The sequence below is a fragment of the Rhizobium sp. WSM4643 genome (genome assembly GCF_025152745.1).
Taxonomy (GTDB): domain Bacteria; phylum Pseudomonadota; class Alphaproteobacteria; order Rhizobiales; family Rhizobiaceae; genus Rhizobium; species Rhizobium leguminosarum_I.
On the sequence record NZ_CP104040.1, the window covers coordinates 1115524 to 1228502 of the forward strand.

The following is a 112979-nucleotide window of genomic DNA, read 5'->3' on the forward strand; positions in this document are numbered from 1 at the left end:
TGAGGCAACGGCACAACGCCACCGCGAGATGCGCAAAGTCGCGACAGACGCCGACACGTTCGTGAAACGCCTCGAAGGCTGTCCGAGTCGACCGCGCCTGCATGTAGTCGAATTGGATATGGCCGTGAACGAAGTCGCAGATCGCCTGAACGCGGCCCCAGCCCGGAGAGACGGTGCCGAACATATCCCACGCGATTTGACTGAGACGATCCGTCTCGCAATAGCGGCTGCCCATCAGGTAGACGAGGCAATCATCCGGTAATTCTGAAACTGGGAGTTCCCTGGCGCCTGGCAGCAACCTGTCCGGTTTGCCGTCGTCTTCGATCGTCGCATCGCCCCATATGGTCAGGTCGCCCGCCGGGGCAACCAGCCGGAGACAGCGGTTGCCGAAGAGATCACGGTAAGTCGAAGTGCGAACATCCGGCGTGGTGAAGACCGTTTCCGGAATTCTGATGTCGGCCGCACGATCATCATGAACCGACAACAGGCATACCAATGCGGTCGGCTGCGGGCAGGTCAGCGTCATTTCATAGCCGTAACGGATCAACATGGAGCGTTCTCTCGCGTCCGGATCCGCCTAGCGGAAATCCGCCGCAGTTAGAGTATAGAAGGCGCGGCGGCGGTAGGAGTAGGCTTTGTGTGCCACGTCCTGAATGGAGTTGCGCAGGGCGTCGAATAACGAAAGCCAGTTCATTTCCGAAGGCTCGGTTCTTTGCAATGCGGTGTCGGATTTCGCCAGAGCGCCAACCTCGATGAAGAACAACACCTGGAACATGCCGTCATGGCCGACGAAGCGCACAGCATTTCGCGCCGCATCGAAGCTACGGCTTTGGTTCAGGAAGGCTAGCGCCACGGTTGAGCCGGCGGGCTCTCACGAGCACTCCGAGCGGCGTCCGACAGCCTGAGCCATTCCTTCCGGTATCCTATGTTGAGAAGATTGAAGGACATCACGTCTTTTCCGGCGTCCGAACGGCTCTTGCCGGTCATGGCATGGTCGGCGTGCACTGGAACGCCTGCGGAGACACGATAGACGGTCCACGAACGGGCGGATTCGATCCGGCGGTCGTGTTCGATCTCCATGGAGTAGCGACCGGACGCGCCACATTTGATTTCCCATGTGCCGACGGCAAAGGCATTCCGTCTTCGTTCGGCTTCGTCTTCATGGCTGTTCACGATGTCAACCTTTCGTCATTCGGGCCGTGGCCAAGGCCAAACGTCCTCTCGATCAGTGTTGCGCCGCTGCCGGCGGGCGAAAGGTTTACCAGTTCCAGACTGTCTTCCGTCGCGACCCGCTCATGACGTTCATCGTCACTGCGGATGCGGTATTGCAGCACATTTCCTCTCAGAGGCAGTGTGGCGGTAATGCGATATGTCTCGGGGAGCTTGGAGGGAACGACCAGGAACCCGTCCTTCACCCGGACGGTTTGCCCCACCTTGAAGATATGTGTTGCCGCCTCGCGTCGGATCGAGCGTCCATTGCGTTGCGGGATGCGCGTAGCGGTCATGATGGTTTGTGGTCCTTTTCGAGCGCGGTTTCGAGATCTGACAGGTGGACAGGCATCATCTGCTGCATCGAACTCTGCGCGGCGATCGCCGGCAGCTGGATGAAGGCGCCGACCCGTCGCCAGGCAAGCCTGGAAACGCTGTCGATCGATTCCTCGTCATAGTCGACGCGGTATTCTCCGGCTGGCTGCGCCCCGTCGAAACCGGGCAGGCGGAATGGAGATGAAAAACGGACGACGGTTTCTGTGGTGCGACTTGTCACGGCTGAGGCCTCCGCAGGAATACACTGATGCGTTCCTGTATCGTTGAGATCCGAGCCGGACGAACTCGAGGCTGCCGGTACATCCGCGGTCAGCGCCAAGCTCATTCCGGATCGGAACAGGCGAAATGAACGCCGGAACGACGTCATACATTCGCTATCGAGAATTCACTGGTGATGGCGGGTCGTAGGTCTCTGACACCGCGAAGCCAAGTCGGCCAAATCGACGAGGCCCATCATTGCGCCTTGATTGAGTTTAAATCAAGATAATTCGGATTTATCTATAAAAAACGCCAAATTAACGCGACGACATGCTAAATAAAGTTGAGCGCTGCGGCGAAAAAAATTCTATTCATTTCCAGATTAATACAAAATATCCGCTCAAATTGATTTCCTGAATTTTTCAAGAAATTCCCTGGGTGAACAATATTTCTTGGCACTCCTATCAATCGAGTGCCACGGATGCTATTTATGTACTGCAGCCGCCATACGCGCCGGCAGCAGAAAGACCTCTATGAAATTCCGCTCACTTCACGACCGCGTCGTCATTCGACGTGCGGAAGGCGATGTCAAATCCAAGGGTGGGATCATCATTCCAGACACCGCCAGGGAGAAGCCGCAGCAAGGTGAAGTGGTCGCAGTCGGCCCGGGCTTGCGCGACAAAGGCGGCACTCTGGTCCCGCGCGATGTCGAGGTCGGCGACATCATGGGCATCGTCGAAAAGACCGAAACGGCTGCCGACAAAGCCGCCTGAGGGTCGAATTTCCGACCCGCATCTCAAGACCGAACTGGGAAGAAATATCATGTCTGCCAAGGAAATCAGATTCTCCACCGACGCGCGCGACCGCCTGCTGCGCGGCGTCGAATTGCTCAACAACGCCGTCAAGGTGACGCTTGGCCCGAAGGGTCGCAACGTCGTCATTGACAAGGCCTATGGCGCACCGCGCATTACCAAGGACGGCGTTAGCGTCGCCAAGGAGATCGAACTCGAAGACAAGTTCGAGAACATGGGCGCGCAAATGGTGCGCGAGGTGGCTTCGAAGACCAATGATCTTGCCGGCGACGGCACGACGACGGCAACGGTGCTCGCCGCCTCCATCTTCCGCGAAGGCGCAAAGCTTGTCGCTGCCGGCATGAACCCTATGGATCTCAGGCGCGGCATCGATCTCGGCGTTACCGCCGTCGTCAAGGAAATCCAGGCGAGGGCGATGAAGGTCAAATCGTCAGGCGAGATCGCGCAGGTCGGCACCATTGCCGCCAATGGCGACGCCACCATCGGCGAGATGATCGCCAGGGCGATGGACAAGGTCGGCAATGAGGGCGTCATAACAGTCGAAGAGGCGCGAACCGCCGAAACCGAACTCGATGTCGTCGAGGGCATGCAGTTCGATCGCGGCTATCTCTCGCCCTATTTCGTCACCAATGCCGAGAAGATGCGCGTGGAACTGGAGGAGCCCTATATCCTCGTTCACGAGAAGAAACTCGGCAGCCTGCAGGCGATGCTGCCGATCCTGGAAGCCGTCGTACAGACCGGCAAACCGCTGCTCCTCATCTCGGAAGACGTCGAAGGCGAGGCGCTGGCGACGCTTGTCGTCAACAAGCTGCGTGGCGGCCTGAAGGTCGCAGCCGTCAAGGCGCCGGGCTTTGGTGATCGCCGCAAGGCCATGCTGGAAGACATTGCCGTGCTAACCGCCGGCCAGATGATTTCCGAGGATCTCGGCATCAAGCTCGAGAACGTCACGCTCGATATGCTCGGCCACGCCAAGCGTGTGCTGATCGACAAGGAGACCACCACGATCATCGACGGCTCCGGCGAGAAAGCGGCCATCCAGGCGCGCATCCAGCAGATCAAGGCGCAGATCGAAGACACCACCTCCGACTACGACAAGGAAAAGCTGCAGGAACGCCTGGCGAAACTCGCAGGCGGCGTCGCGGTCATCCGCGTCGGCGGCGCGACCGAGACGGAGGTCAAGGAAAAGAAGGACCGCATCGACGATGCGCTGAACGCCACCCGTGCGGCGGTCGAAGAGGGCATCGTCCCGGCGGCGGCGTGGCACTGTTGCGCGCGAAGTCGGCGCTCACGGGACTGACCGGGGAGAACGCCGACGTGACGGCGGGCATCTCGATCGTGCTCAGGGCGCTCGAAGCCCCGATCCGGCAGATCGTCGACAATGCCGGGTTCGAGGGCTCGATCGTCGTCGGAAAACTCGCCGGCAGCAATGATCACAATCAGGGCTTCGATGCACAGACGGAGACCTATGTCGATATGATCGAGGCCGGCATCGTCGATCCTGCCAAGGTCGTGCGCACCGCTCTGCAGGACGCCGGTTCGATCGCGGCGCTGCTGATCACCGTCGAGGTAATGATCGCCAACATTCCCGCAAGAGACACTGCGTCTGCTGCCGGAAATGGCGGCATGGGCGGCATGGGATACTGAGGCCAGCCTGAACCGTTCCGGGGCGGCCGATTGGGCGATCATGCCTGGGCAGACTTCAGCCGATAGCCGAAGTGTTCAAGGCTGCGCCACTGCACTTGCCGTCTGACACCGTTTTTCCAGGGCGCTCCGCTGTGTGGAGCGCTCCCACTGTCGAAGCAAGAAATGACCCATGATCCGTTTCGTGAAAAAGAGCGACCCGCAGCCAGCCGCACACGACGCCGGCGAAAGCGTTAAGAAAATCCGCGAGGCAGCCGCCGAGGGGCCTAAGAAAGGCGCCAACGACAGCACCCGTCGCCGCGCGCCGCAGGCGGCGGAAGATGACGACGCGCTTATCTGAACACAGCGCCGCACAGCAGTTCACGACCTAGCGATAGTCCAGCCAGATCCCGCCGGCGTCGGCGGACCGTACGCAGTTTTCCACCCAGCGCACCCCTTCCAGTCCGGCATCGACATCGGGAAAGACCAGGTCTTCGATCCCCGCAGGGGCGAGGCCGCGCTCATTGTTGATGGCAAAGCCGAAGCGGCGATAGAGGTTCGCCCAGGCTTCGAAGAGACCTTCCGGGTGGCCGCCGCCGATCCGGTCGTCGATCCTGGCCTCGGGATAGAGATAGTCCATGCCGCGCTCGAGGATGCGGGCCGGTTCGCCCTGGATCTCGTAGGAGAGCTGGTTCGGCCGCTCGTCCCACCATTCGATGCTGGCCTTCGAGCCGACGATGCGGATCTTCTGGCCATGCATGGAGCCGGCATTGACGGCGCTCGACCAGATGGTGGCGATCGCGCCATTGTCATATTCCATCAGGGTCACCGCATTGTCTTCGAGCGGCGCGCGGCTTTTGACGAAGCTCTGGCGGGTGCAGAGCAGCCGCCTGATCCTCAGATGCGGCAGGATGACCTTGGCGATATAAAGCGGGTGGGTCCCGACATCGCCGAGGACATAACTGGGACCTGCGAATTTCGGATCGACGCGCCAGCGCGTCGCGGGATTCTGCTCCTCCACCGCAGCACTATGGAAGCCATGGGCGAATTGCAGGTTGACGATGCGGATCTCACCAAGATCGCCATTCCTGATCATCGCGCGCGCCTGCTCGATCATTTGGTGGCCGGCATAGCCATAGGTCACGCCGACGATACGGCTGCGCGCCTCCGATAGCGCCTTCAGTTCCTCAGCTTCGGCGATCGTAAAGCAGAGTGGCTTTTCGCAGATCACATGCAGATCATGGTCGAGTGCTGCTTTGCAGATCGTGAAATGGGTATTGTTGGGTGTTGCGATCGACACGGCCTCGATGCCGTCGGCCCGCCCGGCCTCGGCCGCAAACATCGTCGCATAGTCCCGGTAGCTTCTGGCTTCGTCGAGCCCGAGATCGATGCCAAAGGCGCGGCCGCGTTCCGGATCGATATCGAAGGCGCCCGCCGCAAGGCCAAAGACGTCGTCGCGATGCGCTGCCGAGCGATGAATATAGCCAATCTGGCTGCCTCTGCCGCCGCCGACCATACCCCAGCGGATCGGCTTTCTCCTGTTGTTCGCCATAATGTTGTCCTTAGAACCCAACTGACCTGAGATAGTCGCGGCTTTGCTTCACATCTTCGAGGCTGCCGGCGACATTGAGCGGATCGCGCTCCTGCTCGACGGTGATGAAGCCGTGATAGCCGATCTCCTCGAGCACTCGTTTGACGGCAGGATAATCGATGACGCCGCGGCCGATCGGACACATCACACCCTGTCCGCAGGCATCGAAGAATCGGATCTTCTCGCCGAGCACACGGTCGAAGACGGTCTGGTCGATGTCCTTGAAGTGGACGTAGTCGAGCCTGCCGGCATATCGGCGAAGCATGTCCACGGGATCCATGCCGGCATAATAGCTATGGCCGGTGTCGAGGCAGAAGCCGGCGATCTCCTGCGGAATGTCAGCGGCCACCCGCTCGATCTCATCGGCGAATTCGATATAGCCGCCCGCATGCGGGTGGATGACGGCGCGCACGCCATATTTGCGCTCGGCGAGTTCGGCGATCGCCGTAATATTGGCGACCATCCCGGCCCAGGCCTTGTCGTCGAGACGCGGCGCACGATCGGAATGGCCGGCGGCATAGTCCCGCTCGTCGTGCCCCCAGTCCATGACCGTGAGATAGGGCGTCCTGAACCGCTGGCCCGCCACCTGTTCCGGCTGCGGCAGCCTCGTGATGACGGCGCAGATTTCGTCCGTCTGTCGCAGCAATGCCTCCCGATTTTGAGAAGAGACGAGATCGTCGAAGATCGTGCCGGCGACGATGAAGAGATTGCGCTCGGAGAGCGCCTTGGCGACGAGCGCATCATCGAGCGGCACGTAACCATAAGGCCCGAGTTCGAGGCCGCCATAGCCGGCCGCTACCGCCTCGTCGAAGACGCGTTCCCAGGCGGGAAGGTTTGGATTGTTGACGTCATCAACGCCCCAGCAGCAGGGGGCGGTCGTAATCGTGATGGTCACGGTTTTATTCCTGATAGTGGGGTGCCGGGGCGGATGTTGACGATCAGCCAAGTTTCCCGGGCCAGTATTTGTCGACATATTTCTGGATTTCAGAGCGCATGAAGCGGCCGGAATCGTCGGCGCGCTCCTCCCAGCCGAAGACGCAGGCGGTGATGATGCCGTCGAACCCGACAGCGGCGAGCGACGAGAAAAAGACATCCCAATCGATCTCGCCCTGGTACATATCCATGTGCTGATGGATGGTGACCTTGGCGCCCGGCGGATTGATGATATAGCGCAGCCCGGACGACGCCTTGTGATTATAGGTATCGGCCACATGCACATGGGCGATCAGCGGGCCGGCATCGCGGATCATCCGCGCCATGTCGTCACCGAAATAGAAGGTATGCGGCGCGCAGTAGAGGAATTTGACGTTGTTCGAGCCGATGGTCTTCAGCATGTCGATCGCCGGATGCAGCGTCTCGCACCAGTCTTCCGGATGCGGTTCCATATTGAGGGTGACGCCCTCGCGTTCGAACACCGGGACGAGCTCTTCGATCGAGCGCCACCAGGCGGCCTCGCTGTGCTCGTGGGTATGTATGCCGCCGCAGCAGCTGGCGCGGTGGCTGCGATCCGGCGACGGCCCGCGTCCAAATTCCGAATTCATCGTATCGCAGCCCATCTCGGCCGCGATCGCGATTGCTTCCTTCCAGTAGCGCACTGCCGCCTGCCGCTCGTCCTCATGCGGGCTCGCCCAGCGGTACATCGGAAGGATCGAGGCGAGCTGGACGCCGTGATCCTTAAGGGCCGCCTTGAATTCCGCAACGCGTTCCTTGTGCGCCCGCGGGCGCACCCACCAAGGCAGAAAGTCGTCACGCGGTGAAAGCTCGATATGCGCGTAGCCGAGCTCCGCCGCCTTGCGGCAGAGGTCGCGCAGGTTGAGGTGACGGTGCATATGCGGGTCGAGTGCGATCTTCATCTGGCTCCTCCATCATCCCTCGGCCGCATTGGGCCGGCGGATGATCCTTGATCTCGTTTGTTTCGGACGTCCGGTGCTCCCCCCGGATTGCCAGCACGATACGGCTGCAGTGCCCCCATACTCCAATGCTTCCTTGATCAAATTTGATCATTGACCGCGCAGCAGGCCGATGCTTTGCTGTGTCAGCTTTGGGAGTGAGCCCTGATGAAGGTGACTTTGAAGGATGTCGCGAGCCAAGCCGGCGTTGGCACCGCGACCGTCGAGCGCGTTCTCAACGGCCGCGGCGGCGTGCGGCCTGAAATGGTGGAGAAGGTCTTCCTGGCGGCAAGACGGCTTGAATACCGGCAGAGCCTGCCGGCCCATCGCGGCCTGATCCGGATAGAGGTGATCCTCGTTCGCCCTGAGACCAGCTTCTATTCGCGTCTGAACCGGGCATTCGAGCGCATCGCCGCCTCGCTCGACGACAGCATCGTCGTTCACCGCACCTTCGTCCGCGAGAACGAGCCGGCGCAATTCGCCCGCTACATCGCCAACCCGACGGCACGCCGGTCGGCGTTAATCGTGGTTGCGCCCGACCATGCCGATGTCGTCACCAGTGTGCGGAAGGCGGCCGGTCTCGGCATTCCCGTCGTCCAGATCATGACCCGTCCGGCCCCCGAACTGCCCTATGTCGGCATCGACAATTATGCTGCCGGACGCACCGCGGCTCACTACATGTCGGGCATGCTGGCGCAGCGCCCCGGTTCGTTCGTCGCTCTCTGCCACAGCGGCGCCTATGAGAACCATAAGGAGCGGATCCGCGGCTTCTCCAGCTATCTCTCGGAGAAGGGTTCAAACGAGCATCGTTTCATCGAAGTCATGTTCGACCTTGATGACGAGCATAATGCCATGGAACTGCTGCAAGCGGCCCTCCGGCGCGAATCCGGCATCATCGGCGTCTATAGTGCAGGCGGCGACAACAAGGGTGTTGCGAGCGTGCTCGCGGCCAACAGGGCTGGGCGGCCGTTCTGGGTCGGCCACGAATTGACGGGAGAGACGCAGGACTATCTCCGCCGCGGCATCATGTCGATCGTGCTCGACCAGGCGCCGGAAGTGCAGGCGAGGCGATCGATAGACCTTGCGCTGAACAGGCTTGGTCTCATCGAGGTGGAGGTCAGCGCCGAGCCGGTGCGCTTCCTGACGATCACATCGGAAAATCTCTGAGGCGGGATAGGATGCGCGGACATCCGCTCGAACGAGCGCCCGTGTCTGTCACGACGCCGGCGCGACCTTACTGCAGCTGCGGCTTCTTGAGAAAGCTGTTGCGGTCGGCGGACTTGATGCGCAGCCAGGCTTCCCGGCCGTTCCTCAGTATCCGCATGGGGATTTCCGCCCCGGCCGGGCCGCTGCTCCAGAGCTTGCGGTAGAAATCGGCCAGGCCATCGACCTCTTCGTCGCGGATCTCCGAAATGATATCGCCTTGACGCAGGCCCGCCTCGGCGGCCGGGCCGCCTTCGGCCACGCTCATGACCACCACGCCGCCATTGCTCTCGGCGGAGAAGGCGCCGAGCCAGGGCCGCGGCGGTCTGTTGACCTGACCCCGGTTCAAGAGATCGTCGAGGATCGGCGGCAAAAGGTCGATCGGCACGACCATATTGATATCGGCGACCTCGTCGCCCTGGCTCATCTGCAGGCGAAGCGAACCGATGCCGAGAAGCTTGCCGTCCGAGCCGATCAGCGCCGCACCGCCCCATGAGGGATGGGCCGGTGCCGTGAAAATCGCCTCGTCGAGCAGATATTCCCAATAACCGGCGAATTCCTGCCGGGCGACGATATTTGCCTCGACGAATTCTCCGATGCCATCGGCCAGCACGACGGGATCGCCGGCCTTGGCCGTCGCCGCGTCGCCGAGATCCACCGCCGGCGCATTCAGAGAGCCAAGCGCCTGGACCAGGCCGAAGCCGCTTTCCTGATCATAGGCAAGCGCATGCGCGGGAACCACCCGTCCGTCATGGGTCGTCAGCCAGACCTCTTCGGCCTCGGTGATGAGATAACCGATGGTCAGCACCAGCCCGTTGTCGCGAATGACCACGCCGCTGCCTTCCCGGACGGTGCCCAGCGTCTCCGCCGTGAAGGCATCTTCCGGAATGGAAGAACGGACGGCCACGACTGACCGCAAAATCGGATCGATATTCATGCTTTCATCCCGATAGGCGCCGGCGCGAAAGGCCGAAAGCCGGCGCATCCTTCCTTGAATAGGTAAGAGAATAGACGGCGGGTGCAAGACCGTATCGGAGGGAATTTCGGCAGGCCAACGCGCGACCTTTCCCCCTGCCTGCACCAATCAAGGTTTCACTGAGCGCCGAGACTATTGCGCATGGCACCGGCGGGCGGCTGAGCGCGACCATATTGCCGCGGCGAGCATCCCATCACTCTCTTGAAAGCGGTGCTGAATGCGCTTTCGGATTCATAACCGAGCGACAGGGCGACGCCGGCAATTGCCTCGGCCGAGTTTGTCAATCGGTCACCTGCGAGAAGCATGCGCCAGCGCGTCAGATAATCCATCGGCGCAAGCCCGACCTTTTCCTTGAAGTGGAGAGCAAAACTGGACCGGGACATCGAGGCCCGTTCAGCCAGCGACTGCAACGTCCACTTGCGGGCTGGATCGGCATGCAGGGCGCCGATAGCCGCACCGATCCGCCGGTCGGTAAGCGCGAAAAGCCAGCCGACGCCGCGCGCATTCGGCGATGCGATATGGAGGCGCAACACCTGCATGAGCATGACATGCGCAAAATGCTCCGCCATCAGAAAGCCACCCGGTTGCTGGTCGCGCAATTCGCGCGTCATCCGATCGAGACACCAGCGCAGCACGGCGGCGTGATCGGAACCCCTTTTCACATGGACGATCGGCGGCAGGATTCCGAGAAGGATGTCCGAATTTCCTCCCGAAAAGGAAAAGCGGCTGCCGATCAGGAAGAAATCGCCGCCGCCGTTACAAGTCGCAATGCCGTCGCGGGCGACCGAATAGATCGCATCGGACGGGATCGCGTCGAGCACCGGATCGCTGGCGAGACGAAAGGCTCGGCGGCTCGTCAGCAGAAAGCAGTCGCTTTCCTCCAGGCGGACAGCTTCGGGGACGCCATCGACGCTCAGCCAGCAGGCGCCTGAAATCACCGCGTTGAACTTGATGCCATCAGGGGGCGGAAAATCGATCGCCCAGGCGCCGCCAGCGTCAAGCCCCGCGGAAACATAGCTGCGCGGTTTGAGCAATGCGAGAACATCGGATAACGGGTCCATGTAAAAATCCGGACGATGGCGAAGAGATGTCGGACTTTAGCGCATGGATCGTCTGGAGACCACGCCTTATTCTCGCGACCGTCAATCCAAGCGACGGCAACGTCGCAGAACAAAGGCGATTATCATGAATGACAAACAAGTCCCCATCGGCTCGGGATTTGGAGCCCACACGACGGCCGGCGAGGTTCTGGCCGGTCTCGATCTTTCCGGCAAGCGCGCCATCGTCACCGGCGGCCATTCCGGCCTCGGGCTCGAGACCACACGCGCTCTGGCGGGCGCCGGCGCCAAGGTGACCATCGGCGCAAGGAGCCTCGAGGCGGCGCGCAGCGCGGTCGCCGGTATCGATGGCGTAGAGATTGATCGGCTCGACCTTTCCGACCTCGAAAGCGTTCGCGTCTTTGCTGAGCGGTTCGTCGCGTCTGGCCGCAGCATCGACATCCTGATCAACAGCGCCGGCATCATGGCCTGCCCGGAAACGCGTGTCGGCGACGGGTGGGAGGCACAGTTCGCGACCAATCATCTCGGCCATTTCGCCTTGGTCAACCGCCTTTGGCCGGCGATCTCGCCCGGCGCTCGCGTCGTTTCGGTTTCCTCCGGTGGCCATCGCAACTCGGCGATACGATGGGAGGCCGTGCAATTCGAGACCGGTTACGACAAATGGCAGGCCTACGGCCAGTCGAAGACCGCCAACGCACTTTTCGCCGTGCATCTGGACAGGCTCGGGCGCGACACCGGCATCCGCGCCTTCTCGCTGCACCCAGGCAAGATCTTTACCCCTTTGCAGCGCCATCTCGCAAAGGAGGAAATGATCAGTGCCGGCTGGATCGATGCCGACGGCAATGGGATTGACCCGACATTCAAGACGCCATCCCAAGGGGCCGCCACGCAGGTTTGGGCGGCGACCTCGCCGCAACTCGACGGTATGGGAGGCCTCTATTGCGAGGACTGCGATATCGCCATCCGCGCAACCGATGGAGAGCCCGCAGGCGTCAGCGACCATGCCGCCGATCCCGAGGAGGCGGCACGCCTGTGGATCTTGTCGGCAAGGCTGACCGGCATTGATGCTTTCGCGGCGCATGCCTGAACCCATAGCGCGCGGCAAACCCTCGTCAATGCGCGCTGAAGACACAGCCGATTGTCTTGCCGTCCTCGCGCCTGACCCGGGCCTTCTCGGGTGAAGGCGTCATTGGCGCGCACGCTGCCGAAATCGGCCTGCAACAGCGCGGTCGCCGTGCCAGATTGTATTTGCGCAAATAGCAGTCAAATCCGGCGACAATCCGTCATTAAAACGTATCAAGGCGTGCGCAAAAGCTGTGGCATTCCGTCCTGCGTCGCTCTGCGGACCCAGAGGCGCGACATTTTTCGTGACAGCGACATTGTGCAACAATATACGGTCAATCCTATCAGGAATCAGACTGACACGGATCACGACATGAAAGACTGGCATCCAGATCTCAGCCGCAGCAGCAGCCCCCGTTATATGGCGATCGCCGATGTGATTGAAATGGATCTGCGCAGCGGACATCTGGTGGCTGGGGATCGGCTGCCGCCGCAGCGCGAACTCGCCAAGCGGCTGAATGTCGATTTCACGACGGTAGCCAGAGGGTATGTCGAGGCGCAGAAGCGCGGGCTTGTGGATTCGCATGTCGGCCGAGGCACCTTCGTCACCGGTGGCGCGGACAAGGAGCGCCGGGGATTCGCGCCCGACGCCGCGCCCGATCCCCGCCGCGCCTCCATCGTCGATTTCTCGATGAATATGCCGCCGGAACCGGATGATCCCGAGTTGATTGCCCGCATGCGCGAGGGCATGTCGGCGGTGGCGGCGAGCCTCATTCCGCTTTTGCGCTATCAGGGTTTCGGCGGCTCCAGCATGGACAAGGCGGCTGCTGCCTCCTGGCTCAGCCGTCGCGGGCTGGTGCCCTCGCAGGAGCGCATCTTCGTCACACCCGGCGCCCATCCGGCCCTGCTGGCGATCTTCGGCCTGCTGGCAAAACCGGGCGAAACCGTGCTTTCGGAAATCATCACCTATCCCGGCATGCGCTCGATCGCCGCCCAGCTGCGGCTCAATCTGGCCGGCTTGCCGATGGACGAGGACGGTATCCTGCCGGATGCCTTTGCAGACGCCTGTGAGAGATTGAAGCCGAAGGCGCTTTATCTCAATCCGACGCTGCAGAACCCAACGACGCTGACCATCCCGGCCAGGCGCCGCGAGGAAATCTCAGCCGTCGCCCGCAAATATCATGTGCCGATCGTCGAAGACGATGCCTACGGCTTCATTCCCCAGCATGGCCCGGCGCCGCTCGCGGCAACAGCGCCCGATCTGACCTGGCATATCGGCGGGCTGGCAAAATGCATCGGCGCGGGTCTGCGCCTTGCCTATGTCGTGGCGCCTGACAGTAAGGCAGTGTGGCCCTTCGTCAGCGCCATGCGCGCCAACAATGTCATGGCCTCGCCACTGACCGTTGCGCTCGCCACCCGCTGGATCGAGGACGGCACCGCCGATACGATCCTGCGTTTCATCCGCGCTGAGGCCGCCGCCCGCCAGCAAATGGTTGCCGCCATCCTGCCGGCCGGCAGTTACCGCGCCGATCCGATCAGCTTCAACATCTGGCTGCCGCTCTCCAACGGCTGGACCCGCTCTACCTTCGGCAGCCATACCCGTTCTTCCGGCGTCGGCGTCGTCGCAAGCGATGCCTTCACGGTCGAGGGCACGGCACCCGAGACGGTGCGCGTCTGCCTTGGCGGACCGATCACCCGGGAGAAACTGCAGGGCGCACTGGAATTCATGGCACATGCGCTGGAAGGCCCGCCTGAGATGGCGGCGTCGTTCTTCTGACGCCGAACTCTGCCGAGGCTGATCGGGGCCGGACGAAAGCGGGACCGGTCAGGATCAGAGCGCCCGCCCCAAGCCGTCCGGGCATGGGCGAAGCATAGCCGCCACGTTCACGTCTGCCCCGCCCAGGCTGCCAGCCCTGGCTGCGGCTCCAAATGCTGTTTCAGAAATCTGCAGTCAGCTTGCTGCCGGCCCGCGCTGGAAGATCTGCGGCATTCTGGCGAATTGACTGGCAATCTCCACGCAATGTAATTATCTTGAATGCATACATTAATGGCATTGATCGCATCAATGTTCACGATACCAGCAAAGCGAAATCGTCATGGACACGGAATATCCCCCACTTCCTCCGATACAGACCGGCATCAGGGGGCGCTGCCCGCGATGCGGCCAGGGCCATATGTTCAAAGGCTTCCTGACGCTGCGGCCGGGATGCGAAGCCTGCGGCCTCGATTATTCCTTCGCCGATCCAGCCGACGGTCCGGCCTTCTTCGTCATCTGCTTCGCCTGCATCCCGAGCGTGCTGCTCGGCGTGTGGCTGGAGGTGGCCTTTTCGGCGCCGATCTGGGTGCAGCTTCTGGTCACCGGTCCCTTCATGCTCGCCACCTGCATTCCGCCGCTCCGGCCGCTGAAGGGCTGGCTGGTCGCCAGCCAGTATTTCTACAAGGCGGAAGAGGGCAAGCTCGCCTGAGACCTGTTCAGCGTCGCGCGCAGGCGCGGCGTCGCGAAATCGAGTAGTGCTCGCAGCTTCAGCGGCACCAGTCCCTGCGCGGGATAGACGAGATGCACCGGCGCCGGCGGCGGTTCGAAATCTTCGAGCAGCGGCACCAGCAACCCGGCCATCTCGGCGCGTGCGGCCTGGTAGGAGAGCACGCGGGTGATGCCGAGGCCGGCGACAGCCGCATCGACCGCGGCCTCGGCGGTGTTGACGGCCAGCCGCGAGCGGATCGGCACCGCGAGATCATGTTTGCCCTCGGTGAATGTCCAGCTCAGCATCGAGGCCATACCCTCGAAGGTAACGCAGGCATGCCCAGCGAGATCGCCTGGATGCCGGGGCAGGGCGTGCCGTGTCAGATAATCCGGGCTGGCATAGACCGTACGGCGGATCGCGCCGAGCCTTGTGGCGATCAGGTTGCTGTCCGGCAGGTTGCCGATCCTGAGCGCTACGTCGATATGATCCTCGACGAGGTTCGATATCCGGTCGCCAAGCATCAGCCTCAGATTGATATCGGAATAGGCTTTCAGGAAATCCACCACGACAGGCAGGACGTGCAGCCGCCCGAAGACGATCGGCGCGGTCATCGTCAACTCGCCCTTCGGCGCGCTGTATTCACCGGCTGCCGTCCGTTCCGCCTCTTCCACTCGATTGAGAATCTCCCGCGCCGCCTCGACATAGGAGCGGCCGGCTTCCGTCAGCGTGATCTTCCGGTTGCTCCGTTGCAGCAGCTGGGCGTTGAGATGGGCTTCCAGTTCTGAAACCTTGCGGCTGACAGTTGCGAGCGGGGATCGCAGATGCCGTGAGGCGGCCGACAGGCTGCCCTGTTCGACGACGGCAAGGAGCACGGTCATGGCGTCGAGGCGGTCCATTCTATCCTTCCATGAATTGGTAGCATGCCTTCCAGATTAGCATTCTACTGCAGCCAGATGGAAGGCAGTAAATTACACAACAGATGGTTCGAAGCGGCCATCGCCAATCGCGTCCCGTCAATCGGAAGACCAAAGGAACCATCATGAAACTCTATCACTACCCGCTTTCCGGCCATTCGCACCGGGCTCACCTGTTCCTGTCGCTGCTTGGCGTGCCCTATGAACTGGTCGAGGTCGACATGGCGGCAGGCGCCCACAAGGCGCCGGACTTTCTGAAGCTCAATCCCTTTGGCCAGGTGCCGGTGCTCGACGACAATGGCACGGTCATTGCCGATTCCTCTGCCATTCTCGTCTATCTCGCGCGCAAATACGGCCGCACCGACTGGCTGCCGGAAGAGGCGGTGGCCGCGGCGCGGATACAGAAATGGCTCTCGGTTGCGTCAGGCGAGATCGCCTACGGACCATGTGCCGCGCGGCTGGTCACCGTCTTCGGCGCCGATTTCCGCACCGACGAGGTGATCGCCCGGGCGCACCGCATTCTCGCGCTGATCGAGGCGGAGCTCCACGGCCGCAGCTTCCTGCTCGGCGACAATCCTGTGGTCGCCGACGTGGCGCTCTACAGCTACATCGCCAACGCACCGGAGGGCAATGTCGATATCTCAGCCTATCCAAGCGTTCGTGCCTGGCTTGCGCGCATCGAGGCGCTGCCGGGTTTCGTCGGTTTTCGCAAGACCAAGATCGGCCTTGCCGCGTGACAAGCCGCCGGGGCAGGTCGCTGTCCCGGTTCCCTAAATGCTGCCCAAAAGGAGGCCGTGATGCTGGAGCAGACAAGACAGGACGCCACATCGCCCTGGCATGTGGGTGAACTCGCCATGCAGCGCAATGTCGGTGTCGCTGAACGCATGGATGGGCCGGGAAGGAATTTCGTCCGCAAGGCCATGCCGGAGCAGCACCGCGCCTTCTTTCCGATGTTGCCTTTCGTCGTGCTCGGCGCAGTCGATTCCATGGGCGATGTCTGGGCGACGGTCAGGGCTGAGCGCCCTGGTTTCATGGCCTCGCCGGAGCCGGAGATTCTCGAGGTCCGCCTGCCGCGCGACGCAGCCGATCCTGCCGATGCCGGCATGGAGGATGGCGACGCGATCGGAATGCTCGGCATCCAACTCGAGACCCGGCGCCGCAACCGGCTGAACGGCGTGATCCGCAGGGCGGATGCTGGAGCTTTCCAAGTGCGCGTCGGCCAGAGCTTCGGCAATTGCCCGCAATATATCCAGCTTCGCTCTTCCGCCTTCGTCCGCGATCCGGATATGCTGAGCGCAATGCCGCCCGTTCATTCCGGCCAACTCGACGATCGGGCGCTAGGGATGATTGAGGGCGCCGATACGTTTTTCGTCGCCTCCTATGTCGACCGCGACAATGGCGAGCGGCAGGTGGACGTGTCCCATCGCGGCGGCACTGCCGGCTTCGTCCGGATCGGCACCGACGGCGTGCTGACCATTCCCGACTTTCCCGGCAATCGGTTCTTCAACACGCTCGGTAATTTCCTCGTCAACCCGAAGGCGGGTCTGGTGTTCATCGATTTCGAAAGCGGCGACCTGCTGCAGATGACGGGCAGGGTCGAGGTGCTGCTGGATTCGCCCGAGATCGCCTCCTTTCAACGGGCGGAACGGCTGTGGCGTTTCAAGCCCGAAGAGATCGTGCTGCGCCCGGATGCCCTGCCGCTGCGGTGGAGTCTGCATTCCAACCTCTAATGCGAAACGCCGCCTCGAATCGGCTTGCCAATTGTACCGATCAGTACAATGATAACCATTCAGTACAGGAGCGCCCGGAGAACCTATGTCCAGCCTCGTCCCGCTTTTCACCCTTGAGACCGCCACCCAGAAAGTCCGTCTTGCCGAGGATGGTTGGAACAGCCGTGATCCCGAGCGCGTCTCGCTCGTCTATACGCCGGACAGCCGCTGGCGGAACCGTGCCGAATTCATCACCGGCCGCGCCGAGATCGTCGCCTTCCTCACCCGCAAATGGGCAAAGGAGCTGGATTACCGGCTGATCAAGGAGATCTGGGCCTTCACCGATCATCGCATCGCCGTGCGCTTCGCTTATGAATGGCACGATGACAGCGGTAACTGGTTCCGTTCTTATGGCAACGAGAACTGGGAGTTCGACGCCGCCGGCTTGATGCAACGCCGCTTCGCCTGCATCAACGACCTGCCGATCCGGGAATCGGAGCGCAAGTACCATTGGCCGCTCGGCCGGCGGCCGGACGACCATCCCGGTCTGACCGAACTCGGCCTCTAAACAAGCCAAGGAAGCCGCGGGTGAAGACCGTCTACGAACGCGCCGACATCGTGCCGCTGCTGGCGGAAATCTTCCGCGAGTTCGGCTATGAGGGCACGTCGCTCAGCCGGATCACCGAACGCACCGGCATCGGCAAGGGCAGCCTTTACCACTTCTTTCCCGGCGGCAAGGAGGAGATGGCGGGTGCCGTGCTCGCCGATGTCGATGCCTGGTTCGAACATGCGATCTATCAGCCGCTGAGAAAGGACGACGCCGGTCAGGCGATCGCCGCGATGTGGGCGAATGTGAGCGATTATTTCCGCTCCGGTCGTCGTATCTGCCTCGTCGGCGCCTTTGCGCTTGACAAGACCCGCGAGCGGTTTTCAGCGGCGATCGGTGATTATTTCATCCGCTGGATCGACGCCTTGCGGTCGGCGCTGATGCGGGCAGGCTGCCCCGAGGGGGAGGCGCAAACGCTCGCCGAGGAGGGCGTCGCGGGCATTCAAGGCGCGCTGGTGCTGTCGCGCGCGCTTGATGATAGGATGGTTTTTGCCCGATCATTGGACACGCTGGCGAAACGGTTTGATGCTGTGATGCGATGAGGGGCGGTCAAACCGCTGGGAGGTTGATTGCAATTGGGAAAAATTCACCCGGCCACGAGTGACTGGCCGGGGCATTGATCGGGCGCTGGCAGGCCGCTCGAGCTTACATTGGTAACGTTCTGCGCCTATTTCAGCGCTGTTTGTTGAGGCTGCTGGGCCGGGCGCGTATTTTCCCGTTCAGGGCGAACCTGGCGCCATTCGTTTTCCATCTGATCGACGACATGCTGGGGAATGGTGGTTTGGCTGTTGGCGGGCGTCTGCATCGGAAGTCTCCTCTGTTCGTGGTAAGGCTTCGGGGCAAGAAGATGCATTGCATAAGACAAAAGGCGTGTAAATCAGTGGCTTAAACACTTTGAACGATTAAATTGAATTTAATCGATTAAGACGGTTTTAACCATGATATTTCGAGGGAAGCGCGGAATGGTTGTCCACATGGACCGGGCATTCTTTTTCGATACGGTACGGCACCGACTCTTCAAAGGAAACCTGACTCAGCCTCAGGTAGTGGGCATCACGGCGATTCTCGACGCCTGGGAAGAACGCTTTGCCGATGCCGACCGGCGCTGGCTCGCCTATATCCTCGCAACCGCTTATCACGAGACTGCCTATACGATGCAGCCGGTACGTGAGACGCTGGCGGAAAGCGATGCGCGCGCGGTCGAGATCCTGGAGACGGCCTTTGCCGCAGGCCGGCTGTCCTGGGTGAAGACGCCCTACTGGCGGCCGGACGAGGATGGCCGCAGCTGGCTCGGCCGCGGCCTGGTGCAGCTCACCCATAAGCGGAACTATGAGGCGATGAGCGTACTGACGGGGATCGACCTCGTTGCCGAACCCGACCGGGCGATGGAGATGGATGCGGCGGTGACGATCCTGATCGACGGCATGCTGCAGGGCAGCTTTACCGGCCATAAACTCGCCGATCACCTGAACGCGACGACCGCCGACTGGGTGAATGCGCGCCGCATCGTCAATGGCACCGACCGGGCGGAAAAGCTCGCAGCCTATGCCATGGTCTTCGATGCGGCGATACGTCCCGATGCGGCCCATGGCATGCTCGCGCGGTTGAAGGCCTGGGGCGCACATGTTATCGCCCGGCTGACAGCTGGAGCGCCGCGCGTCCGATAGGATGCGCCAAGGTCGCTCCATCATTTTGACAAATCCGACAGGAGCTTCCGCGTGATCCGTCATATCGTCTTCTTCACCGTACAGGAGGAACATCTGCAGGAGGTGAGGGCCGGGCTTTCGATCCTGACCGGCATTCCGCATGCGCGGCTGCTGGAAATCGGCACCAACGTGAAGACCGATCAGTTGGGCACCGAGATCGATCTCGTGGTCTACGGCGAATTCGACGATGAGGCGGCCCTTGCCGTCTACAAGGCGCATCCCGATTACCAGCTCTCGATCGAGCGCGTACGGCCGCTCCGGGAAAAGCGCATCGCCGCCGATTACGACAGCCGCACGGCGGTGACGCGGCCGCTCTGAATTGCCCAAGCATTTAACTGGGAAGCTACATTCCATTGAAATTTCAAATGGATGACTGATTGTCCGGATTCGGATCGTCGCCAAGCTGACTCAGCTTCTGAGCCACCGAACTCAACTTTCGAAAAAGCCGCGGCAAGCGATTCAAAAGATTCGTCAAAAGGAGCTGCTGCTTCATGGTCTGGCTGCCGCAGCGGTTGCGGCGCGCGGGCGAAAAGCCGCTCTCGTTCATGCGTGGGTGATAATCAGGAGACATTAAGAATGGCTGACTCCGATGCGCGGGCGCCGCGCACCAGCGCCATCAGCATCAGCACGAAGATGAGCGACAATGCCGCGAGAACGGCGCAGGCGACGAGCGCCGGGCCGGTGCCGGCGCGGTCGAGGATGGCGGTGAAGACGACCGGGGCGATGGCGTTGGCGAGATTTTGCGGCAGCGACAGCCTGGCCGATTGCAGGCCGAATTCGCGCGGTGAAAACAGTGCCAGCGGCAGCAGCGCCCGGGCGACGGTCATGACGCCGGCACCGAATCCGTAGAGCAGGATGAAGGTGACGAGCAGCGGTGTCGACGGACTGGCGAAGAGCATCATCAGGAAACTCATTGCCATCAGGCTGATACCCATGGCCGCGCTGAGCATGGGGTTGCCGCGCCGGCCGAGCAGCATGTCGAGGAAACGCGCCGAGATGCCGAGGACGCCGCGCGCCGAGCCGAGATGCAGCGCAAAGGCCGGCGAGGCGCCGGATTGGCGGAAGATCTCGAGCAGAGATGGGGAGATGCCGAAGGTGATGAAGGTCGAGATCGTCGTCGCCGCGGCGATCAGCAAGAAGGCCTTGCGCTGCGCCGCTTTCGATAGTGGCACCGGGGCGATTTCAGCCATGCCGCCTTCGACATGCGTTGCGATCGGTTTCGGCAGGGCGAAAAGATGCAGCGGCAGGCAGACGAAGAATTGCAGCGCCGCGCAGACGAGAAAGGTGAGGCGCCAGCCGACCGTCTTGTTGAGCAGGCTGAGGATCGGCCAGAAGATGGCGCTCGATAGGCCGGTGAACAGCATTAGGATGGCGATGACGCGTTTGCCGTTCGCGCCCTCGCGCTCGACGACGGCGGTATAGGCTGGTGCCGAGAGGCCAAGTGCGCCGCCGAGGCCGATGATGACCCAGGCACTGGCATAGAGCAGGATGCCGTTTGCGGCGGCAAGCAGAAGCAGGCCAAGCGCAAAGGTCAGCGAGGCGGCCGAAAGCACTCGGGCAGCACCATGGCGAGCCAGCCATCGGCCGGTCGCGGGACCGACAATGGCGCTGACCACCATCATGATCGTCAGGCCGGCAAATACCACCTCGTTCGCCAGGCCGAGATCCGGCGCTACGACGCGGCCCATGACCCCGAGCATGTCGAAAGTCGTGCCCCAGCCGATCAGTTGGGTAACGGCAAGGACGGTGACCGTCTGCGCCGAGCGGAAGCGGGAGGATTTTGGCATTGGTGCTGAAACGGTCTGAGATGCGGGGGCCGCAAGGACATAACAGTTTCAACCGGCCGGTGAAAGCTGCGGTCGGCAGAATGCGATGAGCGCGGACGACTCGCAGACAAAGACTATGGTGTCGGTCCCGCCGGCTCCCCACCTTTACGGGAGGTGATAAAGAACGCGTGGATTCCAAGGCTGGAGGGCATCGTTTGGGGACGCTATGGCGGCAGTTTCCAGGCGCTGAAACAGGCTGTCCCGAACAGTCGAGAACAGTTCTAGACACCCTGCATTACAGCGCATTCATTTGCCATTCAGGTCGCGTGAGTACATATTCGGGGCAAGTTGGCATTACCTTGAAAGCATAACACATGGCCTTTCCTCTGAGCGTCGCAGCATTGGCCGCCGGACTGGTGGTATCGGCGCCCTCACCGGACGCCACGAGCACTTTTGTCGTGCGTGTCGGAGGCGATTGCAGCGCCGCCGCCGCCCAGGTCGTCGAGCAGACCGGCGGCCAGTTGCTGTCCGTGCAACCGGTGGGCGATACCTGCATCATCACCGTTCTTGTGCAGGGCAATGGCCAGCGCCCACGCAAAGTCACGGTAAAGGTTCCGATGTAGGCGGAATCGGCTTATTCAGGACATTGATCGATTTGAAGCGGACGAAAGTGGACCGATGCGCATCCTGGTAGTCGAAGACGACGTTAATCTGAACCGGCAGCTGGCCGACACGCTGAAGGAGGCGGGCTATGTCGTCGACCAGGCGTTCGACGGCGAGGAAGGCCATTTCCTCGGCGACACCGAACCTTATGACGCCATCATCCTCGATATCGGCCTGCCGGAGATGGACGGGGTCACCGTTCTTGAAAAATGGCGCGGCGCCGGCCGCGGCGTGCCGGTGCTGATCCTGACGGCGCGCGACCGCTGGAGCGACAAGGTCGCCGGCATCGATGCCGGTGCCGACGACTACGTCACCAAGCCCTTCCACGTCGAGGAAGTGCTGGCCCGCATTCGGGCGCTGATCCGGCGTGCGGCCGGGCATTCCTCATCCGAGATCATCTGCGGGCCGGTACGCCTCGATACCAAATCCTCGAAGGCGACGGTCAACGGCACGACGCTGAAGTTGACCTCGCACGAATATCGGCTGCTTTCCTATCTCATGCATCACATGGGCGAGGTCGTCTCGCGCACGGAACTGGTCGAGCATATGTACGACCAGGATTTCGACCGTGATTCCAACACGATCGAAGTCTTCGTCGGCCGCCTGCGCAAGAAAATGGGCGTCGACCTGATCGAAACGGTGCGCGGTCTCGGTTACCGCATCCAAGCGCCGAAACATGCGAATTAAGTCGCTCACCGCACGTGTGTTGCTGCTGACCACGGTCTGGTCGACGGTGGCGCTGGTGGTGATCGGCCTCTTGATCTCCACCCTCTACCGCAAGAGCGCCGAACGCGGTTTCCAGGATCTGCTGAGGGCGCAGCTCTACAATGTCATCAATTCGGTGACGATCGGCGATCAGGGCGCACTCAGCGGCAGCCCGCAGCTTGGCGACCTGCGCTTTGCCCAGCCGAAGACCGGCTGGTACTGGGTGGTGGAGCCCCTCGGCACCTATACGACAGCTCCGCTGGTGTCGCCTTCGCTCGGCTCGGCGCTCATCCCGGTTCCCTCCGTCGTCGAGGCGCCTTTCGACAAGAATTACGAGCGGTACTATCAGGTGACGGATGCCTCCGGGAACCGTGTGCAGGTGGCCGAGACCGAAGTGGTGCTTGATACCGACGGACGCGCGGCACGCGTCCGCGTCACCGGCAATGTCGATGTCGTCGAGGACGACGTGCGCACCTTTTCCCACAGCCTCTATCTGGCGCTTGCCGGTTTCGGCGTCGGCAGCCTGATCGTCAACGCACTGGCGATTCTCTATGGCCTGAAGCCGCTCGACAAGGCGCGTGCCGCACTGGAGCGCATCCGCGCCGGCGAGAGCGAGCAGCTGAAAGGCGACTTCCCGCGCGAAATCTTGCCGCTTGCCAACGAGGTGAACGCGCTGATCGATAGCAACCGCCGCATCGTCGAGCGGGCCCGCATGCAGGTTGGCAATCTCGCGCATTCGCTGAAGACGCCGATCGCCGTGCTGCTCAACGAGGCGCGCGTCCTCGAAAAATCCCATGGGGAGCTGGTCCGCAGCCAGGCGGAATCGATGCAGGGGCAGGTGCAGTCCTATCTCAATCGGGCGCGCATCGCCGCGCAGCGCGAATCCGTGCTCGCCCGCACCGATGCCGAGCCGGCGCTCGAGCGACTGGTGCGCGTCATGCGCCGGCTGAACGTCGATACTGAATTCGATCTCGTCGTCTCGCCGCCGCATCTGGCCGTTGCCATGGAGCAGCAGGATCTCGAGGAGACCGTTGGCAATCTCCTGGAAAATGCAGCGCGCTTTGCCAAGAGCCGGGTGCGGCTTTCGGCCGTCGAGGCCGGCGAGGATGTGAAGGGGGGTGAGGCGAGCGCGCGCCGCCACTGGGTGGAGCTCGCTGTCGAGGATGACGGGCCGGGCCTGGAGCCGGATCAGATCCGCGAGGCGCTGAAGCGTGGCCGCAGGCTCGACGAAAGCAAGCCCGGAACCGGGCTCGGCCTTTCGATCGTCACCGAGATTTCCAATGAGTACCAGGGACGACTCGAGCTTTCCCGCGGTGAATGGGGCGGGCTGAAGGCGAAGCTTATCCTGCCTGGCGTCACAAAGGATGTTGCATGAGCAACTGCTTGATGTCACAAAGATACTAGCAAATGTATAGCATGCTTTGCCTTAATGCTGACACGGGGACGCTGCACTTCGATCGGCTGAAATTGACCCCTGATCGTGGTTCGACGCAATGATTTTACGCTCGCAAGGCATGATCGTTTCTGCTCTTCTCGTCGCCGTCGCGCTGTCCGGCTGCACGACGACGAAGGGCGCCGCCTCGCGCGGCATTTTTTCGAGCAAGCCCTCGGCATCGGCTGCCTTCATCACCGCGTTGCAGGGCGGCATCGTCGGCCGCAGCGGCGTGACGCTTGGTGACAGCGACAAGCAGCGGGCGCTCGAGGCGGAATATCGGGCACTGGAAGGGGCCGCCGTCGGCCAGCCCGTGCTCTGGACCGGCAAGGACGTGACCGGCAAGGTCGTCGCGGCTGCACCCTATCAGGTCGGTTCGCAGAACTGCCGGCAATATACCCATACGCTGACCGTCGACGGCAAGGACACGGTGGCGCGGGGCGCTGCCTGCCGCAACGACGACGGTAGCTGGTCGCCGCTCTGAATTGCGGCCAATAGAGCGCGCGCTAAGGACGATCTATCGCTTTAAACCAGCACATGGGGATTATGTGCTAACCTCAAATCTTCGTCATTCCGGCTTTGGCAGTTGGAATGAAGGCGCGCTTCACGTATTTGGGCGACATGCTGTTCTGGATTCTCGTTGCCGCTTTGACGGCAGCCCTCGCCGTCATCCTGCTCTACCCCCTTCTGCGCGGAGCGAAGGCGGCGGATAATATCCGTGCGGGCGAGACGGCGGTCTATCGCGACCAGTTGCGCGAACTCGACCGCGATCTCGATGGCGGGCTGATCACCCCGGAAGAGGCTGATTATGCCAGGGCGGAAATCGGCCGGCGGCTGATCGCCGTCTCTGCCGACGAGACGGCTGAGACACCGAAACCCGCGCGGCATCACCGTTTCACCGAGGCCTTCGTCCTCCTGCTCCTGCCGGTTCTCGGCCTCTGTCTTTATTTGACGACGGGCAGGCCGGACCTGCCCTCGCAGCCGCTGGAAGCGCGGCTGGAAAACCCTGGAAATGACCTGGCGGTGCTGATCACCAAGGCGGAACGGCACCTGGCTGAGAAACCTGATGACGGCAAGGGTTGGGACGTGCTGGCGCCGATCTATTTCCGCACGATGCGCATCAACGACGCGCAAGTGGCCTACCGCAACGCCATCCGGCTTCTCGGCCCGAGCCCGGTCCGGCTCGATGGCCTTGCCGAGACGCTGATGGCGGTCTCCGACGGGGTGGTGACGGAGGAGGCGCGGCAAGTGCTGGAGCAATCGCTGACGCTGGAGCCTGACAATCCGCGCGCCCGTTTCTACATCGCCCTCAGCATGGAGCAGGCGGGGCGGCCCGATGAGGCGCGGCAGGCCTTCGAGGCGCTGGCAAAACAATCGCCCGCCGATGCGCCCTGGCTACCGCTGGTCAACCAGCATGTCGCCGTGAACGGCGGCGCGCCGGCAGGCGCCGGTTCGGCTGCCTCAGGCGCCAATCCAGCTGCCTCGGGCGCCAATCCGGCTGCCTCGGGCGCCAATCCGGCCCCCGGCAATCCCACGCAGCAGGATGTGACGGCGGCCGAGACGATGAACGCCGGCGACCGGCAGCAGATGATCCGCGGCATGGTCGAAAGCCTCGATGCCAAGCTCAGCGAGGATCCGAACAATTTCGAGGGATGGATGCGGCTCGTCCGCTCTTACGCCGTATTGAACGACAAGGATCGCGCCTCCGGCGCCCTGAAGCGCGGGCTTGCGGCCTTTCCGCCGCCTGGCGAACAGGGCAGGCAATTGCTGGCGCTGGCCAGGGAACTCGGCATAGCCCCGGAGGGAGCGACGCAATGACGCGCAAGCAGAAGCGCCTGGCGGTGATTGCAGGCGGCATGGGCTTCATCCTCGCCGCCGTGCTGCTGGTGATGTTCGCCTTCAGCCAGTCGGTCGCTTATTTCTACATGCCGGCCGATCTCGCCCAGACGCCGGTGGCGCCGGAAACCCGCATCCGCCTCGGCGGGCTGGTCGGTGAGGGCAGTGTCGTGCGCGGCACCGGCTCGACGGTGGAATTTGCCGTCACTGACGGCAGCGCCAATGCCGTGAAGGTCCAATATACCGGCATCCTCCCCGATCTCTTCCGCGAGGGCCAGGGCGTCGTCACCGAAGGCATGTTCACTGCCGGAACGAACGTCTTCGTCGCCGACACCGTGCTTGCCAAGCATGACGAGACCTATATGCCGAAGGACGTGGCCGACAGGCTCAAAGCCCAGGGACTGTGGAAGGAAGGCCAAGGCCAGGAAGGTCCTGGGAAGGAAGCTCAGGGCCAGGAAGTGAAGGAACAGCAAGTGAAGGCGACGCCATGATCATCGAGATCGGCCATTACGCGCTGGTGCTGGCGCTGGCCACGGCGCTCATCCTCTCCATCGTGCCGGTGATCGGAGCCCGTCGTCACGACCGGGCGATGATGGATGTGGCGACGGTCGGCTCGCTGGCGATGTTTGCGCTTGTGGCCTTCTCCTTCGCCGTGCTGACCTATGCCCATGTCGTCTCGGATTTCTCGGTCGAAAACGTCTGGGAGAATTCGCATTCGCTGGTGCCGCTGATCTACAAATACTCCGGCGTCTGGGGCAATCACGAGGGGTCGATGATGCTCTGGCTGTTGATCCTGACGCTGTTCAGCGCGCTGGTCGCCGTCTTCGGCCGCAATCTGCCGGAGACGCTGAAAGCCAACGTATTGGCCGTGCAGGCCTGGATTTCGGTCGCCTTCACGCTGTTCATCCTGCTGACCTCCAATCCGTTCCTGCGTCTCGATCCGGCGCCGGCCGAGGGCCGCGATCTCAACCCGGTGCTTCAGGATGTCGGCCTGGCGATCCACCCGCCGCTGCTCTATCTCGGCTATGTCGGCTTCTCCGTCTGCTTCTCCTTTGCCGTCGCTGCCCTCATGGAAGGGCGCATCGACGCTGCCTGGGCACGCTGGGTGCGGCCCTGGACGCTGGCGGCCTGGACCTTCCTGACGCTCGGCATCGCCATGGGCTCCTACTGGGCCTATTACGAGCTCGGCTGGGGTGGCTGGTGGTTCTGGGACCCGGTGGAAAACGCCTCCTTCATGCCGTGGCTTGCCGGCACCGCGCTGCTGCATTCGGCGCTTGTCATGGAAAAGCGCGAGGCGCTGAAGATCTGGACGGTGCTGCTCGCCATCCTCACCTTCTCGCTGTCGCTGATGGGCACCTTCCTGGTGCGCTCCGGCGTGCTGACCTCGGTACATGCCTTTGCCAGCGACCCCTCCCGCGGCGTCTTCATTCTTTGCATCCTGCTGATCTTCATCGGCGGGGCGCTGTCGCTGTTTGCCTTCCGCGCGCCGAAGCTTTCGGCCGGCGGGCTGTTTGCGCCGATCTCGCGCGAGGGCGCGCTCGTCGTCAACAATCTGATCCTGACGGTCGCCTGCGGCACAGTGCTGACCGGCACGCTCTATCCGCTGCTCTTGGAAACGCTGACCGGCGACAAGATCTCCGTCGGACCACCCTTCTTCAACCTAACCTTCGGCCTGCTGATGGCGCCGCTGATTGTCATCGTGCCGTTCGGGCCGATGCTGGCCTGGAAGCGCGGCGATCTGCTCGGTGCCCTGCAGCGGCTCTATGTCGTCGCGGGTCTCGCCTTCCTTGCCGCACTGGTCTTCTTCTATATCCAACATGGCGGCCCGGTGCTTTCAATACTCGGCCTCGCTGCCGGGCTGTTCCTCATCCTCGGTGCCATCGCCGATCTCTGGTACCGCGCCGGCATCGGCAAGGTCGCGGGCAGCCTCGCCTGGCGGCGGCTTTCCGGCCTGCCGCGTTCGGCCTTCGGCACGGCGCTTGCCCATGCCGGGCTCGGCGTCACCGTGCTCGGCATCGTCGCGGTGACGACGTTTGAGAGCGAGCATGTCATTGAGATGAAGCCGGGCGAGGTGACCGAGGCCGGCGGTTACAGCCTGCATTTCGACGGCATGCAGCCGGGGACCGGGCCGAACTATACCGAGGAGCGCGGCCACTTCACCATCCGCCGTGCCGGTGTCGCGGTTGCCGATACCTGGTCGGCCAAGCGCCTCTATACCGCCCGGCAGATGCCGACGACGGAGGCTGGTATTCTGACCTTCGGGCTCAGCCAGCTCTACGTCTCGCTCGGTGACGCCACCAAGGACGGCGGTATCGTCGTGCGCATCTGGTGGAAGCCGTTCATTCTCTGCATCTGGGGCGGCGCGGTGTTCATGGCCTTCGGCGGCCTGGTCTCGCTCAGCGACCGGCGCCTGCGTGTCGGCGCTCCGCGCCGCAAGGCGAAGCCGGCAAGGCCGGCAGCTCCCGCAATGGAGCCGGCCGAATGATGCGCTCACACCTTTCTTCCCCTTCTCCCCATCGGGGAGAAGATGCCCGAAGGGCAGATGAGGGGGCCGAGCGGCGGAGCTGCGAGGAGCTTGAGCGCAAGCGAAAGGTCGCCTGTGCTGCGAAGGGTGGCCCCCTCATCCGCCCTGTCGGGCACCTTCTCCCCGAGGGGCGAAGGGGAATGCGGCTTCTCTCCCGGCTCCTCATCGTCCTTTTCGTCCTCTTCACGCCCGTCTCCGCCTTCGCCGTCAATCCCGACGAGGTGCTGGCCGATCCAGCTTTGGAAGCCCGCGCTCGCGCTCTCTCGGCCGAGCTGCGCTGCATGGTCTGCCAGAACCAGTCGATCGACGATTCCAACGCCGATCTGGCCAAGGACCTGCGGCTGCTGGTGCGCGAGCGCATCACCGATGGCGACAGCGACGAGGCGGTGCTGACCTACATCGTCTCGCGCTACGGTGAATTCGTGCTGCTGAAACCGCGTGTCAGCATGAAGACGGGGCTGCTCTGGGGCGCACCGCTGCTGCTGATCCTTGCCGGCGGACTGTCACTGCTGGTCTTCGCGCGCAAGAGGGCCGGCAAGCCGACCGGCAGCAAGCTGACGGCAGACGAGCAGGCGAAGCTGAGCGAGCTTCTGAAAAAGTAAACGGTTAGCCGCTAATCCTCCATCATGACCGGCGGCAGCGAAAAGGCGGGCGCGCAGCGCAGGGTCCCTGACGAGAAGCTGTTGCGGGTGAAATCCATATGAGTTTGCCGTCAGACAAACATTGCAAACATTACGAACTTTTCATTGGCCGGACAGTTCGCAGTAAGGTGCGGCGTCCTATATCTTCAGTCATCGACTGATCCGGCGTCGCCGGTCTGAAGATCCAAGAACAAGAGAAGGTGCTCCAATGCTCAAGAATTTCAACGGACGTCCGTCCCTCGCCACTGTGCTCAAGGCTTCTACCGTTGCCGGTATCGCAGCCGCTGTGCTCGCAACCGGCGTTCCGCTCGAAATCACCCGGTCCTATGCCGAAGCTGTCAAGGTTCAGGCGCCTGCCGTTCCGAGCTTCGCCAATGTCGTCGATGCCGTTTCGCCGGCCGTCGTTTCTGTCCGGGTCGAAAACCGCGTCAATCCCGTCACTGACAACAATGAAGGCTTCTCCTTCGATTTCAACGGTCGCGGCTTCGATGACCTTCCCGACGATCATCCGCTGAAGCGGTTTTTCAAGCAGTTCGGCCAGGATCCGAATGATCAGCAGGGTCATCAACGGCGCTTCGGCCAGAACGGACCGAATGGTGGTCCGAACGGTCCGGGCGGCAAGGGTCGCCTCCGCCCCGTCGCCCAGGGCTCCGGCTTCTTCATCTCCGAGGATGGTTACATCGTCACCAATAACCACGTCGTTTCCGATGGCCAAGCCTTCGTCGCGGTCATGAATGACGGCACCGAGCTCGATGCCAAGCTGATCGGCAAGGATCCGCGCACCGACCTCGCCGTGCTGAAGGTTGACGGCAAGGGCAAGAAGTTCACCTACGTCAACTGGGCCAACGACAACAACGTCCGCGTCGGCGACTGGGTCGTCGCCGTCGGCAACCCCTTCGGCCTCGGCGGCACGGTCACGGCAGGCATTATCTCGGCCCGCGGCCGCGATATCGGCTCCGGTCCCTATGATGATTACCTGCAGGTGGATGCCGCCGTGAACCGCGGCAACTCTGGCGGCCCGACCTTCAACCTCAACGGCGAAGTCGTCGGCATCAACACCGCGATCTTCTCACCGTCGGGCGGCAGCGTCGGCATCGCCTTCGCCATTCCCGCCTCGACCGCCAAGGACGTCGTCGCCGATCTGATGAAGGACGGCCAGGTCTCGCGCGGCTGGCTCGGTGTCCAGATCCAGCCGGTAACCAAGGACATCGCCGAATCCATCGGCCTTTCCGAGCCGAGCGGCGCCCTTGTCGTCGCCCCGCAGGCCGGATCGCCGGGTGAGAAGGCCGGCATGAAGGCCGGCGACGTCGTCACCGCGCTGAACGGTGAAACGATCAAGGATGCCCGCGATCTCAGCCGCCGCATCGGCGCGATGCAGCCGGGCAGCAAGGTCGAGCTTTCAGTCTGGCGCGCCGGCAAGGCCCAGCCTCTCACCGTCGAACTCGGCACGCTGCCGGCCGACCAGAAGGATGCGTCTGCCGATGACAACAACCAGCCACAGCAGCCTGAGGCACCGGCTTCCGAGAAGGCGCTTGCCGATCTCGGCCTGACGGTCGGTCCTTCCGACGACGGCAAGGGCCTGGCGATAACTGGCATCGACCCGGATTCCGAGGCGGCCGACAAGGGCATCAAGGAAGGCGAGAAGATCACCTCGGTCAACAACCAGGAAGTCTCCACCCCCGACGATGTCGTCAAGGCACTGAACCAGGCCAAGAAGGACGGCCGCACTCGGGCGCTCTTCCAGATCCAGTCCAGTGAAGGAAGCCGTTTCGTCGCGCTTCCGATCAACGGACAGGGCTGATCCCTAAGATAGCTTGGAGCCGTGCGGACGAAACTCCGCGCGGCTCGATTCTTCTGATCTTTGAAGGATGATCCCCATGACCGCCGCTCCCCAGGAAGATGCTTTGAGCCTTGCCGAAACGCAGCCGGTGGGTAATGTCGGCCGCATGAAGATTCTCATCATCGAAGATGATCTCGAAGCCGCGGTCTACCTCACCAAAGCCTTTCGCGAAGCGGGCATCGTTGCCGATCACGCCAGCGACGGCGAGAGCGGCCTGTTCATGGGGTCGGAAAATACCTATGACGTCATCGTCATCGACCGCATGCTGCCGCGCCGCGACGGGCTTTCCGTCATCAGCGAGTTGCGCCGCAAGGCCATCCATACGCCTGTCCTCATCCTCTCCGCGCTCGGCCAGGTCGATGACCGCGTGACCGGTCTTCGTGCCGGCGGCGACGACTACCTGCCGAAGCCTTATGCCTTCAGCGAGTTGCTGGCGCGCGTCGAGGTGCTCGGCCGCCGCAAGGGCACGCCGGATCAGGATGTCGTCTATCGCGTCGGCGATCTCGAGCTCGACCGGCTATCCCACGAGGTGCGCCGCGGCGGCAAGGAGATCCCGCTGCAGCCGCGCGAATTCCGCCTGCTCGAATATCTGATGAAGAATGCCGGCCAGGTGGTGACCCGCACCATGCTGCTCGAAAACGTCTGGGACTATCACTTCGACCCGCAGACCAACGTCATCGACGTTCATGTCTCGCGCCTGCGCTCGAAGATCGAAAAGGACTACAGCCAGCCGCTCCTGAAGACCATTCGCGGCGCGGGGTATATGATCAAGGATGAGGGATGAGCCGTTTCAGGGTTCTTTTCAAGTCCACCGCAGTCCGCCTTTCGGCACTCTATATCCTGCTTTTCGCCATCTGCGCCGCGACGCTCGTCTTCTATGTGACGGCCATGTCGGAACGGTTGCTGACGGGCCAGATCCGCGACGCCGTCAGGCAAGAGGTGGAGCAGGTGCAACGGGCCTATGACACCGGCGGCATGAACCTCCTGCTGCGCACCATGGAGCGGCGTGCCCGACAGCCCGGCGCCAACCTCTACATCATTGCCGGCCCCTCGGGCGATATTCTCGCCGGCAACGTCGCCTCAGTGCAGCCGGGTGTCTTCGAGGAGGTCGGCTGGACCTCCGCGCCCTTCATCTATCAGCGTTATACCGACAGCGGCATCGAGCGCCGCCACAGGGCGATCGCCAATATTTTCGTGCTCGACAACGGCCTGAGAATCCTGATCGGCCGCGATCTCGGCGACCCCGAGCGTTTCCGTCTGCTGGTGCGCCAGGCACTGATGGTGGCATTGGCGATCATGGGACTTGGCGCCATCATCATCTGGTTCGCCATCGGCCGCAACGCGCTGAAACGCATCGACCGCATGTCGGATGCCAGCAAGAAGATCATGGCCGGAGACCTGTCGCAACGCCTGCCGGTGGGCGGATCGGGCGATGAATTCGACCGCTTGTCGATGTCTTTGAATACCATGCTGGAGCGCATCGAGAAGCTGGACGAGGGCTTGCGGCAGGTTTCCGACAACATCGCGCATGATCTCAAGACGCCGCTGACGCGGCTGCGCAACAAGGCAGCCGATGCGCTCGATATCTCCGACGGCGAGACGCGGCGCACCGCGCTCGAAGGCATTATTTCCGAATCGGACCAACTGATCCGCACCTTCAACGCGCTGTTGATGATCTCCCGCGTCGAGGCCGGATCGGTCGCCGCCGAGATGACGCCGGTGGAGCTGTCGGCCATCGTCTCCGATAGCGCCGAGCTTTACGAACCGGCGGCGGAGGAGGCGGGGCTTGGCTTGAGCTCCAGCATCGAGCCGGATGTCGAAGTGCAGGGCAATCGCGAGCTGATCGGCCAGGCGATCTTCAATCTGCTCGACAATGCCATCAAATATTCCTCTGATACCGAAGGCGCGGGCAAAGTGTCGCTGAAACTTTCCCGCCGCCCGGACGGCATCTGCCTTTCCGTGGCCGATCACGGACCGGGCGTTCCCGCCGACCGGCGCGACGATGTGGTGAAGCGCTTCGTCCGCCTCGATGAAAGCCGGTCGAAGCCGGGGACGGGGCTCGGGCTTTCGCTGGTGGAAGCGGTGATGGAGTTGCACAATGGCCGGTTGGAACTCTCCGATACCGATCCTGATAAGCCCGAACAGCGTGGATTGACCGTCAGCATGATCTTCCCCGCCAAGGCTGCCTGATGACTCGATGCCGATGATCGGCTGAATCGCATATTGGCGGTTTTCCGCCAAGACCCTAGTTTAATGCCGGTCGAAGGAGATGTTCCCGCGATTCTGCGGGACCGTTTCCTGAGGCGCTAAAGCAGGGAGAGCGCATGCTGACGAAATCGACGCATGGCCTGAAGGATGTCGCCGAAGGGCTGCTGCGTCCGCTGAACCAGACGGAGTTGAAGCTGGCGCTGGCCGACCTTCAGGAGGCCGGCAGGAGCGAGCCGTTGGTGGCTGCGATGCTGAAGACGGAGAGCCCGCTTCGCGATTTCATTGCAGCCGTGCTGACGCTGTCGCCTTATCTGCGCGAAATCGTCAATCTCGACCCCGCCATCCTCGCCGGCGCCATCACTCAACCGCTGGAGCCGCAGATCGAGGCGCTGGTCGCCGAGGCGCGGCGCTGCTGGCAACGGGACGGCGAGGGGGCGGCGCCTTCGGATTCGGTGGTGATGAGCAGGCTGCGCATCATCAAGCGCAAGGTGGCTTTCCTTGTCGCACTCGCCGATCTCGCACGCATCTTCGACGGCCGGGCGACGACGGCCTGGCTGAGCGAGCTTGCCGAAGCTTCGGTTGCCGCCGCCATCGACCATCTGCTGCTGGCGGCGCATGAGGGTGGAAAGCTGCGGTTGCGGGATCTAGCAGCACCGAGCGACGGCTCCGGGCTCATTGTGCTCGGCATGGGCAAACTCGGCGCATCCGAACTCAACTATTCCTCCGACATCGACCTCGTCGTCGTCTTCGACGAGGAGGCCGGTATCGTGCCTGACCCGGACGACGCGATCGAAATCTTCCCGAGAATGATGCGCCGACTGGTGCGCATCCTGCAGGAGCGGACAGCCGACGGCTACGTCTTCCGCACCGATCTCAGATTGCGCCCCGATCCCGGTTCGACGCCGCTGGCGATATCGGTCGATGCAGCGATGAACTATTACGAGGGCAGGGGCCAGAACTGGGAACGGGCAGCCTTCATCAAGGCGCGCGCCGTTGCCGGCGACCTCAAGGCTGGCGGCGATTTCCTGCGCGGCCTTGCCCCTTTCGTCTTCCGCAAATATCTCGATTACGCGGCGATTGCCGATATCCATTCGATCAAGCGGCAGATCCATGCGCATAAGGGCCACGGTGCCATCGCGGTCAAGGGTCATAACGTCAAGCTCGGCCGCGGCGGCATCCGCGAGATCGAGTTCTTCGTCCAGACCCAGCAGCTGATCGCCGGCGGCCGCATGCCGGCCTTGCGCGGACGGGCAACGGAGGAGACACTCGGTGAACTCACCAAGGCGAAATGGATCGACGCGGAAACCCGTGACGAATTGACGGAGGCTTACTGGTTCCTGCGCGATGTCGAGCATCGCATCCAGATGGTACGCGACGAGCAGACCCACCTGTTGCCGGAGACCGATGCCGACCTGAAGCGCATCGCCTTCATGATGGGCTTTTCCGACACGCCGAGCTTCTCCGAACGACTGGTCGGCGTGCTGAAGACGGTCGAACGGCGTTATGCTCACCTCTTCGAACAGGAGAGCAGGCTTTCCACCGACACCGGAAACCTCGTCTTCACCGGCCAGGGCGACGACCCGGATACGCTGGAGACGCTGAAGAGGCTCGGTTTTACCAGGCCGTCCGACATTTCCCGCATCATCCGCACCTGGCACTACGGCCGCTACCGGGCGACGCAATCGGTCGAGGCGCGTGAAAGGCTGACCGAACTGGCGCCGGAGCTCTTGCGGGTCTTCGGCGAAAGCAAGCGCGCCGACGAGGCGCTGCTGCGCTTCGACAGCTTCATCTCCGGCCTTCCCTCCGGCATCCAGCTGTTCTCGCTGCTCGGCAGCAATCCGGCGCTGCTGTCGCTGATCGTCAACATCATGTCCTCGGCACCCCGGCTTGCCGAGGTGATCGCCGCCAAGCCGCATGTCTTCGACGGGATGCTCGATCCCGGCCTGATGGCCGAGCTGCCGACGCGTGATTATCTCGGCGAGCGGCTGAAAGGCTCGCTTGCCCAGGCCCGCCACTATGAAGAGGTGCTCGACCGGCTACGCATCTTCGCCGCCGAGCAGCGCTTCCTGATCGGCATCCGCCTGCTCACCGGTGCGATCAACGGCGTGATGGCCGCACGCGCCTTCACGCATCTCGCCGACCTCGTCATTGCAGCAGCACTTGATGCCGTGGTGAGCGAGATGCGGGCAGCACACGGCGATTATCCCGGCGGGCGCATCGCGGTCGCCGGCATGGGCAAGCTCGGCAGTTTCGAGCTGACGGCCGGTTCCGACATCGATCTGATCCTGCTCTATGATTATGACAACGCGGCCTCCGAATCCGATGGGCCGAAGCCGCTCGACGCGACGCGTTACTTCACCCGCATCACCCAGAGGCTGATGGCCGCTTTGTCGGCGCCGACCGCCGAAGGTGTGCTCTATGAGGTCGATATGCGGCTGCGCCCATCCGGCAACAAGGGGCCGGTCGCCACCCGTATCAATGCATTCGGCAAGTATCAGCGCGAAGAGGCATGGACCTGGGAACATATGGCGCTCAGCCGCGCCCGGCTGATCTGCGGCAATGAGAGCCTCGTCGCCGAGGCGGAACTGATCGTCCGGGAGGTGCTGTCGGCCGATCGCGATATCGCCAAGGTGGCGCGTGACGTCGCCGAAATGCGCGAACTGATCGACAAGGAAAAGCCGCCATCCGGCCCGTGGGACCTGAAGCTGATCCCCGGAGGCGTCATCGATCTCGAATTCATCGCCCAGTACCTGGCGCTGATCGCGCCGACCAGCGGCGTCGGCATTGCCGTCAATGGGATGAGCACCGGCGAGGCCCTGAAGGTGCTTGGCGACCGGCTGATGGCAACCGTCGATCTCGACTTATGCCTGGAGGCCTTCACGCTTTATACCGGCCTTTCGCAACTGATCCGCCTCTCCATCGACGGCCTGTTCGATCCGAAGGATGCGCCGGCGGGCCTCGTCGAACTCGTCTGCCGCGCCGGCGACTGCCCTGATATCAAGACGCTGGAAGGGGAGGTAAAGCGGCTGTCGAAAGCGGTTCGGAAAATATTCTTGAATGTCGTGAAAGCCTGATCTCACACCAGGCGGAACGATCGCGAGGATTATCGCGAGCATCGCCTGTCGGAATCTCGCTTAGCCAATCGTCTTCAGGATAGGCAAGCGATGGAGAACACCAATGACGATTACCATTACCGCTTTTGAACGGTCGCCCGATCGCGGCAGGGGTCTGGCGCGCGACATGCGCGTTCGCTGGGCGCTCGAAGAAGTGGGCCAGCCTTACGAGGTTCGTCTTGTCTCATTCAAAGAGATGAAGGAGCCCGCGCATCTGGCGCTGCAGCCTTTCGGGCAGATTCCGACCTATGAAGAAGGCGATCTCGCACTGTTCGAGTCCGGCGCCATCGTCTTCCATATCGGCGAGCGCTATGCGGGCCTGCTGCCGGACGATGCGAATGCCCGGGCGCGCGCGCTCACATGGATGTTTGCCGCGCTCAACACGGTGGAAACACCGATCTTCGACCGCGCTCTCGTCATGATCCTCGAGCGCGACAAGCCATGGTACGACCAGCGCCTTTCTGCCCTCGAGGACAGCATCCGCAAACGGCTGATCGGCCTCTCCCGCCGCCTTGGCGATGCCGACTGGCTCGATGGTGCGTTCAGTGCCGGTGACCTGCTGATGGTGTCGGTGCTGCTCAGGTTGAAGGGATCTGGCATATTGGAAGAATATCCGAACCTCGCCGCCTATGTCGCCCGCGGCGAGTCGCGGCCCGCATACAAGCGTGCTTTCGCCGCTCAATTGGCTGTTTTCACCGCCGCATCGGCAGGCTGAAGAGGGTCGGCTCTAGATATCGTCGGGAATGCGCAGCGAGATCACCGTGCCGACCGCTTCGCGTGAGCGGATCTTCATGCGCCCGCCATGCAGCAAGGTCAGCGAGCGGGAAATGGCGAGCCCGAGGCCGGAGCCGCCCTTGCTCTTCGCATATTGGCTCTGCACCTGCTCGAAGGGCTGGCCGATCTTCGACAGCGCCGAGCGTGGAATGCCGATGCCGGTGTCGGCGATGGTGACGACGACGGCGCCGTCGACGCGGCGGGTGCGCACCGCGATCCGGCCGCCATTGTCGGTGAACTTCACCGCATTGGAGAGCAGGTTGAGCAACACCTGTTTCATCGCCCGGCGGTCGGCCATCAGCGTCAGGCCGGAGCAGATGCGCTGTTCGATGACGATGTTCTTTTCAGCCGCGGGCATGGCGGTGAAGCGCAAGCTTTCCTCGATCAGCGGCACGAGGTCGATGCTCTCGCAATGCAACCTGACATGGCCGGCCTCGATTTTCGACATGTCGAGAATGTCGTTGATGACGTTGAGCAGATGTTTGCCGCTGTCATGGATATCGCGGGCATATTCGTCGTATTTCAGCGAGCCGAGCGGCCCGAACATCTGGTTCTGCAGAATTTCCGAGAAGCCGAGGATGGCGTTGAGCGGCGTGCGCAGCTCATGCGACATGTTGGCGAGGAATTCCGATTTCGCCTTGTTGGCAGCCTCGGCGCGTTCCTTCTCCGCCTGGTAATTGGCGTTGGCCGTCGAAAGCTCGGATTTCTGGATCTCCAGCGTCTGGCGCGAGGCGGAAAGATCGCCGATTGTCGCCATCAGCCGGCGTTCGGATTCGCGCAGCCGCTCCTGATGACGTTTCATCAGCGTGATGTCTGTTCCGACCGAGACCTTGCCGCCGTCGCGGGTGCGCCGCTCATTGATCTGCAGCCAGCGCTCGTCGGCAAGCTGCACCTCCGTCGTTCGCGAATAGCCGGAGCCGTCGGCATCGGAAATCCGCCGCTCGATGACAGGACGGGCGGCGGCCGCATTGACGGTCGAGCGCTCGGTGCCGGGCACAAGCACGCTGTCCGGCAGGCCATAAGCCTGCTGGAAATGCGTGTTGCACATGACGAGGCGATCGTTCTTGTCCCAGAGCACGAAGGCTTCCGAGGTGCATTCGATTGCGTCGGCCAGGCGCTGGTCGGCTTCTGCGTAGCGCTGGGCGAGCCGATGCTGTTCGGTCACGTCCATGGCGATGCCGATCAAGTGCATGCGGCCGGAATTGCTGCGGATCACCTGGGCACGCGCCCGCATCCAGACATAGTGGCCGCCGGCATGGCGCATGCGGAAGATCTGATCGACCTGGCCGGAAGCGCCCTTGCCGATGGCGCGCGCGATCTCGTAGAGCCCGCCGTCATCGGGATGCATCAGCCGGGCGGCTTCGCCGAAGCCCATCGTCTTGTCCGAACCCGGCAGGCCGAGCATGTCGTACATCGACCGCGACCAGAAGAATTCGCGGGTTTCGAAATCGAAGTCCCAGAGGCCGCAGCGGCCGCGCGACAGCGCCGTCTCGACGCGCAGGTTCGATTCCACGAAGATGTCGTCGGCATCGCGAGCGCGCTTTACCTGCGTGTAATAGGCATAGAGGATGACCAGCAGGATCGAGGAGATGCCGGCAAACAGCGTCACGTTGAGCGCCAGTTCCTCGCGCCAGAGCCGGCCGACCTCGTCGAGCGAGGTGGCGGCGACGATAAAACCGCCGGCATTGCCCATCAGCGTGATCTCGGCATAGTGCGGCACGCCGCCGATCGTCGTTTCGATGACACCGGCGCGATCGCCGAAGCGCCGGATCGCCGAGACCTCGGGGAAGAAATCACCGACATTGCTGCCGACATGCGAAAGCCCGGCGGTGGTCGCCGCAAAGACCTTGCCGCTTGCCTGCACGAGCAGCACGAAAGCGCCGCTGTCCAGCCGGTCCTGCGGCAGGTATTTGGCGAGACGGGCCTGCACCTCGGCGATATCGCCGCTGTCGAAAACATCGGTCGTATCGGCAAACACCGCAGAGGCGGTCGCCGCCGAAAGTGCAGTGGCATGGCGCGCCGAGGCCTCCAGTCGCCCGTATTCGCTCATCATGCCGAAGAAATGCGAGGCGGCGACAACGGAGAGGAAGGCGACAATCAGCGCCGGAATGGCCCGCTTCAAGACCAGCTCGGCCTTCGGCAGATAACGCAGAAGTGGTTCCGATGTCGCATGGCCGGAAAGGCTGTCGCGCCAGGCTTTCAACCCGCCAAAATCGACACGCAGCCGTCCTCCGGCCACGGTTGCCCGTCGCACGTCCATCATCTCTTCGCCTTGTCCTCATGTGATTCGCGCGCCGCTCGCTCGAACCTGACCTAGAGAATCATGGGTGATTCGCCTTGTCCAGAGGCAAAGGTAAAAATCCGTTAACTATTTATAATTTCGGGTTTTTCCAGGTGATTCGGGGCGCTGGGCGACCGGCCGTCGAATTTTTCGGGACGGCCGGTCGAATCAAATTATCCTTTAAGCGTGCGTTCGACGATATCGCGCACGTCGGTCGAAAGATCGGCGGCTCGCTCGATCTCGATCAGCGCCGAGCGGGCGTGATCGGCGCGTATTGGTTCGAGCGACCGCCAGGAGCGCATCGAGGTGAGAATGCGGGCGGCAAGCTGCGGGTTACGCTCGTCGATATCGAGAATTTGACCGGCGAGGAAGCGATAGCCTTCGCCGTCGGCGCGGCCGAAGCCGGTCGGGTTGGCAAAGGCGAAGGTGCCGACCAGCGCCCGCATTCGGTTCGGATTGGTCCGCTTGAAGAGCGGATTATCCATCAGGGTGCGAATCCGTTCCAGGGTTTTGGCGCCCGGAATGCCGGCCTGGATCGCGAACCATTTGTCGATGACGAGCGCGTTCTCCGCGAAGCGGTCGCGGAAGCTTGCCAGCGCCTCGCTCGTCTCCGCGCTGTCGGGAAAACGATGAGCGAGAATCGTCAGCGCATGGCTGAGATCGGTCATGTTGTTGGCCACATCGAAGGCGGCCTTGGCGCGCGCCGGCGTCTGTTCGGCATACGAGAGGTAGGTGAGGGCGCTATTGCGCAGCGCCCGCAGGCCGGCACTTTTTGCATCCGGGCTGAAATCGCCTGATGTCGTCATCGCGGCGTAGAGGCCGGCAAAGACGTCCTTTCCGGCATCGGCGATCTGTTTCAGGATCGCCTGCCGGCCGGCATGGATAGCATCGGGATCGTTGTTGCTGCCAAGTTCGCGGGCGATATCGGATTCGCTCGGCAGAGCCAGCGCCTGGGCACGGAAGGCAGGCTCGAGGTTGTCGTCGGCGGCGGCCGTGATCAGCGTCTCGATGAAGGTCGCCTCGCAGACGACAGGCTTGCCCTCACGGGCGTCGCGTGCCGCTTTCAAGAGGTTCGGCAGCGCCAGATCGGTCAGCGCCTGCCAGCGGGCGAAATGATCGGTCTCATGGCGGGCGAGATGGGCAAGATCGGCCGGGCTCTGATCGAAATGCAGGTTGATCGGCGCCGAGAAGCTGCGGTTGATCGAAACGACCGGCCGCGAGCCGATGCCATGGAACACGGCCGTCTGCGTGCGGCCCGTGAGATGCAGCACCCCGCCGGCATATTCCGCGCCCTCAACCGAAGTCGGTTCGATCTTGCCGCCGTTTTCGCCAAACAGCGCGAGGCTGAGCGGAATATGCATCGGCTCCTTGCTCGGCTGGCCGGACGTTGCCGGGATCATCTGTTCGAGCGACAATGTGAAGCTGCCGGCCGCCGCATCATAGCTGCCCGATGCGGTGACGAGCGGCGTGCCGGCCTGATGGTACCAGAGCGAAAATTGCGAGAGGTCGCGTCCGCTTGCATCCTCAAAACATTTGACGAAATCCTCGATCGTCACGGCCTGACCGTCATGGCGGTCGAAATAGAGGTCCATGCCTTTCTTGAAGCCGTCCTTGCCGAGCAGCGTCGCGATCATGCGCGTGACTTCGCTGCCCTTTTCGTAGACGGTCGTCGTGTAGAAATTATTGATCTCGCGATATGTCGTCGGCCGCACCGGATGGGCGAGCGGGCCGCCGTCCTCCGGGAACTGCTCCGATTTCAGGTGGCGCACTTCGGCGATGCGCTTGACCGGGCGCGAGCGCTGGTCGGAAGAGAATTCGTGGTCGCGATAGACCGTCAGGCCTTCCTTGAGGCACAGCTGGAACCAGTCGCGGCAGGTGATGCGGTTGCCGGTCCAGTTGTGGAAATATTCATGCGCGATGATCGCTTCGATATTGGCATAGTCGGCATCCGTCGCGATTTCCGGATCGGCTAGGACGTATTTGTCATTGAAGACGTTGAGGCCCTTGTTCTCCATTGCGCCCATGTTGAAGTCGGAGACGGCGACGATCATGAAAATATCGAGATCGTATTCGCGTCCGAACCTCTCTTCGTCCCATTTCATCGAGCGTTTCAGCGCGTCCATGGCATAGGCTGCGCGCGGTTCCTTGCCGTGCTCGACATAGATTTTCAGCACCACCTCGCGGCCGGACATGGTCGTGAAGGTGTCTTCGACGACGCCGAGATCGCCGGCGACGAGCGCGAAGAGGTAGCTCGGCTTCGGATGTGGGTCGAACCAGGCGGCGAAATGCTTGCCGGGGCCGTAGCCGGCGCCGCCGAGGAAGTTGCCGTTCGACAAAAGCAGCGGGTTGGCGTCTTTGTCGGCGATGATGTTGACCGTGAAGGGCGCAAGTACGTCGGGCCGGTCAGGGAAATAGGTGATGCGGCGGAAACCCTCCGCCTCGCACTGCGTGCAGTAGATGCCGCTGGTGCGGTAAAGGCCCATCAGTTTGGTGTTGGCCTCGGGGTTGATAGTCGTGGTGATCGTCAGCTCGAAGGGCGCGCTCTCCGGCAGGTCGCGCACCGTCAGGCTTTCCGGTGTTGCATCGTAACGCGAAGGGTCGAGCTCCACCTGGTCTAACAGCAGCCCCGACAGCGTCAGTTCGTCGCCGTCGAGAACGATCGGCGCCGCCGGATCGGCGCCCGGGCGACGATGAAAGATCAGGCGCGCCTCGACCTTGGTCTCTGTCGGGTCGAGTTCAAAAGTGAGGTCCACGCGTTCCAGCACGAAGTCGGTGGGACGGTAATCTGCCAGATGAATGACCTGGCCGGTATCTGTTCGCATGGTGTTTCCTGAAGACCGTTATTGGACAACCGCGGAATACAGAGGCGGGCGCACTCTGCCTTAAATTTTGCCGGGGATGATTACATTAAAGTCTGAACTAAACTTAAAGCAAATTGCCCGCGAACACCAAGTTTGCGGGCAAAATATCTTATTGGCAACGGATGAACGCAGCAGCGGGAAAATGCCGCTACTTCAGATTGAGCGCGGCCTTGATCGTCGCGTCGTTTTCGGTCTGCTGGACGACGACGCCGTACCAGCCGAGCCCGTCGTAATCTTCGTAGCCGAGAGTGTGCGCGAAGGCGACGATCGAGCCGTTATTGTCGTAGTAGCTGCCTTTCGCCTGGCCGGACGGATTGGCGAGCGCGAAATGGGAAAACAACAAGGCGGGATTGGTGGTGGCGATGACCCGGCTCTTGCCGTCGAGCAGCATGACCGTCGTTCTTTCCGCCAGCTGCGGCGGCAGGTTCGCCTCTTTCTCGACGATCGCCTGGCCCTGGTTCTGCCAGTCGAAATAGACGCCGAGCGTGCCGACCAGCCGCCCGTCGAGCTTGCCCTCTTCGCGGATGCCTGTGGCATAAACGAGCGCATGCCTGTTATCGTGCAGCGGGCTCGCTTTGACATCGTCGACGATATAAGCGTCGCCGGAGGAGCAGGCCGACGCTGCGCGGAACCACGGATCGCTGGCAAGGCTCATGCCTGCGAGCTTGCGCTGGAACTTGGGATTGGCGGATGCGACCACTTTGCCCGAGAGATCGGTCATGACGAGATCGAGATAGACGGTGTAGAAGCGGTTGATGGCGCCGAGACGCTCCGCTGCAAAGGCGGCGGTTTCCCGGCTCTGGTTCTGCAGCGCCTGCCAGAGTGACGGGTCCGTCGCCCACCAGCGCACATCGGCCGTGCGCTCGAAGAGATTGCGGACGATGAGCTGCACCAGCGTCTGCGCCAGATCGGTGAGGCGAACGCCCTCCATCTCTTCGACCAGCGAATCGGCCATGGCGCGGCTGAGGCCGATACGGCCGAGCACGTTGCTCTCGAACCTGCCGGTAATGTCGGTCGCGATTTGCGCCAGCCTCTGCACCTCGTTGGCAACGACGGCAAAGCCCTTTCCGGTCTCGCCGGCCCTGGCCGCCTCGATCAGCGCATTGATCGCCAGCAACTTGATCTGCTTGACGATATGGGTGTTGTCGGCGCTGAAGCGCTCGAGGTCGGTGCTGATGCCGTCGGTGACGACGCGCATGGACCGCGGTGTCGCATTCTGCGACTGGGCAATGGTTTCGGCGCTAAGCGGCTTCATCAAATGGGATCCTGGAAGGAGCGGGCAATTGGGTGCGGTGAAGAAAATTTCGAGATCAGCGATAAAAACGATGCTTACCTATGGTTTTCAATTGGTTAACGTCGAACAGTCAGAGGTGAACATTTTAGGGGGAATGGCTGAAAAGAGGGTGATTTCGGAGCTGTGGCGCAGATACGGCACGATTGAGCCTGCGGCTGAAAGGCGATTTGCGATTCTCCCGCCTAGCTCGCGATTTTTTCGCCAATCGGGTTTTTCTTTCGCTACGATGGAAGCCTTCACCCGTTGCGTTCCCGAGTCGAACGCGTCCCCCGTTCCGGTTAAGTCAGTATCAAGAGCCAGGATCATGCACTCGGTTCTCAGAAACCCGATGAGAGGCATTGCGCTGAAAGTCTCGTCGGTCGTGGTCTTCCTTGCCATGCAGACCTTCATCAAGCTGGCGGGTTCAGACATTCCGCCGGGTCAGGTCACCTTCTGCAGGTCCTTCTTCGCGCTCTTCCCGATCATGGCCTATCTGGCCTATAACAGGCAGTTGCGCGCCGCCTTCTATACCGCCAATCCAATCGGTCACCTCAAGCGCGGCACGATCGGCATCTTGTCGATGGCTTTCGGTTTCTACGGCCTCCTGCATCTGCCGCTGCCGGAGGCAATTGCGCTTGGCTATGCGTTGCCGCTCGTCGCCGTCATCTTCGCCGCCGTTTTCCTCGGCGAGACCGTGCGCATCTATCGCTGGAGCGCCGTCTTGGTCGGCATCGTCGGCGTCGCCATCGTTTCCTGGCCAAAACTCACGCTGTTTCGCGACGGCGGCATGGAAGCCGAACAGGCCGTTGGCGCGCTCTGCGTACTGTTCTCGGCCGTTCTCGGCGGCATGGCGATGATCCAGGTGCGCCGCCTCGTCGAAGAGGAGAAAACGGCGACCATCGTGCTGTATTTCTCGATCACCGCCTCGGTCTTCTCGCTGGCTTCTCTTCCTTTCGGCTGGCTCATCCTGCCATGGCCGACAGCGCTCTATCTGATCGCCGCCGGTTTTTGCGGCGGCGTCGCGCAGATCCTGTTGACGGAAAGTTACCGCCATGCCGATGTCTCCACCATCGCGCCGTTCGAATATACCTCGATCCTGCTTGGCGGCATCGTCGCCTACTTCGTCTTCGGCGACGTGCCGAGCGTGACCATGCTGATCGGCACCGCCATCGTCGTCGCCGCCGGCATCTTCATCATCTATCGCGAGCATCAGCTGGGCATCGAACAGAGAGAGGCGCGCAAGGCCACGACGCCGCAAGCCTGACGCCTGCCAGCGCGCAATATCGGTTTTAATGCGAAGAATGCAGTGGCTTGAAACTTGCTCTTAACGACTGAAAAGAGTGGTGAATTCTTGGGATACCGTCGGCCTGTCGAATATGATTGTTGAAGATGAGAGAGTATCATTTATTCCAAGCTGTGCATGTCTGAATGGCCGCTGATGCCGGATGAGCTCTCGGTGTCGTTGCTCCGAACGCTGGCCAGCGAGCGGAGGTGGAGAAAAGCATAATGGCATTCACAGCGGAGCAATTGGTGGGGAACTCTTCCTTTCTGATGAGCATTCGCTTTTTGGCTGGGCAGATGCGCGGCATGTTTGATGCCGGTCCGCGGCTGGCGCGATTGCTCGCTTCTCATCAACGCTGGGTTCTGACCCAGACTGCCTATGCCCTCCACCTGGAATATGATCCGCGCGACCCGACGTCGGGTTTCACCGCCGTGCGGCTGACCGGGCGCATCACCGCACACAAGGTCGCGAGCCGCAACACCGTGCTCGCCTTCATCGAAGAGCTCTATACCTACCGCTTCATAACCCACACGCCCGGCGACGAGCGGCGGCGGCCACGTCATTTCGAACCGGCCGATGTCAGCCATCAGGGGATGTTTGCCTGGCTTTTCTCCAATCTCGGTGCGCTCGACCTGCTCGACGGCGGCCAAAGGGCAGCCTTTTTCCAGGCAAATCCATCAGTGATGCGGCTCATTCAACCGCGCATTGCCCGCCGTTGCCTCGAAGATGCCGCTTGGCGCGAACCGCCGGAACAGGTGGCGCTGTTCCTCTGGACGGAAGCCGGCGGCCTCGTCGTCGATAATTTCATCGCCCGGATGGATATGGAAGGCAGCGAGCCGCGGAGATTGTCAGTCGGCCGCGTCGAAACCCGTGCGCTCGCCGCCGATTTCATGATGTCGCGCACCCATCTGCAACGGCTATTGGCAAAGGCGGCGCAACGCGGCTGCGTCGGCTGGTATGACGAACCGCGCAAGACTCATCTTTGGATATCGCGGGATTTTGTCGAGGAATATTGCGGCTGGCAGGCGGTCAAGTTCGCCTATGTCGACGAAGCCTTCGAATGGGCGAAGGCCCAGATCGAGGAAATGGCGATCTGACCAGAGCACTTCCAGCAAAAGTGCGCAGCGGTTTTAGGTCCGGAATGCGTGAAAACAAAGAGATAGAGCATTTCCATGACTCGGAAATGTTCTAGAGAACGATCGCCGCTGTACCTGCGCCAATGCGGGATCCGGCATCGGCCGGCTTGACCGAAAGTTCGCGCTCATATTCCCGCGCGGCGCAGACGGCGACGCGGATATGCTCGAATGTTTCGATGTTGCGCAGAAGCGATATCAGGATCGTCGACATGTTGGGGTACTCTTATACGAAGCGCAGGCGATGCGCCTACAGCGCCGCGCGTCTTTTTAAGACGCGCAAAGGACGCTGCGACATGTTGAATTCCTGCTCAATACTGCTGGAAGTCCGAAAAAATGGCGTTCGGACGCGCAGTGCGGCTGTTGATGCCGGTGCCGCGGGCAATCATCTGTTCGTTCGTGGCAAAGCCGAAACGGCTGTAGCTTTGAGTGGAACGAACCTGGTCGCCGGCGAGGCGAAGGGTTTCAAACCCGCTATGGATAGGACGAAAACGTTTGCTCATGGCCTTGGTTCCTGTGATTCCTCCCAAGACACAGCTCATATTGCAATGCAGCATTAATTCCGCAATGCATCATGACGGGATGCAGTCATGCGAAGAATGCATAGATTGATTCATAAAATATTTAACTTTGGCTAATTTCCAAGCAAAGAGAGGGACTTAAGCTTCGCTTGAAATGTGAGCAGGTCGTTCCAGGCCAGCCGCTTGTTTACAGGTGCGGTTAACAGATCCTGCGGATGCAGGCTGGCTATGGCAGGAATGACACAGCCCGCAACGACAATCTCCCTCCAGCGGCCGCGCAACCCGTGAATCGTATCGTTTTCGCCGAAGAAGAAACGCGCCGAAAAATTGCCGAGAAGCAGGATCGCCTTCGGTTCGGCAAGTGCGATCTGCCGCTCGATGAAGGGTCGGCAGATGTCCATTTCCGCCGCCGACGGCGCACGATTGCCAGGCGGGCGCCAGGGGATGACCTGCGTCAGCAGAATGGCTGAGCGCTTCAGCCCGATCGCCGCCAGCATCTTGTCGAACAGCTGGCCGGATTTCCCTGAGAAGGGCATGCCCTCGCGATCGTCTTCGGCGCTCGGCGCCGAGCCGATCACCATGATCCCGCTTTCGGCATCGCCGCTGGCAAAGATCGTCGAGCGGGCGCTGTGCTTGAGGTTGCAGCTGGTGAAGGCTTCGATCGCGGTCTTGAGTTCGACAAGCGATCGCGCGGTTTCGGCGACGAACCGCGCCTGCTGCACCGCCTCGCCGTCAGGGATCGCAGGTTGCGGGCCGGGCGCTGCGCGTTCGGCAGGCGCTGGGCGCGCCGCTGCATTCGGACGCGGCGGTGCCTGACCCGCAGGGCGTTCTCCAGCGGCAGGATGTTGCTGCTGCGCCTGCGCCGCCGCCGGGCGGCGCGCGGCCTTCATCGCCTCGAACTCGGCGAAGCGGTCGATCGCCTCTTCCTCCAGCAGCCATTCCACGCCGGCATCCGCATGGAAATGCAGAAGCGCTGCAAGCTCGGCGGGGGAAAGGTCGTTGGCGGAGATCATGCGGCAAGTCTAGCGGAGTGACAGGGGCATTGAAAGGGCGGGCGGCAGATTGCCCGCCCTTGTCTTCGCTATTGCACAGTCCATTGCGCGATGTCGTCGCGTTCGCCGATCAGCGCCAGACCATGGGCGATCGACAACAGTTCGCCGCCGCTTTCGATCCGGTCGCGCTCGAAGCGTTCGGTGAAGATGCGGCGCACCGCCGGCACGAAGGAAGTGCCGCCGGTCAAGAACACCTTGTCGATCTCCGCAGGCTTCGTCTCGGTCTTGTCGAGCACATCGTCGAGCGCGCCTTCGATGCGGGCGAGATCGTCGGCGATCCAGACTTCGAAATCGCTCCTCTTGATGCTGCGATGTCCACCGCGACCGAGCGGCGCGAAATCGAAAGGCGCTTCCTCCGAGGCCGACAGCGCCATCTTCGTCGCCGACACCGCCTGATAAAGCGGGTAGCCCTCGTCATGGTCGATGAGGTCGATGAAGATTTCGAGCTTTTCCGGCTCCAGGCTGGTACGCACCAGCTTCTTCAGATCCTCGAATTCGCGCGTCGTCTTGAAGATCGACAGCTGGTTCCAGCGGCCGAAGCTGGAATAGTAGTTGGACGGCACTTCGAGGATCTTGTCGAAGCTTTTGAAATGGCTGCCCTTGCCGATCAGCGGCGCAACGATGTTGTCGATCATCCTGTAGTCGAAATGGTCGCCGGCGACGCCGACGCCGGAATGGCCGATCGGCGTTGCCGTCAGCTTGCCGGCGACGGTTTCGAAGCGGATCAGCGAATAGTCGGTCGTGCCGCCGCCGAAATCTGCGACCAGCACGGTGGCATCCCGGTTCAGGTTCTGCGCGAAGTAGAAGGCGGCGGCGACCGGCTCATAGACATAATGGATCTCGGGAAAACCGAAGCGCGACAACGCCTCATTGTAGCGTTCGGTCGCCAGCGCCGGATCGGGGCTGGCGCCGGCAAAATGCACCGGTCGGCCGGTGACGATGCGGCTGACGTCTGAAGGCCAGTTGTCGCCGGCATAGTTGCGCAGGCGCCGCACGAAGACCTCCATCAGATCCTCGAAATTATGCCGCTTGGCAAAGATCAGCGTGCCCTGGAACAGCGCGCTCGCCGCAAAGGTCTTGATCGACTGCAGAAAGCGACACTCGCCGGGATTGTCGATGAATTGGCGGATCGCCGCATGGCCGGCCTCCACCTTCAATGCTGACGCGCCGAGCTGGGCATCCTTCATGAAGGAAAGCGCCGTGCGCATGCTGTCTGCTGCACCCTCCGTGCTCGTGAATGCCATCGAGCGCGTCGCCCCGCCATCCGCCATGGCGAGAACCGTATTCGTCGTGCCGAAGTCGAAACCCAGCGCCTGAGCCATGCTCGCACCTCTTCATGCCGATTGTTATTGGAGACGGAGCATCGCTCCGCAAAAAGGGCGTGAGACGCCCGGATTCAGGAGGGCGGGTGATGCCACAGGGGCGTGACACATTCAAGGGGATTTAAGGGCCTATATGTCTCGTAGCTACGCTGCCTTCCCTTCTTCTCCCTGGCGGGCGAAGAAGATCGTCGCAAGGCAAGTCAGCAAACTGCCGAGGCTCGCAGGCCGCCGTCACTCGGCGGCCATTGCTCTTGCCTCTTGCAACTCCGGCTCCTCGACCTTCTTCTGGCCAGTCAGCCGGCCGAGGAAGTTTCCGAAGCGGTCCATCTCGACGAAGATGACGGGGGTGATGAAGAGCGTCAGCATCTGCGAGACGATCAGGCCGCCGACGACGGCGATGCCGAGCGGCTGGCGCAGTTCCGAGCTTGCGCCGGTGCCGAGCGCGATCGGCAGGGCGCCGAGCAGGGCGCAGAAGGTCGTCATCATGATCGGCCGGAAGCGTCGCACGCAGGCTTCGTGGATCGCAGCCGTCGCCTTTTCACCCGTCGTGCGCATGGTCTCCACCGCCACGTCGATCATCATGATCGCGTTCTTCTTGACGATGCCGATCAGCATCAAGAGGCCGATGAGGGCGATGATCGACAAGTCGAAGCCCATGATCTTAAGCGCCAGCAGTGCGCCGAATGCTGCGGCCGGCAGGCCGGAAAGGATGGTGAGCGGATGGATGAAGCTTTCATAGAGCACGCCGAGCACGACATAGATAGTCAGCACCGCCGCCAGGATCAGATAGGGCGTATTGCCCTGCGACTGCTGGAAGATCTCGGCCGTACCGCCATAGGACGTGAAGACGTCTGCCGGCACGCTGATGTCCTTCTTGATCTGGTCGATTGCCGCCGTCGTATCGCTGAGCGAGACGCCTTCCGGCAGGTTGAAGGAAACGGTGGTCGAAACCAGCTGGCCCGTCTGGTTGATGGTGACTGGCCCGGTGGTGCGTTGGACATGCGCGAAGTTCGAAAGCGGCACCAGGCTGCCATTGGCAGAGGCGACACGGATCTCCGAGAGCTTCTGATCGTCCCAGGGTTTGCTGGTATCGTATTCGACGATGACGTCGTAGCTGTCGCCGGTCGACTGGATTTCCGCGGCAGAATATCCGCTGAAGGATTCCTGCAGCGTCGTGCGTAGCGTGTCGTTGTCGATCCCGTAGGCGGCTGCCCGCTCGGTATCGATGACGATATTGGCCTGCAGGGCGTTGTTTTGGGCATCCGATGTCACGTCGGTGAACAGCCGCTCCTTGCGCATCGCCGCCTGAATCTTGCCGGCCCAGAGGTTGGTCTGATCCGCACTCAGCGCCTGCACCACCAGCTGATACTGGCTCGCGGTCTGGCGGCCGCCGAAGCGCAAGCTCTGGTTCGGCGTCACGAAGGCCTGGACGCCTGGGATCTTGTTGATCGCCGTGCGCAGCTCGCGCAGCGTCTGATCTAGCGGCGGACGCTCTTTCTTGTCCTTGAGTTCGACGAACATCGAGCCGTTGTTCTGCGGCTTGTTGGGATTGCCGCCGATCGTCGACATCACGTGGTTGACCGCCGGGTTCGCCTTGACGACGGCTGCCGCCTGCTGCTGCAGCGCTTCCATCGCGGAATAGGAAATGTCCTGGCGGGCCTGCGTGCTGATCGTCAGCCGGCCGATATCTTCCTGCGGGAAGAAGCTCGTCGGTAGCGTCATGAAGAAATAGATGGTCAGCGCGACCGAGCCGAGGAAAACCCCGAGGATCGTCAGGCGATGCTGAAGGCACCAGCCGACAGCTCTGTCATAGCCGCGCAGCGTCCGTTCGAAGCCGGCATCGAAGATGCGGATGAGGAGCGGCGGGCGGCTCTGGTGATTGGACAGACGTGAGGCGAGCATCGGCGTCACGGTCAGCGAGACGATGGCCGAGGAGATGATGGCAATGGCAACCACCATGCCGAATTCGTTGAATACGCGGCCGACGACGCCGCCCATCAGCAGGATTGGGATGAACACTGCAATCAGCGAGACCGACATGGAAATGATGGTGTAGCTGACTTCCCCCGCACCCTTGATCGCCGCTTCACGCACCGGCATGCCGTCCTCGACATGGCGCAGGATGTTTTCGAGCATGACGATCGCGTCATCCACCACGAGCCCCACCGCGAGCGTCAACCCGAGCAGCGAGATGTTGTCGATGCTGTAGCCGAGCACATACATCATGCCGAAGGTCGAGATCAGCGACAGCGGAACGGCAAGCCCCGGGATGATCGTTGCTGTGGCATGGCCGGTGAAGAGGTAGATGACGAGAACGACGAGGCCGATCGTCAGCAGCAGCGTGAACTTCACATCGGAGATGGCATCGCGAATCGGTTTTGCGGCATCGTTCATGACGACGGTGTTGACCGAAGGCGGAATTTCGGCGTGGAGCTGCGGCAGCTTGGCGTTGATCGCATCGACGACATCGACCGTGTTGGCATCTGGCTGACGCTGGATGGCGAGGATGATGCCGCGTTGGCCGTCATACCAGCTGCCCGTATATTGGTTCTGAACGCTGTCCTGCACATCGGCGATATCGCCAAGGTGGACGGGTGCACCGTTCGGATTGGCAATGACGAGCGAGCGGAATTGTTCGGCATTGGTGCGCTGGGTATTCGCCGTGATCGTCATGCTCTGTGAATTATTCTGCAGCGTTCCCACGGGCTGCTGGCTGTTGGCGGCAGCGAGCGCCTTGTTGACGGTATCGATGCCGATGCCGCGGGTTAAAAGCTTGTTGGGATCGACCTCGACGCGCACGGCATAGGTCTGCGCACCGTAGACGCTGACCTGGGCAACGCCGGGAAGTGTCGATAGCGACGGCGAGATGATGTTCTCGGCGATCTCGTCAAGCTTGCTGCGCGGCATAGTGTTGCTCTGTACGGAGAGTAGCATGACAGGCGCATCGGCGGGGTTGGTCTTGCGATAGCTCGGCGGCGTCGTCAGATTGTCGGGCAGTTGCCGGGTGGCATGCGAAATCGCGGCCTGCACGTCGGCTGCGGCCGCATCGATATTACGACTGAGGTCGAACTGAAGCACGATGCTGGTGCTGCCGAGCGAACTGGAGGCGCTGATTTCAGTGATCCCGGGAATGGTCTCGAACTGCTTGATCAGCGGTGTCGAAACCGAGGTCGCCATCGTCTGCGGCGAGGCGCCGCTCAACTGCGCCGAAACGTTGATGGTGGGAAAATCGACCTGCGGCAGCGCCGCGACAGGTACGAGCTGATAACCGGCAAGACCGGCCAGAATGACGCCGATGGCAAGCAGCGTCGTTGCGACGGGGCGCTGGATACAGAAATTCGGGATCATTGCTGAGCTCCCACCGCGATTGTCTCGGAGGGCTGCTGTTGCCGAGGCGCTTCGGCGGAGGCGACATCCAGCGCCTTTTCGTCGAACTGCTCGTTGATCGCCTGCTGGTCGCTGAGCTGGCCCTGGCCCTCGACGACGACGTGATCGCCTGCCTGAAGACCCGATTCTATGGCGGTGAAGCCGCCATTTGCGCGGGCAATGGTGACGGCCGTCAGATGCGATTTGCCGTCTTTGGCGACGAAGGTGAAGAAACCCTCCGGGCCGGGGCTGACGGCAACCGTCGGCACCACCACCTGCTGTTCGTTATTGTTGAAATGCACGACGATGTTGACCGACTGGCCGGGCCAGAGCGCGCCGGAGGCATTTTCGAATTTCGCCTTGGCGAGGATCGTGCCCGAGGCCGTATCGACTGTATTGTCGTAGAAGCTGATCTCGCCCTTTCGAACTTTGCCCTTGGTGGAATTGGGAGCCGTGCTGACCTTGACCGGACCGCTTGCCAAAGCACTCTTCAGCTCCCGCAGATAGCGCTCCTGCAGGTGGAATTTCACATAGATCGGATCGTATTTGGCAATGGTGACGATTGCCGCACCGGCACTGAGGAATGCACCCTTGCTGACAGCGATATCGCCGAGCCGGCCGTCGAAGGGCGCGCGGATGTCGGTGTGCTCGAGTAAGATCTGATCGGAGGCAAGCGACGCCTTGTCGGCGTCAACAGTAGCTGCAGCGGTATCGCGGGCGGCGACCGCCTGGTCGAGGCTCTGCTGGGTGCCGGCCTTCTGGTTGAAGAGATCCTGCGCGCGCGTCAATGCGGTTTCGGCTTCCGAAAGCGTTGCCGCGTCGCGCACGATCATCGCATTGTCCTTGTCGACGGTCGCCTTGGCCGTCCGGTCATCGAGCTTGGCGATCAGGTCGCCGGCTTTCACGGTCGCCCCATCCTCGGCATCGATGCTGACGACCAGACCCTGCTCCTGTGCGGCAATGGTCGTGTTGTCATCGGCATCGGCCCAGCCGGTCGCCGTCACATCCATCGGCAGCGCCGTTTTCACGGCTGCAACCGTCTTGACGACGGTCGGGCCCCCGCCGCCGCGTCTGCGCCCGCCGCCTTGATGTTGCCCATCGTCTTGCGCCTGATTGGCCTGCCCCTGATCGGCCTGCGCCTGCTGCCCGCCGCCTTTGCCGGCTTCCGGCTGCTTGATGAACTGCGAGAGGTAGGGAATGCGGGAGGCATAAGGGACCAGATTCCCGAATTGCCAGACGCCGACGGCGGCAACTGCGATAACGCTGACGGTGATCCAAAATTTCTTCATGGGCGAGACCGGTGTTTGGGCAAGGTTGCGGGGAGCAAGGTTGCGAATATTATACCCCGATTAAGCCACTTATATTGCGGCTCAAAAAAGACATAATTCCCGGAGGTGCGATCACTAAGTGGTTATAACGGCTTAAATTTTTGTAATGAATATTCCGTAATATTCAAACTGTACTAATATAGCCTCAGTGTTACCCAATGCCGTTTGGCGGAAGCGACGCAAGCGGTTCGGCAGAAGGCGATGTCGATCCGCCTGCCGTTCAGCGCACGGGAAGAACATGGGAAAAACCAAGAAGGCAGGTCGTCATGACCGAGTTGGACACCAGCGAATTTCGCTCTCTCATAATAAGCGTGTTTCCTGAACTGACGGCCTCCGTCTTTAAGCTGGCGGCCAGGGGCTGGGATTCGCTTGCCGTCGACGTCGATGACACGCTGATCTTCAAATTTCCCCGCAATCTCGGCGCGGAAAGAGCGCTTGTGAAGGAAGCCGCCTTGCTCGACATTGTTCGACCGTCGCTGTCGATGGCGGTTCCCGACATGCGCATTCACGACGGGCCGCCGATCTTCTCCAGCCATACCAAGATCGAGGGCGAACATCTCATTGCCGAAGATTACGATGCGCTTGGCGCAAGCGATCGTCAGCGCCTCGCGGAAGATCTCGCGCGTTTTTACGCCGAGCTGCATGTGCTCGACGCCGATCGCATACGCTCGGCGGGTGCCGGGGCAATCCAGCCATGGCAATTGCCCGAGACGGTGCGAATAAAGGCTTTGCCGTTGCTGCCGCCTGACATCAGGAGTTTTGCGCAGGCCATTATTTCGGATTTCGAAGCCTTGCCGCCCGATCCCTACGGCAACATCTACGGCTTCTTCGACGGTCACGGCTGGAACATGGCCTTCGATCATGCGCAAAGGAGGCTGAACGGCATTTACGATTTCGCCGATTCCGGCTTTGGCCCGCTGCACCAGGAATTCATCTACTCGAACTTCATCTCGCCCGATCTGACCGCGCGCATCATATCGGCCTATGAAATGCTGACCGGACGCAGGCTCGACCGGCGGCGCATTGCGATCCTGACCGGCTTCCATCGTCTGTCCGAGCTCGCCGAACTTGCGGACGATCCGGCGAACGTCGAACAGATGATCCGAAGTGTGGCCACATGGGCGGCGGCGGTCCGCGTTGCTTGAAAAAACGAATCTGCACCACCAGTAAAGGTCTTCTTAAAGTTGAAAAATGGCGCTAATCTCCCGTGAAGGGGGACAAGCCAATGCAGGTTTCAGAAAGTAATATTACCGAAAAACAACAGGACGACGTTTGCAACAAATTCGAGAACCCTACCATTATTGCCGATGTTGCAGCCAGTTTCACCTATGCGTCTTACCAAAATGCCGTACCGGTCATCCGATCAATTCTGATCGAGAATAATACTGATAAGCACATCGAGAATTGCCGAATCGAATTGATATCGTCGCCTTCGTTCCTAAGGCCGAAGTCGTGGACAGTTGATCGGCTAATACCAGGCGACAGGCTTTCCTTGAAGACCGGAAAGTTGAGTTCGATTCCGGGTATCTTGCGGGCCTCAACGAGGCAGAACGTGGCGAGATCACGCTTCGTCTATCCTCGAGAGGAGAGATTCTCGAAGAACAACGCCTTCCGGTCCGGCTGCTCGCGCGGGATGAATGGGGCGGTGTCGCCGATATGGTGCAATTGCTGCCGGCATTCGTCATGCCGAACGATCCGGGCGTGGCCCAGATCCTACGGATCGCTGCGGAACGACTTGCGGCCCATGGTCATCCAAACAGACTAGACGGTTACCAATCGCAGAATCCCCAGCGCGCCTACATGCTGAGTGCTGCTATCTATTCGGCGATTGCCGGGATGGGGGTGCACTACGCTGAGCCACCTGCGAGCTTTGAGAACCGCGGCCAGAAGATCCGGCGTCCGAATACAATCACCGAGGAGCGGCTAGCGACCTGCCTTGATACCGCCCTTCTTTTTGCGGCCGCCCTGGAAGCTGCCGGATTGCATCCAGTCATGTTGATGTTCAACGGACATGCGGCGGCAGGTGTGTGGCTGACCAAGAGAACCTTCGCCCATGCGATCGAGACAGATCAGATGGAGGTCCGAAAGGCCCTGGCATCGCGTGAGTTGATTGTCTTTGAAACGACCGGTGTGACGCATCGCCCTGCCGTGACATTGGAAAGCGCACAGCGCGCCTTGGACGGCCGGCTGGGAGAGGACGAAGCCCACGCTTTCGTCGCCGCGATCGATGTCAGACGCTCGCGAAGCGGCGGAATTATGCCGCTCGCCTCGCACGAACCAATCCGACGCAATGTCCTCGACGACGAAACAGTTCCCGTTGTGGACTTGCCGCTCCCCTCAGCCCCCAACTTTGGCGAACTACCGGCTGAAATCATCGAGGCGAAGCCGACCAGCGCTGCCGGCCGCATCGATCGATGGCAGAAGAAGCTCCTCGATCTGACCCTTCGTAACCGACTTCTCAATTTTCCGGATTCGAAGAAGACGATTCCGTTCCTGTGCACTGATGTGGCTTATCTCGAAGACCGGCTCGCGAACGGCGTCGCAATTCGGATCATATCGTTGCCTGAACAGAACCCGCTCGGCGAAAGGGACGCAGCGCTCTATCGTGATGTACACGGCCACGACCTCCAGCGCGGCTTCGCGGCCGAAGCTCTACTTAGGGACGAGCTACCCTCGCCACTCGACGCGCGGCAGCTCGATGTTCGGTTGATCGACCTGTACAGGCAGGTTCGCAACGATTTTGCCGAGGGCGGAGCGAACACCCTTTTCCTCGCCGTAGGCTTCCTTCGTTGGAGGAAGAAGCCGGAAGACGAGCGTAGCTATCGAGCGCCGCTTCTACTGGTTCCGGTGAAGCTTGAGCGCCGCAGCGCCAGTTCACGCTTCACGATCCGCTTTCATGAGGACGAGCCGCGCTTCAATGCGACCCTTCTGCAATTCCTAGAGCGAGATTTCGACCTGGCGCTTCCTCAATTCGGTAGCGATTTGCCGCTCGACGACAATGGGGTGGATGTGCCCCGTCTTCTCGCCATGATGCGGCAGGCGGTCCGCGATGTTCCCGGCATGGAGGTTGTGGACGAGACAGCTTTGTCGACTTTCTCCTTTGCGAAATTCCTCATGTGGAAGGATCTGGTCGAACGCACAGAGGCACTTCGCGAGAACAGGGTGGTCCGCCACCTGATCGACACGCCGGAGGAGGCCTTCCAGGAAGGCGGTGGACAATCGACGTTCCGCGACGATCGTGAACTCGATCATGCTTATGCGCCAGCGGACATCATCTGCCTTCTTCCTTCAGATTCATCGCAGACGGCCGCCAGCCTCGCGGCTGCCGAAGGGCGAGATTTCGTCATTGTTGGTCCGCCTGGTACTGGCAAGAGCCAGACCATCGCCAACATGATCGCCAACTGCCTTGCGGTGGGAAAGACGGTTCTGTTCGTTGCTGAAAAGACGGCCGCGCTCGACGTGGTCTATCGCAGGTTGCGCGCGCATGGCCTCGGAGATCACTGCATCGAATTGCACTCGAACAAGTCTGATCGCCGGCACTTCCTTGGACAGCTCAAGGCAGCCTGGGAGTATGGCGGCCGAACCGATGCGTCCGAATGGGTCGCGATCAACGAGCGCCTTCGACTGCGCCGCGACGAGCTTAATGCCTATGTCGAGTCCTTGCACAAGCGTTACCCGAACGGATGGACGCCCTATCTGGCGCTGGGAATCGCTCTTAAGGCTGCGGATGCTCCGGCACCGGCCTTGTCATGGCTGGAACGGGACGCTCATGATGCGCAGACGCTGCGCGAGCTTGAAGGCCTTGCGGTCGAACTCGGTCTCGTCTTCGCATCCGTTGAGCGGCAGCCGGTGCTGGAACTCATCAGTGTTGGCGAATGGAGCTCCGCCTGGCAGGACGGGTTGCTGGCGGCGGTACAGTCGTTGCAGAATGCGATCGATTTGTTGACCGGCGCAGTCGACGGATATCTCGCGAGCCTTGGTCTAGAGTCGCTTGAACGGTCATCACAAACCGAACTCCAAGCACTGGCAGCTCTTGCAGGAGCACTGCAGAAAAGCCGAGGCCGCGACATTACGATCGCATACGACCGGGATTTCGCGCGATGCGCCGAGGCGCTGGAAACTCTGGGACGTTCCATCAAAGCTTATCGCGAAGCAGAGCAGGGACTTGCGGCATCCTATGGCGCTTCCGCCGTCCGCGACCTCGACCCGGAGGTGCTGGACCGCCAATGGCGGGAGGCGAACGCTTCGTTCTGGCCCAATGCGATGCTGGGCAAACGCAAAATCCAGAAGTTGCTGCAAAGCTATGCCGATCAAGGTATCGCGGAACCCGAACGGGATCTCCCTCTGTTACGCCGCATGAAGAATTGTCTGTCGGCGATCGACCAGAGCCCCTTGGCCGGAAAACCTCTGCCGGTAGACGGTCTGGCGACCGATGTTGGAGCCGTCGCGGAAATTCTCGAACTCGCACGAGAGTTTCGCGCCACGATGCCCATTCCGGGGCGGGATCAGGAGGAGATAAGGTCGGTGCTCCGTACCGTTGCCCCGTGTCTGCGCGCGACGGTCGAAAACGACAGGATCCGGCAGGCAGGAGATAGATTTCTCGCCGCAGTCGGAGGCCTGCAGGCTGCGCGTCAGCGCTTCGGCGAGGCTGCTGGGCGAGACAATCTGGTCGGCAGCGACGGACCCGACCTCACGACTCTCAGAGAAAAACTCGATGCTCTCGTGAATGCGCGGCATCTGCTTCGCGATTGGTCAGCCTGGTGTCGGATTAGAAATCGGGCAATCGCGTTTAACCTCTCCTCCCTGGTCGAACAGATTGAGAAGGGCACGATACGACCCGATGAAACGCGAGCTGCGTTTCGCCTCGGTTATGCCCGGTGGTGGCTCCCGAAGATTCTCGACGCCGACCCTGTTCTGCGGAGTTTTCGGCGTTTCCAGCATGAAAACGCCATCAGCGAATTCCGTGAGATCGACGACCTCGTACGATCGCACGCTACACGGCGTGTAATCAGTGTGATCGCCCACGGCTTGCCGCCCGTGCAGAGCGTTCCACGCAATTCGGAACTCGGGCTGCTGCGCTACCAGATGGAGTTGCAGCGGCCAAGCAAGTCGATACGAGACATGATCAGCAAGATGCCGCAGAGCTTTTCCAAACTCGCACCCTGCATGCTTATGTCGCCGCTCTCGATCGCTCAGTATCTCCCGCCTAACCAGGCGCTGTTCGACGTTGTGATCTTCGATGAGGCGTCGCAGATCACAACTTGGGACGCCGTTGGCGCGATAGCACGGGCGCGGCAGACTATCATCGTCGGCGATCCGAAGCAGTTGCCGCCGACGAACTTCTTCGGACGCAACGAGGAAGAGGAGGAAGTCGCCGATCACGAGAAGGATCTGGAGAGCATTCTCGACGAGGCGAAAGCGGCCGGCATTCCGATCCGCGATCTGCGATGGCATTACCGCAGCCGAAGCGAATCTCTGATCGCCTTCTCCAACCACCACTACTACCAGAACCGTCTGGTGACGTTTCCGTCGCCGGCCGTCGAAGACCGCGCCGTGCATCTGCGGAAGGTACCCAATGGTATTTACGACCGTGGGAAAAGCCGAACCAATCGAATCGAGGCAGAGGCCGTCGCGAAAGAAGCCGTTTCCCGAATGAAGGGGTGGTTGAAACTGCCTGAAAAAGATCGCCCGACGCTCGGGGTGATCACCTTCAACGCGCAGCAGCAGTCGCTGATCCTCGATCTCCTCGATGCCGCGCGGCGAGACGATGCCGAGCTCGAGTGGTTCTTTGCCGAGGAGCGGGTCGAGCCCACGATCGTGAAGAACCTGGAGAATGTGCAGGGCGACGAGCGGGATGTCATCCTTTTTTCGATCACGTTCTGGAAGGACGCTGCCGGAAAGTTGACGATGGATTTCGGCGCGCTGAACCGCGACGGCGGCGAGCGGCGCCTCAACGTCGCTGTAACTCGTGCGCGGCAGGAACTCATTGTCTTCTCAGGTTTCACGGCCGACCAGATTGACTCGACTCGAGCCAAGGCGCTCGCCGTACAACATCTGAAGACGTTCCTCGACTACGCCGAGCGTGGCGCGATCGCGTTGCCGGCCCAAGATATCGGTTCTGTCGGTGGTTTCGATTCCCCCTTCGAGGAGGCCGTCGCTGCGCAATTGGAACACCGCGGTTGGAGAGTCGTGCCGCAGGTCGGGATTTCCGGCTTCCGGATTGACTTAGGCATCCGCCACCCCGATCTGGCTGGAACCTATCTGGCAGGCGTGGAGTGTGACGGTGCCACCTACCACGGATCGGCCACAGCAAGAGACCGTGACAAGGTCCGCGAGCAGGTATTGAGGGGCCTTGGCTGGAACATCCTCCGTGTTTGGTCGACTGATTGGTGGTTCGATACCGCAGGCTGCGCGGACCGGCTGCACGCCAGTTTGGAGAATTTGCTGGAGGAAAGCAGGGCGCGGCGCACCGCCGAACAGGTCGAAGTTGCGACCAACTGGGACATGGGGCACGAGGTCGAGGAGATGGACGAAATCCGCCACGACGACGCCGCCGCCCTTAGCGAGGAAGCTACGCCGCCTCCAGCAGCCGTCGAGACCGAACTCGTATCTGCCGAGATGCCGATAGCCTCCGTTTCTTCCAAAGCGGCTGAAATGCAACGAGCTGTGGCTCCGGTTCCTGAGGAAACCGTGGAGGAGCGACGATACCACATCACCGATCTGTCCGGCTTCCGAGTGGACCCCGATCAGTTCTTCGAATTCGGCTATCGCGATACCCTGCGAGGTATGATCGAGGTGGTCATCGAAACCGAAAGCCCCCTGCGCACAGACATCCTTGCCCAGCGGCTTTCTCGTGCCCACGGTTGGCTGCGCACCGGCGGACGAATCCGAGAAAGAATCGACCTCCATTTGCGTGGTCTCGACACGACCGAGGAATCGAGCGGCGAGTTTGTTTGGAAAGTGGGAACCGTGTCGGAAATCATGCCGTACCGGCGGCCCGCCAGCGAGGATGCACGCAGGTCGATCGCCGATATCCCGCTCGCAGAACTCGCCTTCGTTGTGCTCGACAATCCGGACTTATTGGACGAGCCAGATCCGGCGCGCGATCTGGCTCGTCTTCTTGGCGTCGAACGCCTCGCTGCTGTTTCGCGTTCACGGCTGGACGAAGCGATTGCGAGGGCCCGGCAGCATACTTCAACCACTCAGTCATTCTTTTAGTCAGGCGACCTGCATCTCCGCAAGCGTTTCGGTAGTTTCTCCGGCGACTTGCCCAGTCGGTCGCGCGAACCAAGATACGCGGTTATCGGACGGCTCGCTCAGCGCGCGCGCGAGCAAGGCGCGGCCACACCAATGCACGCCTTGCTGTCTTTCTCCTGCCGCCGACGCGCATTACAAAAGCTCGGCGGAATCCTCCGGATGACGAATTGGTAGCCGTAGAATCACAGGCTGGACGCGGAGCCGTCAGACGGATCGTGCCGCGCCGCCGTCGCAGCGGATGAGCGAGCCGGTGATGTAGCTTGCCGGTTGGCTGCACAGGAAGGCAGCCGTTGCGGCGAATTCCTCGACCTTGCCGTAGCGGCCGACCGGAATACGCGCCTCCTTGTCGGTACGGATCTCGTCGAGGCTCTTGCCGGTCCGCTTTGCCGCCGCTCCGTCGAGATCGTCGAGCCGCGCCGTCAGGATGCTGCCGGGCAAGAGCAGGTTGGTGGTGACGCCGAAGCCCGCCACTTCGGAGGCAAGCGTCTTGCTCCAGCCGGCAAGGGCCGGGCGCAGCGTATTCGACAGCGCCAGGTTGGCGATCGGTTCGATCACGCCGGATGAGGCAACCGTCAGGATGCGGCCCCAGCCCTGCGCCTTCATGCCGGGCAGCAGCGCATTGGTGAGCGTGATCACCCGCACGACCATGGAGAGGAAATAGCTTTCGAGCTTTTCGCCCGTCATCTCCTCCGTGGTGCCGGGCGTCGGCCCGCCGGTATTGTTGACGAGGATATCGAGCCCGCCCAACTTCTCCTTCACCGCCGTCGTCGTCATCTCGACGAAGCGTTCGTCCCCGAGATCGGCCCAGATCCAGTTGGCCCGGCCGTTGCCTTCATCATTGATCGCCTTGCAATTGCCCTCCAGCTGTTCGCCGCTGCGCCCGCAGAGCAGCACGTTTGCGCCCTCCCGCGCCAGCGCCACGGCGATGCCGAGGCCGAGGCCGCGCGAAGAGGCGAGGACGAGTGCCCGTTTGCCTTTGATGCCGAGATCCATGATTGTCCTCCGATAGTGTCGAGCGATGTATAAGGCGCAAGCGGCGGAAAAGGAAAGGGGATGTGACCGGACTGGGGATGTTTGATAATTGATGTTGACGTAAGCGTTATGCAATTCTGCCTCACGAGGCGTCATCATTGTGCGAATTGGAAGATTGGCTGTCGTATCCCGGCTCGACAATGCTTTCTCGTTTTGACAAGAAAGTGCCATGACGGGATGACGGCCGCGTGCCGCCAAGCGGAGACGAGTGAATGACCGAGACGACTGAGCTGCCAGAACGCGAGAGCATGGAATTCGACGTGGTGATCGTCGGCGCAGGTCCTGCCGGTCTTGCGGCGGCGATCCGGTTGAAGCAGGTCAATCCGGAGCTCTCCGTCGTCGTGCTGGAGAAGGGTGCGGAAGTGGGCGCGCATATCCTTTCTGGCGCCGTCGTCGATCCGATCGGTATCGATCGGCTGCTGCCCGGCTGGCGCGACGAGGCCGATCATCCCTTTAAGACCGAGGTCAGCGCCGATCACTTCCTGCTGCTCGGCCCGGCCGGCTCCGTTCGCCTGCCGAATGTGCTGATGCCGCCGCTGATGAACAACCACGGCAACTACATCGTCTCGCTTGGGCTCGTCTGTCGCTGGCTGGCGACCAAGGCCGAAGAACTCGGCGTCGAGATCTATCCGGGCTTTGCTGCAACCGAAGTGCTCTACAATGACGAAGGCGCCGTCATCGGTGTCGCCACCGGCGACATGGGCATCGAGAAGAACGGTAAGCCCGGCCCGAACTATACCCGCGGCATGGAACTGCTCGGCAAGTACGTGCTGATCGGCGAGGGCGTGCGCGGCTCGCTCGCCAAGCAGCTGATTGCCAAGTTCGATCTCTCCAAGGACCGCGAACCGCAGAAATTCGGCATCGGCATCAAGGAACTCTGGCAGGTCAAGCCGGAAAACCACAGGCCGGGCCTGGTGCAGCACTCCTTCGGTTGGCCGCTCGGCATGAAGACCGGCGGCGGCTCCTTCCTCTATCACCTGGAAGACAATCTTGTGGCCGTCGGCTTCGTCGTCCACCTCAATTACAAGAACCCCTATCTCTATCCTTTCGAGGAATTCCAGCGCTTCAAGACCCATCCGGCGATCCGCACCACCTTCGAGGGCGGCAAGCGGCTGTCCTATGGGTCGCGTGCCATCACCGAGGGCGGCTACCAGTCGGTGCCGAAGCTCTCCTTCCCCGGCGGGGCGCTGATCGGCTGTTCGGCTGGTCTGGTCAACGTGCCGCGCATCAAGGGTAGCCACAATGCGGTACTGTCGGGCATGCTGGCGGCCGAGAAAATTGCCGCCGCGATTACCGCCGGCCGCAGCCATGATGAAGTGACCGAGATCGAGAGCGAATGGCGCAAGGGCGACATCGGCAAGGATTTGAAGCGCGTGCGCAACGTCAAGCCGCTGTGGTCGAAGTTTGGCACAGCGCTTGGCGTGGCGCTCGGCGGCTTCGACATGTGGACGAACCAGCTCCTCGGTTTCTCCTTCTTCGGCACGCTGAAGCACGGCAAGACCGATGCCCAATCGCTTGAGCCGGCCTCGCAGCACAAGCCGATCGCCTATCCGAAGCCCGATGGCGTCTTGACCTTCGATCGCCTGTCCTCGGTGTTCCTGTCGAACACCAATCACGAGGAAAACCAGCCGGTTCATCTGCAGGTCAAGGACATGGCGCTGCAGATCTCGTCCGAGCATGACATCTATGCCGGCCCGTCGACGCGTTACTGTCCGGCCGGCGTCTATGAATGGGTGGAAAAGGACGGCAAGGACGTCTTCGTCATCAACGCCCAGAACTGCGTGCACTGCAAGACCTGCGACATCAAGGATCCCAACCAGAACATCAACTGGGTGCCGCCGCAGGGCGGCGAGGGGCCGGTCTATCCGAATATGTGAGGCGGATTGTCCTCGCGGTCGACAATTCTTGCGTGCTGACGCCTTCGTGATCGCCTCCTGCCGGAGGCTGTTAGCCGTTCGTTAACCATAATTTCCTTAGCTTGCGACATCATGTTGACGCACTAAGGACACGTTCATGACGATCTCGCGCCGGGGCTTCCTGATCGCTCTACCGCTTTTCGTGGCCGGCTGCTCTTCGACCGGCCTGAACAGCCAGACGAATTACGCCGCACTTCCGGATGAAAAATTCCCCTTGGGGCAGGTGCCGATCGACAAGATCAAGCCGGAACTTCGCCGCCAAGAAGTGGCCTACGAAACCACGCATCCTGCCGGCACCATAGTCGTCGACACACCCGCGCGCCGCGCCTATTACGTCCTCGGCGACGGCAGAGCGATGCGTTATGGCGTCGGTGTCGGCCGCGAGGGGCTGGCATTTGCCGGTAACGCCTATATCGGCCGCAAGGCCGAGTGGCCGAGTTGGACGCCGACGGAAAACATGCAGCGCCGCGAAGAGCGCTATCGCAAGCTTGCTGGCGGCATGCCGGGCGGCCCGAACAACCCGCTCGGTGCGCGGGCGATATATCTCTACCGCGGCGGCAACGACACGCATTTTCGCATTCATGGCACCAACCAGCCGCAATCGATCGGTCTTGCCATGTCGAGCGGCTGTATTCGCATGATGAACCACGACGTGATCGACCTCTATAGCCGCGTCGAAGTCGGCGCCAGGGTCGTCGTCATCCAGGCTTAAGCAATACAGAGACGGCATTTCTCACGAAAAAGCCGCCGTAGCAATCGCTGCCGGCGGCTTTCGAAGTGTCGGTCCTAGCTGGTTAGCGGCGCGGTGCGGCGATACCCGTCGAAAGCGCCACACCGATGCCGGTGATCACGGCGGCGCTGATTTCCGTCATGCCGATAGCTTCGCCAAGCAGCAAGCCGCCGCCGAGGGTTGCAAGCACGGGCGTCAGCGCCGTGAAGGCGGCAGCCTGTGTTCCGCCGAGTGTTCTGACGGCGGTGCCGTAGGCGACCATGGCGACGAGACCGGAAAGAACGCCCTGGCTCAGCACCTGCAGGCCGATCTCGTGAAGCGGAGCCTGCGGCAGCGAGATGCCGAAGATGAGGGCAAGCGTGCCCATAATCAGAAAGGACCAGACGGCGATCAGGGCGCTCGCTTGCACGGAGGTCAGGCCGGAGCGGCGGAAGGCATGCGTATAGCTCGCCCAGAGAATGGCGCCGGCCGGCAGCAGCACGAAGCTCGTCCAAGGCAGCGAGGCGTCTGCAAGGCTGCGCGTGAGGAGGATCAGCACGCCGGCGACGATCGCGAAGAGCCCCGCGATGCGTGTGCCATCGGGTCTTTCGCGAAACAGCGCAATGCCGATCAGCGCTGCTGCGAGCGGCATCGAGCCGCCGAGCAGAATCCCCGAGGAGGCCGCCGGCGTCGAATGGATTGCCAGCGTCGTCAGCAGGAAGAAGACGGCGCCGGAACCGGACACCATGATCGCCAGCAGGTGAAGCGGCAGGCCCTTCGGCAGCAGCCCCGTCTTCAGCCAGACAGGCGAAAGCACCAGCGCCGGAATTCCGAAGCGGATCAGCCCGATATCGATCGAGCCGAGCGGCGTTGCGGCGCTGTGGCGGGTGACGAGAAACCATGTCGCCCAGATCAGCACGGTGATAGTGCCGCCGGCATAACCCAATACCTGCGACGGCGACTTGTCGTTGGTAAATGCGATGGTGGTCATCGTCTTAGTCCTTTCCTTCATCCGGAGCCTCTCCGGTTGAGAAAAGACTAGCGCCAGAGGCCAGGGCATGTCCTTGCTATCTATGGCTCTAAAATCATGCTATGCGCAATCTTCTGCCAATCGAGGCCAATAGGGATCGCGAAAATGCCAAATCTCGATAAATTCGATATTGCCATCCTGAAGTGCCTGCAGGAGGATGCGCGGGCCACCAATGTCGAGATCGCCGAGAAGGTGAACCTTTCACCGTCGCCCTGCCTGCGCCGCATCCGCAATCTCGAACGCTCCGGTATCATCCGCGGCTACACGGCGGATATCGACCGCAAGGAGGTCGGTCTCGGCCTCACCGTCTTCGTCGAATTCAAGGTCGTCCAGCACAGCCGCGAAAATTCCGAGGCGCAGCAGAAGGCGCTGCTCGCCATCCCCGAGATCGTCTCCTGCTTCCTGATTTCGGGTACGGCCGATTTCCTCGCCGAAGTGGTGGTGGAGGATCTCGCCGCCTACGAACGGCTTCTGACGGAAACGCTGTTGACCTTGCCGAATGTCAGCGACATCCGCTCGAACTTCGCCATCCGCAGCATGAAGACGCATGGGCCGTTGAAGCTGCCCGAGGGAAAATAATCCCCCTCGGGCTTGCTTGTGGGTTAGAGGAGCGTTCCGCTGAGGATGAGCAGCGCCACCGAGAAGTAGATGACGAGCCCGGTGACGTCGACCAACGTGGCGACGAAGGGGGCTGAGGCGCTGGCCGGATCGAGCCGGAGCTTCTGCAGCACGAAAGGCAGCATCGAGCCGCAGATCGAACCGAAGGTGACGATCCCGATCAAGGCGGCAAACACCGTGACGGCGACCATTTGCCAGTGCGGGCCGTAGTCGTAGAGCCCGGCCGATTGCCAGAATACGATGCGGATGAAGCCGACCAGGCCGAGGATCGCGCCGAGGACGACGCCGGTCGGCAGTTCGCGCAAAAGTACCTTCCACCAGTCCGAAAGCTTCAGTTCGCCGAGTGCCAGCGCCCGGATGATCAGCGACGTCGCCTGTGAACCCGAGTTGCCGCCCGAGCTCATGATCAGCGGGATGAACAGCGTCAGCACCACGGCCTTTTCCAGCTCGCCTTCGAAGTGCTGCATCGCGCTTGCCGTCAGCATTTCGCCAAGAAACAGGGCGGCGAGCCAGCCGGCGCGCTTGCGGATCATGCCGGCGAAGCCGATTTTCATGTAGGGCTGGCCGAGCGCCTCCATGCCGCCGAACTTCTGGGCCGCTTCCGTCGTGTCTGCGATCATCGTGTCGATCACGTCGTCGACGGTGACGATGCCGAGCATCTGCCCATGTTCGTCGGTGACGGGCAGGGCGAGCAGGTCGTGCTTGCGGATCAGCCGGGCGACATCCTCCTGCTTCATCAGCGGATCGGCCGAAACCGGCACGCCCTTCTGAGCCACGGACAGAATGGAGGCGTCGGGCTCGCCGGTGATGAGGCGGCGTAGCGTCACCACATGCATCAGTGCATGGCTTACGTCGTCGAGCACATAAATGGCGTAGATGGTCTCGCGCGAGCGTTCGACCTGGCGCACATGATCGAGCGTCCGGGCAACGGTCCAGCTGTCAGGCACGCTGACGAACTCCGTCGTCATGATGCCGCCGGCCGTGCGCGGTGGATAGCCCATCAGGTGCTGGATCGCGATGCGCACCGGTTCGTCGAGGCTGGAGAACAGCCGGGCGCGGGTCTCGCCGTCGAGTTCGAGCAGCACGTCGGCGACGCGGTCGTTCGACATGCCGTGCAGCAGCCGCGCGGCGTCCTCGGCGCTGATCAGCGCAAGGATGTGCGCAGCATTGCGAAGCTCCGGCCGGTCGAGAATGTTGACCGCATAGTCGAGCGGCATGCTGGTCAGCACCCGCCCGGCGTCCTGGACGCTGAGTGTATTCAACGATTCGACGCGTTCGGCGATCGTTGCGCCGCGGCTGTTGTTGATGAAGGCGCGGGCGGCATGGCCTGCCCGAAGAGGGAAGCGATTGATGTTCATTTGAGGCTCGCCTTTCCGTCGATCCGCCGTAGCGTCCGATCGGGCGAGCTGACAGGAGTCGGTCAGCGCACGAGGGCCGCGTACGGCAAGGGCAATCGACTGCTACTGTCGCTTGGCATCGTTATGATGGCTCCGTTGAAATCCGTGGCTGACGAGTGTCATCCACGTGAATGCTAGGTGGTCCCGAATGCGGAAAAAGTCAAGCGGGGTAAATGCTTAACGCCAGAATGCCGCACCCCGCGATGCGGCATTCCGGGCGGGTATGGCCGGTGGTATGGTTTGTAGACTTTGCTGGCCCGAAACGGTCTCAGAATCCTGCAAGCACCGCCTTGCCCTTCATCCTGCCGCTTTCGACCATGGCATGCGCCGTCTTGAGGTTTACCGCATTGATCGGCCCGACGATCTCTGAAAGCGTGGTGCGGATCTTTCCGGCGTCGATGAGTTCGGAAACTCTGTTCAGCAGCTTGTGCTGCTCGATCATGTCGGGCGTGCCGTAGAGCGGGCGGGTGAACATCAGTTCCCAATGAACGGAGACGGCCTTGCGCTTGAAGGGCACGATGTCGAGCGTCTTCGGATCGTCGATCAGCGCGAAGCGGCCCTGTGGCGCAATCGCTTCGACGATGTCCCCGATATGGCTGTCCGTGTTGGTGGTTGAGAATATAAACCCCGGCGCGCCGATGCCGAGCGCTGCTACCTCAAGCGCGATCCGTTTGGAATGGTCGACGACGTGATGTGCGCCGAGTTCCCTCACCCAGTCCTGCGTTTCCGCTCGCGAGGCCGTGGCGATCACCGTCAGGTCGGTCAATGCCCGGGCGATCTGGATGGCGATCGAGCCGACGCCGCCGGCGCCGCCGATGATCAGGATGGATCGTCCCGCTCCCGAAACCGCGTCCTGCACCTTCAGCCGATCGAACAGCGCCTCGTAGGCCGTAATCGAGGTCAACGGCAGGGCGGCCGCGGCCGCGAAGTCGAGGCTCTTCGGTTTGGCGCCGACGATGCGCTCGTCGACGAGATGGAATTCGGCATTGCTGCCCGGGCGGCTGATGACCCCGGAATAGAACACCTCGTCGCCGGGCCTGAACAGGGTGACATCGGCGCCGATGGCCTTGACGATGCCGGCGGCATCCCAGCCGAGCACCTTGAGTTCGCCCGCGGGCGGCGCGGAATGGGCGCGCACCTTCACATCGACGGGATTGACCGAAACGGCTTTGATTTCGACGAGCAGATCGTGGCCCTTGGCCTCCGGCATCGGCAGTTCGACATCGATCAGCGAGGTCTCGGCGGAAATCGGCTGGGGCGTTTTATAGGCGACGGCGCGCATGGGAAACTCCTGTGTTCGTTGCACGGAAGCTAGATGCGCACTATGGTCCGACAACGCAAGAATGCACAAATTCTGTACATAGTACCCAAAAGGATACTGTAAAATGTCATTGCCGCGCGCCAAGCTCGTCAAGAATTTTCCCGGCTGCCCGGTCGAAGCGACGCTGACTTACCTCGACGGGAAGTGGAAGGGTGTGATCCTCTTTCATCTGATGGAGGGAACCCTGCGCTTCAACGAATTGCGGCGTAAGCTGCCGGCCGTGACCCAGCGCATGCTGACCAAGCAGTTGCGGGAACTGGAAGAATCCGGTCTGGTATCACGCACCGTCTATCCGGTCGTGCCGCCGAGGGTCGAATATGCAATGACGCCGCTCGGCTTGACGCTGAAGCCGGTCATCCAGGCGTTGGCCGCCTGGGGTGACGATTATGTCTTTTGCAGCCCGGAAGGCCGCGAGCTGCGCCTGGCCTCAGACGGCCTGCGCGCTCCGGTCGCGGCGCTCGAGGCGTAGCGAGGCTGCAAAGACGAAGAGGCCGAGGAAGGATAGTACTGCACCGACATAACCGGTTGCCGCAAAACCGTAACCCCCGGCAATGACGAGGCCGCCGAGCCAGGCGCCGATCGCATTGGCGATGTTGAAGGCGGAATGGTTGGAAGCGGCAGCTAACGTCTGCGCGTCGGCGGCGACATCCATCAGCCGCGTCTGCAGCGCCGGGCCGGCGGCAAAACCGCAGCCGACGAGGAAAACGGAAAGCCCCAGCATATAGGGATTGGCCGCGGTCAGCGAGAAGGTGGTCAGCACGACGATATTATAGACCAGCGACCCGCCGATCGTGCCGAGCAGCGATTTGTCGGCGAGCCACGAGCCGATGAAATTGCCCGCATTCATGCCGACGCCGAAGAGGACCAGCATGATCGGGACGGCCGTTTCCGGCAGCAACGCCACCTCAGTCGTCGTCGAGGCGATATAGCTGAACATCGCGAACATACCGCCGTAGCCGACAGCGGCGATGCCGAGCGTCAGCCACACCTGCGGCCGGCGGAAGGCGCCGAGTTCGCGGAGGAACCCCGCCTCCTCGGAAACCCTGTCCTTCGGAACGTAGAACCAGATCAGCGCCACCGTCAGCAGGCCGAGCACGCCGACCGAGAAAAACGCCACCTGCCAGTCGAGCGACTGGCCGAAGAACGTGGTCAACGGCGTGCCGAGAAGGGTCGCAACGGTCAGGCCGAGCATGACGCGCCCGACGGCACGGGCGCGGCGATGCACCGGCACCATCGAGGCGGCGACAAGGGCCGCGACGCCAAAATAAGCGCCATGCGGCAGGCCGCTGACGAAGCGCAGCAGCGTGAAGCTTTCGAAGGTCGGCGCCATGGCGCTTGATATATTGCCGGCGGCAAAGATCAGCATCAGCATCAAAAGCAGCGTGCGGCGCGCCATCTTCGCGGCGAGCACGGCAATGACCGGCGCGCCGACGACGACGCCGAGCGCATAGGCGCTGATGACGTAACCGGCTTGCGGCGTGGTGACCGAGAAGGTGTCGGCAACGTTGGGCAGCAACCCCATGATCGCGAATTCGCCGGTGCCGATGCCGAAGCCGCCGCAGGCGAGCGCCAGCTGAACCAGCGCCACGGTCATTGCCGACGGCAGCGCTTCATCCTGGCTATCGATGGAAATATTGGCGGCAATCTCACTCACGAGAGCTCCTCGAGGCGGTTTCTGCTTGGCAATGACCCCTGGCGCAGGCGCAGCCGCGAGCCGATCGGTGGGATGGCGGGAGGTGGAGACGATGTCTCCGATAGGCCATCTATCCGTGAGGTCTCGGCTGCCGTCGAGTGCAATTTTTGCAGTGCAGCGTCCTGCTATCTGCATACGTCTATTGCAATTTTTGCATTTCTGTCCTTTGCCAGGAAAGATGGCTGCGCTTGAAATAGCCGGTATCGCAACCATCTCAGGGGCGAGGCAGGAGCATTTCCACGCCCGAGACGGGAGCTCTTATGAAGCTTGTAGGCTTTTTCAATCGCGACGGCGGGACCTTCAAGACCACCGACATGCCGGCCTATGAGAAGAGGGCGGAGGCGGCTTTCCGCGAAGCGGGGCACGATTTCGACGCCATCGTCTTCTCCGGAAAGGAAATCATTCCTGCCATGGAGCGGGCGGCCAAGCGCGATGATATCGACGGCATCGTCGCCGGCGGCGGCGACGGCACGATTTCGGCGGCGGCATCGATCGCCTGGAAAAACGGCATTGCGCTCGGCGTCGTGCCGGCCGGCACGATGAACCTCTTTGCCCGCTCGCTGCGTGTGCCGCTCGATATCTGGCAGGCGCTCGATGTGCTTGCCTCCGGCGAGATCGACAATGTCGATATCGCCAGCGCCAACGGCCGGCCCTTCATCCACCAGTTTTCCGCCGGCCTGCATGCCCGCATGGTGCGCTACCGCAACGCCTACAGCTACCGTTCCCGGCTGGGCAAGATGCGGGCGAGCACAAAGGCGGCTTTAGGCGTCATCTTCAATCCCCCGGAGTTCGAGGTCGAGTTCGAGGCTGCCGGCATGCGCGAGCGCCGCAGAGTGTCGGCGATCTCAGTCTCCAACAATCCCTTTGGCGAGAACGCGTTGCTTTACGCCGATAATTTGACGAGCGGCGAACTCGGCTTCTACACGGCAAATCCGCTGAAGCCTCTCGGCGTCGCTCGTCTCGCCATCGACATGCTGCGCGGCAAGGTCCGCGAGAATGCCGATGTCATGGTGATGCACCCGGCCGAAGTGCACCTGCATTTCCCCAAACTGCGCTCCAAGGCCAATTGCGTCATGGACGGCGAGCTGCTGCCGCTCGAACGTGACGTCTCGATCCGGTTGCATCCGGGCGAATTGAAGGTTCTCGTCAAACAGGGGCTCGCCGCTCAAGTGAATGCGGACGAACGCCGCGAGCCCGCCGCGTAAGTCGGCCCCGCGTAATTTCAGAGCCGCGGCAAATAGGTGCGGTAGTCGAAATCCGAAACGGTGCGCAGATGCGCGAGCGCCTCCTTGCGCTTGGTGTCGCCATAGAGCGCCTGATAACGCGCGCCGAAGATATCGGCGATGAAGGGCGAGGTGCGGAAGGTGTCGACGGCGCTCAGGAAATCATGCGTCAGTCGCGCCGTATTCGCAGGTGTGTGCGAGGGCGTCGTCTCTTCGCCGGGGTCGAGATCGCCGTCGAGACCGGTGAGCATGCCGCCGAGGATCGCCGCCAGCAGCAGATAGGGATTGGCATCGGCGCCGGCGACGCGGTGTTCGATGCGTGCGGCCGGTCCATCCTTGTCGGGGATGCGGATCGCCGTGCCGCGATGGCCGCTGCCCCAGGTCAGATCGACAGGCGCGAACGAGCCGGGCTGGAAGCGCCGGTAGGAATTGGCGAAGGGGGCGAAGATCAGCTGCGCCGCGCGCATGGTGTCGAGCAGGCCTGATATCACCGATTTGATGAGCTTCGGCTCGCCGCCCCTGGCATCGAGGATGTTGCGGCCTTGCCCGTCGATGATGCTCGCATGCACATGCAGACCGGAGCCGGCATGTTCGGAATAGGGCTTGGCCATGCAGGTCGATTTCAGCCCGTGGCGGCGCGCCGCCTGTTCGGCGACGCGCTTGAGATAGAGGCAATCGTCGGCGGCAGCCAGCGCATCCGCACGATGCAGCAGGTTGACCTCGAACTGGCCCGGACCGAATTCCGCCGTCGTCGCATCCGCCGGCAGGTCCTGCGCCTTCGCATAGGCCCTCAGCGTCTGCAAATAGCCATCGAGCGCGTCGACGGCGCTCATGTCGTAGAGCTGGAAACCGTTCGCTTCGCCTCGATAGGTGAGGCTTTCCGGCGGGGCAGGGCGTCCGGTCTCGCGCCAGTCTCCCGACATCACGTAGAATTCAAGCTCGGTGGCGACGACGGGCGTCAGCCCGCGCGCCGCATAGCGCTCCAGCACCGAAGCGAGGATGGCGCGCGGATCCATGAAGCTCGGGCTGCCGTCGAATTCGTGCATGGTGGCGAGCACCTGCATCGAGCCCTCGGGCGCCCAGGGCATCGGCGCCAGGCTGCGCCGATCGGGGACGACCTTGCCGTCAGGATCGCCGATCGTCAGCGACAGGCCGGTGATGTCGTCATTGTCGTCGCCCCAGATGTCGAGCGATTGCGTCGAGGTCGGCAGGCGGATATCTCCGGCCCAGATCTTGTCTTCGGCGCTCGGCGGAAGCTGCTTGCCGCGCAGGTCGCCATTCATGCCGACGATCAAGATCTCGAAACGCGGATCGCCGCCGTCGGCCTTGCCGTCCATCCTGTCGCTCGCCATGACCTTGAAAATCCTCCGGGACAAGGCCAAGCTCCTATCTCATCGATATCAGCCTTTCAATCCGCGAGGGTCTTTACCATCATGCCCGATACTTACCCACCCTCGAACCTTGCCGCGATCGACGCCGCGCACCACCTGCACCCTTTCGCCGACATGAAGAAGCTGAATGCCGAGGGCACGCGTATCATCCAGCGCGGCGAGGGCGTCTACATCTTCGACAATCACGGCAGGAAATATCTTGATGGCTTCGCCGGCCTCTGGTGCGTCAATATTGGCTATGGCCGCCGGGAGATTGCCGACGCCGCCACCAGGCAGATGAATGAGCTGCCCTATTACAACACCTTCTTCGGCACGACCTCGACGCCGGCGACGCTGCTTGCGCAGAAGGTCACTTCCCATGCCGGGGAGCGGTTCAATCACATCTTCTTCACCGGCTCCGGCTCGGAGGCGAACGACACCTGGTTCCGCATGGCGCGCGTCTATTGGAGCGCTGTCGGCAAGCCGGCGAAGAAGATCGTCATATCGAGAAAGAACGGCTATCACGGTTCGACCGTCGCCGGCGCCAGCCTCGGCGGCATGAAATACATGCATGAGCAGGGCGACCTGCCGATCCCGGGCATCGTTCATATCGGCCAGCCCTATTGGTACGGAGAGGGCGGCGATCTCTCACCCGCCGAATTCGGTCTCAATGTTGCTCGTGAGCTCGAAGCGAAGATCGACGAACTCGGCGAGGAGAATGTCGCTGCCTTCGTCGCCGAGCCGGTGCAGGGCGCTGCCGGCGTCATCATCCCGCCCGAGACTTACTGGCCGGAGATCGACCGCATCTGCAAGGCGCGCAATATTTTGCTGGTGACCGACGAGGTGATCTGCGGTTTCGGCCGGCTGGGCGCCTGGTTCGGCCACCAGTATTTCGGCGTCGAGCCCGATCTGGCGCCGATCGCCAAGGGGCTTTCCTCCGGCTACCTGCCGATTGGCGGCGTCCTCGTCAGCGACCGCATCGCCGATGTGCTGATCAACGATGTCGGCGACTTCAATCATGGTTTCACCTATTCCGGCCACCCGGTCTGCGCCGCCGCCGCACTCGAAAACCTGCGCATCATCGAGGAGGAAAAACTGGTCGAACGGGTGCGCGACGATATCGGTCCCTATTTCGGCAGGGCCTGGGCAGCGCTGGCCGAACATGATCTGGTTGGCGAGGCCGATAGTATCGGCCTGATGGGCGGCCTGCAGCTTGCCGCCGAGAAGAGCACGCGCACCCGTTATGCCAAGCCCGATCAGGTCGGTGCGCTGGTGCGCAACTACGCGCTGGCGAACGGCCTCGTGCTGCGCGCCACCGGCGACCGCATGCTCGCCTCGCCGCCGCTCGTCATCAGCCACGCCGAGGTGGACGAGATGGCGAGGATTACCAGGCTGGCGCTGGATTTGGCCTGGAAGGAGCTGAAATCCTGATGCCGCTCAGCCCGGCTGGTTGATCCAGGCATAGCCGAAACGATAGCGGTCGTCGCCGCGCCCATAGAAATAAGGCACGTCGATCACCGATGCCTCGGGTGCGGATGAGCCGAGATTGGCCTGCAGCCACTGAGCCATATCAGGCGGAAGCGCTTCGCTTCCCCCCTTCTGCGGGAGGAGCCAAACCAGGAGAAGTGGCCGCCGGCCGGAGAGATCCGGGTTGAAACCGGGATAATCCACCGAAAGGACCGGCACGCCGGGAATATCCTGCCTGAGATTACCGGCAAGCAGGCTGTCCCCGGCAAGGATTGCCGCCGGTTCGGCCTGTTTGCGCAATTTTTCCAGCATAGTGGCATAGGGTCTGTTCAGCCGCTCGTAATGGCCGGTGAAGCGTGCGGCCGCGACGCTGCCGTAGAGGGCCGCCGGCACGCCGATCATGATGACGGCGACGATGGGTATGAAACGCCGGAACGCCCTGTCAGTCGCGACGCCTGCGGCCTCGATCTTCAGGCAGAAATAGAGCGGCAGGATGAAGAGCATCGGCACCAGCCAGCGATCCTTGATGCCGGCCGCGCCGCCGAAGACGATCAGAAGCAGAATGCCGGCCAAGAAGACGAGCATCATCCGCTCGAGCAGCCGCGTCCATTCCGAACCGGCCACCAGTGCCGGGCGAAGGCCCTTGCCGAAGACGAGCGCGAACACCGCCACGGTCAATCCGGCAAAGCTGATGGTGGCGAGAGCCAGTGAACCGACGCCCATGGCAACCTGCGTGAGATGGCTCGCATGGCCGCTCGCGGTCATCTTCTCCAGCGTGCGCGCGGTGGCGAAATCGAGATTGTCCTTCAGCCAGAAGAGATGCGGCAGGATGATGACGAACGCCACTGCCGCCGTCAGCACCAGCCGCCTGTCGAAGATCCGCGGCCGCAGGCGCGCATCCGAAAGCGCGGCGATCAGGGCTGCCGCCGGCAGGATCGCAAAATTATATTTGGCAAGCAGGCCGAAACCGATGCCGATGCCGGCGATGAGATAGGAGCCAAGGCTCGGCCGCTTCAGGCTGCGAATAAAGCCGTAGAAGAAGATGCTGGCCGAGAAGAACACCGCGACCGTGTGCGTCAGGTCGCGCTGCATCTCGAAAGCCATCTGCGGGATGGTCAGCAGCCCGAGTGTGGCGATCGCCACCAGCGCCTTGTCGCGCAGCACGAGCCGCGCGGTCAGGCCATACAGCAGATAGGAGATGAATAGCAGCAGGTTCTTCACGATAGAAAGGGCGGTCAGCGAGACGCCGGCAAACTGGAAGACGGTGTATTGCAGCCAATTGTAGAAGGGCGGCTGCGGGCCGTAGCCAGCGGCAAGCCATTGCGAGCGGAAGGCCTGTTCGGCCTCGTCGAGATCGAGCGAATGCGAGGTTGCGAGCCGCACGCCGACCTGAAGCACGAAATAGGCCGCCAGCAGGACGAAAATCCAACTGATGTCGCGACGGTTGGTCTCGGTCATTCTATCTGGTCTCCGGCCGAACCCAGGCGTAGCCGAGCGCGAAATTATCGCCCTGGCGGCCGAAATAATAGGGAAGCGAGAGCGAGCCGATCTCCTGCAGAGCGATGCCGGCCGCCGTCAGCGCTGATGAAAACCGCTCCGGCATGACCGCATCAGCAGCCGTCGCCGTCTTCTTGCCGCGCCAGACGATCAGCACCGGCCCCTTGGCCTCGGCATAGGCCGGAATGCCGGGTGCCGGAAAATCCGGGATCACGACGGGCACATCGGGAAATTGCAGCCGCATGTTTCCGCCAATATAGGTGTCGGAAGCGATCACCAGCCCCGGTTCTGCCTGTCGCGTCATCTCGCGCGAAAAACCCGCCATCGGTACATTCGGCCTGCTGTATGCACCGATCAGCCCGGCGCCGACGACACGAAAGCCGAGCGCGATCAGCACGCAGGCCATCAGCACCGGCGCGATCAGCCGGAAGCGGCGCAACCCGGCGGAAAGGTCGAGCCCGGCCGCCTGCATCTTCGCCAGGAAATAGATCGGCAGCACCAGCAGGAACGGGTCGAGCCAGCGCTCGCGCACCGTGGTGGAGCCGGTGAACAACACGATCAGAACGATGCCGGCGAGGCTTGCGAGCATCATCCGCTCCATCATGCCAGTCCAGCGATTGCCCGCAGAAAGTGCCCGGACAAAATCCCGGCGGAAGGTGGCGGCGAAGATCACAACCGGCAGCGCCGCAAAGGCGATGATGGCGACGAGAAAGGCGAGAAGGCCTTTGCCGATCCGTACGGCGCCGGCCGGTTCACTGCCGGCAGCCATCTTGACCAGAGTGTCGGAAGAGGCGAATGCAAGATTGTCCTGCAGCCAGATCGCGTGCGGCAGGACAATAACGAGCGTGACGGCGGCTGCTGCCAGCATGCGCCAGTCGAGCGCCCTGCGCCGCCATTCGGCATCGGGCAGGATGGCGATCAAGGCGACGACAGGCATCAGAGCGAAATTATATTTCGAGATCAGCCCGATGCCGGTCGCAAGCCCGAGCAGGAGATAGCTGCCGATATCGGGTCGGTCGAGCGTGCGGAAGAAGCCGTAGAGAAACAGCGAGCTGGCAAAGAGCAGCGCCGTCGTGTGGGTCAGATCCTGCTGGGCCATGTAGGAGACTTGGGGCAGGGTGAGCAGCGCCAGCATGCCGACGGCGGCAAGCGCCTCGTCCTTCAGCGCGCGTCGCCCGGCAAGGCCGTAGAAGAGATAGGATAGGAACAGCAGAATGTTCTTCGGAACGATCAGCGCACCGATCGACATGCCCGTTACCGAAACGACGGCATATTGCATCCAGTTGTAGAAGGGCGGCTGCGGGCCGTAGCCTGCCAGCAGATATTGCGAGAAGAAAGACTGCTCAGCTTCATCGAGCTCCAGCGAATGCGGAAGCGCGATGCGCAGCGCGATGTTGAGCACGAAATAGGCCGCAAGTAGCAGGCCCGCGGTTCTGATCGTACTCGTCGCGCGCTCCAGCATCGTGCTGCCGGCTTAGGCTTGGCTTTGATCGTCGAAGATCTGCCGGACGATATAATTCGGAGAAGCGTCGTCGCGGTAGTAGGTACGCGCGATCATTTCTGCCAGGATGCCGGTGGTGATCATCTGCACCGACGACAGCAGCAGCACGACGCCGACCATCAGCATCGGGCGCGTGCCGATATCGTTGCCCAAGATGAACTTGTCGAAGCCGAGATAGAGCAGGATCAGCATGGCGAGCGCGCCGAGGCCGAGACCGAGCGAGCCGAAGAAATGCCCCGGCCGCGCCTTGTAGCGCATGAAGAACATCACCGACAGCAGATCGAGGATGACGCGAAAGGTGCGCGAAATGCCGTATTTCGAAACGCCGTGCTCGCGAGCATGGTGGGTGACGGCCATCTCGCCGATGCGCGAGCTCGGGACGACACCGGCGACCCAGGCGGGAATGAAGCGGTGCATTTCGCCCATCAGCTTTACCTGTCTGATGATCGAGGCACGGTAGATCTTCAGGCTGCAGCCGTAATCATGCAGCTTGACGCCCGTGATGCGGCCGATCAGGTAGTTGGCGCACCAGGAGGGGATCTTGCGCAGGAACAGACCGTCCTTGCGATTCTTGCGCCAGCCGACCAAGAGGTCGAGTTCACGCCGTTCCAGCTCGGAGACCATCGAGGGAATGTCCTTCGGGTCGTTCTGCAGGTCGCCGTCCATCGTCGCGATCAGACGGCCTCGGGCGGTATCGATGCCTGCCTGCATGGCGGCAGTCTGGCCAAAGTTGCGCTGGAGTTCGACGATCCTGAGCGCCAGCCCCTCGCCTCCGACGTACTTGCGGGCGTTGACGAGCGTCGCATCCGTGCTGCCGTCATCGACGAGGATCAGCTCCCAGGGATGGGTATAGCCTGCCATCGCAGCCACGACACGCTCGACAAGCGGGCCGACGCTTTCCTCTTCGTTGAAAATGGGTACGACCAGCGACAGCTCGAGCGATTGTACCGGATCATTCGTACCGCGAATGGGCTCTACCGTTGTCTGCAACTTCATCTCCAAAAGGCCGGACGGCCGAGCAAGCTTTACTGCTGCCGCCGCACTTGCGGAAGGCTACTACATGAAGTGTCGGCCGGTTGCCAGCGGCAATGGCGGTTTCCCGCAATCGGCTGATCTGCCTGGGGGCTATTTGGCGCCGCCCTCCATCCAGGAGTAGCCAATGGAGAAGCTACGTTTGCCGTCACCGAAGAGATAAGGCAGCGTCAGCGTGTTCAACTCTTGCAGATGAATGCCCGATCTCACGAGATCGTTGGCGAAGCTGGGGGAAATTGTCGGGTCATCTGCAGTCTCGCCGCGCCAGATTACGAGCACCGGTCCCTTCGCGTCCGCATATTCGGGAACTCCGGGACCGGGAAAGAATGGGATCACGACGGGGATGTCGGGAAACTCCAGCCGCATGTTGCCGGCCACGAACTTGGTTCCCGCCACGATGAGAACCGGCTTGCGGGTCGCGGTCAATTCGGCCACGTAACCGGAAAAGGGAACGTTCGTTCTCGTATAAGTGCCGATGTATTGAATGCCGACGATCCGGAAGAGAAGGATCGACAGGATGACGACCATGAAGACCGGCACCACGGGCCGGAAGCGCGCAAGACCGGCGGAAAGATCAAGGCCTGCGGTTTTCAATTTCAGGAACAGGTAGATCGGCAGGACGAGCAGGCATGGGTCGAGCCAGCGCTCGTGGATATCGCTGGCGCCGGCGAAGAGGACCACGCCGACGAAGGCGAGCAGGCTGATGACCATCATCCGCTCGATTGCCCGGATCATCGGGCTGGAAGAGGAGAGCGCGCGAAAGAAGTCGCGCCGGAAGGCGGCCGCCATGAGAACGATCGGCAATGCGACGAAGCCGAGGACGGCGATGACGAGAGACAGCAGGCCTTGCCCGATGCGGGGGAGGCCGGCAGGGGCCAGGTGTTCGGCGGTCATCCGCTCCAGCGTCGGCGCAGAGGCGCTGACGAGATTGTCAGGCAGCCAGAGCGCATGCGGCAGCACGATCAGAATGGCAAGGACGGCCGCCGGCAGCAAGCGCCAGTCGATGAGACGGCTGCGCCACTCCCGCTCCGGCAGCACGGCGATCAGGGCGGCAAATGGCAGGATGGCAAAATTATACTTCGAGATGAGCCCGATGCCGGTGGCGATGCCGATGATGAGATAGCTCCCGATCGTCGGCTGGCGCAGCGTGCGGAAAAAGCCGAAGAGGAAGAGCGACGTCGCAAACAGCAGCGCGACGGTATGCGTCAATTCGCGCTGCGCCATCAAACCGACCTGCGGCAGGGTAATCAGGCTCAGCATGGCGACGGCTGCGAGCGATCGGCTCTTCAGCACCTCGCGGGCAGCAAGCCCGTAGAAGAGATAGCAGCCGAAGAGAATGATGTTTTTGGGCACCGAGAGCACCCACATCGATATGCCGGTCACCGAAACGATGGCATATTGGATCCAGTTGTAGAAGGGCGGCTGCGAGCCGTAGCCGGCAAGCAGGTATTGCGAGTAGAAGGATTGCTCCGCCTCGTCGAGATCGAGCGTATGCGGCAAGGCGATGCGAAGCGCGATGTTCAGCAGGAAATAGCATGCCAAAAAAATGCTTGCGCTCGTAATGCTTTTGGTAATTCGCTCCAACATCGTCTCCACGTCAAGCCGGCAATGCGCCATCACGGCCGCTGGGATCGTCGACGTGCAAGCGTGTTCGCCGCCGCCGCCATCAACTCCGCCGTTGTGCGCAACCTTCATTTCTCCTAAAAGGCCTGGCGTCGGAACCGATGCCTGTGTCGACGCCAAGCGAGGAATGCCTACTACATGAAGAGTTCGATCGTTGAAAGCCGGCAATCCTGGTTTATGCGCAATCGCATGACCGTTCTGACGGTCGTCATCGTCGCAGCCTATGGCCTCTTCATCCAATGGTTCTGGGGTTGGCCTGTCATTATCAGGCAGTGGGCTGATGTCGGAGCAGGTCCCGTCGTCAGCGCGCTTGTGCTCCTGACTAGCACCTATTTCCTCCGCACCTGGCGCATCTACGATTATTTCCCGAAGGAAACGGCCGGCCGGTTCGCGGTGCTCTTCCGTGTCACGCAGATCCACAACCTGCTGAACATCATGCTGCCCTTCCGCACCGGCGAGACCAGCTTTCCGCTGTTGATGCGCACCGAATTCGGCATTCCGCTGACGCGTGGAACCTCGGCGCTCTTCGTCATGCGGCTGCTCGACCTGCACGCTCTCCTGGCCGCCGCCGGCATCGGCTTTGCCATCGCGTCAGCCGATGCGGTCGTTGCCTGGTCGCTCTGGACGGTCTTCCTGCTGCTGCCGGTCGCAGCTTTCGCTGCCCGCAAGCCGTTGCTGCGCCTTGCCGCCAGGCTGCTGCCGGAGAAGGCGCAGAAGTTCGTCGTCGAGATCGAAAACGGTTTGCCGCTCGACGCTATCGCCTTTGCGCGCGCCTGGGCGATGACTATCGTCAACTGGCTGGTGAAGGTGATGGTACTGGCATGGGCACTCGGCCTGATGGGGGTGCTGCCGATGGCGGCAAGTTTCGGCGGCGCGCTCGGCGGCGAGCTCTCCTCCGTGCTGCCGATGCATGCGCCGGGCGGCGTCGGCACCTATCCGGCCGGCATCACTGCCGGCGCCATTGCCTTGGGCGCATCGAGCGAGCGGCTGGCCTTGGCCGCGCTGGCGCAGGCGAGCGTCAACGCCCACCTGCTGATCATTGTCTCGGCCCTGACTGGAACGGCCATCTCGCTTCCCCTCGGCCGCCGCGGCAAGGCTAGGTCGTAAGCTCCAGGATGCGCTTGCGCAAAAAGACCTGTTCCGGCTCCTGCCGGCAGAATGTCAGCGCCGTCTCATAAGCTTGAATCGCCTCGGCCCGGCGTCCGAGCCGACGCAGAAAATCCGCCCGCGCCGAATGGGCGAGGTGATAGGTCGTCAGTTCCCCCTTGCCGAGAATGGCGTCGACAAGCGCCAGTCCTTTTCCCGGCCCCTCGGACATGGCGATTGCCACGGCGCGGTTGAGCTCGGCAATTGCTGAAGGGTGGGCGGCAATCAGCAGGTCGTAATAGAAGGCGATGCGCCGCCAGTCCGTTTCCTCGGGGCTGCCGGTCTTCGCGTGTTCCGCCGCGATCGCCGCCTGGACCGTATAGATGCCGATATCAGGCGCGCGCATGGCGCTGGCGAGCAGCGAAAGCCCTTCTGAAATCTTGCTTCGGTCCCAGCGCGAGCGATCCTGATCGGCAAGCAGCACCAGCGCGCCATCGGCATCCTGCCGGGCAGCACGGCGCGACTCCTGCAGGAGCAGCAGTGACAGCAGGCCTGCGACATCCGGATGCGGCAGCAGGGTTGCCAGCAGCCGCGCTAGCCGGATCGCCTCGGCTGTCAGATCGGCGCGGACGATCGTGTTTCCTGAGGATGCCGAATAGCCCTCGTTGAAGACGAGGTAGATGACGTGCAGCACCCGGTCGAGACGCTCCGGAAGCTCCGACCCGACTGGCACTTCATAAGGGATATTCTCCGCCCTGATGCGGCTTTTGGCGCGCACGATGCGCTGCGCGACGGTCGGCGCCGGCACCAGGAAGGCATGGGCAATCTCTTCCGTAGTCAATCCGCAGACCTCGCGCAGCGCCATCGCGGTCTGTGCATCGGCGGCAAGAGCCGGATGGCAGCAGATGAAGATCAGCCGCAGCATGTCGTCCTCGATCGGTTCCATGTCGCCGATCTCCGCTTCTGTGCCATCAGGGTAAAGGCCGTCTTCGATATGCTGCAGCGAGGCGTTGAAGCGCGCCCGCCGCCTGAGGTGGTCGATCGCCTTGAAGCGGCCGGTCGAAACCAGCCAGGCGACGGGATTGTTGGGCATGCCGTCAACCGGCCATGTGCGCGCCGCCGCTGCAAAGGCATCGTGCAGCGCTTCCTCTGCCCGGTCGAAATCGCCGAGCAGGCGGATCAGCGTCGCCAGAACCCGACGCGAATGTTGTCGGTAGATATCCTCGATCACCTGTTCCCCAACCACCTGTCTCAAGGGCCGACCCTCACTGCGACAGGGTGAGCAGCCGCACCGGGCGCAATTCGATCGACCCGACCCGGACGCTCGGAATACCCGCAACGACCTTGCGTGCATCTTCCAGATCGGCCGCCTCGATGATGTAGATGCCGGCCAGATGTTCCTTGGTCTCGACATAGGGGCCGTCGGTCGAAGACAGTGTGCCATCGCGCACCCTCAACACAGAGGCACAGTCAGGACCTTCCAATGCATCGGAATGGATCATGATGCCTTTGCGCTGAAGTTCTTCGTCATACTGGAAATGCGCCCTGACGAGCTCGTCGCCCTCGGCCTGGCTGAGTGTGCCGTCGGTATCGGCGGAATTATAGATGAGGCAGACGAAGCGCATGGCTATCTCCCATCCTTGATCGAATATGCCGGCCGAATTTCGACCGATGCATATTTGAGGATCGGGAATGTGGAAATGATCGCCTTCGCTTCCTCCATATCCCTGGCCTCGATCACAACGAAGCCGCCGAGATGCTCCTTGATTTCGGCGAAAGGACCGTCCGTCGCGGCAACGGTGCCATTGCGAACCCTGAGCGTCACGGCCTGCTCCGGCTCGTAGAGCGCCAGCGCGCTCAACATATGGCCGCTTTCGCGCCAGCGGTCGTCGCTGACGATGCATTCTTGGGTGACGGCCTCCCATTCCTCTGGCGTAACTTGGCTGCTCTTTTCGGTATCGAACCAGATCTGGCCCAGAAACTTCATGGCGTCACCTCCTCAGCGGAATTCATGGATGGGGCGAACCTCGATCGTGCCAAGCTTTGCCAGCGGAATGCCGGCCGCAACACGGATCGCATCATTGAGGTCCTTGGCGTCGATCAGAATGAAGCCGCCAAGCGCCTCCTTCGTCTCGATAAAGGGACCGTCGGTGACCGACATCTCGCCACCGCGCACACGAACCGTGACCGCCGATTGCGGCGACTGCAGCGCCTGGGAAACGATCATATGACCGCTGTCGGCAAGATCGCGGTCATAGGCGAGCGAATCCCGGTCGAGCTTATTCTTCTCTTCCTGCGACATGGCAGACAGCACCGTGCCGTCGAACCAGACCTGGCAAAGATATTTCATTCCTTGTCCTCCGTGCCGTGCTTTCACAGCCCTTGGACGAACAGCCTAGGCGCTTTTCGACAGGGAAGAAAAATATTCTTTTCATCGATCGCAATGTCGAAAGGCCGAGGCGGCGCTCGACAAAGCTTCGTCTGACAACATCGAGGAGATGGAGCAATGAGCATGTTTGAAATCGGAATAGCACATCTGATCGTCACACGTGGCGCAAGTACGATGCCGCCTGTTGAGAATGCAGAGGTGATAAAGGTGCTGGTGAGGACTGTGATCGTGCTGGCGGCGTTTGCCGGCCTGATCGAAGCGCTGCAGCTTGCCGCAAGCGCTTGAGAACAGTGCGCGGCCGCGCGGATAAGGCCGGCCGCGCGTGATATCTTATTGAAACGCCGTTTCGAAGAAGCTGCGCAGCTTGCGTGAATGCAGCGCTTCCTTCGGCATGGCGGCAAGCTTCTGGACGGCGCGGATGCCGATCTGCAGATGCTGGTTGACCTGCGTGCGATAGAAGGCCGTTGCCATGCCCGGCAGCTTCAGTTCGCCGTGCAGCGGCTTGTCGGAGACGCAGAGCAGCGTGCCATAGGGCACGCGGAACCGAAAACCGTTGGCGGCAATCGTCGCCGATTCCATGTCGAGCGCGATTGCGCGCGCCTGGGAAAGCCGCTTCACCGGCCCGCGCTGGTCGCGCAGTTCCCAGTTGCGGTTGTCGATCGTGCCGACGGTGCCGGTGCGCATGATGCGCTTCAGCTCGAAACCCTCATAGCCGGTGATTTCGGCAACGGCGGCTTCGAGCGCCACCTGCACTTCGGCCAGCGCCGGGATCGGCACCCAGACCGGCAGGTCGTCGTCGAGAACATGGTCCTCGCGCATATAGGCATGGGCGAGAACATAATCGCCGAGCCGCTGGCTGTTGCGAAGACCGGCGCAGTGGCCGAGCATCAGCCAGGCATGCGGGCGCAGTACGGCGACGTGGTCGGTGATCGTCTTGGCGTTGGAGGGGCCGACGCCGATATTGATCATGGTGATCCCAGCATGGCCCTTCTTCTTGAGATGGTAGGCCGGCATTTGCGGCAGCCGGGTGAGGGTGGCATCCGTTTCCGGCGCGTTCGAACCGGGCAGGGTGACGACATTGCCGGGCTCGACGAAGGCGGTATAGCCGTCGCCGCCTTCCGCCATCAGCTTGCGCGCCCAGCTGCAGAATTCGTCGATATAGAACTGGTAGTTCGTAAACAGCACGAAATTCTGAAAATGCTCGGCATGCGTCGCCGTATAATGCGACAGGCGGGCGAGGGAATAGTCGATGCGTTGCGCGGTGAACGGCGCAAGCGGCGAGGGCTCTCCCGGCGGCGGGATATATTCGCCGTTGGCGATCTCGTCGTCGGTGGTGTTGAGATCGGGCGTGTCGAAGATATCGCGCATCGGAACGTCGACGAATGCTGTCGTCGATGCTTCCACATGCGCACCCTCGCCGAAGGCGAAGTGCAAGGGGATCGGCGTCGCCGATTCCGAGACGATGACAGGAACATTGTGGCTCTTCATCAAAAGCGCCAGCTGCTCCTTCAGATAATGCTTGAAGAGCTTCGGCCGGGTGACGGTCGTCGTATAGATGCCGGGTGCCGTGACATGGCCGTAGGAAAGGCGGGAATCGACATGGCCGAAGCTTGTCGTCTCAATGCTGACCTGCGGATAAAAAGCGCGGTAGCGCGAGGAGATCGGAGCACCCTGTGCAAGTTCGGTGAAGCTCTCGATCAGGAACGCGGTGTTGCGCTCGTAAAGCGCTGTCAGCGTCTCGACTGCCTTGGCGGGATCATCGAAACTCTCAGGCTGGAAAGGTGGTGGAGAGGATACGTCGAGGGGCGACAAAGGGGAGATTCGTTTGTTCATGACGCATTATAGAGAGTTGTTTTTGACAAGCAAACGACGCGCGCCGACGGATTCCGATTTTTTATCCTCTTGCCGGTCTGGTACGAATGCCTTTCGCCCAAAGTGCGCAGCGGTTTCGGGACAACGACACGCATAAACCAAAGACCTAAAGCGCATCGCACGATGCGCTTTCGTTACCGCACCGTGGGCGCGCAGAAGGTACCGTTTCTCTCCAGGCAGGTATAGCTTGCCCCGAAATGCGACTGCGTACCGCCGCCGCCATTATGCACCACAACCGCCGAAAACGTAATCGCGAAGATCGCCGCAAACAGCGTAATGATGCTAAAGCGTCTTGCCAGAATATAGATGTTCATCCCCTTGTCCCCGATACGCAACTCTATCGTGAGAAGAGTTTTGGCATGCGACGGCTGAACGAGTGCTGAGATGCCGGTTCATCAGCCGTTCAGCTTGCTGGGCAGGGTCGGCCGACCGCCCAGGGCTTGGAGGCATGTCGGCGTCGACATGCTTGGTGTTTTGGATGATGGCTGCGCATGTGCGTTACGACACGCTTATAAGTTGGTTCGGCTATTCGTCGGCCGGCCAATCCCGCGCGGTATGGATGACACGCAAGATAACGACGCTTTCACGTCCCGCGATCGAACGCAGCTCATAGGAAATTATGTAGGGGAACCGGGTGAGGGATTTTTCGTAAGTGCCGGTTACCCGCCCTGGTCGACCGGTTGCAAATTCGCCAAGTTTCTTGCCGGCATCCTCGATGGCGTCCACGACCCTTTCGGCCGCATCGGGGCTGTTCTTCGCGATGTAACGCAGAATTTCGAGATTATCCTCGTGTGCTTCCTTCGACCAAAGAACCGGCCTCATCCGCGCGGAGTCTTCCTGCGCTTGGCATCCTCGATGACCTCACGCATTTCGGCGACAACCTGCTCGTGCGGTATAACGCGCCCAGCTTCCGCATCGGCCATGCCGCGCTTGATGCCCTCGATGATTTCAAGCTCGCGCTCCACATAGGCCGCTACGGCCTCGCCGGCGAGGAACGATTTGCTGCGTTGCGTATCGGCGGCAATCCTGTCGAGCTTTTCTTTTACGTCGGGGCGGACCCGAATTGTCATGGTCGTGCTGCCGGCCATTTCGAAAACTCCTGTGTTGAACTGTGTACAATTTAACACATGTCGGCCTTGCCTGCTATCCCTCGCGTTCTCTCAGAGCCGCGTCCAGGTCTGCGACTTGCAGAGGACCTTCGTCACGCAGCCCTGCATCCTCAGCGAATTGCCGGAAACCTTGCCTGCGCCGCTATAGGTCTTCTCGGCGGCCGGGTCGGTGATCACACCGGCATAGCTGCCACCGGTTCCCGCAAGCGTGCCGATCTTTCGGCCGGCATATTTGCCGGTCTTCAGCGTCACGCAATAACTGCCGCCGCAGGATGCGATCACCGCCGTATCGCCGGCAGCCGTCTTCCAGTTGCCGACGATCGGCTCCTCGGCATGCGCAACACCCGCGATCACTGCAATAATGCTGGCGAGAACGAAGCTGCGGATCATCTTTTCCTCCATGATGTCCTTGATCGTCGCGAAAATAACTGACGCGAACGTAAAGATAAATAAGGCCTATCGCTGTTCTGCGGATCGGGCGAAACGGCAGAAAAAAGCCTGCGGCGAGCTTGTAAAGATATCGCCTGCTGATTTCATGATGAACAATCCGTTTATTTTCAAATCTGAATCTTTCGTAAAATTCAATCGAAAATCCTTAATTCGCAAGGAATCTGATGTTTAACAAAAATCCAAATTTACCAAGCATTTGCACTTTGTTTGTCTCAAATTAATCATGCATTTTAGGCGTTTTTTGAAGGCCGCTTGGCATAGTGAAGCCATCAAACGAGCGGGGCAAACCCGCCGGACCGCAAGGGCTGCAAGCCTCGATAGACGGCAAGGCCCAGAGGTAAAACAGGGTAAGTCATAAAACAGGCTAACAGGGATAAAACCGATGGCACGCTTTGAAATGCACAATGCTGAAACGGCCACCATGGGTGGCGATAACAGCGCCGATGTCTTCTGTGAAATGGGTCTGATGTATGCGACCGGGCGCGGCTGCGAAGTCGATCTCGTCGCAGCCCACAAATGGCTGAACATCGCCGCAATCAAGGGCAACGATCGCGCCGCCGAGCTTCGTGCCGACGTGGCCGCCGCCATGGACAAGATGCAGCTCGTGGCAGCGCTGCGCGCCGCCCGCGAGTGGATGACGGTTCACTAGAACAGGATGATTTTAGGCCGCTTCGGCCTAAAGTTTGAATCCTGTTCTAAATTAAAGAGTTAGAGCATGAGGTCATCCGAAAACCGCTTACGCTTTTCGGCATCATGCTCTGAGACCGTCTCCGATCAGGAATTCGACAAGAGCAGCAATAACAACCTCAAAAAGAGGGGGCTGGCGGGCGCTTTGGACAGGGCCGACGCCGGGAGAAGAGAACCGCGACCGGATTTCCTCCACCGGCCGCGGTTCTTCTGTTTTATCCGCCGATCTTTTTCAGAACCTGCGGCAGAGCCTGTTCGAGTAGCGCCATGTCCGCCTCCGGCCCGACGCTGATGCGGATGCAGCGGTTGAGGGGCGCCACACCGGGCATGCGGATGAAGACGCCGTGCTCTATCAGGCCGTCGACGATCGACCGCGCATAAGAGCCGTCGCGCCCTGTGTCGATTGCCACGAAATTGGTTGCCGAGGGCAGGGGGATGAGGCCGTTCGCCCGGGCGATGCCGCCGATCCGCTCCCGCGCCGCATGGATTTTCCCGACCACCTCGACGAGATAGGCCTGGTCCTTCAGCGCCGCGAGCGCCGCCGCGGTCGCCAGCCGGTTCATGCCGAAATGATTGCGGATCTTGTCGAAGGCCTGCGCCGTGCCTGCCGTCGAGATCGCGTAGCCGGTGCGTGAGCCGGCAAGTCCGTAGGCCTTTGAGAAGGTGCGGGTGCGAACGACGTTCGGCATCTCGATCAGCGAGGCGATCGACGGCAGCGAACCTGCCGGCCCCGTCTCGCTATAGGCCTCGTCGAGCACCACCAGTGTCGTCTCTGGCAGCGCCCGGGCGAAAGCGACGATGCTGTCGGCATCCCACCAGCTTCCCATCGGATTGTCAGGATTGGCGAAATAGACGAGCGGCGCATTCTCGCGCTTCACGGCATCGAGCAGACCATCGAGATCCTCGCGGTCGTTTGCGTAGGGGACTGTCACCAGCCGGCCGCCGAAACCGGCGACATGGAAATTGAAGGTCGGATAGGCGCCGAGCGAGGTGACGACGGGCGCGCCCGGTTCGATCACCAGCCGGACGATCTGGCCGAGCAATTCGTCGATGCCGCTGCCGATAGCGATATTGGCGGCCGAGACGCCGAGATGGCCGGCAAGCGCTTCCCTGAGCGCGAAATTCTCCGGATCATTGTATTTCCAGATATTGCCGGCCTCCTCGCGCATCGCGGCAAACACCGAAGGCGCGGGGCCGAAGCCGTTCTCATTGGCGCCGATGCGCGCAAGGACGGCAAGCCCGCGCTGGCGCTCGATGGCCTCGGGACCGACGAAGGGAACTGTGGAGGGCAGGGCGCTGGCAAGAGGTGTGAAGCGCGAAAAGGCGGACATGCGAAGGCGGTTTCCGGGACATATTGACAATCGGCGCAACAATAGGCCCGGGCACGGCCAACGCAAGCAAGATTATTTCTGCAACAAGCTTGTTATGGGCCGGTTCACGCGCGGAAGATCGGCGCGCCTCGGGCGGCGATTGCTTCCATGTTGCCGACGAGGAAATCGGTGCGCACGACGCGGCGCAGAACCTCGGGATCCATGATGTTGATGAACCGCACCCCGATGCGTTCCTTGTGGCGATAGACCTCGGCACATCCGATGCGATAGGCGAGGCCGAGAATGTTGAGATAATAATGCTTCGGCAGACCGGCCGTGGTTGAGACGACGAAGGTGGCGCCGCCCTGGGAGATATCGATGATCTCGGCGCTTCGCATCGAGACGCCGGTCAGGCACGGCCGCACGGCGACGATGCGGGCTGGCCGCTTGACGATGAATTCTTCCCAGCGCAGGTCGTAGACAGCGGACTTGACCGTGGCAAGGTGTGTAGCGCGGAGCATAGTCATTCACATTCTCCGTCAGTCAGGACGCATTTGCGGTCTGTGATCTCAATCAGGCGGTCAATTGAGCAAGCTGGTCTTCATCCCGAGCAAGCTGGTCTTGCTCCGAACCAAGGTCACATGAATGTTTTGCGCATTCGTCAAATATAAAATTACAATTTTAACGAGCTCAAACTTTGTTCTTATGCGGGACGCCCTCCTGTCCATTATCGGGACGCAGGCTTCCCTGCCGAAGTGCCGTTTCGGCCAAAAAAAATCTGACGGTGAATCAGCGCTCCGCGCCGGTTGCGACAGATGCTGTGAGCGGGAAAGGCCGAGCAGTATCCGTCACACAAGAGCAAAGGCCGGGCGGATCGTCGGCCGTTCGATTTCGGCGCAATTTTCCCGAACTCTTTCAATTGCCGGGCGTTCTGCCTTGATCGATGAAGCACGGCGCGCTTCGAGTGACGACAGCGAGGAGTTGAAGATGACCGACGTCAAAATCCCTTGGAAATCATGGGTCGTGGTCTGCAACGGAGCCAAGGCTCTGATCATGCAGAATGCCGGCGGCGCCCAACTGATGAATCTGAAGGTGCTGGAAACTCTAACGCAGCCGAGTGAGCCCGATCGCGAGATCGGCGCCGACAAGCCCGGCCGCAGCCATGCCGCCGATGGCTTCAGCCGCAGCGCTGTCGAGGAGACCAACTGGCAGGATCAGGCCGAAGCCGAATTTCTGAAACATGTGGCGGAGAAGCTCGACGAGTTGGTGCAGGAAATGAATGCCAGTCGCATCATCCTCGTTGCGCCCCCGAAGGCGCTAGGCGCTCTGCGGCCCGCTCTCAGCGCCGATACGCAGGCGGTGATCACCGCGGAAGTGGCGAAGGACTATACCAATATGCCGGTCGACGAGATCGAGCGGCATCTCGCCGCCTGAGCCGTTGGAGCAATTCCAGGAAAAGTGTGAAGCGGTTTTCCGTCCGGAATTGCGTAGATACAGAAGGATAGAGCGGTTGCCACTCTAGCGGCACCCTGAGGAATCGCTGGTCGACCGCGTTTTCGTGTCATGCCGATGGTCTCTGCCCGGCAAACAGCTCTTCGTGATCGGCAAAGAGCGCCGCCAGGCGGTCGATGACGATCCTGACCTCCGGCCGTTGCCGCTCGTCGTCATGCGCAACGATCCACATCTCGTAAGTCAGATCGTCGATCACAGGCCCGGCGCGGATGAGCCTGCGCTCCTGATCGCCGATGAAACAGGGGAGCACGCCGCGGCCGGCACCGCCGCGGATCAGGTAAAAGAGCATGTGTGGCGTGTTCGTCCAACTGGTGATCCAGGAATCCGGCTGTTCGAACGTCCATTTGTCCGCCGGCGTGATGGCGGTATCGGTGCCGAGCGAGATCCAATTGCAGTTGGCCGGGTCATAGCTGGCCGCCTGATAAGCCGCATGCGCCACCTTGACCGAACGGCGGATCGCGACGTTGCCGCTCTCCGGCCGGCTGTGGCGAATGGCGATATGCGCCTCGCGATAGGTGAAATCGACGCTCGCATCGCATGTCTTGTAGCACATGCGGAAGCTGTCCTTCGGCGTCCATACGCTAGACAGATGGTCGGCGACGAAGCGTGAGGTCCAGCTGTCGGCGGCCGTCGAGACGATCGGCAGTGTCAGCACCTCGCCGCGCCAGTCGGAAATCGCACGCGCCGCATCCTGCATCAGCCGGACGCGATCGAGCAGCTCCTGCCCGTCCTTCGCCAGCAGATAACCGGTGGGGCCGCGGCTGAACAGCGATCGGCCCGTCACCCGTTCGAGCGCCAGCATGCGCCGGCCGATCGTCGGCGCGCTGAGCCCGGTACGCACTGCCGCCGCAGAAAGCCCGCCGCCGGTGGCAACATGGAAGAAAAGTTGCAGGTCGTCCCAGCTCGCATCTTTCATGGATGAAAACCCCCTTTCCCCAGTGCCTCTACATCGAGAGGGCGCGAAGGCTTAGCTCGAGTGCTCCAGCAATAGATGGAGGATGAAGCAATGCTTCTCAACTGGGTTGTTCTCTTCAGGGAGATCGAAATCCGCAATCGCCGGATCCGCCGCGATCCCTTGGCCGATCCGCTAGATAAGCCCGAGTGGCGCGCATTTCTCTGGGCCGTTCCGGCAATCGCGCGTCTCGCCGCAAGACGGGGCGGCGAAACAAAGGCGACGCGCCGTGATGATTCACGGATCGGAAAAAGCCTCAGCTTTCGAAGTTCAATCGCAACACGTGGTGCAGGAATTCCGGATTGATCAGCATGTTGAAGCTGATCGTCACCAATTCGCCTTCGCGCTTGACCACGGTCGCACCGATCTCGTCATGGATGCCGAGGATTTCGAGGAAGAAATGGCTCGGCATTTCCAGGTTCGGGCTGACTTCGAGCAATGCGCCGGCAAGCGTGATCGTGCGGATCAGGCAGCGCAGTTGCGTTCCGGTGCTGAGGTGATGGCCGACGAAGATGATGTTGCCGGGCCTGTCGAGATTGAATTCCCTGTAAGCACGTTCCGGCTTGGGGTGTTCTGTGTCGAGGTGCATCTGAAAGGCCCTTTTAGCCTCCGCTTGTAATACGACAGGATATTAGCTGAAGAATGCTGACATTTGCTGAAGAACATCGTTAAGATTGGATGCTTATGTAAAAGCCGCGGGAAAATCGCACCGATTTCGTGCAGATTTGCCCCAAAGTTGCGCATTCCCAAGGCAGATGCGCCATTCTTGACATGTCGGCGGCGTTCGCGCATACAAAGGCCGGTTCGAGGCACCGGCCGCTCGCGGATGAAAATCCATGGTGAAGCCCTCGCGATCATGGTCACGGCCCTTTGTGCATGCTGACTGACGGCAATGCGAGCTCCCATCCGCAGTCGAAGAGCATGCCTTCCGTAGGCTCAGTCCATGACGACGACCTATCCTGCCATTGACGAATTGAAGGCTCAGGCCAAGCGCCTGCGCCAGGCGATGAACGATCGCGGCACCCCGCTGACCCACAGTGCGGCCCTGGAAATGATTGCCCGCCAGCATGGCGCGCGCGATTGGAACACGCTTGCGGCCCTTGCGGCAAAGCCCAATGCTAGCCCGAAGACGCCGCTCTTCGTCGGCGCGCATATTCGCGGCCGCTATCTCAACCAGCCGTTCACCGGCGAAGTTCTGGCGCTCTCGGCCTTGCCGGGCGGCGATCTTCACAGGATCACCATCCATTTCGACGAGCCGGTGGATGTCGTTACCTTCGAGAGCTTCTCGGCCTTTCGCCGGCGTGTGAACGCGCAGATCGATGCCGACGGCGTCTCGCCGAGGAAGACCTCGAACGGCGTGCCGCATCTGGTGCTCGATCTCTAAATTGTTTTTCCATCCTTACAAGCTGTCCAGATCCGGATGATTTAAGCCGGTCTGGGTCTCGCCCGCTATCGCACGGATTTCTCCATGACCGATCTTTCTGAAGGCAATGCCTTTCTCACCGGCTGGCTGCCGGGCGTCTTCATCAAAACGGCGGCACCGATCGTCGCGATCACCACCGTCAACGGCCTGTTCACCGTCGTCGACGCCTGTTTCCTCGGCGCCTATGTCGGCCCGGACGCGCTCTCTGCTGTCAGCCTGATTTTCCCCGGGCTGATGCTGCTGGTCGCCCTGCAATCGCTGGTCTCGAACGGCATGGCGAGCATCCTCGCCCGCCGGCTCGGCGCAGGCAATCGCGATGGGGCGCGTCGGGTGTTTGCCGGTGCGCATGCGCTGGCGCTCGCCGTCACCCTCATCCTCAATCTGGTCTACTGGAGCGCGGGCCGGCAGGTCATCGATGCCGGTGCTGCCGGCAATGGCACTGTTGCCCATGGCGCCATGCTGTTCATGGGCGCGATGATCGCCTGTGCGCCGATCAGCTTCCTCCTGTCGCTGCATCTCGACGGATTGCGCTGCGAAGGTAAGATCGGTTTCATGACGCTGGTGACGCTGTCGGCCTCGCTGCTCAATGTCCTCGCCAACTGGCTGTTCATGGCGGTGATGCATTGGGGTGTGCTCGGTTCGGCAGCCGGCTCCATCGCGTCGCAATTCCTCTGTCTCGCAGCCGTGCTCGCCTATCGCTGGCGCCGGCCGGCGGCACTCAGGCCTTCCCCGGGGTTGGCTCTTGCCGAATGGCGCGACATCGTCGCCTTCGGCGCGCCGATGAGCCTCGGTTTCATCGGCATATCGCTGGCCTCGACCGCGATTCTGATCAATGTCTCGCTCTGGAGCACGCATCATTACGTCGCGACGGTGGCCGCCTATGGCATCATCACCCGGATCATGACCTTCACCTACCTGCCGCTGCTTGGCCTCTCCATCGCGCTGCAGACGATCGCCGGCAACAATCACGGTGCCTGCCTTGGGCTCCGCGTCGGCCGCAGTCTGCAGATCGCCATGCTCGCAGCACTCGTCTATTGCACTCTGGTGGAGATCACCGTCGAGTTGCTGGCGGGCCGACTCGGCGCCGTCTTCGTTGCTGATCCCGCAATTATCGCCGAGGTAAGGCGAATTCTGCCCTGGACGATCGGCGCCTATTTTCTCTTTGGGCAGATGCTGATCCTGTCGTCCTATTTCCAGTCGATCGGCGATGCGCCGCGCGCGGCGATCCTTGGCCTGTCGCGGCCCTATCTGCTCACCCTGCCGCTCACCTTCCTGCTGCCCTTCGTCTTCGGCGAACGGGGAATTTGGATGGTGCCGGTCTTTGCCGAGGCGGGCATGTTCATCCTTGCCTTCCTGGTGCTGTCGCAGAATGGGAAGCGCCGCGGCTGGCGCTACGGGCTTTTACCAACCTGAGACGGAAAAGCCGCGCTCACCAGCGCGGCTCTTGCTGCCATTGTCTATTCCTTGCCGCTCGAAGCGGCCGAGGTAGCGGCTTCCGCCTCGTTCAGAGCCTCGGCGCATTCCTGGCAGCAGACTTCGACAGTCTTGCCGCCGAGCTTGACGGTAATGGTCTCTGCGCCGAGTTCGCAGTCGCAGGCAGCGCATGTGGTCGTCTTCATCTGAGGATCCTCCGTTGATCGTCCCGCGATCGGAACAGGCTGATAAGACCATCGAACACCGGATTGCCGCTGTCGAAATCTTTAGCGACCTCCTGCATAATTCAAAGCGCTGCAGTGTCCCTTACGGTTCTTGAAAAGACATGATGGCGCTCTAGGCTTTCACTTGCGCCGCAGCTGCGCAGCTCGCTGGAATTCGGCCGGAGTCTGCCCGAAAGTCTGCTTGAAGGACGCGCTGAAATGGCTGTGGCTGGAAAAGCCGAGATCGAGACCGAGCACGGTCAGATCCTCATACTGGCCGAGCAGATCGAGCGCGCGGGCAAGCCGCAGCCGTAGCTGGTAGCGATAGAGCGGTGTGGCCTCGACCTGCTGGAAGACCTGGGTGAGATAAACGGGTGAGACGCCCACTTCGGAGGCGATCTCCGAAAGCGTCCAGCGCCGCGCTAGATCGGAGGAAAGCACCAGCTTTGCCCGGTCGACGAGTTTCTGTCGGCCGGCGCTGGCGCCCGCGGCATGCGATGTGCGCTCGCCGAGCGAACGGCGCACGAGCGTCAGCGCCAATATTTCCGCTTCCAGCGTTTCGGCGACGCTGCGGCTGAGACCATGACGCAGGAGAGCGACCAGGGCCTGCGCGCGCGGATCGATCCGTCGGCGCTGGCGGCGGAAGGCAAAAGGCGGGCCGGGCTGCACCTGCTCCTTCGGCGTAAGCTCTTCGAGCATGGATTCGTCGATCGCCAGATCGATGCAGGCGTCGCCGCCCTCGATGGGATGACTGATCCGATATCCCTGGCCGGTATTGAAGAACAAGACCTGATTGGCTTCGGCCACCGTATCATTGCGGCCGACATGCCGCATGAAGACGCCGCGATAGGGATAGACGAGGCTCGTCCTGTGGGCGCATTCCTCGTCGCTTTTGTGCCGGCACTCGCCATTGCAGACGATGTCACGAATGGTGACTGTCTTTGTTTTCAGGAGCGGTGCCGTTGACAACTGCGACATTGCATATTCCGTATCAGACAGGACAGACCGACAGTACTTATAACAGCACTTCAGTATCGGCTGTAGACATGAACATCGCTTTCCGTCTGCCCCCTGGAAAGGCCGATATCCTTCAGCTGCTCATCGGAAAGTTCCATCAACGCATTCAGGTTGCGTCGTTCGCTCACCTTGCGTGCCAGCCAGTGGGCAGCGGTGATGATCGCAAGAAAAAGGCCGGGCCGTATAGAGCGCGAAGAGCGAATATTTCGGGCCGGTATCGTAAAATTCGAGCTGTGCATGGTGATCCTCCATCCGTGTTTGGATGGAGGCAGTGAACCATCAGCGGCGGTTTCGCGCTGTCAGATTATTTAGCGATCTGAGGAAGCCTTCACGCCTTCAGCAGCCACTCATGCTCGGCGGCATTGTGGAATTTCCAGATCCGCTGCGGGCCGGCCATGACGTTGAGGTAATAGAGATCGTAACCATGGCAGGCGGCACAGGGATGGTAGCCCTTCGGCACCAGCGTCACATCGCCGTCCTCGAGCGCCATTGCCTCATCGAGCGAGCGATCGTCGGTGTAGACGCGCTGGAAAGCGAAGCCCTGCGGCGGGTTGAGGCGATGGTAATAGGTCTCTTCCAGGAAGCTCTCGTTCGGCAGGTCGTCCTGGTCGTGTTTGTGCGGCGGATAGGAGGAGGTGTGTCCACCCGGCGTGATCACCTCGACGACCAGCAGCGAATGCGCCGAACTGTCGTCCTCCGGCATGATATTGTTGACGTAGCGCACATTCGTGCCCTTGCCGCGCGTCACCTGCGGATGCGTGCCGGGCGGGATGGCCTTTGCCTGATAGGTACCACCGCCGGGTGCCGAGCAGACCGCGAGCTCCAGATCGGTCTCCGCGGTCACCGACCATGTCGATTCCATCGGGATATAGAGCGCATGCGGAGCGCCTTCGAACGGGTTCATCCGGCCGCCGAGCGTGCCGAAATCCTTGGTGCCGGCAGACGCCTTGCCCTTGCCTGTCACCCAGACGAGGCAGACTTCCCGATCGCCCGTCTCCCCCGAAACGGTCTCGCCCGGCTTCATTCGATGCAGATCGAAGCCGACATAGGTCCAGCCGGCATTTTCCGGGGTGACATGCGTGACGCGGCCGTGGGTGCCGGACGGTTTCACCTTGAGATTTGGCATTGGTGTTTTTCCTCTTAAGTTGGAAAATTCCCTCCCCAACCCCTCCCCACAAGGGGGGCTAACCTCCCGTGCTGTCTCGCCCATATTGCGGCATTCCCTTTTGCAAGGTGGCCGTTGTCTGGTGTGGGCGGTGCCAAGTTAGGTCCCTCCCCTTTGTGGGGAGGGGGAGGGGTCTTGTACTCGCTATCCCTTGGGGAAGCCTTCCGTTTCGACGGTATAACCAGCAGCCGTCATGACGCGCATCAACTCGGCGTGGCCGATCTCGGCCATTTTCTGCGGCGGGGCCTTGCGCGGATCCTGTTCGGCCTCGACAACGAACCAGCCTTCATAGCCGTGATCGGCCAGCCGCTGGACGATGGCGGCGAAATCGAGCGAGCCGTCGCCCGGCACCGTGAAGGCGCCAAGCGCCACCGCATCGAGGAAGGACTGCCGGCTGCGATCCAGCCCATCCACCACCGGCTTGCGGATATCCTTGACGTGAACGTGGTTGATGCGGGCGTGGTGGTTTTCGATGGCGCGCAGCACGTCGCCGCCGGCAAAGGCCAAATGCCCGGCATCGAGCAGCAGCGGGATGCCTTCGCCCGAATGGCGCATGAAGGCGTCGAGTTCCGGCTCGGTTTCGACCACGGCGGCCATGTGATGGTGGTAGGAGAGCGGCATGCCCTGCTCGGCACACCATTCTCCGAACTGGGTGACGCGGTGCGCATAGGCCCTCATCTCGTCATCGGAAAGACGCGGCTTGGTCGCGAGCGGCTTGGAGCGGTCGCCCTGGATGGAGCGGCCGACTTCGCCATAAACGATGCAAGGTGCGGCGACGGCCTTGAACAGTTCGATCATCGGCGCGATACGGTCCTTGTTGGCGGCAAGCTCCTCGTCAACAAGCGTGCCCGAGAACCAACCGCCGCACAGCGTGACGTCGGCGGCGCGAAGGATGGGCAGCATCACCTCGGGATCGTCGGGGAAGCGGCGGCCCTTTTCCATGCCGGTAAAGCCGGCACCGCGTGATTGCCGCAGGCATTCCTCCAGGGACACATCGTCGCTGAGCTCAGGAAGATCGTCGTTCCACCAGGCGATGGGCGACATGCCGAGTTTGGCCTTCATCAACATTCTCCTTAAAAGCATTGCGGAAGAGCCGGGACGCTCCTCCGAGAAATGATAGCACCACAGCGCCGCGCGCCTTTTCAGACGCGCAAAGGACGCTATAGCACCTCGAATTGCTGCATAATTTTGTCCTTAAATCGGTCCCGATTTAAGGAATTATGCAGTAGATTAGCCGATGCGCTGGGCAGCACGTGCTTCGACGTAGCCCTTGCGCGCTTCGTTGACCTGTTCGCGCGGGCTGACCTCAGGCACCGCGACATCCCACCAATGGCCGCCGGCCTCGGTGGTAATGAGCGGATCGGTGTCGATGACGAAGACCGAGGTGCGGTCGTTTTTCTTCGAGTCGGCGATCGCCTGCTCGAGTTCGGCGATCGAGGCGACCTTGACGGCGATGGCGCCCATGCTTTCGGCATGCGCGCGGAAATCGATCTCCGGCATCACCTCGTGGTAGGAGTCCTTCAGCAGATTGTTGAAGTTGGCACCGCCGGTTCCCATTTGCAGCCGGTTGATGCAGCCATAACCGCGATTGTCGAGCAAGACGATATTGAGCTTGATGCCAAGCATGACCGAGGTGGCAATCTCGGAATTCATCATCATGTAGGAACCGTCGCCGACCATGACGACGACATCCCGTTCGGGACGTGCCATCTTGGCGCCGAGCCCGCCGGCAATCTCATAGCCCATGCAGGAAAAGCCGTATTCCATGTGGTAGCTGCCCGGCGCCGTCGCCGGCCAAAGCTTGTGCAATTCGCCGGGAAGGCCGCCTGCAGCACAAAGCACCGTCGTATTTTCGCCGCCGAGCGTGCGCGCCACCGCGCCGATCACCTGCGCATCGGAGGGCAGGGCGGCATTGGTCGTCGCCATCGCCCTGTCCGCTGCCTCCATCCAGACCTTCTTCTCCGCAGCCGCCTTCTCGATGAGGGCTGCCGGCGCCTTCCAGCCCGAAAGCCCTGCCGACAGTGCCTTCAGCCCTTCGCGGGCGTCAGTCACCAGCGGATAACTGTCGTGCTTCACCGCGTCATAGGCGGCGATGTTGAGCCCGATGATCTTGAGGCTGTCGTTCTTGAACAGTGCCCAGGAGCCGGTGGTGAAATCCTGGCAGCGCGTGCCGACGGCGATGACCAGGTCCGTCTCCTCCGCGATCACATTCGCCGCCGACGTGCCGGTGACGCCGACCGAGCCGAGCGCCAGCGGATGGGTTTCGTTGATCGACGACTTGCCGGCCTGGGTGACGACGACGGGGAGGTCGTGAGCCTCGGCAAAGGCGGCAAGCTCCTTCGTCGCCTGCGAATAGAGCACGCCGCCGCCGGCAACGATCACCGGCTTCTGCGACGCCTTGATCAGCGCGATGGCATTCGCCAGTTCGTCCGCATCCGGCTGCGGCCGGCGGGTCGTCCAGACGTTTTCATCGAACAGGCTTTCCGGATAATCGAAGGCTTCTGCCTGAACGTCCTGGCAGAGCGACAATGTTACCGGACCGCAATCGAGGGGATCGGTCAGGACCTGCATGGCGCGCTTCAGCGCTATGATGATCTGCTCGGGCCGGGTAATGCGGTCGAAATAGCGCGAAACCGAACGGAAGGCATCATTGGCCGAAACCGTGCCGTCGCCGAAATCCTCGATTTGCTGCAGCACCGGATCCGGCGCGCGGTTGGCGAAGACGTCGCCCGGCAGGAAGAGAACGGGAATACGATTGACATGCGCCACGCCGGCGGCCGTCACCATGTTCAGCGCCCCGGGGCCGATCGAACTCGTGCAGGCCATGAAGCGCGTTCGGAAATTCGCCTTGGCATAGGCGATTGCGGCATGCGCCATGCCCTGTTCGTTGTGAGCGCGATAGGTGGTCAATTCCTCGCGCACCTGATAGAGCGCCTCGCCGATGCCGGCGACGTTGCCGTGACCGAAGATCGCCCAGACGCCGCCGAAGATCGGCACCTTTTTGCCGTCGACAACAGTCATCTGTACTTTCAAGAAATGCGCGACGGCCTGCGCCATCGTCAACCGTATCGTCTTGCCCATCGGGTCCTCCCGGACTTTTGACTCTCTATCTGTTTTCCCCTCCCCAACTCCTCTCCACAAGGGGAGGGGCTAACCTGCCGGGCTCTCCGCACTCTCGCCGCAACGTCTCGTCCGAAAGGACGCTCGTTCCTGGCGTGAGGCGAGGCCTCAAGTTAATCCCCGCCCCTTGTGGGGAGGGTTGGGGAGGGGGTCTTAGTTCTAAGCCTACTGACGCCCGCGCGTCTTCAACCACGCTTCTGTCAGGTGTCGGAAACGGCCGGCCATATCGGCGATCGCTTCCTCATCATTCATTTCGCCTGAAAGCCAGGCGCGCGCCGGATCGGCAAAGATCGTCCGCCCGACAGCAAAGCCTTTCACGGACGGAGCTGCCAGCGTCGCCTCGAAGCAGGAGATCAGCTCGTCGGCGGGCGCCTCGAGCCCCAGGAGCACGATACCGCGGCACCATGGATCATTTTTGGCGATCACCGCATCGATCTTCTTCCAAGCTCCACGGGATGCTTGCGGCTCCAGTTTCCACCAGTCCGGCTTGATGCCGAGCGCATAGAGTTCCTCCAGCGCGGTCGCGATCGTATCGTCGGTGAGCGGCCCGTTCTTGCCGGCAATGATCTCCACCAGTAGCTCGCGGCCGACCTTGCGGGCGGCCTCGAATAGCGTCCGCAGCTTCTCCTGCTGCTCCGTCTTCAATTCAGCCGGATCATCGGGATGATAGAAACACAGGCACTTGATGCAATGGCCGAGCGGCCATTCCACAAGCTGAGAGCCGATATCCTGGCTGAATTCGAAGCGGAGCGGCTTCGAGCCCGGCAATTCCACCGGCCGGCCGATCCAAGAGAAATTCTTCGTCGCCGCATCGAAGAAAGCGTCGCGGCCGAAGCGTTCGTCGATCAGCATGCCGTAGCCGTCGCGGCCGTTCGAAACCCGCGCCGCTGCCGCCACCGCCAGCCGTTTGAAGGCGACGATCTTCTCATGGCCGACGCCGAGCTCATCGGCGACGCTGACGAGCTGCGAACGGTGGTCGATCGCCAGCGCCATCAAAAGCGGGATTTCGCCGCGCCGGGTCGATGCCCAGTGAATATGGTTGAGCGCCTCGTCCTTGCGCAGCGCCCGGTGCTTGCTGCCGGTCGTCAGGAAGAAGTCGAGTTCCGCCCAGGTCGGATATTCCGGCGAGCAGAGCAGACGAGAGACGGCGAAGGCGCCGCAGGCATTGGCCCAGGTGGCGCAGGTCTTCAGCGGCTCGTCGCGCAGGAAGCCGCGCAGGAAGCCGGACATGAAGGCATCGCCGGCGCCCAGCACGTTGAAGACCTCGATCGGGAAACCCTGGCCGATGATGCCGGCTTCGAGATCGTCGGCGATCGGCCCGTCATAGACGATGCAGCCCATGGCGCCGCGCTTGAGCACGATCGTCGCCGGCGACAGCCGACGGATCTCCTTGAGCGCGCCGAGTACGTCGTCGGCGCCGGAAGCGATCAGGATTTCCTCTTCGGTGCCGACGATGAGGTCGCAATCCGGCAGCGTCTCCTTCATCTTCGAGGAGACCCGGTCGGATTTTACGTAGCGTTCGAAGCCTTCCGCATGGCCGGCAAGGCCCCAGAGGTTCGGCCGGTAATCGATGTCGAAGATCACTTTGCGGCCGTTCGCCTTGGCGATGCGGATAGCTTTGCGCTGCGCGGCCTCGGTATTCGGCCGCGAGAAATGCGTGCCGGAAACGAGAACGGCGCGCGACGATCTGATGAAATCTTCGTCGATATCGCCTTCATCGAGCGCCATGTCGGCACAGTCCGACCGATAGAAGATCATCGGCGATACGCCCTCGGCCTCGACTGCCAGCAGCACCAGCGCCGTCAGCCGCTCCTTGTCGGTGACGATGCCGTCTGTCGCCACACCTTCGCGCGCCGACTGCTCGCGGATGAAGCGTCCCATCTGCTCGTCGCCGACGCGGGTGATGAGGCCGGATTTTAGGCCGAGCCGAGCCGTGCCGATGGCGATATTGGCGGGGCAGCCGCCGACGGACTTGGCGAAGGAGCCGATATCCTCCAGCCGCGAACCGATCTGCTGGCCGTAAAGATCGACCGAGGAACGGCCGATGGTGATCACATCAAGCGCCGGCTCCGGCTGTGAACCCGGATTCGATTGTACCATGATGTCCTCCCGCTAGATTTTGCGCGGCTTCCAGTGCCTGCGAATTTTCAATAATGAAACATCGGTTCCGATATTTTGTCAATTCGGAATGTTTATTCCATTTTGCCTTTTACAGGTTTTGACTGCTGACGCTTGCGCCGCCGCTCGGCGATTGCAACCGGCAGTGCCATAGTGAGCGCCATCGAGGCCGAAAGCGAGCGGAAGCCGGCGAAATCGGCCTCCGCCACCTCGAACCAGTGTGTGGCGCAGGCGGCAAGCGGCGAAAAGGCCGAATCGGTGATCGCAATGACGGGGACGCCGCGGTCGGCAAGCTCCTGACTCTGGCTAAGGCTGTCGGCCGCATAGGGCGAGAAGCTCGCCGCGATCGCTGCGTCCTTCGGTGATGCGAACTGGACCATTTCAGGGTCGACGCCGTTCGGTGAGGCGACGATCTGGTGGCGGATGTTGAGCTTGGAAAAAGCGTAGGTCATGTGCGCCGTCAAAGGGTAAGAGCGCCGTTTGGCGATCAGATAGATCGTTTCGGCGTTAGCAAGGATATTCACCGCTTTGGTGAAAGTATCGCTCTGCACCGTCGCCGCCAGCCGATTGACCGACTGGTTTGCCGCGGCAATGAAGCCGGAGAGCAGATTGGCGTCCTCATCGTCGCCGTTCGATTGCTCGAGCGTGACGAGGCGCTCTTCGTAGCTCAGCGTCCGGTCCCGCAATCTTTCGCGAAAGATGCTCTGCAGGTCGGAAAAGCCTCCATAACCCAGATGATGCGCCAAGCGCACCAGCGTCGAGGGCTGGACGTCGGAGGCTGCCGCGATGCTTGCCGTCGTTCCGAAGGCGATTTCGTCGGGATTGCCGAGCGCGAAGGCAGCGACCTGCGCCAGCCGCTTCGGCATGCTCGCCTTGCGCTCGATGATGGCGCTACGCAGGCTTTCGAAATCGCGCGGCACACGCGCGTGCCTCTGGGGATCGTTATCCATGCTTACGGCTCACGAGATGAAACAAACATTCCATATTATCGAACATAAACGATTTCAAACGACACGGCCAATTGTTTTTAATCCCCTGTAATTGAAGGCTTTTAAACAATCTGCTCGGGAAGGGCGTAGAAATGCCTGCGAGCAGGTCCTTGTCAAAATGATCCAAATATTCCAAAAATCCGCGCACAGCTCTGGAGGAGACGGAAATGAAGCCACTCGGCATCGGTTTGATCGGCACTGGTTATATGGGCAAGTGCCATGCGCTGGCGTGGAATGCGGTAAAGACGGTGTTCGGCGATGTCGAGCGTCCGCGTCTTGTGCATCTGGCGGAAGCCAATGCCGAGCTTGCTAAGACTCGTGCCGGTGAATTCGGTTTCGAGAAGGCGACGGCCGACTGGCGGGCGCTGATCGCCGACCCCGAGGTCGACGTGGTCTCCGTCACCACGCCCAATCAGTTTCACCCCGAGATGGCGATTGCAGCCATCGAGGCCGGCAAGCATGTCTGGTGCGAAAAACCCATGGCGCCGGCCTATGCCGATGCCGAGCGCATGCTGGAAACGGCGAAGCGATCCGGCAAGGTTGCCGCCCTTGGCTATAATTATATTCAGAATCCCGTCATGCGGCATATCAGGACGCTGATTGGCGAAGGCGCCATCGGCACGGTCAATCATATCCGCGTCGAGATGGATGAGGATTTCATGGCCGATGCCGATGTCTTCTTTTATTGGAAGAGCGAGCTTTCCGCCGGCTACGGCGCGCTCGACGACTTCGCCGTCCACCCGCTGTCACTGCTCTGGTATCTCTTCGGCCATGTCGAGGCCGTCATAACGGATATGGTAAAACCCTATGCCGACCGCCCGCTGAGCGAGGGTGGCCGCCGTGCCGTCGAAAACCACGATGGCGCCAACGTGCTGATGCGGCTTGGCGGCGGCATCTCCGCCGTGTTGATGGCGAATCGCGCCGCCTGGGGCCGTAAGGGCCGCATCGCCCTGCAGATTTTCGGCTCGAAAGGCTCGATCGTCTACGACCAGGAGCGCATGAACGAATTCGAACTCTATCAGGCCGACGGCCGCGGCTCCGAACAGGGCTTCCGCAAGATACTGGCGGCACCTGCCCATCGGCCTTATGATCGGTTCATTCCGGCACCAGGCCACGGCCTCGGCTTCAACGATCTGAAGGTCATCGAATGCCGCGAGCTGATCCGGGCAATATCAGGCGAGCCGTCGTCGATCGTGACATTCGAAGACGGTCTCAGGATAGAGAAGTCGGTGCATGCCATGGCACAGTCCTTCCACGAGCGCCGCTGGATCGAGATCGGCTGAATGTAAGAGGCCGCTTTCCGTTGACGGCGCACGGGCTACCGCATAATTCCTGAAATCGGGATCGATTTCAGGGATTATGCAGAAACTCAAAATGCGACAGCGTCCTTTGCGTGTCTGAAAGATGCGCGGCGCTTTACGGGACAGGCCTTGGCGTGGGTGTCGGGCGCAGCTTCAGGAGTGAGATCGTGACGGATAGACTGGTGATCATCGGCGCGGGACAGGCCGGTTTCGCATTGGCGGCCAAGCTGCGTGCGTTGAAGGATGCGCGCCCGATCACCCTCCTCGGCGCCGAGGAGGTCGCTCCCTATCAGCGTCCGCCACTGTCAAAGAAATACCTGCTCGGTGAAATGGCCTTCGACCGCCTGCTGTTCCGCGCCGAGCACTGGTATGCAGACAATGACGTCGATCTTCGCCGTTCAACCTGGGCCGAGCAGATCAAACCGGACAGCAAGCAGGTTCTGCTGCAGGACGGCTCTGTTCTCGATTACGGCACGCTGGCGCTGACCACCGGTTCGACGCCGCGCCGGCTGCCGGCCGCGATCGGCGGCGATCTCGAAGGCGTCTATGTCGCCCGCGACAAGCGCGATGCCGACCTGCTTGCCGACGAGATGCGTCCCGGTCGCCGCGTCCTCATCATCGGCGGCGGTTATATCGGTCTCGAGGCGGCGGCCGTTGCCCGCCATCGCGGCCTGGAAGTCACCGTCATCGAGATGGCCGACCGCATCCTGCAGCGCGTCGCGGCGAAGGAGACGGCCGACATCATGCGCGCGATCCACGAGACACATGAGGTGGTGATCCGCGAGAAGACAGGGCTCAAGCATTTGATCGGCAAGGATGGCCGCGTCACCGGCGCCGCACTTTCCGACGGATCGGTCATCGACCTCGATTTCGCCGTCGTCGGCATCGGCGTCGCGCCGAACGACCAGCTTGCCAAGGAAGCCGGCCTCGAAGTCGCCAACGGCATTGTCGTCGACGAATTCGCCCGCACCTCCGATCCGGCGATCTTTGCGGCCGGCGATTGCGCCGCACTTCCCTGGCAGGGCGGCCGCATCAGGCTCGAATCGGTGCAGAACGCCGTCGACCAGGCCGAAGCAGCGGCAGCCGTCATCGCCGGCGGCAACGAGCCTTATGCGCCGAAGCCGTGGTTCTGGTCCGACCAATATGACGTCAAGCTGCAGATTGCCGGCTTCAATCTCGGTTATGACGAGACGCTGCTGCGTCCCGGCACCCGCGAAGGCGCACATTCGGTCTGGTACTTCCGGAACGGCGTGCTGATCGCCGTCGATGCGATCAACGACGCGAAAGCCTATGTGACCGGCAAAAAACTGCTGGAATCCGGGACCAATCCCGACAAGTTGATTCTCGCCGACCCTTCTGCTGACCTTAAGAGCCTGCTCGGCTGAGATCGGCCTCCTCATCGAAGAGAACGAAGCGCGATCAAATTCCGCGGATCTCGGCAGGAGGCGAGGCCTATTTGCGCAACCAGCCGAATTGCCGCTCGCTGCATTTCTTCTGGTGAAAGCTCAAAAAACCCTTGCATTCACAGACCGGTCGCCATAGTTAGGCCGCACCGGAGAGGTGGCCGAGTGGTCGAAGGCGCTCCCCTGCTAAGGGAGTATACGTCAAAAGCGTATCGTGGGTTCGAATCCCATCTTCTCCGCCATTCTGATTTCCTGAGCGGCTGTCGATCTTTAGTTTCTGCCAGAGAATCACATTCGCTTAGTCGGCTAGGTCTAGGGCCGCACGAATGAGAAAATCTCTCCCGCCCTGAAGCGAGAGAATCGGTTTGCGGGAATCACCTCCCGCGCTCATGCCCGGCAGCTGGTAAAAGCGGATCGGTGCATGTCCGGTTACGCTTCCGACAATCCTGATATTCCCCGCAAGGCCTGGATTTTGTCAAAAAAGTGTCACGAATGTGTCGCAAAACGTATGTCCAATTCTTTGTTAACCCGACCTAAGCAGCCGCAAAATCAGGGTTTTCTTAACAAAGCATAAAGGAAATCGAGGCCGGATGCCCAACTTGTGTCCTTTCAGCAACAGGATCTCGGGAAGGCTCCGCCAAACCCCCTGTCCGAGTAAGTTGGTGATTGCGTGACGGCTCCCGTCTTGTATTTTCAGCGTCGGAAGCAAGGGCGACTGATCGTCCACTTCTTGAAACACGGGGATGGGGCAGGGAACGCTGCTCAGCGAAAGATCCCAAACCCGATCGAAACTTTGAATTGGAGGTCATTTATGAACATCAAGAGCCTTCTTCTCGGCTCCGCTGCTGCTCTCGCAGTAGTTTCCGGTGCTCAGGCTGCTGACGCTATCGTTGCTGCCGAACCGGAACCGGTTGAATATGTTCGCGTCTGCGACGCTTACGGCACCGGCTACTTCTACATCCCGGGCACCGAAACCTGCCTCAAGATCAACGGCTACATCCGTTTCCAGGTTAACGTTGCTGACGACGTCGGCGGCGATTCGGATTGGGATGCAACGACCCGCGGTCAGGTTCAGTTCACGGCCAAGAGCGACACCGAGTACGGTCCGCTGACCGGCGTCATCGTCATGCAGTTCAATGCTGACAATGCCACCGATCAGACTTCCAAGCTCGACTCCGCTTACCTCGACGTTGCCGGCTTCCGCGCCGGTCTGTTCTACAGCTGGTGGGACGATGGTCTCTCTGGCGAAACCGACGACATCGGTTCGGTCGTAACGCTCCACAACTCGATCCGCTATCAGTATGAAACCAGCGATTTCTACGCTGGCATCAGCGTCGACGAACTGGAAGACGGCGTTTACAAGGCCGGCGAAGAAGCCAACAACGTTGGCGTTGCTGTCGGTCTCGGCGGCAAGGCCGGCGCATTCAGCTACCAGGTCACTGCGGGCTACGACGTCGACAACGAAGACGGTGCTGTCCGTGCAATGGGTACGGTTGACATCGGCCCCGGCACGCTCGGCCTCGCCGGCGTATACTCTTCCGGCCCGAACTCCTACTACTCCTCGGCTGAATGGGCTGTGGCTGCCGAATACGCAATCAAGGCAACCGACAAGCTGAAGATCACCCCGGCCGTTCAGTACTACGGCAACTACTTCGGCGGCTCCAAGGTCGTTCCGGATGACTTCGACGGTCTCGGCGATGCCTGGAAGGTCGGTCTGACGGTTGATTACCAGATCGTCGACAACTTCTACGCCAAGGCTTCGGTTCAGTACCTCGATCCGGATGATGGTGACGACACAACTTCGGGCTACTTCCGCCTGCAGCGTTCGTTCTAATCTGATCTGACTTCGGTCAATCAGGAAAGCCCGGCTCTTGAGCCGGGCTTTTTTGTATTTCGACAAATGGCAGGGATAGGTGCCGGATGTCCGGCGTCAATCAGGCAATCCGCAGGTGGCGAGAAATGCTCCAATCGCTGCGGGAGTACCGGCGTGATGCAGAAGGGGTGCGTGTCCCTGTCCATCGGCAGCATGCAGGATCAACCTCGGATGCCGGCGCGCCATTTCATCGGCGGTCTCCTTTGAAAGCAGAGACGTATTTTCGCCGCGGATCAGCATTAGTGGAAATCGGCTCAAGCGGTCGAATTGCTCCCAGAGATCGGGCATCGGCTGGCTGAAATCGACCGATTTCAGTGCCTCCGCGATCGCCGGATCGAAATCGGCGACAGGTCTTCCATCGATATCCCGATAGAGGGCAAGCGCCATCTCGTGCCAATCTTCTTCTGCAAGCGTGGTAAATGAAGCGCCATGATTTTCCTTCAATATAACGGCCGCCTCGTTCCAGTCCCCCGGCTTCCTGCCGCTGTTGAGGTAGTCGCGAATTCTCGCCAGACCCTCAGCCTCAAGCGCAGGCCCGATATCGTTGAGGATGACGGCTTCGAGAAGATCCGGCCGTGTCGCCGCGATCAGGTGCAGGATTAGCCCGCCTCGCGACGTGCCGATGAAGATCGCCCGCTCGATGCCGAGCGCCGCGCAGGCGGCGATGACGTCGCCGGCCTCGATGGCGAGATTGTAGTTCGCCTTGTTCTCATCCCAAGCCGAATTCCCCCGCCCGCGCGAATCGAGCGCAATCACCCTGCGTGGCGCCGTCGTGTCGCGGGAAAGAAGCAGCGCCAGCGGATGAAAATCCCGCGTATTGCGGGTCAGGCCTGGCAGGCAGATCACCGGCAGCCGTCCGGGGCTTGCCGCCCCGTCGGGCCGGTAGTCGCGGGCATAAAGCCTCAGCCCATCGGCAGACGTGTAAAATCGTTCCTGGAAACCAACCGCATCCGTATCCGGCATCGCATCCCCCGAGGCCTGTTTGATCCCGCAGATGTAGCTTGCTTTTCGAGCCGCGCCAAACGGCTTCAGGAAGCGCTGCGTCCGCCGATGAGGTCACGCTCGATGTCGGTCGGCTGTCCGAGACGGGCTTTGTAGACCTCGTAATTCTCCATCACCCGCTGCACATAGTTGCGCGTTTCGGGGAAGGGGATGCGCTCGATCCAGTCGACGATCTCGTCAATCGGCCTGCCGCGCGGATCGCCGTAACGGCCGATCCATTCCGGTACTCGCTTCGGCCCGGCATTGTAGGCAATGAAGGTGAGGATATAGGAGCCGCCGAAGGCGTCGATTTGCTCGCCGAGATAATGCGCACCAAGCGTCGCATTATAACCGGCATCGGCCGTCAGCTTGTCCTTCGAATAGGCGATGTTGTGGCGCTTGGCCACCGCCTGGGCCGTCCCCGGCAGAAGCTGCAGCAGGCCGCGTGCATTGGCCGCCGACACGGCGGCCGGGTTGAAGGCGCTTTCCTGCCGGGCGATGGCATAGGCGAGCGCCTTGCCGGAGCCTGATATATTGGCGTTCGCCGGGATCACGCCGACCGGAAAGGCGAGCGCCGCGACATCGATGCCGCGTCCATACGCGATTTTGCCGATCTGCAGCGAGAGATGATGATCGCCGGATTGCTCGGCCTGTGCCGCAAGGACAGCCAATTCGCCCGGGCTCTGCAACTGATCGGCAAGCGCGAGATAGAGAATATCGGCCCGCCATCCATGACCTGCGGCCTCCAGCCGGGCGATCGCCTGCACGGCTTCGCGTGCCTGGAAGCGTTGCCGGTCGGCAGTGCTCGGCGACGGATAGGTGACATTAAGCGTCTTTCGCCCCAGCCTTTCGGCCGCGAGCTGGCCATAGAAGGTGCCGGGAAAATTCGCGGCCTTTGTATAGAATTCGCTGGATTTCCCGGGGCCGCCGGCTTCGGCTGCCCGTCCCAGCCAGTACCAGGCGCGTGAAACCGAGATCGGCCCGTTTGATGTCTCGAGGATCTTGCGGAAATGTGTTTCCGCCGTTGCCGGCTCCTGCAGGCCGCGAAGCGCGTACCATCCGGCATGGAATTCAGCCTCGACGATATCCGTCGGGCTCGTTGCGGCGTAGTTTGCGACGATGCGATAGGCAGGCTTGAATTGTCCCTGGTCGACGAGACCACGGCTGACGATGCGTTGCTCGTTCCACCATTCGCCGGAGTTGACCAGTTCGCTGCGCTCGGGCGGCATTTGCTCCAGAAGTGCTGCCGCCTCGGCATATTTGTCCTGTTTGCGCAGATATTCGATCCGCGCAAACAGCAGGCCGGCATCGGTGCGCCACTTCGCATCGACGGCGTTGAGCAAAGCGCTGGCGTTGGCCGCTTTGGCGTCGACCGCAGCCCAGGCCTTGTAGAGCGATTGTGCCTGGCCCATATCGCCGAAGCGCTTGGCCTGCGCCACACGGCCGCGATACATCAGATAGTCCATCCGCGCCTTGTGGTCGGCGGGTGTCAACAGCGCGGAAAACTCGATGAGGATCTTGTCCTCGGTCGCCTTGTCGAGAGCCTCTCCACGCCAGACCTTGCGAATATATTTTGCCGCTTGCGCTTGGCCGCCTGATGCAACCAGCGCCCGGCCGAGGATGACCGTACCCTGCATCGTCTCAGGCGCGGTATCGCCGAAGGCGGCAAGTATGGCGGGAGGGGCGGGATTTTCGTCATAGAGCGCGCGCTCGGAATAGGCGCGCAGCCGCGAAAGGCCCGGCCACCCCTTGAGCTCCTGCGCGGCGCTGGCGATTTCATAGGAGGGAACGCCCTTCAATCCGGAAACGGCAATCGCCCAGGTGAGGATATGGCGGTCGAGCGTCGCGTCGCGCATGCCGTCACGGATCGAAAGCGCCAGCTGCGGGTCCTTGTCGGAAAGCGCATCGAGGCCGGCTTTCAGGTCGCCGTTGACAGGCGCGATTGCCGGGTTGTGCGGAATGGCACCCGTTGTGATCGATTCCGGTATGGATGTCTCGGGAATGAAGCCGAGCGGCTTGACCTCAGGCATCGAAGGGCTCTCGCCGGGAAGCGGCGACGCAAAGCTGCCCCACGCAGCGGCAATGAAGCCGAAGGCGGACAGAATCAGGACAGCTTTCTTCATCCGGGATCTCGCAACGAAAACACGCCCTGCCATTAGGCTAGAGGCATCTTAACGAAACCTTACCGTACCAGGTAAAATTCGTTCACATCTGCTATCGGAATTTGCCCTAAACCGAACTCTACGCGCTTGTCGCGATGATTTCGGCGCTCTATGGTGCGCAACTCTTATTCATGGAATGCGGCCGAAGCAAGGATTTGGTCGTGAGGAGCTTTGCATGTTCAATGGGTCCATTCCCGCCCTCGTCACCCCCTTCACCGATGCCGGACTGATCGACGAAGACAGCTTCGCCGCTCATGTCGACTGGCAGATCAAGGAAGGCAGCGGTGGTCTCGTTCCGGTCGGCACGACGGGCGAATCCCCGACGCTGTCGCATGCCGAACACAAACGGGTCGTGGAACTCTGCATCGAGGTTGCCGCAAAACGCGTTCCCGTCATGGCTGGCGCCGGCTCGAACAATACGCGGGAGGCGATCGAGCTTGCCCAGCATGCCGAAAAGGTCGGTGCGAACGCCGTTCTGGTCGTCACTCCCTATTACAACAAGCCGACGCAGAAGGGTTTGATTGCGCATTTTTCGGCCATCGCCGAAGCCGTCGATCTGCCGATCTATATCTATAACATCCCCGGCCGCTCGGTGGTCGATATGACGCCGGAAACGATGGGTGCGCTCGCCAAGGCGCACAGGAATATCGTTGGCGTCAAGGATGCGACGGGCAAGATCGAGCGCGTTTCGGAACAGCGCATCACCTGCGGGACGGATTTCCGGCAACTGTCCGGCGAGGATGCGACGGCGCTGGGCTTCAACGCCCATGGCGGTGTCGGCTGTATTTCGGTAACGGCCAATGTCGCGCCACGCCTCTGCGCCGATTTCCAGGCGGCGACGCTGGCAGGCGATTATGCCCGCGCGTTGGAATATCAGGATCGGCTGATGCCGCTGCACAAGGCGATTTTCCTTGAGCCGGGTCTTTGCGGCGCCAAATACGGGCTCTCCAAGCTTGGCCGGATGAGCCGTAACGTCCGCTCGCCGCTGCTTTCGACGCTGGAACCGGCAACGGAATCGGCCATCGACGCCGCCATGCGCCATGCCGGCCTGTTGAACTGACGAGACCGGCCTTCTTCACAAGACAGGGTCTCTCCCTTACATAAAGGGCAAGGAATGAGGGCGCGGCTTTTCGCGCCGTAGATCCGGATGATTTTAGGCCTGACTGGCCTGAAATCTGAATCCGGATCTACATCAAAGAAACAGAGCATGATGGCACCCGAAAACCGCTCACACTTTTCGGCATCATGCTCGGAAGCAATTGGAATATCGTCATGGCCCCCAAAGGCAGCCAGCGTGTAGTGAACAAGGTTGTGGCGGAAAACCGCAAGGCCCGCTTCAACTACGAGATCATCGATACCTACGAGGCCGGCCTCGTGCTGATGGGCACGGAGGTCAAGTCGCTGCGCGAAGGCAAGGCCAATATCGCCGAATCCTACGCCTCGGATGAGGGCGGTGAGATCTGGCTGATCAATTCCTACCTGCCGGAATATCTGCAGGCCAACCGCTTCAATCACGAACCGCGCCGGCGCCGCAAGCTGCTGCTGTCGGGCCGTGAAATCCATCGCCTGCGCTCAGCCATCAACCGCGAAGGCATGACGCTGATCCCGCTGAAGATCTATTTCAACGACCGTGGTCGGGCGAAGATGGAACTGGCGCTCGCCAAGGGTAAGAAATTGCACGACAAGCGCGAGTCGGAGAAGGAACGCGATTGGAATCGGCAGAAGAGCCGCCTGCTGAAGGATAGAGGCTGACCGTATGACGACGGCTGGCAATGGTCGCCATCTGCCAGGTTTTCATCACTTGCTTTGAAGGGCGCACCAGAAGCCGGCCGCGCTTTGACGAGCCAGTCGGCTTCGAAGTGTAAAACCCGCTTAGTCCTCGAAATCGCTGGCCGGGGCGACTTCGGCCGGGCGTGGCGCCCGCTCCGAGGGATCGCGACCGATTTCAGCCTTCAGAGACAAGAGGTCGATAAAATGATCGGCCTGACGGCGCAAGTCGTCGGCGATCATCGGCGGCTGCGTCGCCATGGTTGAGATCACCGAGACCTTGCGGCCTCTGCGCTGCAATGCCTCGACCAGGTTCGTGAAGTCGCCGTCGCCCGAGAAGATGACGAGGTGATCGACCGTTTCGGACTGTTCCATGGCGTCGATCGCAAGCTCGATGTCCATGTTGCCCTTGATCTTTCGGCGACCCATGGAATCCGTGAATTCCTTGGCGGGCTTGGTGACGACTTTGTAGCCGTTATAGTCGAGCCAGTCGATCAGCGGCCGGATCGATGAATATTCCTGATCCTCGATCAGAGCGGTATAATAATAGGCACGCAGCAGATATCCGCGCTTCTGGAATGCTTTCAGGAGCTTGCGGTAATCTATGTCAAAGCCGAGGCTCTTGGATGCAGCGTAGAGGTTGGCGCCGTCAATGAAGAGTGCAATTTTCTCGCGTGGGTCAAACATCGCTTAC

104 protein-coding genes, 1 tRNA gene and 2 pseudogenes (1 of these 107 running past the window's edge) are annotated in these 112979 nt (G+C 61.5%); 49 read left to right on the forward strand and 58 right to left on the reverse strand.

Annotated elements, in window-relative coordinates:
• The 5 genes in view from N1937_RS05765 to N1937_RS05785 are tightly spaced (at most 27 nt apart) and all read right to left on the reverse strand, a layout consistent with a single transcriptional unit that may run on beyond the window.
• On the reverse strand, window positions 1–550 hold the 5' portion of the coding sequence (locus tag N1937_RS05765; protein ID WP_260057852.1) for a transglutaminase-like domain-containing protein. Its footprint begins 293 nt before the window's first position; only the first 550 of its 843 coding nucleotides appear in the window; it begins with the start codon at window positions 548–550; its stop codon lies off the left edge, out of view.
• Between the two features lie 27 nt (window positions 551–577).
• Window positions 578–853 (reverse strand): DUF1488 domain-containing protein, encoded by a 276-nt coding sequence (locus N1937_RS05770; protein WP_222295692.1) that lies wholly within the window; start codon window positions 851–853, stop codon window positions 578–580.
• On the reverse strand, window positions 844–1173 hold the full coding sequence (locus tag N1937_RS05775; protein ID WP_170278299.1) for a hypothetical protein: 330 nt from the start codon (window positions 1171–1173) through the stop codon (window positions 844–846). The genes N1937_RS05770 and N1937_RS05775 overlap by 10 nt, the downstream gene beginning before the upstream one ends.
• A complete protein-coding gene (locus tag N1937_RS05780; protein ID WP_170278298.1) occupies window positions 1170–1505 on the reverse strand; it encodes a hypothetical protein in 336 nt (111 codons plus the stop codon). Before N1937_RS05780 ends, N1937_RS05775 begins: the two co-directional genes overlap by 4 nt.
• Window positions 1502–1765 (reverse strand): hypothetical protein, encoded by a 264-nt coding sequence (locus N1937_RS05785; RefSeq protein ID WP_260057856.1) that lies wholly within the window; start codon window positions 1763–1765, stop codon window positions 1502–1504. Before N1937_RS05785 ends, N1937_RS05780 begins: the two co-directional genes overlap by 4 nt.
• 511 nt (window positions 1766–2276) lie before the next feature.
• Here N1937_RS05785 and N1937_RS05790 point away from each other — a divergent pair.
• From N1937_RS05790 to N1937_RS05800, 3 genes and pseudogenes are all read left to right on the forward strand, one after another.
• Complete coding sequence (locus N1937_RS05790; RefSeq protein ID WP_017963568.1) at window positions 2277–2516, forward strand: co-chaperone GroES; 240 nt, start codon at window positions 2277–2279, stop codon at window positions 2514–2516.
• A 49-nt stretch (window positions 2517–2565) separates the two neighbouring features.
• Window positions 2566–4199, forward strand: a pseudogene (gene groL / locus N1937_RS05795) (chaperonin GroEL).
• Window positions 4200–4368: 169 nt separating this feature from the next.
• Window positions 4369–4536 (forward strand): hypothetical protein, encoded by a 168-nt coding sequence (locus tag N1937_RS05800; protein WP_017963570.1) that lies wholly within the window; start codon window positions 4369–4371, stop codon window positions 4534–4536.
• Between the two features lie 27 nt (window positions 4537–4563).
• Here the strand turns inward: N1937_RS05800 and N1937_RS05805 are convergent, their stop codons facing one another.
• The 3 genes from N1937_RS05805 to N1937_RS05815 are packed head-to-tail and all read right to left on the reverse strand — an operon-like array spanning window position 4564 to window position 7619.
• A complete protein-coding gene (locus tag N1937_RS05805) occupies window positions 4564–5727 on the reverse strand; it encodes a Gfo/Idh/MocA family protein (protein ID WP_260057858.1) in 1164 nt (387 codons plus the stop codon).
• A 10-nt stretch (window positions 5728–5737) separates the two neighbouring features.
• On the reverse strand, window positions 5738–6661 hold the full coding sequence (locus N1937_RS05810) for a sugar phosphate isomerase/epimerase (RefSeq protein WP_260057860.1): 924 nt from the start codon (window positions 6659–6661) through the stop codon (window positions 5738–5740).
• Window positions 6662–6704: 43 nt separating this feature from the next.
• Window positions 6705–7619: a sugar phosphate isomerase/epimerase family protein gene (locus tag N1937_RS05815; protein WP_260057861.1), complete on the reverse strand. Its 915-nt coding sequence runs from the start codon at window positions 7617–7619 to the stop codon at window positions 6705–6707.
• Window positions 7620–7823: 204 nt separating this feature from the next.
• Between N1937_RS05815 and N1937_RS05820 the strand changes: the two genes are divergently transcribed.
• Window positions 7824–8822, forward strand: a complete 999-nt coding sequence (locus N1937_RS05820) for a LacI family DNA-binding transcriptional regulator (protein ID WP_260057863.1) — start codon at window positions 7824–7826, stop codon at window positions 8820–8822.
• Window positions 8823–8889: 67 nt separating this feature from the next.
• On the opposite strand, the gene N1937_RS05825 is transcribed toward N1937_RS05820, so the two are convergent.
• Window positions 8890–9795, reverse strand: coding sequence for a S1C family serine protease (locus N1937_RS05825; RefSeq protein WP_026154076.1), 906 nt, complete (start codon window positions 9793–9795; stop codon window positions 8890–8892).
• A gap of 155 nt (window positions 9796–9950) precedes the next feature.
• Window positions 9951–10895 carry an AraC family transcriptional regulator gene (locus N1937_RS05830; protein ID WP_260057865.1) on the reverse strand — a complete coding sequence of 315 codons (945 nt, stop codon included), beginning with the start codon at window positions 10893–10895 and terminating at the stop codon, window positions 9951–9953.
• Between the two features lie 124 nt (window positions 10896–11019).
• Between N1937_RS05830 and N1937_RS05835 the strand changes: the two genes are divergently transcribed.
• From N1937_RS05835 to N1937_RS05845, 3 genes are all read left to right on the forward strand, one after another.
• Window positions 11020–11979 (forward strand): SDR family NAD(P)-dependent oxidoreductase, encoded by a 960-nt coding sequence (locus N1937_RS05835; protein ID WP_260057867.1) that lies wholly within the window; start codon window positions 11020–11022, stop codon window positions 11977–11979.
• Window positions 11980–12327: 348 nt separating this feature from the next.
• Window positions 12328–13731 (forward strand): aminotransferase-like domain-containing protein, encoded by a 1404-nt coding sequence (locus N1937_RS05840; RefSeq protein ID WP_260057868.1) that lies wholly within the window; start codon window positions 12328–12330, stop codon window positions 13729–13731.
• 319 nt (window positions 13732–14050) lie between these two features.
• The gene (locus N1937_RS05845) at window positions 14051–14419 is read left to right on the forward strand and encodes a DUF983 domain-containing protein (RefSeq protein WP_017963579.1); all 369 of its coding nucleotides are present in this window, start codon (window positions 14051–14053) and stop codon (window positions 14417–14419) included.
• Here N1937_RS05845 and N1937_RS05850 read toward each other — a convergent pair.
• Complete coding sequence (locus N1937_RS05850; RefSeq protein WP_260057869.1) at window positions 14389–15315, reverse strand: LysR family transcriptional regulator; 927 nt, start codon at window positions 15313–15315, stop codon at window positions 14389–14391. The two genes, N1937_RS05845 and N1937_RS05850, sit on opposite strands and share 31 nt — an antisense overlap.
• Window positions 15316–15458: 143 nt before the next feature.
• Between N1937_RS05850 and N1937_RS05855 the strand changes: the two genes are divergently transcribed.
• The 4 genes from N1937_RS05855 to N1937_RS05870 all read left to right on the forward strand — a co-directional run bounded on the left by N1937_RS05855 (window position 15459) and on the right by N1937_RS05870 (window position 18191).
• A complete protein-coding gene (locus N1937_RS05855; RefSeq protein WP_162118057.1) occupies window positions 15459–16070 on the forward strand; it encodes a glutathione S-transferase family protein in 612 nt (203 codons plus the stop codon).
• A gap of 60 nt (window positions 16071–16130) precedes the next feature.
• On the forward strand, window positions 16131–17063 hold the full coding sequence (locus N1937_RS05860) for a pyridoxamine 5'-phosphate oxidase family protein (RefSeq protein WP_260057870.1): 933 nt from the start codon (window positions 16131–16133) through the stop codon (window positions 17061–17063).
• Between the two features lie 85 nt (window positions 17064–17148).
• Window positions 17149–17610, forward strand: coding sequence for a nuclear transport factor 2 family protein (locus tag N1937_RS05865; protein ID WP_260057871.1), 462 nt, complete (start codon window positions 17149–17151; stop codon window positions 17608–17610).
• Between the two features lie 20 nt (window positions 17611–17630).
• Window positions 17631–18191, forward strand: a complete 561-nt coding sequence (locus N1937_RS05870) for a TetR/AcrR family transcriptional regulator (protein ID WP_260057872.1) — start codon at window positions 17631–17633, stop codon at window positions 18189–18191.
• A 125-nt stretch (window positions 18192–18316) separates the two neighbouring features.
• Here the strand turns inward: N1937_RS05870 and N1937_RS05875 are convergent, their stop codons facing one another.
• Window positions 18317–18454, reverse strand: coding sequence for a hypothetical protein (locus N1937_RS05875; RefSeq protein ID WP_222386231.1), 138 nt, complete (start codon window positions 18452–18454; stop codon window positions 18317–18319).
• Window positions 18455–18611: 157 nt separating this feature from the next.
• On the opposite strand from N1937_RS05875, the gene N1937_RS05880 reads away from it, so the two are divergent.
• A complete protein-coding gene (locus N1937_RS05880; protein ID WP_260057873.1) occupies window positions 18612–19316 on the forward strand; it encodes a hypothetical protein in 705 nt (234 codons plus the stop codon).
• A gap of 51 nt (window positions 19317–19367) precedes the next feature.
• Window positions 19368–19673 (forward strand): Dabb family protein, encoded by a 306-nt coding sequence (locus tag N1937_RS05885; protein WP_260057874.1) that lies wholly within the window; start codon window positions 19368–19370, stop codon window positions 19671–19673.
• Between the two features lie 43 nt (window positions 19674–19716).
• On the opposite strand, the gene N1937_RS05890 is transcribed toward N1937_RS05885, so the two are convergent.
• Together N1937_RS05890 and N1937_RS05895 are read right to left on the reverse strand one after the other, a co-directional pair.
• A complete protein-coding gene (locus tag N1937_RS05890) occupies window positions 19717–19926 on the reverse strand; it encodes a hypothetical protein (RefSeq protein ID WP_260057875.1) in 210 nt (69 codons plus the stop codon).
• Window positions 19916–21142: an MFS transporter gene (locus N1937_RS05895; protein WP_260057876.1), complete on the reverse strand. Its 1227-nt coding sequence runs from the start codon at window positions 21140–21142 to the stop codon at window positions 19916–19918. Before N1937_RS05895 ends, N1937_RS05890 begins: the two co-directional genes overlap by 11 nt.
• A 353-nt stretch (window positions 21143–21495) precedes the next feature.
• Between N1937_RS05895 and N1937_RS05900 the strand changes: the two genes are divergently transcribed.
• The 13 genes from N1937_RS05900 to N1937_RS05960 all read left to right on the forward strand — a co-directional run bounded on the left by N1937_RS05900 (window position 21496) and on the right by N1937_RS05960 (window position 36798).
• Window positions 21496–21744 (forward strand): hypothetical protein, encoded by a 249-nt coding sequence (locus N1937_RS05900; RefSeq protein ID WP_017963587.1) that lies wholly within the window; start codon window positions 21496–21498, stop codon window positions 21742–21744.
• 55 nt (window positions 21745–21799) lie between these two features.
• A complete protein-coding gene (locus N1937_RS05905; RefSeq protein ID WP_003546765.1) occupies window positions 21800–22471 on the forward strand; it encodes a response regulator transcription factor in 672 nt (223 codons plus the stop codon).
• The gene (locus tag N1937_RS05910) at window positions 22461–23864 is read left to right on the forward strand and encodes a sensor histidine kinase (RefSeq protein ID WP_017963588.1); all 1404 of its coding nucleotides are present in this window, start codon (window positions 22461–22463) and stop codon (window positions 23862–23864) included. The genes N1937_RS05905 and N1937_RS05910 overlap by 11 nt, the downstream gene beginning before the upstream one ends.
• Window positions 23865–23982: 118 nt before the next feature.
• Window positions 23983–24405, forward strand: a complete 423-nt coding sequence (locus tag N1937_RS05915; protein WP_017963589.1) for a lipA protein — start codon at window positions 23983–23985, stop codon at window positions 24403–24405.
• A 137-nt stretch (window positions 24406–24542) separates the two neighbouring features.
• Entirely contained in the window at window positions 24543–25739 is a 1197-nt protein-coding gene (ccmI, locus tag N1937_RS05920; RefSeq protein WP_441005666.1) for a c-type cytochrome biogenesis protein CcmI, read from the forward strand.
• Window positions 25736–26248: a cytochrome c maturation protein CcmE gene (gene ccmE, locus N1937_RS05925; protein WP_222296617.1), complete on the forward strand. Its 513-nt coding sequence runs from the start codon at window positions 25736–25738 to the stop codon at window positions 26246–26248. The genes ccmI and ccmE overlap by 4 nt, the downstream gene beginning before the upstream one ends.
• The gene (locus tag N1937_RS05930; RefSeq protein ID WP_222296615.1) at window positions 26245–28242 is read left to right on the forward strand and encodes a heme lyase CcmF/NrfE family subunit; all 1998 of its coding nucleotides are present in this window, start codon (window positions 26245–26247) and stop codon (window positions 28240–28242) included. Before ccmE ends, N1937_RS05930 begins: the two co-directional genes overlap by 4 nt.
• Window positions 28243–28421: 179 nt before the next feature.
• Window positions 28422–28883 (forward strand): cytochrome c-type biogenesis protein, encoded by a 462-nt coding sequence (locus N1937_RS05935; protein ID WP_260057879.1) that lies wholly within the window; start codon window positions 28422–28424, stop codon window positions 28881–28883.
• A 247-nt stretch (window positions 28884–29130) separates the two neighbouring features.
• The gene (locus tag N1937_RS05940) at window positions 29131–30723 is read left to right on the forward strand and encodes a Do family serine endopeptidase (RefSeq protein WP_222293098.1); all 1593 of its coding nucleotides are present in this window, start codon (window positions 29131–29133) and stop codon (window positions 30721–30723) included.
• A 76-nt stretch (window positions 30724–30799) separates the two neighbouring features.
• Entirely contained in the window at window positions 30800–31546 is a 747-nt protein-coding gene (locus tag N1937_RS05945; protein ID WP_017963595.1) for a response regulator transcription factor, read from the forward strand.
• Window positions 31543–32952, forward strand: a complete 1410-nt coding sequence (locus tag N1937_RS05950) for a sensor histidine kinase (RefSeq protein WP_017963596.1) — start codon at window positions 31543–31545, stop codon at window positions 32950–32952. Before N1937_RS05945 ends, N1937_RS05950 begins: the two co-directional genes overlap by 4 nt.
• Window positions 32953–33086: 134 nt before the next feature.
• Entirely contained in the window at window positions 33087–36044 is a 2958-nt protein-coding gene (locus N1937_RS05955) for a bifunctional [glutamine synthetase] adenylyltransferase/[glutamine synthetase]-adenylyl-L-tyrosine phosphorylase (protein ID WP_260057881.1), read from the forward strand.
• A 103-nt stretch (window positions 36045–36147) separates the two neighbouring features.
• The gene (locus tag N1937_RS05960; protein WP_222293103.1) at window positions 36148–36798 is read left to right on the forward strand and encodes a glutathione S-transferase family protein; all 651 of its coding nucleotides are present in this window, start codon (window positions 36148–36150) and stop codon (window positions 36796–36798) included.
• 12 nt (window positions 36799–36810) lie between these two features.
• On the opposite strand, the gene N1937_RS05965 is transcribed toward N1937_RS05960, so the two are convergent.
• From N1937_RS05965 to N1937_RS05980, 4 genes are all read right to left on the reverse strand, one after another.
• On the reverse strand, window positions 36811–39120 hold the full coding sequence (locus N1937_RS05965) for a PAS domain-containing sensor histidine kinase (protein WP_260057882.1): 2310 nt from the start codon (window positions 39118–39120) through the stop codon (window positions 36811–36813).
• Between the two features lie 191 nt (window positions 39121–39311).
• Window positions 39312–41960: an aminopeptidase N gene (gene pepN, locus N1937_RS05970; protein ID WP_260057883.1), complete on the reverse strand. Its 2649-nt coding sequence runs from the start codon at window positions 41958–41960 to the stop codon at window positions 39312–39314.
• Between the two features lie 187 nt (window positions 41961–42147).
• On the reverse strand, window positions 42148–43254 hold the full coding sequence (locus N1937_RS31405) for a methyl-accepting chemotaxis protein (protein WP_311202836.1): 1107 nt from the start codon (window positions 43252–43254) through the stop codon (window positions 42148–42150).
• 87 nt (window positions 43255–43341) lie between these two features.
• Window positions 43342–43599: a hypothetical protein gene (locus N1937_RS05980; protein WP_260057884.1), complete on the reverse strand. Its 258-nt coding sequence runs from the start codon at window positions 43597–43599 to the stop codon at window positions 43342–43344.
• On the opposite strand from N1937_RS05980, the gene N1937_RS05985 reads away from it, so the two are divergent.
• Both N1937_RS05985 and N1937_RS05990 read left to right on the forward strand, forming a co-directional pair.
• Window positions 43598–44536: a DMT family transporter gene (locus N1937_RS05985; RefSeq protein WP_064245616.1), complete on the forward strand. Its 939-nt coding sequence runs from the start codon at window positions 43598–43600 to the stop codon at window positions 44534–44536. The genes N1937_RS05980 and N1937_RS05985 overlap by 2 nt on opposite strands.
• 242 nt (window positions 44537–44778) lie before the next feature.
• Window positions 44779–45651 (forward strand): hypothetical protein, encoded by an 873-nt coding sequence (locus N1937_RS05990; protein ID WP_311202837.1) that lies wholly within the window; start codon window positions 44779–44781, stop codon window positions 45649–45651.
• Window positions 45652–45742: 91 nt separating this feature from the next.
• Here the strand turns inward: N1937_RS05990 and N1937_RS05995 are convergent, their stop codons facing one another.
• The 6 genes from N1937_RS05995 to N1937_RS06020 all read right to left on the reverse strand — a co-directional run bounded on the left by N1937_RS05995 (window position 45743) and on the right by N1937_RS06020 (window position 53237).
• On the reverse strand, window positions 45743–45901 hold the full coding sequence (locus tag N1937_RS05995) for a hypothetical protein (RefSeq protein ID WP_164902133.1): 159 nt from the start codon (window positions 45899–45901) through the stop codon (window positions 45743–45745).
• 97 nt (window positions 45902–45998) lie between these two features.
• Window positions 45999–46190 (reverse strand): hypothetical protein, encoded by a 192-nt coding sequence (locus tag N1937_RS06000; RefSeq protein ID WP_170257653.1) that lies wholly within the window; start codon window positions 46188–46190, stop codon window positions 45999–46001.
• Window positions 46191–46321: 131 nt separating this feature from the next.
• Window positions 46322–47221 carry a uracil-DNA glycosylase gene (locus tag N1937_RS06005; protein ID WP_260057889.1) on the reverse strand — a complete coding sequence of 300 codons (900 nt, stop codon included), beginning with the start codon at window positions 47219–47221 and terminating at the stop codon, window positions 46322–46324.
• Window positions 47222–47289: 68 nt separating this feature from the next.
• On the reverse strand, window positions 47290–48582 hold the full coding sequence (locus N1937_RS06010) for an Hsp70 family protein (protein WP_260057890.1): 1293 nt from the start codon (window positions 48580–48582) through the stop codon (window positions 47290–47292).
• Window positions 48583–48813: 231 nt separating this feature from the next.
• Window positions 48814–51930 (reverse strand): efflux RND transporter permease subunit, encoded by a 3117-nt coding sequence (locus N1937_RS06015; RefSeq protein ID WP_260057891.1) that lies wholly within the window; start codon window positions 51928–51930, stop codon window positions 48814–48816.
• Entirely contained in the window at window positions 51927–53237 is a 1311-nt protein-coding gene (locus N1937_RS06020; protein WP_260057892.1) for an efflux RND transporter periplasmic adaptor subunit, read from the reverse strand. Before N1937_RS06020 ends, N1937_RS06015 begins: the two co-directional genes overlap by 4 nt.
• Before the next feature lie 305 nt (window positions 53238–53542).
• On the opposite strand from N1937_RS06020, the gene N1937_RS06025 reads away from it, so the two are divergent.
• Together N1937_RS06025 and N1937_RS06030 are read left to right on the forward strand one after the other, a co-directional pair.
• Window positions 53543–54421: a phosphotransferase family protein gene (locus N1937_RS06025; protein WP_260057893.1), complete on the forward strand. Its 879-nt coding sequence runs from the start codon at window positions 53543–53545 to the stop codon at window positions 54419–54421.
• A gap of 80 nt (window positions 54422–54501) precedes the next feature.
• Window positions 54502–60494: pseudogene (locus N1937_RS06030) on the forward strand (DUF3320 domain-containing protein).
• Window positions 60495–60737: 243 nt separating this feature from the next.
• Here the strand turns inward: N1937_RS06030 and N1937_RS06035 are convergent.
• The gene (locus N1937_RS06035) at window positions 60738–61526 is read right to left on the reverse strand and encodes an SDR family oxidoreductase (protein ID WP_260057895.1); all 789 of its coding nucleotides are present in this window, start codon (window positions 61524–61526) and stop codon (window positions 60738–60740) included.
• A 251-nt stretch (window positions 61527–61777) separates the two neighbouring features.
• Here N1937_RS06035 and N1937_RS06040 point away from each other — a divergent pair, with 251 nt between their 5' ends.
• Complete coding sequence (locus tag N1937_RS06040) at window positions 61778–63442, forward strand: electron transfer flavoprotein-ubiquinone oxidoreductase (protein WP_260057897.1); 1665 nt, start codon at window positions 61778–61780, stop codon at window positions 63440–63442.
• A gap of 136 nt (window positions 63443–63578) precedes the next feature.
• Entirely contained in the window at window positions 63579–64193 is a 615-nt protein-coding gene (locus tag N1937_RS06045) for a L,D-transpeptidase (protein WP_260057898.1), read from the forward strand.
• Window positions 64194–64275: 82 nt separating this feature from the next.
• Here N1937_RS06045 and N1937_RS06050 read toward each other — a convergent pair whose 3' ends face one another.
• Window positions 64276–65181 (reverse strand): DMT family transporter, encoded by a 906-nt coding sequence (locus N1937_RS06050; RefSeq protein WP_260057899.1) that lies wholly within the window; start codon window positions 65179–65181, stop codon window positions 64276–64278.
• Between the two features lie 96 nt (window positions 65182–65277).
• Here N1937_RS06050 and N1937_RS06055 point away from each other — a divergent pair, with 96 nt between their 5' ends.
• Window positions 65278–65799, forward strand: a complete 522-nt coding sequence (locus tag N1937_RS06055; RefSeq protein WP_017963617.1) for an Lrp/AsnC family transcriptional regulator — start codon at window positions 65278–65280, stop codon at window positions 65797–65799.
• Window positions 65800–65822: 23 nt separating this feature from the next.
• On the opposite strand, the gene mgtE is transcribed toward N1937_RS06055, so the two are convergent.
• Together mgtE and N1937_RS06065 are read right to left on the reverse strand one after the other, a co-directional pair.
• A complete protein-coding gene (mgtE, locus tag N1937_RS06060; protein ID WP_260057900.1) occupies window positions 65823–67196 on the reverse strand; it encodes a magnesium transporter in 1374 nt (457 codons plus the stop codon).
• A 307-nt stretch (window positions 67197–67503) separates the two neighbouring features.
• Window positions 67504–68517: a zinc-binding alcohol dehydrogenase family protein gene (locus N1937_RS06065; RefSeq protein ID WP_260057902.1), complete on the reverse strand. Its 1014-nt coding sequence runs from the start codon at window positions 68515–68517 to the stop codon at window positions 67504–67506.
• A gap of 103 nt (window positions 68518–68620) precedes the next feature.
• On the opposite strand from N1937_RS06065, the gene N1937_RS06070 reads away from it, so the two are divergent.
• Entirely contained in the window at window positions 68621–69025 is a 405-nt protein-coding gene (locus tag N1937_RS06070; protein ID WP_003557995.1) for a winged helix-turn-helix transcriptional regulator, read from the forward strand.
• On the opposite strand, the gene N1937_RS06075 is transcribed toward N1937_RS06070, so the two are convergent.
• On the reverse strand, window positions 68984–70210 hold the full coding sequence (locus N1937_RS06075; RefSeq protein ID WP_260057904.1) for an MFS transporter: 1227 nt from the start codon (window positions 70208–70210) through the stop codon (window positions 68984–68986). The two genes, N1937_RS06070 and N1937_RS06075, sit on opposite strands and share 42 nt — an antisense overlap.
• Before the next feature lie 299 nt (window positions 70211–70509).
• Here N1937_RS06075 and N1937_RS06080 point away from each other — a divergent pair, with 299 nt between their 5' ends.
• A complete protein-coding gene (locus tag N1937_RS06080) occupies window positions 70510–71454 on the forward strand; it encodes a diacylglycerol/lipid kinase family protein (protein ID WP_017963622.1) in 945 nt (314 codons plus the stop codon).
• Window positions 71455–71471: 17 nt separating this feature from the next.
• Here the strand turns inward: N1937_RS06080 and N1937_RS06085 are convergent, their stop codons facing one another.
• Window positions 71472–72824, reverse strand: a complete 1353-nt coding sequence (locus N1937_RS06085) for a glutamine synthetase family protein (protein WP_260059061.1) — start codon at window positions 72822–72824, stop codon at window positions 71472–71474.
• Between the two features lie 81 nt (window positions 72825–72905).
• Between N1937_RS06085 and N1937_RS06090 the strand changes: the two genes are divergently transcribed.
• On the forward strand, window positions 72906–74273 hold the full coding sequence (locus N1937_RS06090; RefSeq protein WP_260057905.1) for an aspartate aminotransferase family protein: 1368 nt from the start codon (window positions 72906–72908) through the stop codon (window positions 74271–74273).
• Between the two features lie 6 nt (window positions 74274–74279).
• On the opposite strand, the gene N1937_RS06095 is transcribed toward N1937_RS06090, so the two are convergent.
• From N1937_RS06095 to N1937_RS06110, 4 genes are all read right to left on the reverse strand, one after another.
• Window positions 74280–75767, reverse strand: a complete 1488-nt coding sequence (locus tag N1937_RS06095; RefSeq protein ID WP_170257639.1) for a glycosyltransferase family 39 protein — start codon at window positions 75765–75767, stop codon at window positions 74280–74282.
• A 1-nt stretch (window position 75768) separates the two neighbouring features.
• Complete coding sequence (locus N1937_RS06100; RefSeq protein WP_260057907.1) at window positions 75769–77268, reverse strand: glycosyltransferase family 39 protein; 1500 nt, start codon at window positions 77266–77268, stop codon at window positions 75769–75771.
• Between the two features lie 12 nt (window positions 77269–77280).
• Window positions 77281–78297, reverse strand: coding sequence for a glycosyltransferase family 2 protein (locus tag N1937_RS06105; protein WP_170257637.1), 1017 nt, complete (start codon window positions 78295–78297; stop codon window positions 77281–77283).
• A 135-nt stretch (window positions 78298–78432) separates the two neighbouring features.
• Window positions 78433–79926 (reverse strand): ArnT family glycosyltransferase, encoded by a 1494-nt coding sequence (locus N1937_RS06110; protein ID WP_260059063.1) that lies wholly within the window; start codon window positions 79924–79926, stop codon window positions 78433–78435.
• 174 nt (window positions 79927–80100) lie between these two features.
• Between N1937_RS06110 and N1937_RS06115 the strand changes: the two genes are divergently transcribed.
• The gene (locus N1937_RS06115; protein ID WP_260057909.1) at window positions 80101–81069 is read left to right on the forward strand and encodes a flippase-like domain-containing protein; all 969 of its coding nucleotides are present in this window, start codon (window positions 80101–80103) and stop codon (window positions 81067–81069) included.
• Here N1937_RS06115 and N1937_RS06120 read toward each other — a convergent pair.
• The 4 genes from N1937_RS06120 to N1937_RS06135 are packed head-to-tail and all read right to left on the reverse strand — an operon-like array spanning window position 81059 to window position 83398.
• A complete protein-coding gene (locus N1937_RS06120; protein WP_260059065.1) occupies window positions 81059–82294 on the reverse strand; it encodes an RNA polymerase sigma factor in 1236 nt (411 codons plus the stop codon). The genes N1937_RS06115 and N1937_RS06120 overlap by 11 nt on opposite strands.
• Window positions 82295–82313: 19 nt before the next feature.
• Window positions 82314–82673, reverse strand: coding sequence for a YciI family protein (locus N1937_RS06125; protein ID WP_260057911.1), 360 nt, complete (start codon window positions 82671–82673; stop codon window positions 82314–82316).
• Window positions 82674–82675: 2 nt separating this feature from the next.
• Window positions 82676–83035: a YciI family protein gene (locus tag N1937_RS06130; RefSeq protein ID WP_162118990.1), complete on the reverse strand. Its 360-nt coding sequence runs from the start codon at window positions 83033–83035 to the stop codon at window positions 82676–82678.
• Window positions 83036–83047: 12 nt separating this feature from the next.
• Window positions 83048–83398 (reverse strand): YciI family protein, encoded by a 351-nt coding sequence (locus tag N1937_RS06135; RefSeq protein ID WP_260057913.1) that lies wholly within the window; start codon window positions 83396–83398, stop codon window positions 83048–83050.
• Between the two features lie 156 nt (window positions 83399–83554).
• Here N1937_RS06135 and N1937_RS06140 point away from each other — a divergent pair, with 156 nt between their 5' ends.
• Window positions 83555–83722, forward strand: a complete 168-nt coding sequence (locus N1937_RS06140; RefSeq protein ID WP_168724952.1) for a hypothetical protein — start codon at window positions 83555–83557, stop codon at window positions 83720–83722.
• A 45-nt stretch (window positions 83723–83767) separates the two neighbouring features.
• Here N1937_RS06140 and amn read toward each other — a convergent pair whose 3' ends face one another.
• The 5 genes from amn to N1937_RS06165 all read right to left on the reverse strand — a co-directional run bounded on the left by amn (window position 83768) and on the right by N1937_RS06165 (window position 86808).
• On the reverse strand, window positions 83768–85270 hold the full coding sequence (gene amn / locus N1937_RS06145; protein ID WP_260057914.1) for an AMP nucleosidase: 1503 nt from the start codon (window positions 85268–85270) through the stop codon (window positions 83768–83770).
• A 173-nt stretch (window positions 85271–85443) separates the two neighbouring features.
• Window positions 85444–85623 (reverse strand): hypothetical protein, encoded by a 180-nt coding sequence (locus tag N1937_RS06150; RefSeq protein ID WP_017963636.1) that lies wholly within the window; start codon window positions 85621–85623, stop codon window positions 85444–85446.
• 211 nt (window positions 85624–85834) lie between these two features.
• A complete protein-coding gene (locus N1937_RS06155; protein ID WP_260057915.1) occupies window positions 85835–86131 on the reverse strand; it encodes a type II toxin-antitoxin system RelE/ParE family toxin in 297 nt (98 codons plus the stop codon).
• Complete coding sequence (locus N1937_RS06160) at window positions 86128–86397, reverse strand: CopG family ribbon-helix-helix protein (RefSeq protein ID WP_017963638.1); 270 nt, start codon at window positions 86395–86397, stop codon at window positions 86128–86130. Before N1937_RS06160 ends, N1937_RS06155 begins: the two co-directional genes overlap by 4 nt.
• 72 nt (window positions 86398–86469) lie before the next feature.
• Entirely contained in the window at window positions 86470–86808 is a 339-nt protein-coding gene (locus N1937_RS06165; protein WP_260057917.1) for a DUF2147 domain-containing protein, read from the reverse strand.
• A gap of 442 nt (window positions 86809–87250) precedes the next feature.
• On the opposite strand from N1937_RS06165, the gene N1937_RS06170 reads away from it, so the two are divergent.
• Entirely contained in the window at window positions 87251–87517 is a 267-nt protein-coding gene (locus N1937_RS06170) for an SEL1-like repeat protein (protein WP_018071017.1), read from the forward strand.
• A gap of 253 nt (window positions 87518–87770) precedes the next feature.
• Here the strand turns inward: N1937_RS06170 and N1937_RS06175 are convergent, their stop codons facing one another.
• Together N1937_RS06175 and N1937_RS06180 are read right to left on the reverse strand one after the other, a co-directional pair.
• Entirely contained in the window at window positions 87771–88886 is a 1116-nt protein-coding gene (locus N1937_RS06175; protein ID WP_260057919.1) for a pyridoxal phosphate-dependent aminotransferase, read from the reverse strand.
• Window positions 88887–88990: 104 nt separating this feature from the next.
• A complete protein-coding gene (locus N1937_RS06180) occupies window positions 88991–89392 on the reverse strand; it encodes a pilus protein PilZ (protein ID WP_017963642.1) in 402 nt (133 codons plus the stop codon).
• A gap of 460 nt (window positions 89393–89852) precedes the next feature.
• On the opposite strand from N1937_RS06180, the gene N1937_RS06185 reads away from it, so the two are divergent.
• A complete protein-coding gene (locus tag N1937_RS06185; RefSeq protein WP_162118997.1) occupies window positions 89853–90299 on the forward strand; it encodes a baeRF12 domain-containing protein in 447 nt (148 codons plus the stop codon).
• Between the two features lie 127 nt (window positions 90300–90426).
• Here N1937_RS06185 and N1937_RS06190 read toward each other — a convergent pair whose 3' ends face one another.
• Window positions 90427–91293, reverse strand: coding sequence for a LysR family transcriptional regulator (locus N1937_RS06190; protein WP_260057921.1), 867 nt, complete (start codon window positions 91291–91293; stop codon window positions 90427–90429).
• 90 nt (window positions 91294–91383) lie between these two features.
• Between N1937_RS06190 and N1937_RS06195 the strand changes: the two genes are divergently transcribed.
• Window positions 91384–91635, forward strand: coding sequence for a hypothetical protein (locus N1937_RS06195; RefSeq protein WP_246726028.1), 252 nt, complete (start codon window positions 91384–91386; stop codon window positions 91633–91635).
• On the opposite strand, the gene N1937_RS06200 is transcribed toward N1937_RS06195, so the two are convergent.
• On the reverse strand, window positions 91586–91918 hold the full coding sequence (locus tag N1937_RS06200; RefSeq protein ID WP_162118999.1) for a hypothetical protein: 333 nt from the start codon (window positions 91916–91918) through the stop codon (window positions 91586–91588). The two genes, N1937_RS06195 and N1937_RS06200, sit on opposite strands and share 50 nt — an antisense overlap.
• A gap of 354 nt (window positions 91919–92272) precedes the next feature.
• On the opposite strand from N1937_RS06200, the gene N1937_RS06205 reads away from it, so the two are divergent.
• Both N1937_RS06205 and N1937_RS06210 read left to right on the forward strand, forming a co-directional pair.
• Complete coding sequence (locus N1937_RS06205; RefSeq protein ID WP_017963646.1) at window positions 92273–92713, forward strand: glyoxalase superfamily protein; 441 nt, start codon at window positions 92273–92275, stop codon at window positions 92711–92713.
• Between the two features lie 84 nt (window positions 92714–92797).
• Window positions 92798–94165 (forward strand): MATE family efflux transporter, encoded by a 1368-nt coding sequence (locus N1937_RS06210; protein WP_260057922.1) that lies wholly within the window; start codon window positions 92798–92800, stop codon window positions 94163–94165.
• Between the two features lie 44 nt (window positions 94166–94209).
• Here N1937_RS06210 and N1937_RS06215 read toward each other — a convergent pair whose 3' ends face one another.
• The 8 genes from N1937_RS06215 to N1937_RS06250 form a co-directional block, all read right to left on the reverse strand.
• A complete protein-coding gene (locus N1937_RS06215; RefSeq protein ID WP_260057924.1) occupies window positions 94210–94371 on the reverse strand; it encodes a hypothetical protein in 162 nt (53 codons plus the stop codon).
• A gap of 159 nt (window positions 94372–94530) precedes the next feature.
• Window positions 94531–95367, reverse strand: coding sequence for a helix-turn-helix transcriptional regulator (locus N1937_RS06220; RefSeq protein WP_260057926.1), 837 nt, complete (start codon window positions 95365–95367; stop codon window positions 94531–94533).
• Window positions 95368–95417: 50 nt separating this feature from the next.
• On the reverse strand, window positions 95418–95645 hold the full coding sequence (locus N1937_RS06225) for a DUF1127 domain-containing protein (RefSeq protein ID WP_018071028.1): 228 nt from the start codon (window positions 95643–95645) through the stop codon (window positions 95418–95420).
• A gap of 89 nt (window positions 95646–95734) precedes the next feature.
• Window positions 95735–96532, reverse strand: coding sequence for a 5-deoxy-glucuronate isomerase (iolB, locus tag N1937_RS06230; RefSeq protein WP_017963650.1), 798 nt, complete (start codon window positions 96530–96532; stop codon window positions 95735–95737).
• Window positions 96533–96715: 183 nt separating this feature from the next.
• Window positions 96716–97633 (reverse strand): myo-inosose-2 dehydratase, encoded by a 918-nt coding sequence (iolE, locus tag N1937_RS06235; RefSeq protein ID WP_162118529.1) that lies wholly within the window; start codon window positions 97631–97633, stop codon window positions 96716–96718.
• Between the two features lie 168 nt (window positions 97634–97801).
• Entirely contained in the window at window positions 97802–99652 is a 1851-nt protein-coding gene (iolD, locus tag N1937_RS06240) for a 3D-(3,5/4)-trihydroxycyclohexane-1,2-dione acylhydrolase (decyclizing) (RefSeq protein ID WP_260057928.1), read from the reverse strand.
• Window positions 99653–99856: 204 nt separating this feature from the next.
• Entirely contained in the window at window positions 99857–101791 is a 1935-nt protein-coding gene (locus tag N1937_RS06245) for a bifunctional 5-dehydro-2-deoxygluconokinase/5-dehydro-2-deoxyphosphogluconate aldolase (protein WP_222293213.1), read from the reverse strand.
• Between the two features lie 92 nt (window positions 101792–101883).
• Window positions 101884–102759, reverse strand: coding sequence for a MurR/RpiR family transcriptional regulator (locus N1937_RS06250; RefSeq protein WP_260057930.1), 876 nt, complete (start codon window positions 102757–102759; stop codon window positions 101884–101886).
• A 206-nt stretch (window positions 102760–102965) separates the two neighbouring features.
• Between N1937_RS06250 and N1937_RS06255 the strand changes: the two genes are divergently transcribed.
• The 4 genes from N1937_RS06255 (at window position 102966) to N1937_RS06270 (ending at window position 107336) form a co-directional block, all read left to right on the forward strand.
• Window positions 102966–104081 carry a Gfo/Idh/MocA family protein gene (locus tag N1937_RS06255; protein ID WP_260057932.1) on the forward strand — a complete coding sequence of 372 codons (1116 nt, stop codon included), beginning with the start codon at window positions 102966–102968 and terminating at the stop codon, window positions 104079–104081.
• A gap of 185 nt (window positions 104082–104266) precedes the next feature.
• Window positions 104267–105484, forward strand: a complete 1218-nt coding sequence (locus tag N1937_RS06260) for an NAD(P)/FAD-dependent oxidoreductase (protein WP_260057933.1) — start codon at window positions 104267–104269, stop codon at window positions 105482–105484.
• A 169-nt stretch (window positions 105485–105653) separates the two neighbouring features.
• Window positions 105654–105744, forward strand: a tRNA-Ser gene (locus N1937_RS06265).
• A gap of 569 nt (window positions 105745–106313) precedes the next feature.
• Window positions 106314–107336, forward strand: coding sequence for a porin (locus N1937_RS06270; RefSeq protein ID WP_260057934.1), 1023 nt, complete (start codon window positions 106314–106316; stop codon window positions 107334–107336).
• A gap of 96 nt (window positions 107337–107432) precedes the next feature.
• Here N1937_RS06270 and N1937_RS06275 read toward each other — a convergent pair whose 3' ends face one another.
• Together N1937_RS06275 and N1937_RS06280 are read right to left on the reverse strand one after the other, a co-directional pair.
• Window positions 107433–108338 carry an alpha/beta fold hydrolase gene (locus N1937_RS06275; protein ID WP_260057936.1) on the reverse strand — a complete coding sequence of 302 codons (906 nt, stop codon included), beginning with the start codon at window positions 108336–108338 and terminating at the stop codon, window positions 107433–107435.
• 65 nt (window positions 108339–108403) lie between these two features.
• Window positions 108404–110479 carry a lytic transglycosylase domain-containing protein gene (locus N1937_RS06280; RefSeq protein WP_170278243.1) on the reverse strand — a complete coding sequence of 692 codons (2076 nt, stop codon included), beginning with the start codon at window positions 110477–110479 and terminating at the stop codon, window positions 108404–108406.
• Window positions 110480–110693: 214 nt separating this feature from the next.
• On the opposite strand from N1937_RS06280, the gene dapA reads away from it, so the two are divergent.
• On the forward strand, window positions 110694–111578 hold the full coding sequence (gene dapA / locus N1937_RS06285) for a 4-hydroxy-tetrahydrodipicolinate synthase (RefSeq protein WP_064653990.1): 885 nt from the start codon (window positions 110694–110696) through the stop codon (window positions 111576–111578).
• Between the two features lie 212 nt (window positions 111579–111790).
• A complete protein-coding gene (gene smpB, locus N1937_RS06290) occupies window positions 111791–112270 on the forward strand; it encodes an SsrA-binding protein SmpB (protein ID WP_026154084.1) in 480 nt (159 codons plus the stop codon).
• Window positions 112271–112390: 120 nt separating this feature from the next.
• On the opposite strand, the gene N1937_RS06295 is transcribed toward smpB, so the two are convergent.
• Entirely contained in the window at window positions 112391–112972 is a 582-nt protein-coding gene (locus tag N1937_RS06295) for a LabA-like NYN domain-containing protein (RefSeq protein WP_003546927.1), read from the reverse strand.
• Between the last annotated feature and the right edge of the window lie 7 nt (window positions 112973–112979).

What these genes read in the sequence shown, in the direction of transcription:
- N1937_RS06170 (WP_018071017.1), top strand. Translation starts at nt 87,251, where the DNA reads ATGGCACGCTTTGAAATGCACAATGCTGAAACGGCCACCATGGGTGGC.
- N1937_RS06025 (WP_260057893.1), top strand. Translation starts at nt 53,543, where the DNA reads ATGACCGAGTTGGACACCAGCGAATTTCGCTCTCTCATAATAAGCGTG.
- N1937_RS05780 (WP_170278298.1), bottom strand. Translation starts at nt 1,505, where the DNA reads ATGACCGCTACGCGCATCCCGCAACGCAATGGACGCTCGATCCGACGC.
- N1937_RS06020 (WP_260057892.1), bottom strand. Translation starts at nt 53,237, where the DNA reads ATGAAGAAATTTTGGATCACCGTCAGCGTTATCGCAGTTGCCGCCGTC.
- N1937_RS06095 (WP_170257639.1), bottom strand. Translation starts at nt 75,767, where the DNA reads ATGACCGAGACCAACCGTCGCGACATCAGTTGGATTTTCGTCCTGCTG.
- N1937_RS05905 (WP_003546765.1), top strand. Translation starts at nt 21,800, where the DNA reads ATGCGCATCCTGGTAGTCGAAGACGACGTTAATCTGAACCGGCAGCTG.
- N1937_RS06130 (WP_162118990.1), bottom strand. Translation starts at nt 83,035, where the DNA reads ATGAAGTTTCTGGGCCAGATCTGGTTCGATACCGAAAAGAGCAGCCAA.
- N1937_RS05955 (WP_260057881.1), top strand. Translation starts at nt 33,087, where the DNA reads ATGCTGACGAAATCGACGCATGGCCTGAAGGATGTCGCCGAAGGGCTG.
- N1937_RS05985 (WP_064245616.1), top strand. Translation starts at nt 43,598, where the DNA reads ATGCACTCGGTTCTCAGAAACCCGATGAGAGGCATTGCGCTGAAAGTC.
- N1937_RS05945 (WP_017963595.1), top strand. Translation starts at nt 30,800, where the DNA reads ATGACCGCCGCTCCCCAGGAAGATGCTTTGAGCCTTGCCGAAACGCAG.
- N1937_RS06100 (WP_260057907.1), bottom strand. Translation starts at nt 77,268, where the DNA reads ATGCTGGAGCGCGCGACGAGTACGATCAGAACCGCGGGCCTGCTACTT.
- N1937_RS05960 (WP_222293103.1), top strand. Translation starts at nt 36,148, where the DNA reads ATGACGATTACCATTACCGCTTTTGAACGGTCGCCCGATCGCGGCAGG.
- N1937_RS06115 (WP_260057909.1), top strand. Translation starts at nt 80,101, where the DNA reads ATGAAGAGTTCGATCGTTGAAAGCCGGCAATCCTGGTTTATGCGCAAT.
- N1937_RS05815 (WP_260057861.1), bottom strand. Translation starts at nt 7,619, where the DNA reads ATGAAGATCGCACTCGACCCGCATATGCACCGTCACCTCAACCTGCGC.
- N1937_RS05850 (WP_260057869.1), bottom strand. Translation starts at nt 15,315, where the DNA reads ATGGACCGCCTCGACGCCATGACCGTGCTCCTTGCCGTCGTCGAACAG.
- dapA (WP_064653990.1), top strand. Translation starts at nt 110,694, where the DNA reads ATGTTCAATGGGTCCATTCCCGCCCTCGTCACCCCCTTCACCGATGCC.
- N1937_RS06055 (WP_017963617.1), top strand. Translation starts at nt 65,278, where the DNA reads ATGCTATGCGCAATCTTCTGCCAATCGAGGCCAATAGGGATCGCGAAA.
- N1937_RS05800 (WP_017963570.1), top strand. Translation starts at nt 4,369, where the DNA reads ATGATCCGTTTCGTGAAAAAGAGCGACCCGCAGCCAGCCGCACACGAC.
- N1937_RS06125 (WP_260057911.1), bottom strand. Translation starts at nt 82,673, where the DNA reads ATGCGCTTCGTCTGCCTCATCTATAATTCCGCCGATACCGACGGCACA.
- N1937_RS06215 (WP_260057924.1), bottom strand. Translation starts at nt 94,371, where the DNA reads ATGAAGACGACCACATGCGCTGCCTGCGACTGCGAACTCGGCGCAGAG.
- ccmI (WP_441005666.1), top strand. Translation starts at nt 24,543, where the DNA reads ATGCTGTTCTGGATTCTCGTTGCCGCTTTGACGGCAGCCCTCGCCGTC.
- N1937_RS06000 (WP_170257653.1), bottom strand. Translation starts at nt 46,190, where the DNA reads ATGAGCAAACGTTTTCGTCCTATCCATAGCGGGTTTGAAACCCTTCGC.
- N1937_RS05930 (WP_222296615.1), top strand. Translation starts at nt 26,245, where the DNA reads ATGATCATCGAGATCGGCCATTACGCGCTGGTGCTGGCGCTGGCCACG.
- N1937_RS06250 (WP_260057930.1), bottom strand. Translation starts at nt 102,759, where the DNA reads ATGGATAACGATCCCCAGAGGCACGCGCGTGTGCCGCGCGATTTCGAA.
- N1937_RS06140 (WP_168724952.1), top strand. Translation starts at nt 83,555, where the DNA reads ATGAGCATGTTTGAAATCGGAATAGCACATCTGATCGTCACACGTGGC.
- N1937_RS06035 (WP_260057895.1), bottom strand. Translation starts at nt 61,526, where the DNA reads ATGGATCTCGGCATCAAAGGCAAACGGGCACTCGTCCTCGCCTCTTCG.
- N1937_RS06065 (WP_260057902.1), bottom strand. Translation starts at nt 68,517, where the DNA reads ATGCGCGCCGTCGCCTATAAAACGCCCCAGCCGATTTCCGCCGAGACC.
- N1937_RS06085 (WP_260059061.1), bottom strand. Translation starts at nt 72,824, where the DNA reads ATGGCGAGCGACAGGATGGACGGCAAGGCCGACGGCGGCGATCCGCGT.
- N1937_RS05990 (WP_311202837.1), top strand. Translation starts at nt 44,779, where the DNA reads ATGGCATTCACAGCGGAGCAATTGGTGGGGAACTCTTCCTTTCTGATG.
- N1937_RS05835 (WP_260057867.1), top strand. Translation starts at nt 11,020, where the DNA reads ATGAATGACAAACAAGTCCCCATCGGCTCGGGATTTGGAGCCCACACG.
- N1937_RS06160 (WP_017963638.1), bottom strand. Translation starts at nt 86,397, where the DNA reads ATGGCCGGCAGCACGACCATGACAATTCGGGTCCGCCCCGACGTAAAA.
- N1937_RS06090 (WP_260057905.1), top strand. Translation starts at nt 72,906, where the DNA reads ATGCCCGATACTTACCCACCCTCGAACCTTGCCGCGATCGACGCCGCG.
- N1937_RS06135 (WP_260057913.1), bottom strand. Translation starts at nt 83,398, where the DNA reads ATGAAATATCTTTGCCAGGTCTGGTTCGACGGCACGGTGCTGTCTGCC.
- N1937_RS06165 (WP_260057917.1), bottom strand. Translation starts at nt 86,808, where the DNA reads ATGATCCGCAGCTTCGTTCTCGCCAGCATTATTGCAGTGATCGCGGGT.
- N1937_RS05820 (WP_260057863.1), top strand. Translation starts at nt 7,824, where the DNA reads ATGAAGGTGACTTTGAAGGATGTCGCGAGCCAAGCCGGCGTTGGCACC.
- N1937_RS06210 (WP_260057922.1), top strand. Translation starts at nt 92,798, where the DNA reads ATGACCGATCTTTCTGAAGGCAATGCCTTTCTCACCGGCTGGCTGCCG.
- N1937_RS06110 (WP_260059063.1), bottom strand. Translation starts at nt 79,926, where the DNA reads ATGTTGGAGCGAATTACCAAAAGCATTACGAGCGCAAGCATTTTTTTG.
- N1937_RS05880 (WP_260057873.1), top strand. Translation starts at nt 18,612, where the DNA reads ATGGTTGTCCACATGGACCGGGCATTCTTTTTCGATACGGTACGGCAC.
- N1937_RS31405 (WP_311202836.1), bottom strand. Translation starts at nt 43,254, where the DNA reads ATGAAGCCGCTTAGCGCCGAAACCATTGCCCAGTCGCAGAATGCGACA.
- iolB (WP_017963650.1), bottom strand. Translation starts at nt 96,532, where the DNA reads ATGCCAAATCTCAAGGTGAAACCGTCCGGCACCCACGGCCGCGTCACG.
- amn (WP_260057914.1), bottom strand. Translation starts at nt 85,270, where the DNA reads ATGAACAAACGAATCTCCCCTTTGTCGCCCCTCGACGTATCCTCTCCA.
- N1937_RS05830 (WP_260057865.1), bottom strand. Translation starts at nt 10,895, where the DNA reads ATGGACCCGTTATCCGATGTTCTCGCATTGCTCAAACCGCGCAGCTAT.
- N1937_RS05895 (WP_260057876.1), bottom strand. Translation starts at nt 21,142, where the DNA reads ATGCCAAAATCCTCCCGCTTCCGCTCGGCGCAGACGGTCACCGTCCTT.
- N1937_RS06005 (WP_260057889.1), bottom strand. Translation starts at nt 47,221, where the DNA reads ATGATCTCCGCCAACGACCTTTCCCCCGCCGAGCTTGCAGCGCTTCTG.
- N1937_RS06245 (WP_222293213.1), bottom strand. Translation starts at nt 101,791, where the DNA reads ATGGTACAATCGAATCCGGGTTCACAGCCGGAGCCGGCGCTTGATGTG.
- N1937_RS06150 (WP_017963636.1), bottom strand. Translation starts at nt 85,623, where the DNA reads ATGAACATCTATATTCTGGCAAGACGCTTTAGCATCATTACGCTGTTT.
- N1937_RS05855 (WP_162118057.1), top strand. Translation starts at nt 15,459, where the DNA reads ATGAAACTCTATCACTACCCGCTTTCCGGCCATTCGCACCGGGCTCAC.
- N1937_RS06015 (WP_260057891.1), bottom strand. Translation starts at nt 51,930, where the DNA reads ATGATCCCGAATTTCTGTATCCAGCGCCCCGTCGCAACGACGCTGCTT.
- N1937_RS06180 (WP_017963642.1), bottom strand. Translation starts at nt 89,392, where the DNA reads ATGACTATGCTCCGCGCTACACACCTTGCCACGGTCAAGTCCGCTGTC.
- N1937_RS05980 (WP_260057884.1), bottom strand. Translation starts at nt 43,599, where the DNA reads ATGATCCTGGCTCTTGATACTGACTTAACCGGAACGGGGGACGCGTTC.
- N1937_RS06220 (WP_260057926.1), bottom strand. Translation starts at nt 95,367, where the DNA reads ATGTCGCAGTTGTCAACGGCACCGCTCCTGAAAACAAAGACAGTCACC.
- ccmE (WP_222296617.1), top strand. Translation starts at nt 25,736, where the DNA reads ATGACGCGCAAGCAGAAGCGCCTGGCGGTGATTGCAGGCGGCATGGGC.
- iolD (WP_260057928.1), bottom strand. Translation starts at nt 99,652, where the DNA reads ATGGGCAAGACGATACGGTTGACGATGGCGCAGGCCGTCGCGCATTTC.
- N1937_RS06185 (WP_162118997.1), top strand. Translation starts at nt 89,853, where the DNA reads ATGACCGACGTCAAAATCCCTTGGAAATCATGGGTCGTGGTCTGCAAC.
- N1937_RS05940 (WP_222293098.1), top strand. Translation starts at nt 29,131, where the DNA reads ATGCTCAAGAATTTCAACGGACGTCCGTCCCTCGCCACTGTGCTCAAG.
- N1937_RS06050 (WP_260057899.1), bottom strand. Translation starts at nt 65,181, where the DNA reads ATGACCACCATCGCATTTACCAACGACAAGTCGCCGTCGCAGGTATTG.
- N1937_RS06175 (WP_260057919.1), bottom strand. Translation starts at nt 88,886, where the DNA reads ATGTCCGCCTTTTCGCGCTTCACACCTCTTGCCAGCGCCCTGCCCTCC.
- N1937_RS06205 (WP_017963646.1), top strand. Translation starts at nt 92,273, where the DNA reads ATGACGACGACCTATCCTGCCATTGACGAATTGAAGGCTCAGGCCAAG.
- pepN (WP_260057883.1), bottom strand. Translation starts at nt 41,960, where the DNA reads ATGCGAACAGATACCGGCCAGGTCATTCATCTGGCAGATTACCGTCCC.
- N1937_RS06270 (WP_260057934.1), top strand. Translation starts at nt 106,314, where the DNA reads ATGAACATCAAGAGCCTTCTTCTCGGCTCCGCTGCTGCTCTCGCAGTA.
- N1937_RS06080 (WP_017963622.1), top strand. Translation starts at nt 70,510, where the DNA reads ATGAAGCTTGTAGGCTTTTTCAATCGCGACGGCGGGACCTTCAAGACC.
- N1937_RS06070 (WP_003557995.1), top strand. Translation starts at nt 68,621, where the DNA reads ATGTCATTGCCGCGCGCCAAGCTCGTCAAGAATTTTCCCGGCTGCCCG.
- N1937_RS05865 (WP_260057871.1), top strand. Translation starts at nt 17,149, where the DNA reads ATGTCCAGCCTCGTCCCGCTTTTCACCCTTGAGACCGCCACCCAGAAA.
- N1937_RS05995 (WP_164902133.1), bottom strand. Translation starts at nt 45,901, where the DNA reads ATGTCGACGATCCTGATATCGCTTCTGCGCAACATCGAAACATTCGAG.
- N1937_RS05805 (WP_260057858.1), bottom strand. Translation starts at nt 5,727, where the DNA reads ATGGCGAACAACAGGAGAAAGCCGATCCGCTGGGGTATGGTCGGCGGC.
- N1937_RS06010 (WP_260057890.1), bottom strand. Translation starts at nt 48,582, where the DNA reads ATGGCTCAGGCGCTGGGTTTCGACTTCGGCACGACGAATACGGTTCTC.
- N1937_RS05845 (WP_017963579.1), top strand. Translation starts at nt 14,051, where the DNA reads ATGGACACGGAATATCCCCCACTTCCTCCGATACAGACCGGCATCAGG.
- N1937_RS06280 (WP_170278243.1), bottom strand. Translation starts at nt 110,479, where the DNA reads ATGAAGAAAGCTGTCCTGATTCTGTCCGCCTTCGGCTTCATTGCCGCT.
- N1937_RS05860 (WP_260057870.1), top strand. Translation starts at nt 16,131, where the DNA reads ATGCTGGAGCAGACAAGACAGGACGCCACATCGCCCTGGCATGTGGGT.
- iolE (WP_162118529.1), bottom strand. Translation starts at nt 97,633, where the DNA reads ATGAAGGCCAAACTCGGCATGTCGCCCATCGCCTGGTGGAACGACGAT.
- N1937_RS05890 (WP_260057875.1), bottom strand. Translation starts at nt 19,926, where the DNA reads ATGTCTCCTGATTATCACCCACGCATGAACGAGAGCGGCTTTTCGCCC.
- N1937_RS05875 (WP_222386231.1), bottom strand. Translation starts at nt 18,454, where the DNA reads ATGCAGACGCCCGCCAACAGCCAAACCACCATTCCCCAGCATGTCGTC.
- N1937_RS06255 (WP_260057932.1), top strand. Translation starts at nt 102,966, where the DNA reads ATGAAGCCACTCGGCATCGGTTTGATCGGCACTGGTTATATGGGCAAG.
- N1937_RS06155 (WP_260057915.1), bottom strand. Translation starts at nt 86,131, where the DNA reads ATGAGGCCGGTTCTTTGGTCGAAGGAAGCACACGAGGATAATCTCGAA.
- N1937_RS06200 (WP_162118999.1), bottom strand. Translation starts at nt 91,918, where the DNA reads ATGCACCTCGACACAGAACACCCCAAGCCGGAACGTGCTTACAGGGAA.
- N1937_RS05825 (WP_026154076.1), bottom strand. Translation starts at nt 9,795, where the DNA reads ATGAATATCGATCCGATTTTGCGGTCAGTCGTGGCCGTCCGTTCTTCC.
- N1937_RS06295 (WP_003546927.1), bottom strand. Translation starts at nt 112,972, where the DNA reads ATGTTTGACCCACGCGAGAAAATTGCACTCTTCATTGACGGCGCCAAC.
- N1937_RS05935 (WP_260057879.1), top strand. Translation starts at nt 28,422, where the DNA reads ATGCGGCTTCTCTCCCGGCTCCTCATCGTCCTTTTCGTCCTCTTCACG.
- mgtE (WP_260057900.1), bottom strand. Translation starts at nt 67,196, where the DNA reads ATGAACATCAATCGCTTCCCTCTTCGGGCAGGCCATGCCGCCCGCGCC.
- N1937_RS05915 (WP_017963589.1), top strand. Translation starts at nt 23,983, where the DNA reads ATGATTTTACGCTCGCAAGGCATGATCGTTTCTGCTCTTCTCGTCGCC.
- N1937_RS06195 (WP_246726028.1), top strand. Translation starts at nt 91,384, where the DNA reads ATGCTTCTCAACTGGGTTGTTCTCTTCAGGGAGATCGAAATCCGCAAT.
- N1937_RS05965 (WP_260057882.1), bottom strand. Translation starts at nt 39,120, where the DNA reads ATGATGGACGTGCGACGGGCAACCGTGGCCGGAGGACGGCTGCGTGTC.
- N1937_RS06225 (WP_018071028.1), bottom strand. Translation starts at nt 95,645, where the DNA reads ATGCACAGCTCGAATTTTACGATACCGGCCCGAAATATTCGCTCTTCG.
- N1937_RS05790 (WP_017963568.1), top strand. Translation starts at nt 2,277, where the DNA reads ATGAAATTCCGCTCACTTCACGACCGCGTCGTCATTCGACGTGCGGAA.
- N1937_RS05910 (WP_017963588.1), top strand. Translation starts at nt 22,461, where the DNA reads ATGCGAATTAAGTCGCTCACCGCACGTGTGTTGCTGCTGACCACGGTC.
- N1937_RS06190 (WP_260057921.1), bottom strand. Translation starts at nt 91,293, where the DNA reads ATGAAAGATGCGAGCTGGGACGACCTGCAACTTTTCTTCCATGTTGCC.
- N1937_RS06045 (WP_260057898.1), top strand. Translation starts at nt 63,579, where the DNA reads ATGACGATCTCGCGCCGGGGCTTCCTGATCGCTCTACCGCTTTTCGTG.
- smpB (WP_026154084.1), top strand. Translation starts at nt 111,791, where the DNA reads ATGGCCCCCAAAGGCAGCCAGCGTGTAGTGAACAAGGTTGTGGCGGAA.
- N1937_RS05950 (WP_017963596.1), top strand. Translation starts at nt 31,543, where the DNA reads ATGAGCCGTTTCAGGGTTCTTTTCAAGTCCACCGCAGTCCGCCTTTCG.
- N1937_RS06275 (WP_260057936.1), bottom strand. Translation starts at nt 108,338, where the DNA reads ATGCCGGATACGGATGCGGTTGGTTTCCAGGAACGATTTTACACGTCT.
- N1937_RS05840 (WP_260057868.1), top strand. Translation starts at nt 12,328, where the DNA reads ATGAAAGACTGGCATCCAGATCTCAGCCGCAGCAGCAGCCCCCGTTAT.
- N1937_RS06040 (WP_260057897.1), top strand. Translation starts at nt 61,778, where the DNA reads ATGACCGAGACGACTGAGCTGCCAGAACGCGAGAGCATGGAATTCGAC.
- N1937_RS05900 (WP_017963587.1), top strand. Translation starts at nt 21,496, where the DNA reads ATGGCCTTTCCTCTGAGCGTCGCAGCATTGGCCGCCGGACTGGTGGTA.